We start from the raw sequence: 114,723 nt of genomic DNA on the forward strand, positions 1-114,723 counted from the left end.
GGTATCGTCATCAGCCGCAAGGAGCTGGCCGGATTCATGGTCTGCCGCTGAAGCAGCCCGACCCCATCAAGTCCTGGCGGCGCTTTATCGGGAAGCGCTGAGTGTCTTTTGCGGCGCCTGATATTCCTCTCGTTTTTTATTCGTCTTGCTGGCATCCTTCCGCCGTTCATGCCAAGAGACGGCATCAAAAGCAGGACAAGGACGGCAGATGAGGGAGCGGCGCCCACCGCACAAGACGCGCGAGCGGACAAAGCTTGCCGATGACGCTGCCGGCAAGCGGGTCACCCTCCCCCGCGCCCTTTCCAAGCTCGGTTATTGCTCCCGCACGCAGGCCGAACGCCTGATTGCCGAAAACCGCGTCGCTGTCGACGGCCGGGCCGTCACGGATATTTCCGCATGGGTCGATCTTGCAACGGCGAGGATCAGCGTCGACGGCCTGGTTATCGCTGCCGAGGCGAAAATCTACCTGATGCTCAACAAGCCGCGCGGACTGGTCACCACCCGCCATGATCCCGAAGGCAGGCCGACGGTCTATGATTGCCTCAGGGATTTCGACATCCCGCATCTCTCCCCCGTCGGCCGGCTCGACAAGGCGAGCGAGGGCCTGCTGCTTTTCACCAACGACACCGAATTTGCCCAGATCCTGCTCGATCCGATCACGCATGTGACGAAGACCTATCATGTTCAGATCGACCGCATCATGGATGACGAGGCGATGGCCGCAATGACATCGGGCATTCGCCACGACGGCGAGTTGCTGACGGCAACCGCCGCGCGGCGCCTGCGCCAGGGCGACAGGAACTCATGGATCGAGGTCGAACTCGACGAGGGCCGCAACCGCCAGATCCGCCGCATGCTGGAAACGCTCGGGACGGAATGCCTGCGCCTTGTGCGCGTCGCAATCGGCGAGCTCGAACTCGGCGAACTACCGAAGGGCGCCGTGCGCGCGCTGACTGCGGCGGAATTGCAGTCGCTGCGGCGGAAAACCGGCATCGAAAAGGCAAGACGCAATTGACTGATGTGACTGGCATGGCGCCGCACGATTTCTGGCAGGAGTTTGATCCGCCGGACACCTTTGCCGGCGATGGCGAGTTTGCCGCCTTCTATGTCGCCGCACTGGAAGATGGCCGCCAGCTTCGCCTGCCGATCCGCGTGTTGGCGGACGGCAATCACGCCCTCGCCTCGCTGATCGTCAACCAGGCAAGCTTCGCCGTGCTCGATACGCTCGCCGAAAGCCTCGCCGAAAAGATCAGGCCTAGGGGCATCGATGTCGTCGCCGGCCTGCCGACGCTCGGCCTGACGCTTGCCGCCGCCGTGGCGCAGAAGCTCGGTCATAACAGGTACGTTCCGCTCGGCACCTCACGTAAATTTTGGTACCGCGACGAGCTCTCCGTTGCCCTGTCTTCGATCACCACGCCGACGCAACAAAAGCGCCTCTATATCGATCCGCGCATGCTGCCGCTGCTGAGCGGACGGCGCGTCGCCTTGATCGACGATGTCATTTCCAGCGGCGCCTCGATCGTCGCGGCTCTTGATCTGCTGACGGCCTGCGGTATCGAACCGGTCGTCATCGGCGCCGCCATGCTGCAATCCGAGCGCTGGCGCGAAAGCCTGACGGCCGCCGGCCCGCAATGGACCGCGCGCACCGTCGGCGTCTTCGCAACGCCCCTTCTGGAGCGGAACGCCGCAGGCCGGTGGCAGGCCCCAGCGGCCTGAGACGAGATATTGCAGGCCTGCCTGCCGGCACCTCTGTACAGCCCACGAGGAACGATTACAGTCCGGCCCGATCGATGAAACACGGGGACCTGCCCATGTCGTTCGAGCAAGCATCCCTGCTGATCCTTCTGCTGGCGATGCTGGTTCTCTTCTCACTCGATCGCTTCCGCATCGAGGTGGTCTCGATCGCCGGTCTGCTTGCCGGCTATGCGCTTGGCCTTTATCCCGCCGATCGGATCTTCACGGGCTTCGCCAGCCCCGTCGTCGTCAACGTCGTCGGGATCCTGCTGATCGTCCAGGTTCTGGCGCGCAGGCTCTTCGACAGTCTCCCTGCCCGTTTCGCGGCCACAGAACCCTCGGGTTTCCAGGTCATATCAGGCATGCATCGCTCGCCGGCTTCACCTCCATCTTCATGAATATCGGTGCCTTTGCGATCACCCTGCCGGTGGCGCTGCGACTCGGCACGGCTCTGGCGATCCCTCGCCGCCAGTTCGTCATGCCGGTCTCGTTCGCAGCCCTGCTCGGCGGTCTCGTTTCGCTGATCGGCACGCCGGCCAATCTGCTCGTCAGCGAGGCGCTCGGCGAGGCGAGCGGAGCCGGCTTTCACTTCTTCGATTTTGCTATGTCGGCCTGCCGGTCGCAACCGTCGCCATAGTCCTGACCCCGATCGCACTGGAATTTGCAAGAACCGGCCAGCATGCGCCGCACGCCTATCTGATCGCGGTCGCCGCCGGTGCCTCGCTCGATTTCCTGACGCCCTTCGGCCATCACAACAACACGCTCGCCATGGGCATCGGCGGCTACCGCTTCAGCGACTTCCTGCGCGCCGGCTGGCTGCTTGCCGTTACAAGTAACGGCCTCGCCTTGTTTCTCCTGGCTCTGTTCTGCCTGTGATGCGATACTTGCGGCCACCTTGACTTCCCGGCAATGAAACGACAGGAAGCCTTCACCCAATCACAAGGACAGTCGAGCGCCGTGCGAATCCTCTCCGAAGCCCATTTCCCGGAACTGCCGAACTATTATCGCGGCAAGGTGCGCGAGAATTACGACCTTCCGGACGGACGCCGGATCATCATCAGCACCGACCGGCTGAGCGCCTTCGACCGCATCCTCACCTGCATCCCCTATAAGGGCCAGGTGCTGACGCAGACGGCGCGCTACTGGTTCGAGGCGACTCGGGATATCTGCCCCAATCACGTTCTCGACTATCCCGATCCGAATGTCGTCATCGGCAAACGGCTCGACATCCTGCCGGTCGAGATCGTCGTGCGCGGTTATCTCGCCGGCACCACCGGGACCTCGATCCTGACGCTCTACAAGAAGGGCGAGCGCGAGATGTATGGCATGCGGCTGGCCGACGGCATGCGCGACAACCAGATCCTGCCCGAACCCGTCATCACCCCGACCAGCAAGGAATTCGACGGCGGCCATGATGAGCCGCTGACGCCTGAGGAAATCGTCACGCGTGGCCTTCTGACTGCAGAGCAATGGCAGATATTGTCGACCTACGCGCTCACCCTCTTTGCCCGCGGCCAGGAGATGGCGGCCAAACGCGGCCTGATCCTTGTCGACACAAAATATGAATTCGGCACCGATGGCGATGGCAATATCATCCTCGCCGACGAGATCCACACGCCCGACAGCAGCCGCTACTGGCTTGCCGAAAGCTATCCGGCAAGCTTCGCTGCCGGAAAACGGCCTGATAGTTTCGACAAGGATTTCGTCCGTGCCTGGGTGGCCGAGCGCTGCGACCCCTATAAGGACGAGATTCCAGAAATCCCCGTCGAACTGATCGAGCAAACCTCGGCCGTCTATATCAAGGCTTACGAGGCGATTACCGGCGAGCGTTTTGTCCCCGACGATAGCGACGAGACGGCGCTTGCCCGTGTTCGAAACAACCTAGCCCCCTATTTCCCTTGAAAAGACGAGGGGCAAAGCCGACCGGCCAAGCATCGGCTTGCGGTTTGTCTCCCAATAGCGCTAGCATTAAAGAGGGTACCGGGCCCGGCCCGGCGGGGGACGGATGATAAAAAGGCCGAGACGCAAGGCCGAGGAAACGCGGGAGGACATTCTCTCCATGGCGGAGATGCTGTTTCGCGAGCGTGGCTATCTCGCGGTGTCGATCGCCGATATCGCAGGGGCACTGCACATGTCGCCCGCCAATGTCTTCAAACATTTTCATTCCAAGGTTGCACTGATCGACGCGATCGCCGGACGCCATCTCGACAATGCCACCGAGCGTTTCGCCGCCTTCGAGCAGGACCTGCCGCCCAAGGAGCAACTGCTCCGCTTCGTCCTGCGCCTGCTGGAAGGCCATCTGCAGGACATCCAGAAGAACCCTTACATCTTCGAAATGGTGCTTTCGACGATCGAGGCCAAACTCGACGCCGGCAACCGCTATCGCGCCCGTATAGAACAGAAGCTCGGTGAGATCATCCGCGAGGGCATAGTGGAGGGACGCTATCAATGCCGCGATCCCGAGAGCGCCGCACGCACCGTCGCAGACGTGCTGGCCTGCGTATTGCACCCGATCCTGATCGCGCGCGACGACAAGGAAACTCTCGTCCACCGTGCCGAGGACATCGTCGGCTTCGTCGATGCCGCATTGCAAAATAACGCTTGCTAAGTGACGATTGCTGACTTACGTCACTTCGTAAAGCCTTTCTTAAATTCGGATAATGGCATTTGAAGCCAAACCAATCCTGACGCTTATAGGAGCCTGCGCTCGGTCAAGCTGAGCCGCGGCCGAGCCCGTGGATTGAATGGCCATTGCCACCGCACAGGGAATTCAGAATGATACGGCGCGCCCTCCTCATCTCCTCGGCCCTGGCGCTCGGCACCTTGCTCGCCGGCTGCAGCGACAATGCCGGCAAGCCCGCCGGCAATACGGGCGCAGGTGCCGCACAGCAGGCCGCCGCCGTCGGCGCGGTCACGATGACGAAGGCCACGTTCCCGATCACGACGATCCTTCCCGGCCGCGCCGAGACATTCCAGACGGCCGATATCCGCCCGCAGGTGAGCGGCCTCATCCGCGAGATCGCCTTTAAGGAAGGCGGAGAGATCAAGAAGGGCGACCTTCTCTACCAGATCGAGGATGCCCCCTATATCGCCGCCGTAGAGCAGGCCAAGGCGGCAATCTCCAAGGCGCAAGCCAGCGTGCCGAGCGCCGAAAGCAATCTCGACCGCTATCAGCGCCTCGTCGGCAGCGGCGCGACCCAGATCGAATTCGAAACAGCCAAGACGACGCTGCTCCAGGCCAAAGCCGAAGTCGAGTCGGCAAAGGCAGCACTTTCCGCCGCGCAGATCGATCTCGACCACACCAGGATCGTCGCACCCTTCGACGGCGTCATCGACCAGACGGCCTATAATGTCGGCAACGTCGTCTCGGCCAATCAGACGACGGCGCTGACGACGATCCGCCAGCTCGATCCGATCTATATCTCGCTGACGGAATCGAGCACCAACCTTTTGAAGCTGCGCGATGCGATGGCCGCCGGCAACATCAAGGGCGCAGACAACGTCGCTTTCCACCTGATCCTCGAAGACGGCAAGGAATATAACCAGCTGGGCAAGCTCGACATGTCGAAGCAGGTGGTCAGCGAGACCACAGGCACTTTCATCATCCGCGTGCTCTTTCCCAATCCCGATCGCGTCGTCCTGCCCGGCATGTATGTGCGGGCAACCGTCGAGCTCGGCGCCGAGGCCGGTTATGCGCTGCCGCAGCTGGCGACGAGCCGTGATGCCAATGGCCGGCTGACGGCACAGTTCATTTCCGCCGACGGCAAGGTCGAAACCCGCGCCTTCGAGAACAGCTCACCCTCCAACAATTCCTGGCTCGTGACCGAAGGCATCAAGGACGGCGATCAATTGATCGTCAGCGGCCTGCAGTCGATCACCGCGGGCATGCCGGTGAAGCCCGTTCCGATGAAGATCAACGACAACGGCGTGGTCGTGCCTGCCGAGCAGCCCGCGGCCGGTGATACGCAGAAGCCCGCAGCGAAATAATCGCAGCAGGCCCGCATCGTCACCGTCTCAGCCGCACAGGAACAACCGATGGCCAAGTTTTTCATCCGACGTCCGATTTTCGCCTGGGTCATTGCGATCACCATCATGCTCGCCGGCCTGCTGGCGATCTTCACGCTGTCGATCTCGCAATACCCCGACATCGCCCCGACGACGGTCCGCATCAATGCCACCTACCGGGGCGCCAGCGCCGAGACTGTCGAGAAATCGGTGACGACGATCATCGAGGATGGCATGACCGGCCTCGACGACCTGACCTACATGACCTCGACCTCGTCGACCGGTTCGGCCAGCATCCAGCTCACCTTCGGGACCAGCGCCGACCCGGATATCGCCCAGGTGCAGGTGCAGAACAAGCTGCAGCTGGTTCAGTCGCAGCTCCCAGGCGACGTCATCGACGCCGGCATCAGCGTCACCCGCTCGACGTCGAGCATTCTTCTCGTCGGCTCGCTCGTTTCGACCGACGGCAAGCGCAACTCGGTCGACCTCGGCAACATCATGTCGACCTCGATCGAGGATCAGATCCAGCGGCTGGAAGGTGTGGGCAGTATCAACGTCTTCGGTTCGGGTTACGCCATGCGCGTCTGGCTCGATCCGTTCAAGCTCTTGAAATACCAATTGACTCCGAGCGACGTCACGTCAGCCATCCAGGCGCAGAACACCCAGGTCTCCGTCGGGTCGCTCGGCGCCCAGCCGGCCCTTCCCGGCCAGCAGATCAACGTCACCATCACCGCCCAAAGCCAGCTGACCACCGTCGCCGATTTCGAGCACATCATTCTGAAGGTCGAAAAGGACGGCGCAACGGTGCGCTTGAGCGACGTCTCGCGCATCGAGATCGGCCAGGAAAGCTACGGTGGCGGTTCGCGGTACAACGGCCAGCCGTCGACCGGTTTTGCCGTCAATCTCGCGATCGGCGCCAACGCCATCGATACCGCGGCCCGCGTCCGCTCCGCCCTCGAGGTCATCGGCCGCACCCTGCCGGCGGGCGTGGAGATCACCTATCCCTACGATACGACGCCTTTCGTGGAACTGTCGATCGAGAAGGTCGTGCATACGCTGATCGAAGCGATCGTGCTCGTCTTTGTCGTGCTGCTCGTCTTCCTGCAGAACCTGCGAGCAACGCTGATCCCGACGATTGCCGTTCCCGTGGTGCTGCTCGGCACCTTCGGGGTGCTTGCTGTCACCGGCTACTCGATCAATACCTTGACGATGTTTGCCATGGTGCTGGCAATCGGCCTCCTGGTCGACGACGCCATCGTCGTCGTCGAAAACGTCGAACGCATCATGTCCGAAGAGAAGCTTTCGCCGCTGGAGGCGACGGAAAAATCGATGGGCGAGATCACCGGCGCCATTGTCGGTATCGCGCTCGTTCTCACCGCCGTCTTTATTCCGATGGCCTTCTTCGGTGGTTCGACCGGGATCATCTATCGTCAGTTCTCGATCACCATCGTCTCCGCCATGCTGCTGTCTGCGCTCGTCGCCCTGGTGCTGACGCCGGCACTTTGCGCCACGATGCTGAAGCCGGTCGGCGAACACAGGAAGCACCGCGTCGGCGACTGGTTCAACCGCAATTTCACCCGCTCGACCAACGGTTATATCAGCGCCATCGGTTATCTCTTGAAGCGGCCGATCCGCGTCATGCTGGTTTTCCTGCTGGTCGGCGCCGGCTGCGCCTATCTCTTCACCCGCCTGCCGAGCTCCTTCCTTCCGCAGGAAGACCAGGGCGTGCTGCTGACCATCGTCACCACGCCGCCGGGCTCGACCACGCAGCAGACCCAGGCGGTCGTCGAGAAAGTCGAAAAATACTATCGCGAGAATGAGAAGGATGCCGTCGAATCGGTGTTCGGCGCGCTGGGCTTCGGCTTCAACGGCTCCGGCCAAAACAGCGCCATCGTCTTCACCAAACTCAAGGATTTCTCGAAACGCACCGATCCGCAGCTGAGCGCCCAGTCGGTTGTCAACCGCGCGCTGCGCAGCTTCTTTGCCATCCGCGAGGCGCAGGTCTTCGCACTCCTGCCCCCGGCAATCCAGGGTCTCGGCGTATCGAGCGGCTTCTCCATGTATCTCGTCGATACCGGCGGCCACGGCAACGACGCCCTGACGGCCGCCTCCAAGCGGCTGATCCAGATGGGCAATACGTCGGGCAAGATCGTGGCGCTGCGCAGCAGCAATAAGGAAGTCGAGCCGCAGATGCGCATCGTGCTTGATCAGGAGAAGATCGGCGCCATGGGCGTCGATATCGCCTCGGTCAATTCGATGCTGTCGATCATCTTCACCGGCCGCGACGTCAACGACTTCACGCTGAACGGCGAGATCAAGCCGGTCTATGTTCAGGGCGATGCGCCCTTCCGCATGCAGCCGGATGATCTCGACCATTGGTACGCCCGCAACACTGCCGGTGAAATGGTGCCCTTCTCCGCCTTTACCAGGACGGAGTGGGTGAAAGGCGCGCCATCGCTTGCCCGCTTCGACGCCGTCAGCGCCATTCCGCTCGACGGCGCTTCCGCACCCGGCGTCTCCTCCGGCGATGCGATGAACGAAATAGAAGCGCTGACCGAACAGCTCGGCGGCGGTTATACGGTCGCCTGGCAGGGCATCTCCTACCAGGAGCGCCTTTCCGGTTCGCAGGCGCCGATGCTCTATGCGATCTCGGTTCTCGTCGTCTTCCTCTGCCTGGCGGCACTTTACGAAAGCTGGTCGATCCCCTTCTCGGTGATCATGGCGGTGCCTGTCGGCATTCTCGGCGCGCTGATGGCGGCCACGCTCTTCAGCCAGGCGAACGACGTCTATTTCAAGGTCGGCCTGCTGACGACCATCGGGCTGGCGGCGAAGAACGCGATCCTGATCGTCGAATTCGCCAAGGACCGCATGGAAAGCGGCATGGGGCTCTACGAAGCGACGCTGGAGGCGGCGAGATTGCGACTGCGGCCGATCATCATGACGTCGCTCGCCTTTATCCTCGGCGTCGTGCCGCTGGCGATCGCCACGGGCGCCGGCTCGGCGGCCCAGAATGCCATCGGCATCGGCGTCCTCGGCGGCATGCTGGCGGCGACGATGCTCGGAATTTTCTTCGTACCGTCGTTCTTCGTCGTCATTCGACGCATCTTTGCCACACGGAGCAAAAATGCGGCAGGAGTGTGATAAAAATGCACTGTGATAATGCTGTTCTCGTTGCTACATTGCGCCCGACTGCTTCGGAATGGTGTTTTTGGTACGACGAGGCGCGGCGGCCGATAGTGAAGCATGAAGCTTCGGACAAGAATTGACTTGCTCGAGTACAGGATGAAATGAATGGTATCTCTTCGTTTTGCCACACCGGCACTATTGTTATTACTGTCGGGCTGTGTGGTTGGCCCGGATCATGTTCCTCCTGAGATGCCGCTGCCCGCCAAATTCGGAGAAGGCGGAACGAAGAGCGATGGTGATGTTGCGACCGCCGCATGGTGGACCGCCTTCAACGATTCGAGGCTGAACGGCTACGTCAACGCCGGCCTCGAGCAGAACCTGTCAGTCCAGCAGGCGATCGAACGCATCAATGCGGCCTCCGCCAACGTCACCACCGCCGGCGCCGGCGGCCTGCCGAACCTGACCGTCGGCGGCTCGCACACCGTCAGCGGCCAGAGGGGCGAATTGCGCACGCAGTTCGACACGCGCAACACCAGCGCCGGCGACGTCCAACTGAGCTGGCTGCTCGATCTCTTCGGCCTCTACAAGCGCAGCACGGAGAGCGCGCTCGCCTCGCTCGATTCCGCTTACGCATCCGCTGATGTCGCCAAGCTGACCCTCGTGCAGGATCTCGTGTCGAGCTATATCGACGTTCGCTATTATCAGCAGCGCCTAGCGCTTTCGAATGCCAACCTGAAGTCTCGCCGGGAAACCTACGAACTGACCAAGTTCCAGCTCGAAGCCGGCGCCGCCTCGCGTCTCGACGTCGTTCAGGCCGAAGGCCTGGTGCAGTCGACGCTCGCCGAAATTCCGGGCCTCGAAACCAACATCCGCATATCGGCCCATCACATCGCGACGCTGCTCGGCCTGCCGGCCTCAGCCCTGGTCGATGAATTGCTGAGGGGCTCTGGTCAGCCGGTATTCCGCGGCGGCATCACCTCCGGCATCCCGGCGGACCTGATCCGCAACCGTCCCGATATTCGTGTGGCGGAACGTGATCTCGCTGCTGCAACCGCCAATATCGGTGTAGCCCAGGCGCAGCTCTATCCGAGCATCTCGCTCAGCGGCTCGATCTCACCGTCCTACATCAACCAGCGTGGTGTCCATGGCGGCCTGACGCCTTGGTCCTTTGGCCCGACCCTCAACCTGCCGATCTTCGACGGCGGTCGCCTGCGCGCCAACGTCAAGTCCGCGCAGTCCGATGCCGCCACGGCCTATCTCAACTGGAAGTCGACGGTGCTGACCGCGGTCGAACAGGTCGAGAACGCGCTTTCGGCCGTCCGGCGCGACGCCCGCACGGTCGCCGCACTTCAGGCCCAGGTAAAGACCACCCAGGAAACACTCGAACTTTCCACCGCATCCTACAAGGACGGCGCCTCTTCGCTGCTCGACGTTCTCGACGCGCAGCGCCAGGTCTCACTGGCCCAGGCAAGCCTTGCCCAGTCCGTCCAGCAGATGGCCAAGGACTACGTCTCGCTGAACATCGCCGTCGGCGGCGGCTATGCGCCTGGCGGCAAAACCACCGCACCGGTGAAGCCCGTGCCGACAGCGAAGCCAGCCAAGAGCTGATCGGCAGCCGGTCTTTTGGAAAATTGGAAAATCGAAACCCCGCGATCGTCTCGCGGGGTTTTTTGATGCCTGCCGAATTCGCTTCGCGGATAATTGCGCATAAGATGAATTTGGATTCGACAAGCAAAAAAAGCTGAGGTAAAGCTCTGATTAAACGATTAATCAGAGCGCCGTCGATCATGGCTCAATCGCGCCCGGGACCAAACCTCAGCAGGATAGCGACGTCGCTCGGCGTCTCTGTCGCCACCGTCTCCAATGCGCTTTCCGGCAAGGGCCGGGTCTCCGGCCAGTTGATCGAGAGAATCCGCGAGCACGCAGCCGAACTCGGCTATGTCCCGAGCCAGGCCGGCCGGGCGCTCAGGACCGGACGCAGCGGCGTCCTCGGCCTGGTGCTGCCCGATATCGCCAATCCGCTGTTCCCGAAGATCGCTCAGGCGATCGAATTCGCAGCCTCCGCCGCCGGTTACGGCGTGCTGATCGCCGATTCCCGCGGCGATGCCGCCACCCAGACCGAGGCGATCAACCGGCTCGTCGAGCGCAGCGTCGACGGCATGGTCATTATTCCCCGCCGCGCCACTCGTATTTCTGCCGCCGCCTGTCCGGTCGCCGTCATCGACACCGCCTCGACGCCAGGCAACACCGTGGCCGCCGACCATTGGCAAGGCGGCCGCGAAATCGCCGACCATCTCGCCGGCCTTGGCCATCGCCACATCCTCATCATCGGCAACAACCAGGAATCCAACGTCCAGAACGACCGTGCCGGCGGCATCCGCTCCGGCATGCGCCCGGGCATGCATGCGGAAACACTGTGGATCGACAGGCTGGAGCAGGATGGCGGCATTGGCTGCCCGCTCGGCCTCGCTGAAAAGGTAGAACAGGGTTTCACCGCCTTCGCAGCCCTCTCCGACCTCCAGGCCCTGCGCGCGCTGACGGAACTGCAGCAGGCCGGCATCAGCATTCCCGCCGATGTCAGCGTCACCGGCTTCGACGATCTCATCTGGTCACCCGTCGTTACGCCGTCGCTGACGACGGTCCGGATGGACATGGATAGAATCGCCGAGATTGCCGTGTCGGCGCTGACGGATGCCATAAGAACCAGCGCCACCGGGGAGGGCATGCTCGTTACCGCGGAAATCGACCGTGTCGCCATGCAGTTGATCGTCCGCCAATCGTCCGGGCCCTGCGAGCCCGGCACCAAAAACCTCAGAGATGGAGAACATGTAGGATGAAAAAAGCTGTCATTGCCGCGGTGGCGCTGTCCGCACTGTCACCGCTTGCCGCATCGGCGGCAGAACGGACGCTGACCATTTCCGTCTATGCCTTTGCCCAGGATGATTTCAAGACGCTGGTCTACGATCCGTTCGAAGCCAAATGCGGCTGCAAGCTCGTGGTCGAGACCGGCAACAGCGTCGAACGCCTGGCCAAGATGGAGGCCAACAAGGCCAACCCCGTCGTCGATCTTGCCGCCGTTTCGATGGCCGATGCGCTGGCCGCCTCCCGCGCCGGGCTGACCGACAAGGTGGATACCGCGAAACTTTCCAATTTCGCCAAGCTGTACGACATCGCCAAGGATCCGAACGGTGACGGCATGAGCGTCGGCTATACCTTCTACGCCACCTCCATCGCCTATCGCTCCGACAAGATGAAGATCGACTCCTGGGCCGATCTCTTGAAGCCGGACTATGTCGGCCACGTCGCCTTTCCGAACGTGACCACCAATCAGGGGCCGCCGGCGCTCTACATGCTGGGCCAGGCGCTCGGCAAGGACACGCCCGATCTGAAGGGACCGATCGAGGCGCTGGGCGAGAAGAAGGACGAGATCGTCACCTTCTACGAAAAATCCTCGCAGCTCGTGCAGCTGATGCAACAGGAGGAGATCTGGGCAGCGCCGATCGGCCGTTTCTCCTGGGCAGGTTTCACCAAGCTCAACCTCCCCATTGCGTGGGCTACGCCAAAGGAGGGCCAGACCGGCGGCATGAACGTCCTGGTGCTGACCAAGGGTTCGAAAAACGCGGATCTCGCCTTGCAGTTCATGGATTTCTGGCTTTCGACCGACACCCAGACCAAGCTCGCCGAGAAGCTGATCGACAGCCCCGCAAACAGCGAGGTCAAGCTTTCCGAGGCAGCGGCCAACAACCTCACCTATGGCGAGGAAACGGCGAAGAGCCTCAAACTGATCCCTTCCGCCGTCGCCCTCGACAATCGCGCCGGCTGGCTGAAGACATGGAACGAGAAGGTCGGCCAGTAACGTGAAAACTGGTCCCGGCGCCGCCGGGACCGCTCTCCTGTCCTGGAAAGGCGCCTCATGTTCCAGAACCGCGCGGAAGCCCTGGCGCTTGCCCTGCCGGCAGCCATCTTTGCGACCATGGTCTTTCTGCTGCCCGTCACGATCCTGCTGTCGGAGGGCTTCCAAGCCGGCAGCGCCTGGAGCCTGTCGGCCTATGCCGATTTCTTTTCCGAAACGCTGAACCGCACCGTCTTCCTGCGCACCTTCCGGCTCGGGCTCGAAGTCACCGCCGTCTCCGCGGTCATCGGTTATGCCGCAGCCTTTGCCATCGTCAATCTGCCGGCGAATGGCAAGGGCCGGATGATCGGCCTCGTCACCCTGCCGCTGATGATCTCGCCGGTCGCCCGCACCTATGCCTGGATCGTCATTCTCGGCCGCACCGGCATCGTCAACCAGGCGATCACGGGCCTCGGCCTCAGCGCCGAGCCGCTGCGGCTGCTGTTCACCGAGACCGCCGTCTTCATCGGGCTCCTGCAGCTCTTCCTGCCGCTGATGATCCTCTCCTTGATCAGCGCGCTGGAAAACATGCCGAAGGATGCCATTCCGGCCGCTCGCGTGCTTGGCGCCAACTGGTTCCAGGTCTTCTGGAAAGTCATCCTGCCGCTGACCAGGGAGGGCCTCGTCATCGGCGGCACGCTTGTCTTCACCGGCTCGCTCACCGCCTATATCACCCCCGCCGTGCTCGGGGGCTCCAAGGTGCTGATGCTCGAAACGCTGATGTACCAGCAGGTTTCCGTCGCCAATGATTTCATCTCGGCCAGCGTCATCGCTCTCATTCTGATCATCATGAGCTTTGCCGCCAACATCCTGCTGAAACGTCTTGCGACGGCGAGGAACCGCAAATGACCCTCCGCCAGTTTTCGCCTATCGTGCTTTTCCTGCTGCTGGTCTTCCTGATCGGCCCGTTCCTGATCATCATCGCCGCGTCGCTCTCGGCCGGAGAGACGCTGGCTTTTCCGCCACAGGGCCTGTCGCTGCGCTGGATGATGAAGGTGTTCACCATCGAGAGTTTCCGCGACAGCTTCGCCATGTCGATGTTTCTCGCCGTCTTCGGAACGCTCGCAGCCCTCGTCCTCGGCATCCCGGCCGCCTACGCCCTGTCGCGCTACCGGCTGCCCGCGGCCGAAACCGTCCGCACCATCGTCTCGCTGCCGATCATCGTGCCCGGCATCATCGTCGGCCTGGCGCTGCTGCGTTATCTCGTCGTGCCCTTCGGCTTCAACATCACGCTCGCGCTTTTCTTCGCGCATACCGCCCTTGTGCTGCCCTATGCCGTGCGCGTCGTCTCCGCAAGTCTCGACAATCTGCGCTCTGATATCGAGGAGGCCGCCGTCCTGCTCGGCTCCTCCAGGCTCGGCGCCTTCTTCCGCGTGGTGATGCCGAATATCCGCGGCGGCATCCTTGCCGCCTTCATCCTCGGTTTCGTCACCAGCTTCAACCAGGTGCCCGTCTCGCTCTTCCTTTCCGGTCCCGGCGTCCGCACACTGCCGATCGACATGCTGGGTTACATGGAAACCACCTACGACCCATCCATCGCGGCGCTCTCCGCCCTTCTCGCCTTTCTCTCGATCGGCATCGTCTTGCTCGCCGAACGCTTCCTGGGATTTTCGCGCTATGTCTGATGCCTATCTTCAACTCGACAAGCTGACGCTTGCCTATGGCGATACGGTCGCGGTCGGCAATCTCGACCTTACGATCGGCAAAGGTGAACTCGTGGCGCTTCTCGGTCCCTCCGGCTGCGGCAAGACGACGACGATGCGCGCCATCGCCGGCCTGCTGACGCCCACCTCCGGCCGCATCAGCCTCGACGGCGCCGATATCACCCGCATCTCTGCCAACAAACGCGCCGTCGGCCTCGTCTTCCAGTCCTACGCCCTCTTCCCGCATCTGACGGTCTATGAGAACGTCGCCTTCGGCCTGCGCCTCAAGGGCATTTCGGGTGCGGATCTCAACGCCCGCGTCGGTTCCGGCCTCAGATCCGTCGGCCTCTCGGCCTTCGCCGGTCGCAAGCCCGCCGAACTCTCCGGCGGTCAGCAACAGCGCGTGGCGCTCGCCCGCTCGATGGTGATGGAGCCGAAGGCACTGCTGCTCGACGAGCCGCTCTCCAATCTCGATGCCCGGCTTCGCCTCGAAATGCGCGCCGAATTGCAGCGCGTGCAAAAGGAGACCGGCGTCACCATGATTTTCGTTACCCACGACCAGACCGAAGCCCTGGCGCTCGCCGACCGCATCGTCGTGATGCTGAACGGCGGCATTGAACAGATCGGCACGCCGGAAGAGATCTACAACAATCCCGCCTCTGCCTTCGTCGCCGATTTCGTCGGCTTCGAGAACGTCTTCGCGCTGAAGGACGGGAAGCTCGCGACGCCGAACGGGCCGGTCGCTCTTTCCGGCGCAGTGCCGGAAGCCTCAGCGGGCTTGGCCTGGCGGCCGCGCGCGGTTAACCTCGGTTCCGGCCCCTTCCAGGGCGCCGTGCGCGGCACCTCTTTCGCCGGCAGCACCCGCGAATATCTCCTCGATACGCCGCTTGGGCCCATCAAGGCCGAGATCGACGCAAGCCAGCCGCTGCATGAGATCGGCAGCGCGCTCGCCTTCGACCTGCCGGTTGCCGGCGCGGCAAACCTCAAACGGTTCGGGTGAAATCATGGGCGTCTGGATCGATACCGACATGGGCTTCGACGACATATCAGCCATTCTGGTGGTGGCACAGTCGGAATATGAGATCGACGGCCTATCACTGGTCTTCGGCAATGCGCCGCTGCCGCAGGTGAGAAGGAACGCTGCCGGCGCTGCCATCGCCTTCGGCTGGAAATTCCCCATCCACACCGGCCGCGCCATGCCGGTCCTCGGCAAGCTCGAAACCGCTCAGGCGATCCTCGGCGCAACCGGCATTCCGACCATCGGCAAGACCCTGCCGGAGGGACCCACCCTCGCCGAAAGCGATGCCTTCACGGCGCTCTGCCGCTGGCTGGAACGTGACGGCCAGCACCGCATCCTGGCGCTCGGGCCCCTTACCAATATTGCCGCCGTGGCGCTTGCCCGGCCCGATCTCGCCGCCCGTATCAGCGAACTCGTCTGGTTGGGCGGCGGCGTCACATCGGGCAACCACACGGCCTCTGCCGAGTTCAACGCGCTGGCCGATCCCGAGGCGCTGGCGATCGTCATCGCCCATGGCCTGCCGCTGCGCATGGTCGATCTCGACCTCTGCCGCAAGGTGCTGGCGCGACCCGAGGATGCCGAGCCGGTGCGCACCGCCGGCGGCACCAATGCGGAGCTGATCGCCGATATGCTCTCGGGCTATGTAAGCATCGCCACCAGCCGCGGCCGCCCCGCCATGGCGATCTACGACCCCTGCGCCGCAGTCGCCTTTGTCGCTCCCGATATCGTCAGCTTCCGTCCCGCGCGCATCGACGTCGAGTTGCAGGGCGCCCTCACCCGTGGTCGCACCGTCGTAGAGACCCGCGCCGCGCATGCGAATTTCAATGCGCAATTCGCCGCCGACATCGATGCCGATAGGGCGCGTGTGATCATTCTCGCCGCCCTGGTCAACGAGGCCCGCAAATGAACGCCACCCCTCGCCAGGAACCCGCCGATCTCAACGATCCCGCCTTGCGCGCCCGCGCCGTTGCTGCCGCGCGCGGCGATGCCCCCTTTGACGTGCTGATTACCGGCGGCCGGCTGCTCGACGCGGTGACGGGCCTGATCCGCGACGCCGATATCGGCCTCGCCGGCGCGCTGATCGCGAGTGTCCATGCCCCGGCAAGCCGCACGGATGCAGTCGAGATCATCGATGCGGCGGGCAGCGTCCTGACGCCCGGCCTGATCGACACCCACATGCATGTCGAAAGTTCGATGGTGACACCGGCCGAATATGCAAGCGCGGTACTGCCGCGCGGCGTCACATCAATCGTCTGGGATCCGCATGAATTCGGCAACGTCCATGGCCTCGACGGCGTGCGCTGGGCGATCGAGGCGGCGCGTTCACTGCCGCTGCGCATGATCCTGCTCGCCCCATCCTGCGTACCATCGGCGCCCGGCCTGGAACTTGCAGGCGCCGATTTCGATGCTGCCGTCGTCGCCGAGATGCTACGTTCCTCTCCCGTCGGCGGCGTTGCCGAAGTCATGAACATGCGCGGCGTCATCGACGGCGATCCGCGCATGACTGATATCGTCAATGCCGGACTTGCCTCCGGCAAGCTCGTCTGCGGCCATGCCCGCGGCCTCGAAGGCGCCGATCTCAACGCCTTTATGGCATCGGGTATCACCTCCGACCACGAACTCACCTCCGGCGCCGACCTCGCCGCCAAGCTTGCCGCTGGCTTGACGATCGAGCTGCGCGGATCCCACGACCATCTGCTGCAGGAATTCGTCGAGGTGCTGAACGGTCTCGGCCACCTGCCCCCAACCGTGACACTCTGCACCGACGACGTCTTTCCCGATGAACTCTACAAAAGCGGCGGCCTCGACGACGTTATCCGCCGTCTGGTGCGCTACGGCATGAAACCGGAATGGGCGCTGCGGGCCGCGACCTTCAACGCCGCAGCGCGGCTGAAACGCTCCGATCTCGGCCTCGTCGCAGCCGGCCGCCGCGCCGACATCGTGCTCTTCGAGGATCTCCAGGAATTCCGGGCGCGGCTGGTCATATCGGGCGGCCGCATCGTCGCCCGCAACGGCGGCATGCAGGTCGACATCAGGCAACTCGATACCGCACCGCTTGAGAATTCGGTAAAGCTCCCGCAATTCGGCGAAAATGATTTCCGCATTCCGTCGAAAGGCACACGCGTCCGCGTCGCCACCATCGACTGCCCGCGCTTCACGCAATGGGGCAAGGCCGAGACAGAGGTCAGGGACGGCTTCGTCGTGCCGCCGGCCGGCAGTGCCATGATCGCAGTCGTCCATCGCCACGGCAGGGCCGAAGGCACCCCGCGCATCGGCTTCCTCACCGGCTGGGGCGAATGGCGCGGCGCCTTCTGCACCACCGTCTCGCATGACAGCCACAACCTCACTGTCTTCGGCGGCAATGCACGCGACATGGCGCTCGCCGCCAATGCCGTCATATCAGCGGGCGGCGGCATGGCGGTCGCAAGAGACGGCGCGATCGAGGCGCTCCTGCCGCTGCCGCTCTCCGGCCTGGTGACCGATACATCACTTGAGAACACCGCTCTGGCCTTCGCCAACATCCGTAAGACCATGGAAAAGATCGCCGACTGGAAACCGCCTTACCGGGTCTTCAAGGCCTGCTTCGGCGCCACACTCGCCTGCAACGTCGGCCCGCACCAGACCGATCGAGGGATTGCGGATGTGGTGACGGGGGGAGTGATGGAAAGTCCCGTGCTGGAGATTTGGTAAGCCGGGACGCACGGACCTCGCGACGGACGTGCCGTGCGACCCCCATCCGCCTGCCGGCAGGCGGCAAGGGTGCTACAAACGCCAAGCTTACCCTTTCAACTCCCGCTCCACCAACGCTACCCAATAGGCAGCCCCATAACCAAGCGCCCCATCGTTGAAATCATAAGCCGTATTGTGATGCAGCGCCCCATCCACCGCCTGGCCGTTGCCGAGCCAGACATAACAACCCGGCGCATTCTGCGCGAAGAAGGCGAAATCGTCTCCCGCCGTCGACGGCGGAAAGCGTGTTCGCACTTTCTCGCCGAAGACAGCGCCGGCCGCAGCGAGCGACCTCGCCGTGGCATCCGCGTCATTGATGACAGGTGGAATCCGTCGCTCGAATGCATAGTCCACGGCGATGCCGTACATAGCAGCAGTACCATGCGCCAACCGCCCGATCTCGATCTCCAGCTGATCCCGCACCGCGGGTGAATAGGCCCGTGCCGTCCCACCGATCTCCACGACATCCGGGATGACGTTCAAGGCCTTGGAATCACCCGCCTGCAGAAAACAGGTACTGACGACGGCCGGCTGCAGCGGGTCGATCACGCGCCCGACGATCGTCTGCAGCGTTGACAGGAAGGTGCCGGCGGCCGTGATCGGATCGCGGCCGAGATGCGGCTTGGCGCCGTGCGTGCCGGTTCCCCGGAAGGTCATGCGCCAGCTATCGGAGGAGGCAAGCTGCGGCCCCTCGACGACAGCGATCTCGTCGACCGCAAGCCCGGGCATATTGTGCAGCCCGTAGACGGCGTCGCAGGGGAAAAGCTGGAACAGCCCCTCCTCGACCATGCGCTTCGCCCCGCCGCGCCCCTCTTCGGCCGGCTGGAAGATGAAATGCACCGTGCCGGAAAAACCCCGCGTCGTCGCAAGATGCCGGGCGGCGCCGAGAAGCATTGCCGTATGGCCGTCATGGCCGCAGGCATGCATCTTGCCGGGCACGGTCGATTTATAGGGCCGTTCCGCCATTTCAGGCATGGCGAGCGCATCCATATCGGCCCTGAGCCCGATCCTCCGCGCGCCATTGCCGACCTGCAGCGTACCGACCACACCGGTGCCGCCGAGGCCGCGATGCACGATGATACCGGCCTCTTCGAGAAGCCCGGCGACGATGCCGGCGGTGCGCTCCTCCTCAAAACCGAGTTCGGGATGGGCATGCAGATCACGACGCAGGGCGGTGAGGAAGGGCAGATCATCCTTGATCCCGGCGGGAATGCTCATCGGGCAATGCTCCTGAGGCCTGGATATCCCTTCACGAGAAACGGGCGCCCGACCGGCGCCCGCGTCAGTTCATTCCTTGTTCATCAAACGGATCGCAAATTCAACCCCTCTACGCTTCCTCGACAAACACCTCCTCGCGCTTCTTCTTGACGCTCGGCAGGAAGACGACGATGAGGACGGCGACAGCAATGGCCAGAAGCGTGGCGCTGATCGGCCGCGTGACAAAGGTTGTGGGATCGCCGCGCGACAGGATCATGGCGCGCCGGAGGTTTTCCTCGAGCAGCGGCCCAAGCACGAAGCCGAGCAAGAGCGGCGCCGGTTCGCAACGAAGCTTGGCCAGCACATAGCCGATGAGCCCGAAGAAGGCGACGGCGTAGAGATCATAGACGTTGGCGTTGACGCTGTAGACCCCGATCGAGCAGAAAGCCATGATGACAGGGAAGAGCACGTAGTAGGGCACGGTCAAGAGCTTCACCCAGAGCCCGATCAGCGGCAGGTTGAGGATGACCAGCATCAGGTTGCCGATCCACATCGAGGCGATGATGCCCCAGAACAGCGCCGGCTGCTCGGTGGCGACATTCGGCCCCGGCACGATGCCCTGGATAATCATCGCGCCGATCATCAGTGCCATGACGGGATTGGCCGGAATGCCGAGCGTCAGGAGCGGAATGAACGAGGTCTGCGCACCGGCATTGTTTGCCGATTCCGGCCCTGCGACGCCGGCAACCGCACCCTTGCCGAATTCCTCCGGCGTCTTCGACATGCGCTTTTCCACCGTATAGGAGGCGAAGGAGGCAAGGATGGCGCCACCGCCCGGCAGGATGCCGAGCGCCGAGCCGATGGCCGTGCCGCGAATGACCGGCGCAATCATTTCCTTGAATTCCTGGCGCGACGGCAACAGACCGGACACCTTGGCCATCAGCACGGTGCGCGTCGACTCGCCCTCGAGATTACGCAGGATTTCTGCCACCCCGAAAACGCCCACCGCAAGCGCCACGAAATTCAGCCCATCGGCATATTCGCGGATGCCGAGCGTAAAGCGTGGCGTGCCGGTGTAGATGTCGGTGCCGACGAGGCCGAGCAGCAGCCCGAGCGCCACCATCGCCAGTGCCTTGACGACCGAGCCATGCGCAAGCGCGATCGAGGAGACGAGGCCGACGATCATAAGTGAGAAATATTCAGCCGAGCCGAATTGCAGCGCGATCGCCGTGAGCGGTGGTGCGAAGATCGCGACAAGGAAAGTCGAGACCGTGCCGGCAAAGAACGAACCCAGCGCCGCGATTGCAAGCGCTGCCCCCGCCCTGCCCTTGCGGGCCATCTGGTAACCGTCGATCGCGGTGACGGCCGACGAGGATTCGCCCGGCATGTTGATGAGGATGGCGGTGGTAGAACCGCCGTACTGCGCGCCGTAATAGATGCCGGCGAGCATGATCAGCGAGGAGACGGGCTCCAGTTGGAAGGTGATCGGCAAGAGCATGGCGATCGTCGCCGTGGCGCCGATACCGGGCAGCACGCCGATCAACGTACCGAGCAGCACGCCGATCAGGCAGAAGAACAGGTTTTCCGGAGTGCCGGCTGTCGCAAAGCCGAGCGCGAGATTGCTGAAAAGATCCATCATCGTCTCCTAGAACCGGACCCAGGGGCCGAAGCGCTCGAACGGCAGGCCGAGCCCATAGCTGAAGACCGCCACGGAAAAGATCGTCAGCAACAGCGAAAGAATGATCGCGAAGAATACGTTCATCTTTTGCGATGCGAAGCAGGCGATGAAGGCGGTGAAGAACAGCGCCGGCGCAAATCCGAGCCCGCGTACCGTCAGCCCGAAGAAGACCGGCGCCGGCAGGATGAAGAGCATGCCGCGCCAGGCCAAGGCGCCGATCGGCTCACCCTCGACGCGCAGCGCCTGAATGAAGATGATCGCGCCGAGGAGCACCAGCACACAGGCAAGCACCAGCGGAAAATAACCAGGCCCCATGCGCACGGCCGTGCCGAGGTCGAGCCCCAGCGACTGGATGGCGAAGAAGGCGCCAGTCGCAACGAAAAGCGCGCCGCAGATGGCATTGGTGGTGTCGAAACTGATGGATTTCATGGTGTCTCCTGAAGTTGGAGATGGTTCGTGACGCGCTGCTGCGATGGCTGCCCCTCATCCGCCTGTCGGCACCTTCTCCCCGCATGCGGGGGTCCGCAGGACGGGTCGAGACAAGTGGCTCGACCCCGGTAGGTCAGGGTGAGGGGCTCTTTCGGCATGCCCGGACGAGGATACCATCCTCAGTCGGCATATTCTCCGGCAGCCTCGATCACGGTTTTCCAGCGAGCGATCTCGCTTTCGAGCTTGGCTTTCAGCGCAGCCGGCGTCGCATCAGCGTCGGAGGATGGTGCCGTGCCGAGCTCGGCGAAGCGGGCGCTGACATTCGGATCCTTGAGCGCCACCTGCAGCGACTTCGACAGACGTTCGTTGATCGCAGCCGGCGTGCCCTTCGGCGTATAGATGCCGTGCCAGATGCCGACTTCGAAGCCCGGCAGGCCGGCTTCGACCGCCGTCGGAATGTCCTTCATCACGTCGAGGCGCTTGGGCGAGGTCACGGCATAGGCCTTGATCGTGCCGCCCTGGATCTGCTTCGTCGTGTTGGTCGTCTGGTCGCACATGACGTCGACCTGGCCGCCGAGCAGGTCGGTCATGGCAGGGCCGGTGCCCTTGTAGGGAACGGTCGTGAGCGGCGTCTGGATGGCGCTCATGAACATCATGCCGCAGAGATGCGAGGCGGCACCGATGCCGGCATTGGCGACCGTCACCTTGTCCTTGTTGGCCTTGATATAATCGATCAGCCCCTTGAGGTCAGCCGGCTCCATGTCCTTGCGTGCGACGATCGTCATCGGCACCTCGGTGACGAGGCCGACATAATCGAAAGCGCCGAGCGTATCATAGGCGAGCTTGCGGTAGAGCGTAGCGCTGGTCGCCATGCCGATATGGTGCAGCAGGATAGTGTAACCGTCGGGATCGGCATTTGCCACGCGGCCGGCGCCGAGCGTGCCACCGGCGCCGCCGACATTTTCGACGACGATCTGCTGGCCGAGATCCTTCGACATGGATTCGGCGACGAGGCGCGCGACGGTATCGGTCGGGCCGCCGGCCGCAAAGGGCACGACCATAGTGATGGTGCGTTCGGGATAGGTCTGCGCCGTAGCGGCGCCGGCGAGAAGAGAGACCGCTGCAACAGCGGTCAGGCCGAGCATGGCCTTCAGGATTTTCATCGTTTCCTCCCTGATGAAATAAGCGAGCCCGCCGACACTTCCTCCGCGCCGGTTGGGATGGCCTATTTGCCGCCGCGAAAAATGGGTCCGCAATGATCGCCGCCGCTTTCGAAGGAGGATTCTGCGAAAGTGCGATGCAGCATGGGTCGATTTGGAAACAAACGACCAATGCGATGGGTGGATTTCCACCCATCGCAGCAGGTTCAGCCGCCGCAATCTAACCGTCGGTGGTCAGCATCCGCTTGTCGAGGCCGTATTTCTGCATCTTTTCGTAGAGGGTCTTGCGGGAAATGCCGAGTGACTCGTAGACCGGCCTGAGGCTGCCGCCATGGGCCACCAGCGCGCTGGCAATGACCCCTCGTTCGAATTCGGCAACGCGCTCGGCAAGCCCGGTTGCCTCCTCGGCCTGCCGCCCGCCATTGTCGAGGCCGAGAACCAGCCGGTCGGCGGCGTTCCTGAGTTCACGCACATTGCCCGGCCAGTCGCGCTGGGCAATGTCGGAGATCATCTCCGGCGGCACGGCCCCCTCGTCGCGGCCGTAGCGGGCGGCCGCCTCCCGCACCAGTTGCAGAAAGAGCAGCGGAATATCGGCCCGCCGCTGCGACAGCGAGGGCACATGCAGCGTTGCGACATCAAGCCGGTAGAAGAGGTCGGCGCGGAAGCGCCCTGCCGCCACTTCCGCTTCCAGGTCGACCTTGCTCGTCGCGATGAAGCGCACGTCGAGCGCCACGACCTCGTTCGATCCGAGTCTTGATATCACCCGTTCCTGCAGCACCCGCAGGAACTTCGCCTGCAGGTCGAAGGGCATGGAGCCGATCTCGTCGAGCAGGATGGTGCCGCCGCGCCCATGTTCGAACTTTCCGTAGCGCGGCCTCACCGCCCCCGGAAAGGCCCCGATCTCATGGCCGAAGAGCTCGCTCTCGATCAGGTTTGCCGGCAGCGCGGCGCAATTGATCGCGATGAACGGCCGGCTCGCCCGGGCGCTGATATCGTGAAGCGCCCGCGCCACCACTTCCTTGCCGGCGCCGGTCTCGCCGACGATGAGCGTATCGGCATCGCTCGCGCCGATCGCGCGGATGCGGTAGCGCAGATCCACCATCACCTGCGTGCGCCCCGGCAGCCGCGCCTCGATATCGTCGCGCTTGCCGGCGACCGCCTTCAGCAGCCGGTTTTCGAGCACGAGGCCGCGCCGCTCCATCGCCCGGCGGATGACGCCGGCAAGCATTTCAGGCGTAAACGGCTTCTCGATGAAATCGTAAGCGCCTTCGCGCATCGCCTTCACCGCAAGCTGAACGTCGCCATGGCCGGTGACGAGAATGACCGGCACCTCCTGATCGATCTCGCGGATCTTCTGCATCAGCGTCATGCCGTCCATGCCGGGCATGCGGATATCGCTGACGACGACGCCGGGAAAACTGTAGCCGATCAGTTCCAGCACATGGTCGCCGTTCGAAAAGGTCTCGACGCTGAAGCCGGAGAGCTCCAGCGCCTGCGCCGTCGAGCGGCGCAGTTCCTCCTCGTCGTCAACCAGCAGGATCTTCGCATCGTTCATTCCGCCGCCTCCGGCATCAGCCCCGCCGCCGATTGCAGCTCGATGCGGAAGACCGCCCCCCCTTCAGGATGATTGGCAGCAGTCAGGCTGCCGCCGAAATCCTTGATAATGTTGTAGGAGATCGAAAGCCCGAGACCGAGTCCCTTGCCGACGCCCTTCGTCGTGAAGAAGGGATCGAAGATGCGCTCGGCGATCGCCGCCGGCACGCCCGGCCCGTGATCGCGTATCGTCAGCATCACCTTGCCGGCCTCCTCGAAGGCGCAAACTTCGATGCGCCTGTCATCCAGCCCTTCCACCGCATCGGCCGCATTCGAGATCACATTCACCAGCACCTGCTGCAGACGCACCGAACCGGCGCGCACAACCGGCGGACACGGCCCGAGATCGAGCCGGAGTTCGGCATCCGCCGCTTTCAGCCGCCAAGCGATGATCTCGAGCGTGTCATGCATCGCCTCGTCGAGAGAAACCGACCCGAGCTTCTCGTTCGGTTTGCGGGCGAAGTTGCGCAGGTGCCGGCTGATCGCGGCCATGCGGTCGATGAGCCCGCCGATACGCTTAATATTGTCCCGCGCCTCCTCCGTCCGGCCGCGATCGATGAGAACGGAGGCGCTGTCGGTATAGGTCTTGGCGGCGGCGAGCGGCTGGTTGAACTCGTGCGAAAGCGCAGCCGACATCTGCCCGAGGCCGGCGAGCTTCCCGGCCTGGATCAGATCGGCCTGTGTCTGGCGGAGCTGCTGCTCGGTCAGTCGCCGCTCGGCGATCTCTTCTTCGATGCGGCTGTTGACGCGGGCAAGATCGGCCGTGCGTTCCTCGACGCGCCGCTCCAGCTCGTTGCGGGCGTCGGCCTGCATCTGCATGCGCTCGGCAAGCCGCGCCCGCCGCTGGCGAATGACCGCGACCGCGAGCCCGGCAATGCAGAGGACGAGAAAGACCGCCGCAAGCGCGGTGCGCGCCTGGGCACGGATGGAACTCGTCTCCATCAGCACGTTCACCGTCCAGTCCTCGGCCGGCATGTAATGCGAGAGCACCAGATATTCGCTCGAGCCGCGCTCGCCGGCCAGCGTCATCAGCTCATGCGGCTCGAGGCGCTGGCGCGTCACCGGTAGCGCCGTCAGCCTGGCATTGGCATAGCGTCGCGACGCTTCCGTGCGCGCGATGCGATCGGCCGTCAGCGGCAGGATGGCGCCATAGAGCCATTCCGGGCTGCCGGACATGAAGATGATGCCCTCCGGATCGGAGACGAAGATCTTGTATTCGCCGCCGCCCCAGGACGATTCGATCATGTCGATATCGACCTTGAAGACGATGACGCCGCGAATAGCCGCATCGATCCGGATCGGCGCGGCAAAATAATAGCCGCGCTTCAGCGAGGTGGTGCCGAGCGCGTAGAACCGCGCCTGCCGGCCTTCGATCGCGTCCTGGAAATAGGGCCGGTAGCTGAAATTCTGTCCGACGAAGCTTGCCGGTCCATCGTAATTGCTCGCCGCGATCGTCTCTCCATCAGGCTTGACCACATAGATGTCGGAGGATTTCAGCAGCCCGTTGATCTCCTTGAGATAGAGATTGGCGGCATCGCGCAGCGCCGTATCCTCGGGCGCGCTCACCAATTCCTTGATGTCCTCGTGATCGGCGATCAGCGCCGGCAGCGCTTCGTAGCGGTTGAGATGCCCGCTGAGCGCCGAGACCGCAAGGCGCAGCGCCGTTCCCGCCTGCGCCGAGGCTTCCGCCATATAGGCGCGCGTCGCGATCGCGCTTCCATAGGTGAAGAAGGCGAAGGTGATCAGCGGCACCACGAGCAACGCCGCTATCGCGCGATATCGCAAAGACAGATCCCGCTCCTCCCCTTTCTGCCTCCACTCCCCAGCGAGGCCCGACAGTGCCGAGTTTAATGAGACGGACGGGGATTTCCAAGGGCCTGCCGAAACTTGACACTTAACGAACGCGGATATCCTATTGCTGCACCGCAAGGAGGCCCCGCCCATGAGCGACGATCAGACACCCGCCGACAGCAAGCTCACCACATCCAAGCGTCGCTGGGCCGCCGAAGGCAAGTTCCTGACCGGCCGCATCAGCCGACCCGAAACCGAGCGCCTGCCGCCCGGCCAACACCTCGTCAAGAACTGGCCGGTGCTCGATCTCGGCCAGCAGCCTGTTGTCTCTACGGATACTTGGCGGCTCGAGGTGCGCGGCCTCGTCGAAACGCCGCTCACCCTCACCTGGGCCGCCTTCCACGCGATCGAGCAGAGCACTAAGGTCAGCGATATCCACTGCGTCACCACATGGTCGCGCTACGACAACAAATGGAAGGGCGTCTCGACGCGCGATCTGCTCGATCTCGCCATGCCCAAGCCGGAAGCCGGTTACGTCATGCTGACCAGTTATGACGGCTATACCACCAACCTGCCGCTCGCCGATTTCGCCGCCGAGGACGCGATCCTTGCCACCGCCTGGGAAGGCTTGCCGCTGACGGCGGATCACGGCGGCCCGATGCGCCTGGTCGTGCCGCATCTCTATTTCTGGAAAAGCGCCAAATGGCTGCGCCGCATCGAGCTTATGCCGGACGACGAGGCCGGTTTCTGGGAAAAGAACGGCTACCACATCTACGGCGATCCGTGGCGCGAGCAGCGCTATTCCGACGATTGAGCCTCCGGCCGCAGCAAGCGGCGAAGCGCATAAAAACCAACGCCGAACAATGCGGCAAGCCCCGTCAACGATGCCATACTGGCTGGATGAAGCGGTACCTTGCTCCAGTGCGGCTTGACGACATCGGCGGTGTTGAAGGCCTCGCCGCTGAACCGGCAGGTGACGAGCGCAAGGCCGCGCCGCACCATGTCGGCGTCGACCGCGGAAATGATTTCACCCGCCGCAGCGCTCTCCCGCGGCATCTCACGCATCGAAAACAAGACGGCCTTGGTCGCTGCGAGATAGGCATGGGCGCATTCGTTGAACGGGCTTTCCTCGTCCGTCACGCTGCCCGGCATCCGGCCCCATAGACAATAGGAATACTGGATTTCGGCATAGTTCAGCACGCGGCGGAACCGCTCGTTGGTATCGACCGCTTGCGACGCAAGGTCAATGATCCCACTGCGATAGTCTGAAATCACCGCCATCTCGCCATGGGAAATCTCGGGGATATCCAGCCCGGCATGGCTGCCGCCGCCGCTGCGGCTATGGGCAAAGGCGTTTCCGGCAACCACGCAAGAAAAGGCGACGCCGACAAACGCCGTCGACAGGAGCGGTATGGTTCGGCTGCTTTTCATGTTTGCCCGAAAAGTTCAGGGCGCCGGTATGCGGCGCCCCTCGATGCATTCAGTGAAACGCCGTTGCCGGCCGACCTCGTTGCGGCCCGCCTTTCACGGCAAGCTGCTTTTCCGCCAGCACTCCGAAGGCGAGGCCCAAGGTTGCCCAGAGGATCACGTGCATGCCGAGCGAGGTCGTGCGGAACCGCCAGAGGACCATCGCCGAGAAATTCTCCGGCACCTCGTTGATCGGCGGCAGCAGATAGAGCACGAGGCCGATGAAGACGAGATAGGCGATGCCGGCGATGATCGCGCCGTTCCAGAGACCGAAACGTTCGGCAAGACGGCGCGACAGCGCCACTGTGGCAACCAGCGCGGCAAGCGAAACGACGATCATCAGGAAGAACATTTCGGTCCTGACGCCGATCGTGTCGGGATTGCCGACCGCCGGCGGATTGGCCGGATACTTGATCCCGGGAACAAGAACGATCGCCACGAAGGCGGCAAGGGCGATGACCGCCGAAGTGCCGCGCGCCGAAAGGCTGCTGAAGCGCCCGTGCACGAAAGCGAAGGCAAGCGCAAAAAGCCCGCCGACGGCGACGCTGTAGGCCATGACGCCGGTAAAAAGGCCGAGACCGGCCTGCGTGGCGCGGCTGACGATTTCAGGTTCGGCAGCTTCGCCGGCCGCCTGCGCAGTCGCCGCCTCGAAGGCGATGGCCGCATCGACCAGCGGCTCGCCGAAGGTATGGGCGAAGGCAAAGACGAGAATACCGGCAATCAGGCCCGCGAGCATGCCGCGAAGCAGAAGGTTTCCAACCATGTCAGGAACTCCCCTAAAGCATGTCGCGCAAAACTGTGTGAGCGGTTTCGCGAGAACGACATGCGCAAAACAAGACCTAAGGCGCGAGAAGCGAATCTGAAAGATCGCGACGCGCTTTAGTGGCAGGGAAAGCCGAGGAGATGACGACCGTCATGCACGAATTCGTGCACATACATGCCATTGAACAGCGCCATTGCGCCTTCCTCGGTGCCGACGAAATAGAGGACGATGAGCATCAGCAGGCCGCCGAAGATCGCCCAGGGCAGGATCTCTCCTAAGGGGATCGGCGCCGGTACTGCTGCGGGCGCGAAAGTGGTGTCAGACATGTATTCCTCCGGGAATGACGCGTTCAGTCGAAAGAGTGCTTACGCAGGTGGGTCTGACTTCCAACGCGAAGAGCTTTCGACACGCTGGTCACAGTGGCGCGACCGTGCCGGATTTCCACCGGCTTCCAAACCCGCAACAGCACGGTTATATCTGCACGCCGAAGAGACTGTCAACGAAACTTCACAAGCCGGCAAAGACGCTGGAGCCGCATTCCGGGAGATCAGAACGATGGTGAATACGCGCCTCACCTGGATCTGCCACGGCGCGACGATGGCAAGCCGCAAAGCCCTGTTCCCGCTCGACGAACCGCTGGAAGACAAGGCGGAGGAAGAAGCGGCCAGCATGGCTGCCCCTCCCCGCGCCGACCGTATCGCCACGAGCCCCGCCTTACGCGCGCGCCAGACCGCGGAAGCGCTTCGCCTTGACGCTCGGATAGATCAGGCGCTTCGCGACTGCGACCATGGCCGCTGGGCCGGCAGGTCGATCACCACGGTCGAGGCAGACGAGCCGGCGAACCTCCTGGCCTGGATGAGCGATCCGGAAGCTGCCCCGCATGGCGGCGAGAGCCTTGTTGATCTGCGCAGGCGGGTCGCCAGCTGGATGGACAATGAATCCAGCCTCGGCGGCCATGTGATCGCCGTCAGCCACGCGGCCGTCATTCGGGCAGCGGTGGCGCATGTGCTTCAGGCGCCACTCCCTTCCTTCTGGCTGAGCGACGTCGAGCCACTCGCCGTCATTCACATGACCACTGATGGACGGCGCTGGTCTCTACGCTTTCCGCATTAGAGCCCGAGGCCGCTGTAACACCTTGAATCGCTGCATAAACTTATCCAGCCTTACACAAGCAAATCGCGTCATCTCTATTGAACCCGGTTTGGCGGGGACTACTTCCTTATCCCAAGGAGATGGAAGAATGACATATGATTGGAGTGGGGAGCGCACGCGACGCTTGCGTTTGATGCGTTTTGCCACAGTCACAGTTCTGGTCGGTCTCATCGTCAGCGTCCCGCTGCTGATCGTCACCGCCTGAAGCACGAAAGGGCGAGCGGTGCCATGGCACGCTCGCCTTCGTTCTTTTCACACGCCAGTCTGCAATCACGACGAAGACCGCGCTCAGCGTTTCTCGGTCTCGCAAAAGCACCCCTCTGGTCCCTCGACGGTACAGCAACAGGCTGCCGCCTCCGATAATTCGCCTTCTGGTTTCAACGAACATTTCAGACTTTTGTGCTACTTCCGCGAAGGTTGGAGATGGAGAAGGCGTGGTGCCGGTATTTTTCCAGAGCAGGGCCGGAAGGCAATGTGTGTCGATCGTCGGGTTCGGGATCACTCTCTGGCTCCTCGGCACGCTGCTGCAGCTTGACGACAGCCTTGCCTTCTTCATGACCGGTTTCGGCGAATACGGCGCCGACAAGCTCGTTCTGGCGCTGGGCATCGCCGGTGCCATGAGCTTCATCTATTCGGTGCTGCGCATCGCCGACCTGCGCAAGGAAACGGAACAGCGCGCCGCCGCTCAGGCAAAGGCCGATTGGACCGCAACCCACGACCACCTGACCAAACTGCCGAACCGCTACGCCTTCGAGCGCAAGATTCTTTCCCGGCCGATCAAGACCGACGAGGCCGAGATCGAGGAGTGGGGCCGCAACGTCACCCTCTTCTCCGTCGACCTCGACGGCTTCAAGAAAGTTAACGATCTCGTCGGCCACAAGGGCGGCGACGTCCTGTTGATCGAGGTTGCCAGACGCATCTGCGCGCTCGGCAATGCCGACTGCGTCTATCGCTTCGGCGGTGACGAATTCGTCATCGTCGCGTTCGCCCTTACGGCGCAACGCGAGGAGCGTTTTGCCAAGCTTTTGATCCAGGCCATTACCCGGCCGATCCATATCGATGGCTTTGCCGTCGAAGTCGGCGCCAGCGTCGGCTACGACCGCTGGGTCGAGGGAGCCGAACCCCTTGAAGATGCCGCCCATCGTGCCGACCTTGCCATGTACGAGGCGAAATCACGCGGACCCAACCATTATTTCGTCTTCGAACCGTCGATGCAGGACAAGGTAACGGAACGCGCCGCGCTGGAAACCAGGCTGCGTGCTGCAATTTCCAGCAAGGCGATCAAACCCTTCTATCAGCCGCTGATCGACCTGAAGTCCGGCCAGCTCTGTGGCTTCGAGGCCTTGGCGCGCTGGATCGGCGATGATGGTGTCAACATCCCGCCGCCTGTCTTCATTGATATCGCCGAGGAGACGGGCATGATCACCGCATTGTTCGAGGATCTTCTCGCCCAGGCCTGCAGCGACGCACTCACCTGGCCGGAGCATGTGACCTTGTCCTTCAACGTCTCGCCGGTGCAGATGGAAGACAGGCTCCTGACTTCCCGCATCCTCAAGGTTCTCTCGGCAAGCCGGCTGCCGCCGCAGCGCCTGGAAGTGGAGATCACCGAAAATGCGCTGATCCAGGATCCCGCCATCGCCGTCGTCGTTCTCGACGAACTGCACGCGGCCGGCATCCAGATCGCCCTCGACGATTTCGGCACCGGCTATTCGAGCCTCGCCCAACTCGCCCGCTATCGTTTCGACAAGATCAAGATCGACAAGAGCTTCATCGCCACCTATCGCGACGACGAACGCCAGGAAAAGATCGTCCGCGCCATGCTCGGCCTCGGCAGGAGCCTCAACATCAAAACAACAGCGGAAGGCGTTGAGGAGCATAGCCAGCTCGCCTTCCTGCTGCAGCTTGGCTGCGATATCGGCCAGGGCTATCTCTTCGGCAAGGCGATGCCCGCCGCCGAGGCGGGCATCTTCATCAGCGATCGCAATACCAGTCTGGCCTCCACGGCCTGACGGAGCACTCTACGCTTTGTTTTGACGCGAATCCCGGCAAAACCGCTTAGCGCTTTGCCTGGGAAAACCGCTTTGCACTCTTCCTGGAATTTGCTCTAAAACACCTGCCGCAGGATCACGAACAGCACGAAGGCGATCGCGATCGAGGCCGGCAGCGTCAGCACCCAGGCCATCAGCATGTTGCGCACGGTCGACCATTGCAGGCCGGAACCGTTCGCCGCCATGGTGCCGGCGACGCCGGACGACAGAACATGCGTGGTCGAGACCGGCAGGCCGAGATGATCGGCCGAGGCAATGGTGACCATCGCCACCACTTCGGCTGCCGCGCCCTGGCCGTAGGTCAGATGCGTCTTGCCGATCTTTTCGCCGACCGTGACGACGATCCGCTTCCAGCCCACCATCGTACCGAGGCCGAGCGCGATCGCGACCGCCACCTTCACCCAGAGCGGGATGAACTTCGTCGCATTGTCGACCGCCTTGTGGTAGTTCGTCACTGCACTGAGGTCGCCAGCGTCCATCGGCAGCAGCTTCTGCTTGTCGATCAGCTTCAGCGCCTCACCGATCAGGTAGATGTCGTTACGGACGTTGCCGACGAGATTGGTCGGCACCGCTTCCAGCGTCGGGAAGGCGGCGACTTCGGCGCTCGTCTGGTGGATATATTGCTGCAGAGCCGGCGTCGTTGCATCCGTCCAGGTCTTGTTCTTGACGGCGTTGCTGATCTCGGCCTTGTAGTCGGTGACGGTCACGCTGGGCTTCACATATTTGCCGAGCGCGGTTTCCACCTGGACCGATGCCGACTTGTAAGCCTCGAGATAGTTGACATCGGGCGTGCGGTTCAGCGCGAAAGCGGTTGGCACGAGGCCGATCAGGATGAGCATGATGAGGCCCATGCCCTTCTGGCCGTCGTTGGAACCGTGGGCGAAGCTGACGCCGGTGCAGGTGAAGATCAGGATCGCGCGGATCCAGAGCGGCGGCGGCTGGTTGCCCTTCGGTTCGTCGTAGAGTGCCTTGTTGCGCACCAGGACTTTCATAACCAGCAGAAGCACGGCGGAAAGACCGAAGCCGATCAGCGGCGAGATCAAAAGCGACAGGCCGATGTTGGTCGCCTGCGACCAGTCGACGCCGCTCGTCGCCGTGCCTGCCGGCGCCAAGAACTGGTTGGCGAGGCCGACGCCGATGATCGATCCCACCAGCGTATGCGAGCTCGACGACGGCAGGCCGAGATACCAGGTGCCGAGGTTCCAGACGATCGCGGCAATTAGCAGCGCGAAGACCATGGCAAGGCCGGAACCGGAGCCGACCTGCAGGATCAGTTCCACCGGCAGCAGCGCCAGAATGCCGAAAGCGACGGCGCCGCTCGAGGTCAACACGCCGAGGAAGTTGAAGAAACCCGACCAGATGACGGCGAATTCCGCCGGCAGGGAACGGGTGTAGATGACGGTGGCTACGGCATTGGCCGTATCGTGGAAACCGTTGACGAATTCGAAGCCGAGCGCAATCAGCAGAGCAAGACCTAAGAGAATCCAGGGAACGGCAACTGCGGTTGTCAGGTCGCGGGTGAGTGCATAGGCGACATATCCGAGGCCGCAGACCAGAACGAGTGCGAATACCGGCAAGAACCATTTGCCGGATGAATTCGAACTGTGGAGCGGGTGGGAAGTGTCGCTATGAACCTGGCTGGGGGCAATATCGGCCATGGCATAGTTCCTTATTCCGTTTTGCAAATGTGCCTTTTGTTAATAATTCCGCAGCGTGAAGCTCTCATGACGCCCCGCCTGCCTCTCCCCGTAAGGCACTGACATCAGGCAATATTAGCCGTCACATGCTGTCCGCCCTACGGATGAAAATACCCCGTCGCACGCCCCACCGACCGGAATGACGGGCCGGGAGCGACAAAAACACGCGACCGGCGAATAAATGCCTTTCCGTCCGAAGCCCCGGCCCTAAGTTCGGCATCTTGACGCGGAGTCTTCGAAACATGCCATCGACCGACCTCCTCCTGACCTTCAACGCCGGCTCTTCGACCGTCAAGATCGGCATCTTCGCGATGGATGGCGCTGCGGCCCGGCCCATCGGCAAGGGTGTGATCGATTTTCGCGCCGAGCCGCTCTCGCTCGACCTGACGAAGGGATCGCAGACATTCGAGATGCCATTGAAGGCCGACGTGACGGACGACCTGCACGGCGTCGTCGACGAGGTTTTCGCGCTTCTCGCCGATCATGTCGACATCACCGCCACACGCGCCGCTGGCCATCGCGTCGTTCATGGCGGCGACCGTTTCACGAAGGCGATCGCCCTCGACGCCGCCGCAATCGATGCCGTCGATGCGCTGACCCCGCTTGCACCCCTGCACCAGCCGCAGGCGCTGCGTTTCATCCGCGCGCTCCGGCATCTGAAACCGCATCTTGCCCAGACAGCCTCCTTCGACACTGCCTTTCATGCCACGCAGGACGATCTCGTTCGCCGCTTCGCCATTCCCCGTGCCCTGCATGACGAGGGCGTCAAGCGTTACGGCTTCCACGGCCTTTCCTACAAATTCATCGCCGCTGTGCTTGCCAGCAAGGCGCCGCGTGCAGCTAAGGCGGTGGTCGCCCATCTCGGCAGCGGCGCCAGCCTCTGCGCGCTGGATGACGGCGTCAGCCGCGATTGCAGCATGGGCTTTTCGACGCTCGACGGCATTCCGATGGCGACGCGCCCCGGTTGGCTCGATGCCGGCGTCATCCTGCATCTGGCCGGTGAGAAGAAGCAATCCTTCAGGGAGATCGAAGACCTGCTCTATCACCGCTCCGGCTTGCTCGGCGTTTCCGGCATCAGCGCCGATACGCGCGAGCTGTTGAAGGACGGGCAGCCGGAGGCGCGCCAGGCGATCGACCTTTTCACCCTGCGCATCGCCGGCGAGATCGGCCGCATGGCGGCAACGCTGAACGGCCTCGACACCATCGTCTTCACCGCCGGCATCGGCGAGCATCAGCCGGAGATCCGCAACGGCGTGGCGAAACGACTGTCCTGGCTCGGCCTTGCGATCGACGAAAAGGCCAATGCCGCCGGTGATTTCACGATCAGCACTGGGGAAAGCCGCATCGCCGCCCATGTCATCGCCACCGATGAGGAACAGGTCATCGCCGACGAGGCGCTGTCTATTCTTCGCAGTGACTGATCCAGATCAACGGCAATTCGGCGCCGACCGGTAGACTTGACGTTGAACAGGTTTTCGAACGGGAGAAGCCGATGGAAACGCATGTCTCGACCGCCGCTCTGACCGATGCCGAACTCACCCTCATCGACCGCTATTGGCGGGCCGCCAACTATCTCTCGGTCGGCCAGATCTACCTGCTGGCCAATCCTCTGCTGCGTGAGCCGCTGAAGGCAGAGCACATCAAACCCCGCCTGCTCGGCCATTGGGGCACGACGCCCGGCCTGAATTTCATTTATGCGCATCTGAACCGCCTCATCCGCGCCCGCGATCTCGACATCATCTACATGTGCGGCCCCGGCCATGGCGGGCCGGGCATGGTGGCCAACACCTATCTCGAAGGCACCTATAGCGAGATCTATTCCGATATTTCCGAGGATACGGAGGGCATGCGCAAGCTCTTCCGGCAATTCTCTTTCCCTGGCGGCATCCCGAGCCATGCAGCCCCCGAAACGCCGGGATCGATCCACGAGGGCGGCGAACTCGGTTATGCCCTCGTCCATGCCTATGGCGCCGCCTTCGACAATCCCGAGTTGATCGTCGCCTGCGTCGTCGGCGACGGCGAGGCCGAGACCGGGCCGCTGGCTGCGAGCTGGCATTCCAACAAATTCCTCAACCCCGCCCGCGACGGCGCCGTACTGCCGATCCTGCACCTGAACGGCTACAAGATCGCCAACCCGACCATTCTCGGCCGCACTGGTCATGGCGACCTCAAGTGTCTCTTCGAAGGTTATGGCTACGAACCGTTCTTCGTCGAGGGGCATGAGCCGCGCGACATGCATCAGCAGATGGCCGCAACCCTGGACAGCGTCTTCGACCGCATCCGGGAGATCCAGAGGCAAGCCCGTGACGGCAAGGCCGCTGAAGGCTGCCCGCGCTGGCCGATGATCGTGCTGCGCAGCCCGAAGGGCTGGACAGGCCCCAAGGAGGTCGACGGCAAGAAGGTGGAAGGCTTCTGGCGCGCCCACCAGGTGCCGGTCTCCAACTGCCGCGGGGATGACGGCCATCGCAAGATCCTCGAGGACTGGATGCGCGGCTATGACCCCGAAGACCTGTTCGGCGCCGACGGCCGGCTGAAACCCGAACTGCGCGCGCTGGCACCCGCCGGCGAACGCCGCATGGGCGCCAATCCGCATGCCAATGGCGGCTTGCTGCGCCGGGAGCTCGACGTTCCCGATATCAGCGACTATGCGGTCGATATCGGCAAGCGCGGCAGCGCCATGGTGCAGTCGACGGAGATTCTCGGCCATTACCTGCGCGACACGATGAAGCGCAACGCGGAGGCCGCCAACTTCCGTATCTTCGGCCCCGACGAGACGGAATCGAACCGCCTCGGCAGCGTCTTCGACGTCACCGACCGTGTCTGGATGGAGGGTATCGAGCCTTATGATGTCCACCTCTCCCGCGACGGTCGCGTTATGGAAGTGCTCTCCGAACATCTCTGCCAGGGCTGGCTGGAAGGCTACCTCTTGACCGGCCGGCACGGCCTCTTTTCCTGCTACGAGGCCTTCATCCACATCATCGATTCCATGTTCAACCAGCACGCCAAATGGCTGAAGGTGACGCGCGAACTCGAATGGCGAAAGCCGATCTCATCGCTGAATTACCTGCTGACCTCGCATGTCTGGCGTCAGGACCACAACGGCTTCAGCCATCAGGATCCCGGTTTCGTCGATCTCGTCGCCAACAAGAAGGCCGATATCGTCCGCATTTATCTGCCGCCGGATGCCAACACCCTGCTCTGGGTCGGCGACCATTGCCTGCGCACCTACGACCGCGTCAACGTCATCGTTGCCGGCAAGCAGCCGGAGCCACAATGGCTGTCGATGGATGAAGCGGCGAAACATTGCGAGGCCGGCATCGGCATCTGGCACTGGGCGGGCAACGAGGAAGACGCGACCTCCCCCGATCTCGTCATGGCCTGCGCCGGCGATGTGCCCACAATGGAGACGCTCGCCGCCGTCGACCTGCTGCGCAAGGCCATCCCGGAGCTGAAGATTCGTACCGTCAATGTCGTCGATCTGCTGGCGCTGCAATCCCGGGATCAGCATCCGCACGGCCTGACCGACGAGGCCTTCGACGCAATTTTCACATCGGACAAGCCTGTCATTTTCGCCTATCACGGCTATCCCTATCTCATTCACCGCCTGACCTACAAACGCACCAACCACCGCAACATCCACGTCCGCGGCTTCATCGAGGAGGGCACGACGACAACCCCCTTCGACATGACCGTCCTCAACCAACTCGACCGCTACCACCTCGCCATCGAAGCCATCGAGCGCGTGCCGGGCCTGAAGGAAAAGGCGAAGGAAGCACTGGCCGCCTTCGGCGGCAAGCTCGCGGAGCATCACGACTATGTCAGGGAATATGGCGAGGACATGCCCGAGGTGCGGAACTGGACGTGGCCTGCGGCGTAACATATCCAAGGCTCGCGAATGCGCCTGAGGCGAATGCCCGAAACCTACGCGCTCTCGAGCCGAACCTTCTCCTTTACCCGCCAGACCCGCGGCGTTTCTCCGGTATATTTGAGGAAGAAGCGCGAGAAATAGGCGGGGTCGGCAAAGCCGAGCCGAAACCCGATCTCCTGGACGCTGCCAAGCGTAAAAACGAGCTGGCGTTTCGCCTCTTCGATGAGTTTTCCGGCGAGCAATTCATGGGGGGTATTGCCGGTCATCGACCGGACGATACGGGTAAGATGCGTCGGCGAAACGCCAAGCTCCCTGGCGTAGAAGGAAGCGGGCTTGTGCGATCGGAAATGGCGCTGAATGAGTTCGTTCAGCATTTCCAGCCGCCGCTCATTCTCGTCGGGCGGAAGCTCGCGCGTGTTACCCTGATCGGAAATCCTCGCTGTCAGCCTGAGCGCCAAGGCGACATAGGCAGCCAATACCTCGTTGCGGCCGCTGCGCCGGTTTTCGAATTCGTCGCCCAGCCGCCGCAATGTCTGCATGACATAGGCTGCCTCGGCATTCTCAGGATCGAGCGGCGTCAGATGCGGTGCCGCCAGCCATTCGCCGAGCTGGCTTTTATCGCCGAGCGGATGGCCGAGATGCGATCTCAACAGGGTGATCACCAGGCCGTCGACATCGCGTGAAAAGCGAAAACCGTGATTGAGCCCAGGCGGCACGGTGATGACTGCCGGCGGCCGGAGGGCATGGCTCCCTTGGCCGAAAATCGCATCGCCCGAACCGCCCTCGATGTACAATATCTGAAAGAAACTTTCGTGGCGGTGCAGACGAATTTCCCATTGATGCAAGCTGCTGCGGGAGCGAATTGTTTCGCAATGCAACCAAAAATCCGGCCCTCGCCCGGTATTTTCGCCGTAGAGTTCATAGGTAGGAACATGTCTGCTCATGGGGCTCCTCCCGCACCAATGTTCGATTAGTGCAATTTTTAGGCTGGGATGTCCATTGCTGCGACAAGGGCGGCACGGCAGAATCTGACAAAACGCAAAAATGCAAGGAGGAAGCATTTGCGAACTCAGGTCGCCATTATCGGTTCAGGTCCATCCGGCCTGCTGCTCGGCCAGCTTCTGACCGAAGCCGGCATCGACAATGTCATTGTCGATCGCGTCAACAAGGATTACATCCTCGGCAGGGTTCGCGCCGGCGTTCTCGAGGAAGGCACCGTCGGGCTGCTGGATCAAGCCAAGTCAGGCGCGAGGCTGCATGCCGAAGGCCTGCCGCATGACGGTTTCTCACTGGCCTTCGACGGCCGCGACCATCGCATCGACCTGCACGAATTGACTGGCGGCAGGCGCGTCACCGTCTACGGACAGACGGAAGTGACGCGCGATCTCATGGAACGGCGCGAAACGAGCGGCTCCCCATCGATCTACGATGCCGCCAACGTCACGCCGCATGATTTCGACGGCCACTCTCCCTTCGTCACTTATACTAAGGACGGAGCTACGCAACGCATCGATTGCGACTTCATCGCCGGCTGCGACGGCTTTCACGGCGCGAGCCGCAAGGCCGTGCCCGAAAAGGCGATCCGGAGTTTCGAAAAGGTCTATCCCTTCGGCTGGCTGGGCGTCCTTGCCGACGTGGCGCCGGTCAGCCATGAACTGATCTACGCCAACCATCCCAGAGGCTTTGCGCTCTGTTCGATGCGCTCGGCCACCCGCAGCCGCTACTACATCCAATGCACGCTCGACGAGAAGATCGAGGACTGGAGCGACGATCGCTTCTGGGACGAGCTGCGAAGGCGTCTGCCGGCGCATCACGCCGAGGCATTGACGACCGCGCCGTCCTTCGAGAAATCCATCGCTCCGCTGCGCTCCTTCGTCGCCGAACCGATGCGTTTCGGCCGGCTCTTCCTTGTCGGCGACGCCGCCCATATCGTCCCGCCGACTGGCGCCAAGGGGTTGAACCTTGCAGCCAGCGACGTCCACTACCTTTACTCCGGGCTGGTCGAACATTACCGCGAACGCTCGAATAGCGGCATCGACGCCTATTCGCAGAAGGCGCTCGCCCGGGTGTGGAAGGCCGTACGGTTTTCCTGGTGGATGACGACGATGATGCACCGATTTCCCGATACCGGTGATTTCGAACAGAAGATCCAAGAGGCCGAACTCGACTATCTCACCCATTCCCGCGCCGCCTCGACGGTGCTCGCGGAAAACTATGTGGGTTTGCCATTCTGACGGGGAGATTGGCGACGGATGCAAGCCACGTTAAGCATGGAGCTGGCCGTCCATTGTTTCCGCTCCAGTTCATAACAGCGTGAACATGAATTCCGGGATACGTCGTGGCTGAGGTCGACGATCTCTTGGGAAAACTCGGACTGGCTTCACTGACGCATCGCAAGGTCAATGAGATTGCCTATGGCCAGCAGCGGCTTCTCGAGATCGCCGTGGCGCTGGCGCTGAGACCGAAGGTGCTGCTGCTCGACGAGCCGGCAGCCGGCGTGCCGCAGTTCGCCGATCTGCCTGCCGATCTCGCCGTGCTGATGATCGAACACGACATGGATCTTGTCTTCCGTTTTGCGAAACGCGTCATCGTGCTTACGTCAGGCGCAATCATCTTCGATGGCCGGCCTGAAGACGTCACCAGGGATGTGCGCGTGCGCGAGGCCTATCTCGGGAGCTATGCCAATGCCAGCCATATAGCTTGAGGTCGAAAATCTGTCGGCCGGATATGGGCCGACACGCGTGCTCGAAGGTATTTCCCTCTCCGTGCCGGCAGGAGCCCGGCTCGCCGTATTCGGCCGCAACGGCATGGGCAAGACCACGCTGCTCGCAACGCTCGCCGGCCAGACCAGGCGATACGAGGGCAGTATCCTGGGATATGTGCCGCAGGCGCGCTGCGTCTTCCCGACGCTGACGGTCGAAGAGAACCTTTTCGTCGGCTTGAAGACGCGGCCGGAGACGCGTTGGAGGAAGCCTATGCCATGTTCCCGCGACTGAAGGAGCGCCGCCGCAACCTCGGCAGCCAGCTCTCCGGCGGCGAGCAGCAGATGCTCTCCACCGCCCGCACCATTCTCGGCCGCCCCTCCGTCCTGCCGCTCGACGAGCCGCTGGAAGGCCTCGCCCCCGTTGTCCGCGAGGAATTGATGGCTGCCTTTGCCGAACTCGCCAAGACAGGAGACATGACCATCCTCCTGGTCGAACAGCGTATCCAGAGCGCGCTCGATTTCGCCGATCAGGTCGTCATTCTCGAACGAGGCAGACTGGCCTGGACGGGAACGCCGGAGAGCCTCACCAGGGATCACGAGGTCGTCGAGAGCCTGCTCGGGGTCGGCGGACTGCATTGACGCAGAGATCGGCAGAACTGCGGACCTGCCGATCAACTCCCTTTCACCCAGTATATCGTCATGATGACGTCATCACCTGCCTGTCATTATTGGACTGTCTGAAAGGTTTCTGCAGGCCAAATCGATGCATCGCCAGAAGAGGCGGGGAACATCCTGATCAACGAAACGGCATCCGCGCAGGACAGCGCATACAATCGTCATTGATAGTCACGATCGACGTCGATGCCGATCCCTTTACTTGGATGCCTGGGCTGCAGCCAACCGATTCTGTTGGATTTGACGTTCGGAATCGACCCTACACTCTATGAATTCCGTTGCCAGACACCCGATAGGGTTGCATAGTTGAACACAACATTACACGGGGGATAGAAATGGCAAACCACAAGCCGGTCGCAGGCGATGTATACCAGCCTATTTTCAACATCGACAACCCGATCGACGGCAACATCCTGGACAGCACCAGTTCCACGGATGCCGACGGCGATCGGGTGCGCCTCAACTTCGTGAACGGACAGCGAATTCCGCAGCCGGCCGATCCGGATGGGCCTGCCACAACGACGGCGATCGAGGGAAAATACGGCACGCTGACCGTCTATTCCAACGGCAACTACACCTACGAACTCGATCACATCAACCCGGTGGTGGCGGCGCTCGGCCCGGGAGATCAACTCGTCGATCAGTTCAATTTCAAGATCTCGGACGGCAAAGGCGCCACCGACTTCGGCCTGCTCAATATCGCGGTCGACCTGCCGGAGCGCGGCGACGTCTTCGTCAATTTCGAGGATGTCGGCACACACGACTTCCCCACGGGCTACAAAGGCTTCGATTGGGGCGCCTGGCACGATGGTGACGACGCAACGATACACAAGGAAGCCGACGGCAACCATTATCTGTCGGGTGGCGTGTTCTGGACACCCATCCAGGCCGCCGATGGCGGCGCCTTCCAGCTTGAGCAATTCAGTGTCGCCAACGGCACGTCGGACTATGACAACGTTCTGACGATCGAAGGTAGGCTGAACGGCGATACCGTATTCTTGGTCACGGTCAACGTCACCGCCGACAGCATTCATGACCCGCAAGTGATCGATCTCAGCGCCTACGGCGCGATCGACTATCTCGTGCTCGACACCGAGCCGGTCATCACCGAAACCAGCGGCCCGGACTATTACGGCGCGCAATACGACAACTTCCATTTCATCGTTTGATGGATCGGGAAAGGGCGTCGTATCGCCGAAAACTTGCATCTTTTCCGAGCACGTCCTGCAGCGGCTATCCGGTACCAATTTCTTGCGATAGCTGATCGACCTCAGCCTTGCTAGCATTGGATCGTCCGAGGGGGGACGATTATGCTGGGATGGAGGAAATGATGCAGTCAGTCGGAATCATCAGGTTAGCGGCGCTCATGTTCTCGCTGGCCGTATGGGCTATTATTATCGCTACCTCATACCATCTTTGGACGACGAAGATGCCGATATTGCTTTTGGCGCTCTACAGATAGTGTCCTCGGCATTGGCGGAAATTCTGCAGATCAGAGCTGGCCGCGCGATCGCCGGAACCGGCTCGAAATCGAGCCGCAAGATCGCTCATTCTGCAATTGAGGAGATGGTAGCGGAGGAGGGATTTGAACCCCCGACACAAGGATTATGATTCCTCTGCTCTGACCTACTGAGCTACTCCGCCACTGGTCAACGATACCTGCTCGCGAAGCGATGCCGGTTCGTGGGATGAGCGGCTTATAAGGTGCGCTTCGGCTTTGTGTCAAGCGCATGATCGAGAAAAACGGTGGGCTTTGTGGGGCGCCGTTTCCTATAGCTTTCAGGCGGCGACGGGGCTGGCCAAAAGCGCCTTCAGCGAGGCTTCCGCCGAAGGCTCGCGCTCGGAGCGCTCGATGAAGCCGCCGCCGAAGACGCGGGCGTTATCACCGGGGGCGGAATAAAGCGCGCAGGCCTGGCCGGGCGCGATGCCCGCCTCGCCGACCGTCAGGTCGACATAGGTGCCGGTCGCATCGACATGCAGCACGGCGGGTGCCGGCGCCCTCGTCGAGCGGACCTTGGCGTAGCAGGCAAAGCCTTTGCCGGAAGCCGCTCCCGCAAGCGTTTCATCGCCCAGCCAGTTGACGTCTCGGAGATAGACGCGGTGCGTCTCCAGTGCCTCTTTCGGCCCGACGATCACGCGGCGCGAGCGGGCGTCGAGAAAGACGACGTAGAGCGGCTCGCCGGTGGCGATGCCGATGCCGCGGCGCTGGCCGATCGTGAAATGCAGGATGCCCTCATGGGTACCGAGCACGCGACCGTCGAGATGGACGATCTCGCCAGCAAGCGCCGCATTCGGCTTCAGCTTGGTGATGATGTCGGAATATTTGCCCTGCGGCACGAAGCAGATGTCCTGGCTGTCGGCCTTCTTGGCGACGACGAGGCCCATTTCCTCGGCAAGCCTGCGGGTCTCGGCCTTCGGCAGGCCGCCCAAGGGAAAGCGCAGATAATCGATCTGTTCCTGCGTCGTGGCGAAGAGGAAATAGCTTTGGTCGCGGTCGGCATCGGCCGGGCGGAACAGCGCGCGGCGGCCGGGGCTTTCCGGCGAAGGGTTCGGGCCCGAACGGATATAGTGGCCGGTCGCCAGCGCATCGGCGCCGAGCTCCTTGGCCGTCGCCAGCAGGTCGGCAAATTTGACGGTCTGGTTGCAGGACACGCAGGGGATCGGCGTTTCGCCGGCCACATAGCTTTCGGCGAAGGGATTGATCACCGTCTCGCGAAAGCGCTTCTCGTAATCGAGCACGTAATGCGGGATGCCGAGCGTTTCGCAGACGCGGCGCGCATCGTCGATATCCTGGCCGGCGCAGCAGGAGCCGGCACGGTGAACGGCGGCGCCATGATCGTAAAGCTGCAGCGTAATGCCGAGCACATCGTAACCCTGCTGTTTGAGAAGGCCGGCGACGACGGATGAATCGACGCCGCCCGACATGGCGACGACGACGCGGGTCTCTTCCGGCTTCTTGTCAAAATCCAGTGTGTTCAACGATGATGCCAATTCTGCTCGGGTCACGATCCGCCCTTGCGCTGCAATTGCGGCGGATTTGCTGATCTCCGGCGGGATCGGCCGCCGTCTCTCGATGAGGGACCGATATAGAAAGGATTGCCTCTGGACGCAAGGGGCGGGCCTTCGGACGGCCGATAGTTTCGCATTCCCAGTTGAAAAGAGGGCGCAGCCGCAGCCGCGCCTTGGTAAAGCGGGGGGTGCGGCTCAGGTGCCGATCAGCTTGTTACAGGCGAATGCGATGCCCGGATTGGCGATGATGGCAGTCACGAGCGCCAGTCCGATCACCGAGAATGAATAGCGTTTCATATGCATCCTCCTTCCAGCCCGCGACAATTATGAGGGTTCAGCCGTCGTTCTCAAAATAACGAATGCTTGATGGCGCCCGGCAACCGCCGCCGAAGGCAGCGATCCTCTATGCCTGTCCATGCTGGGGGCCTCCATCTGCTCGCCTTCAGCAAAGGGGAAGTTCGGGGGCGGCTCATGCCGACCCCAGACAGAATATCGGAAAAATTAAATAAAATCAGCCTCATAATCGAGGCTCTAGAGCGTTTCACGTTTTGACGGAAGCATAGCCAGCGTTTGTGAAGTAGTTTGCGCATTCGTCAGGCTTGATGGTGCCGACGAGGTCTCCGAGATGACGCCAGGTGTCGTCGACGGTTCGCTTTTGGGCCTGGCGCATCCAATGTTTGATCTTGGCGAATGCCTGTTCGATCGGATTAAGGTCAGGGGAATATTTCGGCAGGAACCATAGTCTGGCGCCGGCCGCCTTGATGGCATCGCGGACGGCCTTAGCTTTGTGAGAGCCGAGGTTGTCGAGGATGACGATGTCGCCGGGCTTAAGTGTCGGGATCAGCTGTTGGCGGACATAAGCCTCGAAGCACTCGCCATTGATTGGGCCATCGAAGACGCAGGGCGCAGTGAGCCGATCACAGCGCAGAGCGCCGAGGAAAGTGAGTGTGCGCCAGCGTCCATGTGGGGCAAAGCCGCGCAGCCTCTTGCCCCTCGGTCCCCAGCCGCGTAACGGCGCCATGTTGGTGCGGATCCAAGTTTCGTCGATAAAGACGAGCCGCTTCGGATCGAAGCGGGCTTGCCAAGTCTTCCAGCGCTGCCTGTGCCGGGCAATGTCGGCACGGCCCTGCTCAAGGGCGAATAGCGTTTTTTTTGAAGCTCAGACCTTCACGGCGCATGAACTGCCAAATGGCATTATGGGAGACGGCGATACCGCGGGCGGCCAGTTCGTCCTTCAGCCGATGCAGCGTCAGGTGCGAGATCTGCTCGATCCGCTCGACAATGAAGGCGCGATGCGGCTCCAGCACCCGCCGGCGATGGCCACCCATCTTACCGGGCGAGACGCTGCCGGTTACCCGATGGCGCTGCGACCACTTCACCACAGAGGAGACGGCAATGTCGAACCGTTCAGCCACCACCCGGCAGCTCTGACCGCCTGCAACTGCAGCCACTACGCGTTCACGAAGATCATTCGAATAAGGTCGCGTCATCGATGCTGGCCTCCATTCCAGCACCCAGGATGAATCACAATTCTGCTGATTTGGGAATCCCACCTCGATTCCGATAAGCAATGAACCGCTCTAAATCTTAAGCTTCCATCGGCGAAATGAGCAAAGCGGCAAGCTGCGATCATGATTCTGGCTTCCAAAAAAATAATGGGGCGCCATGGAACAATTCCACCGATCGTGCGTTGCCGGGCTACATCGATGTCGCAATGGGATGCTGAGGAGGGTTTCATGGCCAGGGTCGGCACGACAACGGATTACAGCAGGATCAGGCGTTGGATCGAAGAGCGCGGCGGCCATCCCGCCCGTATCCAGAACGCGCCGGACAGCGAAACCGTCCGCGTCGATTTCACCTCGGAACCGCTGGAGGAGATTTCCTGGGACGAATTCTTCGAGGGTTTTGACGGTAGCAGGCTCGCTTTCCTTCACCGCACAAAGGCACAGGACGATGCCGCCCGTCTTGGCAGGATTGTCCGCCGACGCCGGCATCACTGACGCTCACCGGTTCGTCAATGGCAGAAACCCGGCGCCGTTTCCCGCGCCGGGTTTTCCATGTTTTCCTTGGGAGGAAACCTAGTCGATGTTGAAGGTGAGCAGCTTTGCCTGGCGGATCGCCTGGTGGGCCGTCAGCTGCGCAAGCACGCTGTCATCAACCTCGCCGTCGACATAGAGCAGCGCGATGGCGTCGCCGCCTTGCTTGTCGCGGCCGAGCTGGAAGTTGGCGATGTTGACGCCAGCGGCACCGAGCGTCGTGCCGATGAAGCCGATCATGCCGGGAACGTCGGTGTTGGTGATGTAGATCATGTGCGAGCCGACATCCGCATCGAGGTTGATGCCCTTGATCTGGATGAAACGCGGCTTGCCGTCCGAAAACACCGTGCCGGCGACCGAGCGCGTCATGCTTTCCGTCGTCACCGTCAGCTTGATATAGCCGTCGAAGACGCCAGTTTTGTCGCGCTTGACCTCGGACAGCACGACGCCCTTTTCCTTGACCATGATCGGCGCCGAAACCATGTTGACATCGGCGACCTGCGGGCGGATGAGGCCGGCGAGCACGGCGCTCGTCAGCGCCCGCGTGTTCATGCCGGCCGTGACGCCGTCATAGAGGATCTCAATTTCCTTAATCGGCTCCTCGGTGACCTGCCCGACGAAGGCGCCGAGAACATCGGCGAGACGGATGAAGGGCTTCAGGATCGGCGCTTCCTCGGCGGTGATCGACGGCATATTGATGGCGTTGGAGACCGCGCCGTTGACGAGGTAATCCGCCATCTGTTCGGCCACCTGCAGAGCGACGTTTTCCTGCGCCTCGGTGGTCGAGGCGCCGAGATGCGGCGTGCAGACGACGTTCGGCAGGCCGAAGAGCGGGCTTTCCTTGGCAGGCTCGACCTCGAACACGTCGAAAGCGGCGCCGGCGACATGGCCGGATTTGATGGCTTCGGCAAGCGCTGCCTCGTCGACCAGGCCGCCGCGGGCGCAATTGATGATGCGCACCCCGGGCTTGGTCTTTGCCAGGGCATCCTTGTTGAGGATGCCGCGCGTCTTGTCGGTCATCGGCACATGCAGCGTGATGAAATCGGCGCGAGCGAAAAGCTCGTCGAGCTCGACCTTGGTGACGCCCATCTCCTCGGCGCGCTCCTTCGAAAGGAACGGATCGTAGGCGACGACATGCATCTTCAGGCCGATGGCGCGGGCGCAGACGATCGAGCCGATATTGCCGGCGCCGATGACGCCGAGCGTCTTGCCGGTAATCTCGACGCCCATGAATTTCGACTTCTCCCACTTGCCGGCCTGGGTCGAGGTATCGGCTGCCGGAAGCTGGCGGGCGACGGCGAACATCAGCGCGATCGCGTGTTCGGCCGTGGTGATCGAATTGCCGAAGGGCGTGTTCATGACGATGATGCCGCGGCGCGAGGCAGCCGGAATATCGACATTATCGACGCCGATGCCGGCGCGGCCGACGACCTTGAGGTTCTTCGCCGCCGCGATAATCTTTTCCGTCACCTTGGTGGCCGAGCGGATGGCCAGGCCATCATAGTTGCCGATGACTTCGAGCAGACGGTCTTTGTCCTTGCCGAGCTGCGGTTCGAAATCGACTTCGACACCGCGGTCGCGGAAAATCTGGACGGCGGTTTCCGACAATTCGTCGGATACGAGAACGCGAGGTGCCATTATGGCCTCCTTCAAAAGTGTTCAGCGATGGATGAAATAGGAATGCTGGGCTCCGCCCGATGGCGGAGCCGGATGCGATCAGGTCAGGCGGCAGCCTGAGCAAGCTGCGCCTTCTGGGTTTCGAAAGCCCAGGAAAGCCACGGCATCAGCTTCTGCATGTCGGATGCCTCGATCGTGGCGCCGGCCCAGATACGCAAGCCGGACGGCGCGTCGCGGTAGTGGCCGACGTCATAGGCGACGCCTTCCTTTTCCAGGAGGCCGACGAGACCCTTAGCGAAATTCGCCTGGCCGTCGTCGTCGAGGGCGCTCACGTCCTTATCGACGATCTTCAGGCAGACGGAGGTGTTCGAGGCCGTTTCCGCCTTGACGGCGAGATTGGCAATCCAGTCGTTTGCGGCAACGAAATCGTGGATGACCTTGGCATTGGCATCGGCGCGACCGATCAGAGCCTTGAGACCGCCGAGCTGCTTAGCCCAGAGAAGCGCATCGATATAGTCCTCGACGCAGAGCATCGACGGCGTGTTGATCGTCTCGCCCTGGAAGATGCCTTCGATCAGCTTGCCGCCGGAGGTCAGGCGGAAGATCTTCGGTAGCGGCCATGCCGGCTGATAGGAGATGAGCCGTTCGACGGCACGCGGCGACAGGATGAGGATGCCGTGCGCGCCCTCGCCACCCAGAACCTTCTGCCAGGAGAAGGTGACGACATCGAGCTTGGCGAAATCGAGTTCCTGCGCAAAAGCGGCCGAGGTGGCGTCACAGATCGTCAGGCCCTTGCGGTCGGCGGGAATGAAATCGGCGTTCGGCACGCGCACGCCGGATGTGGTGCCGTTCCAGGTGAAGACGACGTCGCGGTCGAAATCGACGGTCGCGAGATCGGGAAGCTCGCCGTAACCGGCTTCGAGCTTGCGCACATCCTTGAGCTTCAACTGCTTGACGACGTCGGTGACCCAGCCGGCGCCGAAGCTTTCCCAGGCGAGCATGTCGACGCCGCGTTCGCCGAGCAGCGACCAGAGCGCCATTTCAACGGCGCCGGTATCGGAAGCCGGAACGATGCCGATGCGATAATCCGCCGGCACGTCGAGAATTTCACGGGTAAGGTCGATGGCCTGCTTGAGCTTGGCCTTGCCGACCTTCGCGCGGTGCGAACGGCCGAGAGCCGCGTCGGAAAGGGCTTCGAGCGACCAACCGGGGCGCTTCGAGCACGGGCCAGAAGAAAAATGGGTATTGTGCGGACGGATGTCCGGCTTTGCGGTCTTCGCCATGGTGCTATCCTCTCAGATAGAAAGCCCTTCGTTGGGGAAGGGTGTCCCGCCGCCGTGTGTATGGATCGGACGCTTCATAGTCAAGATCGAAGTGTCGCAAGCAGAAGATATTTTGACGCAGGCAAGGCGGCCGAAACGAAAAAAGCCGCCCGGACTCGGGCGGCTTTCTGATGCAAGAGAGTGAATTACTTGTAGACCGGCTGCTGCAGCGGGATTGCCGGCGGCTCGTAGGCGACCGGCTGGGCGCAGCCACCGAAGAGATAGCGGGCGCCGACGCGAGCTTCGTGGACGCTGAGACCCTTGTCGCGGCCCGGGCCGCCATTTTCTGCGAAGCCGAACATGTTGCCGCCGTCGATATGCAGGTAGCGGTAGCCGACATCGGCCTTGATGTTGCAGGTCACGTCGATCGAGGCGCCGGCCATGAGCGCGTAGGTGAAGCGCCAGTTGCCCTTGCCGCCATGGGTGACCTCATCGTCGCAGAAGCTGCCGTCATCGGCGCAGGCGACGTTGCGCAGGTTCTTCCACTTCACGTAGGAACCGCCGATACCGGCGCCGACATACGGCGTAACGTAGCCATAGGTGCCGAGATCGACGTAAGCGTTGGCGAGTAGCGTATAGGCGGTCAGCGAAGAGCGGTCGCTCGACGTGCAATCCACCAGCGGGAAGCCGCACTGCCCGGATGTCGAGCCCTTGAAATCAACCTGCGTGAGATAGTCAAAAGTCAGATCGGTGCGCAGATAGCTGTTGATCTGATAACCGACACCGCCGCCGACCGTCCATGCGTCGTCAAGGTCGGCACGGTCGAAATCGACTTCCGTGGCATTGCTGCCCTGGAAATAGCGGGCACCACGCAGATCGGTGAAGGCATAACCGACATCGCCGCGCAGATACCAGCCGGTCGCTTCGCTGACCGTCACCTCGGGCGGCTGCTCCGGGATAGGCTCGGCAGGAGCGAGGTCCGCGGAATAGGCGTTTGTCGCGATCAACAATGCGGCAAAGATGCCGGACAAGCTTCTTTTCATGGATCCCACTCCAAAATCCCGTTGCGTCGGCAGGCTCAAGTCGCTGCCAATCTGGTACGCGTCGCATGGATAATGAATGGGAAACGTTAAAAGCTGCTTAACCACGCTTGTTTACCTTGATGCAGGCACCGCCACGTCCTCGACATGGGTCGGGTTGCATCGTCGGAATGGTTCAGCCTCGGCAAAAGCAGCAGACGACATAAGCGCGCATGAAAAAAGCCGGCGCTTTCGCACCGGCTTTCCATAGTCTGGCCTGATGGGATCAGGCTGCGGTCCGGACGTTCGAGATCGTGCCGATCAGCTCATTGACGATGCGCTCGATCTGGGCGCGGTCGTCGCCTTCGGCCATGACGCGGATCAACGGCTCGGTGCCCGAGGGGCGAATGACGAGGCGACCGCTCCTGGCCAGCTCGGCTTCGGCATCGGCGATCGCCTTCTGCACCTGGATATCCTCCAGCGGCTTGCCGCCGCTGATGCGGACATTGCGCAGGAGCTGCGGCACCGGCTCGAAACGGCGGCAGACCTCGCTGACGGTCCGGCCGGTGCGCTTCACTGCGGCAAGGATCTGCAGCGCCGCGACGAGGCCGTCGCCGGTCGTGCCATAATCCGAGAGCACGATATGGCCGGACTGTTCGCCGCCGACATTGTAATTGTGCTGGCGCATATGCTCGACGACGTAGCGGTCGCCGACCTTCGTGCGGGCAAGCGCCATGCCGCGCTCGTCGAGGAAACGCTCGAGGCCGAGGTTGGACATCACAGTGGCAACAATGCCGTTGCCCCGCAGCTGCTGGCTCTCGGCCCAGCTTTCGGCAATGACGGCCATCAGTTGGTCGCCGTCGACGATCGAACCATTCTCGTCGATAATGATGACGCGGTCCGCGTCGCCGTCGAGCGCAATGCCGATATCGGCGCGCACCTCGTCGACCTTTTTCTGCAGGGCGACGGGGCTGGTGGAACCGCAATTGAGATTGATGTTGGTGCCGTTCGGCTCGTTGCCGATCGTCACGACATCCGCACCAAGCTCCCACAGCACGGCGGGCGCCACTTTATAGGCAGCACCATTGGCGCAGTCGATCGCGATCCGCAGGCCCTGCAGCGTCACGTCGCGCGGCAAAGTCCGCTTGGCATGTTCGATATAGCGGTCATGCACACCGTCGACGCGCTTGGCACGGCCGATGTCATCGGATTTGGCGAGCTGCGCGTTCAGGTCCTTTTCGAGCAGGTCCTCGATCTCGGCTTCGAGCTCGTCTGAAAGCTTGTAGCCGTCGGGGCCGAAGAGCTTGATGCCGTTATCCTCGTAGGGATTGTGCGAAGCCGAGATCATCACACCGATATCGCAGCGCAGCGAGCGCGTCAGCATGGCGACGGCAGGTGTCGGGATCGGGCCGAGAATGAAGGCGTCGAGGCCGGCGGCCGTGAAGCCCGCGACCATGGCATTCTCAAGCATATAACCGGAAAGGCGCGTATCCTTGCCGATGACGACACGGTGGCGGTGGTTGCCACGGCGGAAGATCGTGCCGGCGGCAATGCCGACCCGCATCGCGAGATCCGGCGTCATCGGGAAGACGTTGGATTGGCCGCGAATGCCGTCGGTCCCGAAATAGCGTCTTTTCATCTGCACTCCTGCGTTTTCGCGCGCCATTCAAGGCAGCGCATCCTTTCAAGCAAATCCGGCTTCAATGGGATGTCGTCAATCCAGAAGCGTGATTTATGCTTGCCTCAATTCAGCGGAATGCCACAAAATGCGGCGATCGGCACGTAAATTAGCAAGAAAAATGATTATATCCCGTTACCAATAGAAAAAGCCGGATCTCCCGCCTGGGAAATCCGGCCTTGTTCAAAATGGTGCCGCTGTTCAATGCGGTTGCGGTTCGAGGCCGCCTTCGGGCTCGTCGCCCTTGGTGGCAGGCCGTGCGCCGGCCTTCGGAACCGCCGAGCCGCGGCTTGGCGGCGAATCATCGCCGAGGTCGCGAGACGGCTTCTCGCCGCGGATCAGCGCCTTGATCTCCTCGCCGGTCAGCGTCTCGTATTCGAGGAGACCTTCGGCAAGGGCGACGAATTCGTCGTGCTTTTCCGTCAGGATCGTGCGGGCCTGGGTATAGGCTTCGTCGATCAGGCGGCGCACTTCATTGTCGATCTTCTGCGCGGTGGCTTCCGAAACATTCTTCGACTGCGAAACCGAGTGGCCGAGGAAGACTTCCTGCTGGTTCTCGCCATAGGCGACCTGACCGAGCTGATCGGAGAAGCCCCATTGCGTGACCATGGCACGGGCAAGCTTGGTCGCCTGCTCGATGTCGGAGGAGGCACCCGAAGTGATGTTCTCCTTGCCGAAGGTGAGCTCTTCGGCGACGCGGCCGCCCATCATGATGCAGAGGCGCGAAACCATCCACTTGTAACTCATCGAGTAGCGGTCGCCCTCGGGAAGCTGCATGACCATGCCGAGTGCACGACCGCGCGGAATGATCGTCGCCTTGTGCAACGGATCGGCGACGGCGACGTTGAGCGCGGTGATGGCGTGACCGGCCTCATGGTAAGCGGTGAGCTTCTTCTCCGCCTCGGTCATCGCCGAGGAACGGCGCTCGGCGCCCATCATAATCTTGTCCTTGGCGTCTTCGAATTCCTGCATGGTGACGACGCGCTTGTTGCGGCGGGCGGCCATGAGGGCGGCTTCGTTGACGAGGTTCATCAGGTCGGCGCCGGAAAAACCGGGTGTGCCGCGGGCGAGAACCTTGAGATCGACATTCGGCGCCAGCGGAACATTGCGGGCGTGCACCTTGAGGATGCGCTCGCGGCCGACGATATCGGGGTTCGGCACGACGACCTGACGGTCGAAACGGCCGGGACGCAGCAGCGCCGGGTCGAGCACGTCGGGACGGTTGGTGGCGGCGATCAGGATCACGCCTTCATTCGCCTCAAAGCCGTCCATTTCGACCAGCAACTGGTTCAGCGTCTGCTCGCGTTCGTCATTGCCGCCGCCGAGACCGGCGCCGCGATGACGGCCGACCGCATCGATTTCGTCGATGAAGATGATGCAGGGCGCATTCTTTTTCGCCTGCTCGAACATGTCGCGCACGCGGCTGGCGCCGACGCCGACGAACATTTCGACGAAGTCGGAACCTGAAATGGTGAAGAAGGGCACGTTAGCTTCGCCGGCAACCGAGCGGGCAAGCAGTGTCTTGCCGGTGCCCGGAGGACCGACGAGCAGCACGCCGCGCGGGATCTTGCCGCCGAGACGCTGGAATTTCTGCGGATCACGCAGGAATTCGACGATTTCCTCGAGATCCTGCTTTGCCTCGTCGACGCCGGCGACGTCTTCGAAGGTCACACGGCCATGCGCTTCGGTGAGCAGCTTGGCCTTGGACTTGCCGAAGCCCATCGCGCCGCGTGAGCCGCCCTGCATCTGCCGCATGAAGAACAGCCAGACGCCGAGAATCAGAAGCATCGGCAAAAGCGTGCCGAGATAGCTGAGGAAACCCGAAGAGCCGTCCGTTTCAGGGCGGGCGGAAACCAGGACGTTCTTCGACTGCAGGCGATCGAGCAGGCTGTCGTCGATCACAGGCGAATAAGTCTGGAAGGTGGTGCCATTTTCAACATAGCTCCCTGAGACACGGTTGCCCGTGACCACGACTTCCTTCACGCGGCCCGCATCGACCTCACGCAGAAACTGCGAATAAGGGATTTCGCGGGAGCCCGTCTGCGCCGGCGCCGTCTGGAACATACTGAAAAGGGCGATCAGCAGAAGCGCTATGATCGCCCACAAGGCGAAATTACGTAAGTTAGGGTTCATTGAACTCCCCAGCACTGGAACAGCCGCCTCATGGCGACCGTCTTATTCTTCTCTAACATAGGGTTGCGCCGTGCGATTGCCAAGGCGATCCCCCAGGTCAGATGGTTTTTCCGTCAATACTTCTTAAAGGCGGCCTCGCATAGGGCGCCGTCGCGAAAACCGCCGAAAGCCTGTTGGCAAAGATGAAATCAAATCGTGTCAAAAAGCGGTCGAAGGGTGCGAAATAGGGCGTGAGGTCGACCCTGCGGACGAATTCCTCGGATAAAGGGGCTCCTTCGGCGGTTAAAGCCGGCGCGGAGGCGATGGCGCGCTTCCATGCCGCCTTGGGGAGGTGATGCATACGCTCCCTCATTCCTGTGCTTGGACTTGATCCGAGGGATGTCACAGGAATCCAGCCACCGCGCGTCCGCGCGGTGATTGACTCAACAATGCGTGAAGCGTCTCCCGCGCCCAAGGACTTGGGCGCGCTGGATTCCTGTGACAACCCTCGGGCAAAGCCCTGAGGCCACAGGAATGAGGGAGCGTGTGGATCGGCGGCCTCGACCACCATCGATGTGGACAAACCATTCCACGCATAAAACCTTCCATCCCACACCCCAGCCTCTCCCGGCGGCAATAACAACGGCATTATCCCCCGGCTCTCGCGCGTGAGATAAAGCCCGTCACGCCTGAGATCGAAAACCACCCTGCCGGCGGTCATCCGTCCCGGTTCACTGCCGGTGGCAAATGCAAGGATACGCTCCATATGCGCCCTCCCCGGCGCAAACGGCTGTCCGCCGAAAACAGCCGTCAGGCGCCCAAGCGCATAATCGAGGACGGCCCGATCCTGCCGCAGCCCATCCGGCAGCACCTGCCCGAGCAGACCGCGGTGAAGCGTGAAGTGACGATCCAGCCATTCGGCGCCCTTGGTTGAAAGAGCCGTTCGCTCTTCCCAGGCTGCGCGGATATTCCTCTCAGCACCGGCATCGGCCGAAAGCTGCCGGCGCGTTCGCACGCGCTCGTACTTCATATCCTCGTTGCTGGGATCGTCGATCCACCCCGCGCCTCGCTCTCTCAGGAAAGTGCGGACATCTGCCCGGGCGGAAAAAAGAAGCGGTCGTAAAATCCAGAAACGCCGATCGAAGAGCACCGCATCGGCAATACCCGTCGAAATCTGCTCTGTCCGCATGCCGCGCATGGCAAGTGTTTCGCGCTGGTCATCGAATGTGTGGCCGGTGACGATGAGATCGGCGTCGAATGCTTTCGCTGCCTCGGCCAGAAGGCCATAGCGCGCCTCACGGGCCGCAGCCATGATGCCGGTTTTCGGCTTGTCGCCCTGCCAGACCGGGGTGGTGTGGGGAATGCCGCGCGATGCGCAGAGGGCTGCGACGTCTCGCGCCTCGTCTGCGGAACCTGCACGCAGCGCATGGTCGACGGTTGCAGCGCATAGGGAAATCTTGAGATGGGGCGCGGCCTTCACGGCTTCATCGAGAAGGAGAAGCAGGCCAGTCGAATCGCTGCCGCCCGAAATCGCGACGAGAATGCGCGCGGGGCTTTGAAGCGAGCTAAGAAACTGGAGGATCGCCTGTTGCGGCGACGGGGCTTCCGGAGGCATGCCGGAAGACCTTAGCAGGCGAGGCGCTTCTGTTCGCTCGCAACCTTGCTGATGACGGCACGTGAAGCCTTCGGATAACGCTTCGAGACTTCGCGCAACGTCGCACAGGCCGTCTCCTTATTGTCGAGGGCGGCAAGCGACATGCCGAGCTTCAGCAGCATTTCCGGCGCCTTTTCCGATGTGCCGTATTTCTGGTGCGCATTGAGGAAGGTCTTGGCCGCCTCGTTGTACTTACCCTGCGAATAGAGTGCTTCGCCGAGCCAGAAATTGGCGTCCGCCGCCCGCGCGCTGCTCGGGTAGCGGGTGATGTACTGCGTGAATTCCTGTTCGGCCGTGCTGTAATCACCGGACAAGACGTGACCATAGGCGGCCTTGTACTGGTCCGCCTCACCGCCGAGCGAGGCGGTCTGCTGCGGCGCTTTGGGGTTGGCATCGGGAATCGGGCCGGAACCGATTGTGGCATTATCGTCGACGGTTCCGCCGATCGGATTGCCGTTCTTATCGAAATCGATCGAGCCGAGTTCCTTCGGCGGCTGGCCGAGACCGCTATTCTCAGGCACGCCCGTGGAGGGAGCCGTTTCGGCTCCCTGCGGCGCTTGGATCACTTTGGCGATGTCGTCGCCGCCCGAGGCTGCCGGAGCGGCATCGGTCTCGCTCCTCTTGACGGGAGCCTTGGCACCGCCGCCGCCGGAACCCGTCTTTTCCAGCTGCTGGAAGCGGAATTCATTGTCTTCCTGCTGCTTGCGGATCGTCTCCTGCATCTGCAGCAGCTGAAAGCTCATCTCCTCGATCCGCCCATTCAACTGCCGCAATTGCTCTTCGAGCTGCTGCACGCGGACCTCCGCATCGCCGCTCTGCACCTTGACGACGGGCGGCGCCGCCTGGTTTTCCGCGGATCGGCCGCCGAGATGCAGCCCAAAGAACGAGGCGGAATAGGCCGCCCTTTCGCTCCCGGTCACAGCCGCGAGGCACAGCATGCCTGCCACGACAAGTTTCTTCATATGTATCGTCCTGTCCCAGTGATTCTTCGCACCTCGATGGCACGAACAGGAGATTTTTCCAATTGCTTTCAAAAAGCAACGGAGTCTGGCCAAAGTGTGGTCAAAAAGAAAAGGCGGCCCCTTCAGGGACCGCCTTCCGAAAGCCAGCTGTACCGGCAAATTACATGCCGGCGCCGCCGAGAACCGTGACCGCACGGCGGTTCTGCGACCAGCAGGAAATATCGTCGCAGACGGCGACCGGACGTTCCTTACCGTAGGAAATCGTCTTCAGGCGCTGCGCCGGGACGCCGCGCGAAGCGAGATAATCCTTGGCCGCAGCCGCACGGCGGGCGCCGAGCGCGAGGTTGTACTCGCGCGTGCCGCGTTCGTCGGCATGGCCTTCGACGGTGATCTGGTAGTTCGGGTAGCGGGCGAGCCACTGCGCCTGACGGTCGAGCGTCTGCGAAGCATCGGCACGGATCGACGAGGAGTCGGTGTCGAAGAAGATGCGGTCGCCGACATTGACCGTGAAGTCCTGGGCCGAGCCCGGCGTTGCCGCACCACCCGCGCCACCGGCGCCGAGGCCGAGATCGCCGGCGCTGTTCGGCGGCTTCTTAGCGCAGCTCGCGAGGGCGAGACCGGCGACAAGCGCGATCATGACGGGGTTGCGGGCGAAATTCTGCATGCGGCTCATTGCCGGGGTGTGAATTCGGCTCATGGCCGGGTCTCCTTGCGATTTCAGGGTTTCCGGACAGTAACCGCACTCGGTTAACCGCCCCTCAATGACTATGGTTAACGATTTACTGATTTGTCCCGTAGTCGCCCGGTTTTCATGACTTTGGGGCGACATGAAGGCATTGTGGCACCCGCTACTCCAGAAGCGGCGACCAGGCCGGGTCGGAACCGTAGGTCGGCGTCTTCACAAGCTGCTCGTTGTAACCGGTCAGATCTATCGAATAGAGCTGCGGACCGCCCGCCCCTGCCGCCTGGCGGAAGAACATCAGGACGCGGCCGTTCGGCGCCCAGGTCGGGCCCTCATTGTGGAAGCCGGTCGTCAGGATGCGCTCGCCTGAACCATCCGGTTTCATCACGCCGATCGAGAATTTGCCGCCGGCCTGCTTGGTGAAGGCGATGAGATCGCCGCGCGGCGACCAGACCGGCGTCGAATAGGAGCCGTCACCGAAGGAAATACGGGTCTGGCCCGAGCCGTCGGCATTCATCACGTAGATCTGCGGCTTGCCGCCGCGGTCGCTTTCGAAGCTGACACGCGCGCCGTCAGGCGAATAGGAGGGCGAGGTGTCGATCGCAGCCGTCGAGGTCAGCCGCGTCGTCGTGCGCGAGCGCAGGTCCATCGTGTAGATGTTGGAATTGCCTTCTTGCTGCAGGCTCATGATCACCTTCTGCCCATCCGGCGAAAAGCGCGGCGAGAAAGTCATGCCGGGGAAATTGCCGACGACCTCGCGCTGCCCGGTTTCCAGTTGCAGCAGGTAGACCCGCGGCTGCTGGTTGGCAAAGGACATGTAAGTGACTTCCTGCCGGCTCGGCGAGAAGCGCGGCGTCAGCACGAGATCGCTGCCGTCAGTCAGCATGCGGACATTAAAGCCGTCCTGATCCATGATCGCCAGCTGGCGCTTGCGCTGCTGCTTAGTGCCCGATTCGGAAACGAAGACGACGCGGGTATCGAAATAGCCCTCTTCACCGGTAATCTGCTTGTAGATAGCATCGGCGATGATATGCGCGACACGCCGCCAGTTCTCCGGCTGCGTATAGAATTGCTGACCAGACATCTGCTGGCCGGCAAAGGTGTCCCAGAGGCGGAATTCGGCGCGAAGGCGGCCATCAGCCTCCTGGGTAACGCGGCCAGTCACCAAAGCCTGAGCATTGATGACCTTCCAGTCTTCGAAGCGCGGTGCAGCGTCCGGATTGGAGATCTTCTCGATGAAGGCCGTCTTATTAATCGGGGCAAATAGGCCGGAACGCTGTAGGTCGGCGGCGATGACCTGCGAAACCTGCGCGCCTATGTCGCCCTGGAAGTCAGTCACCGCAATCGGCATCGGCTGGACATTGCCTTTTCGAAGATCGAGGGTGACCAACGCGTTCGCCGGCGTCGTAAAGGCTGCAGCCCCAATCAGGCCTGCAATGACCATCAGAGCGCGGATGAGGGAACACTTGACCATATCAAACAAGCCTTTCAGCATCTTATTGGGTAAGAGCGCTGGTGTCGAAATTAAAAACAATTTCCTTCCAGACATCGTATTTATCTTTCGGAAGCATCGTAAAAGGAGCTGCGCGACGAACTGCGCGGAGGCCGTCATCGGCAAGACTTTTCTGCGCACGCTCACTGCCACCGGTGACCTGCACATCAGGGTTGCCTACAATCTGGCCGTCTCTGGTTAGCTTTATGTGGATCGTCAAACGCGCGCTGCCGATGTCTTTCAGGCGGCCGTGAATGAAGAGTTGACGTTCGATCGAGTGCACAACCGCCGTGATTTCAGCCTGGTTGAGGATCGGGGCGCTTGCGCCGTTTCGGCGATCAGCCGTCTCCGCATTTGCATCGAAGGGAAATGCGAGGCCAAGGATCGCGCCTGTCAGCACCGCGTATACCCCAAAAGATTTCGCGAAATGGATCGAATTCCTCGGCATTTAAATTCCCATATCGCTGGGATGAAAGTTAAGGACGACCTCGTTCCACACGTCATACTTGTCCATCGGAAGCGTCGTGCGGAACGATGGAGCAGATTTCATCACGGCACGGTAAGCGCCACTTTCCAGCGCACGACGCGTTGAATCGGTGCTGCTTCCGCCGGAAGACTCGATCTCGGGCTGGCCGATAATGTTTCCATCTTTATCGAGCTTGAAATGCACCGTAATGACCATGCCGGAAAGGCCTTCCATTCCCGGAGTGATAAGCCAGTTACCCTGGATCAAACCCTGTAGCGCATCTTGTTCGCTTTGGCTGAGCTTGGAACCGCCATTGCTCTTCTTCGCCCCCAGTGATGCCTCCTGTGTCGAACGCTTGGCACCACCAGCAGAAGGATCAGTCTTGTTTAGCAGGGCCGAAATCTCGTCAGCATTGAAATCACTCTTCATCGAGGAGGCCGCTTTCGCCACCTCCTGCTTCTTGTCGGCCTTCTTTTTGTCCGTCGGCGCTTCCGCAGCCTTCGGCTCGTCCTGAGTCTTTTCCGGCGGCTTTTCGGCCGGCTTCTGTGGCTCCGGCGGCTTCACCTGCGGCTTGGCGACAGGTGTCGGCACCTTGTCCGGCAGCGCCTCGGCATCCGGCTTCGGCGGCTCTTCAGGCTTGGCCTGCTCTTCCGGCGGCTTTTCCTCCGGCTTCGGCGGCGTCACTTCGACGGGCTTCGGCGGCGGAATGGAAGCCACTTCCTTCGGCTGCTCGACCTCGGTCTCTTCCTTGTTGACTTCCTTGACGTCGTTCGGCTTGGGATCGATCGTCGGCAGCGGCTTATCGCTCGAATTCGCCGCCGCTGCTTCACTATTGCTCGGCTTGGCGTTCGGGACCGGCGGCGTCTTCAGGTCGGCATTGTTGTCGCCGGCATTCTCGGCCGGCTGCGGGATCGGCGGCCGCGTCGTCGGCACGGGCGCGGAAGTCTCCTTCTTCGGAGCCTTCTTGTCGCCCTGCTGCATCTGGGTGATGGATTCCACCGGCACCAGATCAACCGGCATCGCCTCGAAATCCTCCACCTTGAAGGATTCCGGCGCGCTGAGCGACACCATCGCCCAGGTAAGCACCAGGCAATGCAGAACAGCAGATGTGACGACGCTGGTCTTCATCTTGAACGCTATTGGTCCTTCTTCTGCTGCGTCACGAGGCCGATATTCTTGAAGCCTGCACCCTGAATACGGGCCATGACGTCGGCGATGACACCGTAGGGCGCCGTTGCGTCGCCGCGCACGAAGATACGTTCGTTATAACCGGTGGTGGCGATCGCCTCGAGCTTGGCGGCGATCTCCGCGGCCGGGATCGGCGTTTCCTGCAGGAACACTTCGCCGTCGTTCTTGACGGAGATGGTGATCGGCTGCGTCTCGGAATTCAGCGCCTTGGCCTGCGTTTCCGGCAGGTCGATCGGCACCCCGACGGTCATCATCGGTGCTGCGACCATGAAGATGATCAAAAGCACGAGCATGACGTCGACAAGCGGCGTCACGTTGATTTCGGAAATCACGGCCCTGTTCCGACCGCCGCGACGGCGGCGTCCGCCGCCCCCGCCGCCATTGCCTCCAACAGCCATACCCATGTCAGAATACTCCGTTGGTTACTGAGCGGCAGCGCGCGGCTGCAGTTTCTCGTCGATCTGGCGCGAAAGTATGGCGGAGAATTCATCCGCGAAGCCTTCCATGCGGCCCGAGAGCTTGCCGGCATCGGCAGAGAACTTGTTGTAGGCGATAACCGCCGGGATAGCGGCAACGAGGCCGATCGCGGTCGCAAGCAGCGCTTCGGCGATACCGGGCGCGACAACCGCAAGGTTGGTCGACTTCGAACCAGCGATCGCCTGGAACGAGGTCATGATGCCGACGACCGTGCCGAAGAGACCGATGAACGGACCGGCCGAACCGATCGTTGCCAGTGACCCGAGACGGGCGCCGAGAAATTCCGATTCGCGTGACAGCGTCACGTCCATCGCCCTATCGATGCGCATCTGCAGGCCGATCGGCGAGCGGGCGCCGCGTTCGAAGGATTTCTTCCACTCGCGCATGGCGGCCACGAAGATCGCCGCCAGCCCGGTATTGTTGCGTTCCGACAGCGAGCGGTAAAGCTCCTCCAGCGACTGGCCCGACCAGAAGACCTGCTCGAACTTGTCGAACTGGCGCCGTGCGCGGCCATAGGCCAGGTATTTGTCGATGACGATCGCCCATGTCCACACCGAGGCTGCGATGAGCCCGAGCATGACGAGCTTGACGACGATGCCGGCCTGCATGAAAAGCGACCAGAGGCTGACGTCCGTCGTTGCTGCTGCCAATCCTACTTGTTCCATTGATCCAAAATCCCCGAATCCAAACGCCCGGTGCTGGACCGGGCGGCACAAAATGATCTCGCAAGAAGTGTCCGGCGACCGCCCAAAGCCCTGGTCAAGCTTCCAAGCTCATCTTCCGCCTTCTTGCCGTCAAATTTGGTCAAAGGAAGGCGTGCACCGCACAAACTCCGACTTTCCCAGTAAGACACTATTATGGTTAATAGATCGTTAGTGCTGGATTGTGACAGTAAGCCTGTATTTGGAAGGTTTCGTTCCATGGATTACTTGACCGGAGCAAGATCCGGCTGCCCGAGCGCGCATCCTGCGGCGCGGGAATTCCTTCACATATAACTCAAGTTTTGACAAGCCTGGTTTCCGGGCGATTCGTCGCTATAGCGGCGTGCTGCCTTCGAGGAATTTCGCCGCCAGTGTCTCCGGCAGCCGCCGCGGCCGCCCCCGGGCGTTGATGACGGCGATGATCACCTTGGCGGCAATCAGCAGCGTCTCGCCCGAACGGATCTGTTGATTGAGCACCATCTTGGCGCCGCCGGCCTTCTCCGTATGCGTCAGGATCGTCAGCACATCATCCATGCGCGCCGGGCTCTTGAAGTCGATCTCCATGCGGTGGACGACGAAGACTAGGCCTTCTTCATCGGCGCTAATGAGCTCGCGCTGTTCGACGCCGAGGCAGCGCAGATAGTCGGTGCGGCCGCGCTCGAGGAAATGCAGGTAACGGGCGTGATAGACCAGGCCAGAGAAATCCGTGTCTTCATAATAGACCCGCTGGACGAGGCGGTGTCCAGCTTCCGTCAGCTCTCCCGAAATGGAAAAAGGGCGTTCCGTCATAATTATCTCCAAACTTCGGTGCCCTCTTTGGCGCAACGCTTCCCGGCAGGCAAGCATTGAATGCCCGGCAGGCAGGCATTGAATGATTGTCATAATTCCTAACTATTCCCGATAACGAACCAACCGATCAGGAGACGATGCGATGAAGATTGCGGTTATGGGCGGAGACGGTTTCATTGGCTGGCCGACGTCGCTGCATCTCTCCGATGCCGGTCACGAAGTCCATATCCTCGACAATCTCTCGCGCCGCTGGATCGACACCGAACTCGGCGTTCAGTCGCTGACGCCGATGGATTCGATCCAGGAGCGCACCCGCATCTGGCATGCCGAAACCGGACGCCGCATCCAGTTCAACCTGATCGATCTCGCCAGGGATTATGAACTGATGAAGAACTGGCTTTCCGAGCACCGCCCGGATGCCGTCATCCACTTCGCCGAGCAGCGGGCCGCGCCCTATTCGATGAAAAGCGACCGCCACAAGAACTACACCGTCAACAACAATGTCAGCGCCACGCACAACCTGCTGAACGCGTTGACCGAACTCAATCTCGACGCCCATCTCATCCATCTCGGCACCATGGGCGTCTACGGCTATTCGACGGTCGGCGCGGCCATCCCCGAAGGCTACCTGCCGGTCGGCATCGAAACGCCAGCCGGCGAGACGGTCAACCAGGAGATCCTCTATCCCTCCAATCCCGGCTCGATCTACCACATGACCAAGTGCCTGGATCAACTTCTCTTCCAGTTCTACGCCAAGAACGACGTGCTCAGGATCACCGATCTGCACCAGGGCATCGTCTGGGGCACGCATACCGAGCAGACGCGCCGCCATGCGCAGTTGATCAACCGTTTCGACTACGACGGCGACTACGGCACGGTGCTGAACCGCTTCCTCATCCAGGCGGCGATCGGCTATCCCTTGACGGTGCACGGCACCGGCGGCCAGACCCGTGCCTTCATCCATATCCAGGATTCGGTGCGCTGCATCGAACTGGCGCTGAAAAACCCGCCGGCCCGCGGCGCCCGCGTCGAGATCTTCAACCAGATGACGGAAACCCACCGGGTGCGCGACCTCGCCCAGATGATCGCCAGGATGAGCGGCGCCGACATCGCCTGGCTGCCCAACCCGCGCAAGGAAGCCGCCGAGAACGAGTTGATCGTCCAGAACGAAAAGTTCCGCAATCTCGGCCTCGAACCGATCACGCTGGAAGCAGGCCTGCTCGGCGAGATCGTCGACGTCGCAAAGAAATTCGCCTATCGCGTCGACCGCTCGCGCGTGCCGGCCGTCTCCGCCTGGACCAAGGACATCGCCGCGACGATCAATCACGATCCGGAAGGCAAGCGGCTGAAGTCTGTCTCGTGAGCGGTGTCTTATTGTTGAAACCCCGCCAGTCCAACGATGTCCCCCTCATTCCTGTGTTTGTCACAGGAATCCAGCACGCCCAAGTCTTTGGGCGCAGGAGAGTCATTCACGGCGCCGACGCGCCGTGGCTGGATTCCCGTGACAAGCACAGGAATGAGGGATGGCGAGGAGGTGGTCGACAACGATGATTTCTACCTCAACCCTCGCCTATGTCACCCTCGTCAGCAATGCAGACTACGCCAAGGGCGCCACCGCCCTAGCAAATTCGCTTCGCCGAACCGGCACCAGCGCCGACATCGTCATCCTCCACACCGGCGGCGTCGATGCGGCCGCCCTCGCCCCGCTCAAAACCCCCGGTTGCCGCCTGATCGAGGTCGAGCACCTGCCGCTGTCTGCCGCCTTCAACGAGCGCCATGCCCGCGGCCAGCTTCACTCGGCCGCCCCCTTCACCAAGGGCCGCAAGCCGGATTTCCATTCGCCGCTCGACAATTTCTGCAAGCTCAGGCTGTGGCAACTCGTCGAATACCAGCGCTGCGTCTTCATCGACGCCGATGCCCTCGTGCTGAAGAATGTCGACAGGCTCTTCCTCTATCCGGAATTTTCCGCCGCCCCCAATGTCTATGAAAGCCTCGCCGACTTCCGCCGCATGAATTCCGGCGTCTTCGTCGCCACGCCCTCGCATGACACATTCCGGCACATGCTCGAAAGGCTCGACAGGCCGGACGCCTTCTGGCGGCGCACCGATCAGACCTTTCTCGAGACGTTCTTCCCGGATTGGCACGGCCTGCCGGTTTATTTCAACATGCTGCAATATGTATGGTTCACCATGCCGGAGCTTTGGGACTGGAAGAGCATTTCGATCCTGCATTACCAGTATGAAAAACCGTGGGAAAAGGATCATCCCAAGGCAGCGCGACTACAACCTTTGATCGATCTGTGGCACCGTTTCCATGATGGCAGCGATGTGCCGGAGATCACGGCGCTGGACAATCCGAAAGGGACAGCATGAAGGTACTGGTATCGGGTGGAACGGGTCTCGTCGGCCGGTATGTCGTCGAAGAACTGCTGACCGCCGGCTATCAGGTGATCGTCGGCGGACGCCGTGCGCCGCATCCGCGCCTCTTCTCCCGCCCGGTCGAGTTCGCAGCCCTTTCCCTTGATCCCGACAAGGATCAGATCGACGTTTTCGACGACGCCTATTTTTTCGTCCACGCCGCCTTCAGCCATGTCCCGGGCAAATATCGTGGCGGCGAGGGTGACGATCCCAAAACCTTCCACAGGCTGAACCTCGACGGCACCGTCCGGCTTTTCGAAGCTGCCAAACGCGCCGGCACGCGCCGCTGCGTCTTCCTGTCCAGCCGCGCCGCCTACGGCGAACATCCCAGGGGAAGCGAGATGACAGAGACGATGCTGGCCAAGCCCGAAACACTCTACGGCCAGGTCAAGCTCGATGCCGAGCGAGCGCTTGCCCACCTCTCCACGCCGGGTTTTGCCGGCGTGAGCCTGCGGGCGACCGGCATCTATGGAGATCTCTCGCCCAACAAATGGGACGCTCTCATTGCCGATTACCTCGCCGGCCGGCCGGTTGCGTCACGTGTGGGAACGGAAGTTCACGGCCGCGACCTCGGACGGGCGGTACGGCTGATGCTGGAGACGGAAAGCAACCGCATCTCCGGCGAGATTTTCAACGTCTCAGACATCGCGGTCGACACGAGTGACATCCTTTCAGCCATCCGCCGCGAAACGGGCTGTCGACACGCGCTGCCGCCGCCCGGCGATAGGATCGCGCTCAATCCCATGGGCACAGCGAAAATCCGCGCGCTCGGCTGGGAGCCGGGCGGAACCCCGCTATTCCAAGAGACGATGCGGCGGCTGGCCGCGGCACTGCCGGCATCCCCGAGACACAGGTCCACGCAAGTCTGATTTTGCAGGATGCACCCGAATTGCAATCGGGGCCCGAGCTGTCGGGAAATTGTCCATGCAGATCGCAACCACCTCTGCCTCCATTATCTTGCGCGGCGCGTCTTCGGCAACGGCCATATCCGGCGCGGGAAACGAGACCGATCAGGGTGTGCTGAAACTGCAGCGCACCACCCAGGCGCTGCAACAGATGCGGCAGACGCTGGCGACCTCGGAGGACGAGGACAAGACGAAGGCGCAACGCAAGCTCGAAGAGGCACAGCAGCAGTTGGAGATGCTGCGCAGCTCCAACATGCCGCCTGAGGTGGTTGCCCGTCTGGCCGCCGAACTGGCGCGCAAGATCGGCGCCGCCGCCTCCGAGTTCGCATCATCGGTGGCGACCGGGAGCTCAGCAGTCGTCGTCCCGGCAGATGCAACCTCGGATGCAACGGCGACCGCAACGAGCGGGGCCGCTGCCGCGCTGACGGATACCTCAGGAAAAAGCGGAACCACTGCAACCGGCGCGCAGGAACCGGACGCCGCTACCAGCGCCCGCAACGCCTATCAGAGCGTCGCCGAGGATGCCCCGAAATTCTCGAGCATCTCGACTGATGATCGAGAAACGATGGAAGAGTTCAAGGCGGTCGTGAGTGAACTCAAGCAGTTGCTCGAAAAGGCGATGCACGATCTGCGGCAGCAGAACCGGCAGCCGGGAGCCAACGCCGTTCCCGATATGGCGGACTTATCCAGCGCCACCGCGACAATCCCGACAAGTATCGTCGTCTGACCTTCAGCCACATCCCAAGAAAAGGGCGTGAAACACGCGCGGCACTGTCGCATCCGGCATTTGCATCGGGCATCCGGCCGTCTATGCTCGGTCGAACTTTCCTATATCCGGCAGATCGAATGACCGCTAAAGAATTGAAAGCGCAGCTGCGCAACGAACGCCTGTCCGCACGCGACGCCATCCCCGCCGAGGAACGCGCCTCCAAAAGTCTCGCAATGGCTGATCATGCCGGCGAGGCCGTCGGTTTTGCGCTGGGCACGATCATCTCCGGCTTCCTGCCGATCCGTTCGGAAGCTGACCTCAGGCCGCTGATGGCCCGCTTTGCCGTGCGCGGCGCGCGGCTTTGCGTGCCGGCGATCCTCGATCGGCAGACCATCGTCTTTCGCGAGCTGGCGGAGGGTGCGCCGCTTGTCGACACCGGTTTCGGCACGGTCGGCCCCAGCGCGGATACCGCTACTCTCGATCCCGAGATCATGCTGGTGCCGCTTTCGGCCTTCGATATCAGCGGCCACCGCATCGGCTACGGCGCCGGCCACTACGACCGCGCCATCAGCCGGCTAAGGCAAAAAGGCCTGCATCCGAAGCTGATCGGCATTGCATTCGACTGCCAGGAAGTGGCACATGTGCCCGCTGAGCCGCACGACATAAGCCTGGATGCCATCCTGACAGAAAGCGGCCTTCGCTTTTTTGCCTCTTGGATTGGATAGGGAATGCGGCTGCTTTTTCTGGGTGACATGGTCGGCAAGACGGGACGCACGGCAGTCTGGGACCGCCTTCCCGGCCTGATCTCCGACCTCAAGCTCGATTTCGTCGTCGTCAACGGCGAGAATGCCGCCGGCGGCTTCGGGATCACCGAGGACATTTTTCTAGAGACGATCAATGCCGGCGCCGATGTGGTGACGACGGGCAATCACGTCTGGGACCAGAAGGAAGCGGTCGCCTTCGCCGGGCGGCACGATCAATTCCTGCGGCCGGCCAACTATCCGCAAGGCACGCCCGGCCGCGGCTCCGGCCTGTTCTATGCCCGGAACGGCGCGCGTGTGCTCGTCGCCAATGTCATGGGCCGGGTCTTCATGCACCCCGAACTCGACGACCCCTTCAAATCGGCGGAAGTAATCCTCGCCGCCTGCCCGCTCAAGGAGCAGGCCGATGCGATCATCTTCGATTTCCATGCAGAGGCGACCAGCGAGAAGCAGTGCTTCGGCCATTTCGTCGACGGCCGTGCCAGTTTCGTCGTCGGCACCCACACGCATGTGCCGACGGCCGACGCACAGATCCTGAACGGCGGCACCGCCTATATGTCGGATGCCGGCATGTGCGGCGATTACGACTCTTCGCTCGGCATGGATAAGGAAGAGCCGCTGAACCGCTTCATCTCCAAGATGCCGAAGGGCCGCATGGAAGCGGCAAACGGCCCCGCGACGATCTGCGGCGTCGGCGTGGAGATTTCCGACAGCACGGGACTGGCCGAGAAGATCGCGCCGCTGAGGCTTGGACCACGATTGGCCGAGACGGTGCCGGAGTTCTGGCGGTAATTCGCCCCGCGCCCAACACGCGATTGTGAGCATCCCCAGCCTGGACCCCTGCGACCTCTTGCCGCATTCTCCGGCCGCCAATTCAAAGTGATCGAGCGTCCTTAGCGCGCCCTTCAGACGCGCGGCGCTCTCCGTGAAAGCGCCGGAGGGGTGGCATGAAGCCGCAATATCTTGTCCTCGCAATCGCATACCTTGCGGCCTTCACCGCGCCAACTCCCGCCGCAGCGGAGGAACAGCGAACGCCCGTCAGCCAGTGCCAGGCGATCGCGCAGAATATCCCCAAGGCAACCTTCGCAAGCTTTTCCGGCACGGCACCGTTGACGCCCGCCGTCTCCGAGGATGAAGACGTCAAATTCACCTTCCTCGGCCACTCCACCTTTGAAATCGAGACGCCCGGCGGCATCATCATCGCCACAGACTATAACGGCTGGTACCGGCCGGGGACGACGCCCGATGTCGTGACCATGAACAAGGCGCACACGACCCACTTCACCTTGACGCCCGACCCCGGCATCAAACATGTGCTGCATGGGTGGAGCGACGTTCCCGGCGGAAAGGCCGACATCGATCTCGTCGTCGGCGATGCCTATATCCGCAATGTTCCGACGGATATCCGCTTCAGCTACGGGCTCGGTGGCTCGCAGGAGAACGGCAATTCCATCTTCATCTTCGAGATCGCCGGTCTCTGCATCGGCCATCTCGGCCACTTGCACTACGAACTGACGGACACCCATTATATCGAGATCGGCCGACTCGATATCGTGATGGTGCCGGTCGACGGCGGCCTGACCATGGGCGCCGACAGCATGAGCCGCGTCATCAAGCGGCTGCGCTCGTCGTTGATTCTGCCGATGCACCGCCGTGGCCCACCGGTCGACGCCTTCGTTTCGATGTTCGGTAAGGATTTCGACATCGCCTATGCGACCGATGACAGCATCACTGTCTCGATGCGTACGCTGCCGAAGAAACCGCTGATCTATGTGCTGCAGGGCGTCCGGTAAAAGGCTCTTCCCTCCAGGTCATTCGCATCAAGCGAACTGCAGATGGCGCTTGATGCCGACATCCGGCATCTTGTCGTCATCGAGATTGGCCTTGGCGATCTCCCAGCCGAATTTCAGCTTGTTGCCTGTGGAGACCCAGATCTCGGCATCGTCGACATGGAGGGAAAGCATGGTGAGCTTGGGGTCCTTCTTGCCGTTGTCATACCAGGCCGCAATGATCGAACTCCAATACTCCTCGATCTTGGAAGGGTCGGGGCGCACTTCGATCACACCGGCAAGGCAGGCGTGATAGTCGTGATCCTTGCCGATGACGCAGAAATGCGCGCGGCTGCCGGGCTTGATGGCGCGCACGATGTCGGCATCCGTCTTGGTATAGAACCAGATGGTGTTGGTGGTGGGATCGGCATGTGGCGCCATCGGCTGCATGTGCATGTCCAGCCCGGAAATCCCGAGCATGCCGGCATGAACATCGTTGACCTGATCCCAGAGCTGACGTGCTGGATGCTCCTGGGCCTCGCTGAGACTTGCCATGACCGTTCCTTTCCGTTGGATGGAGTTCCGTTGAAACGTCATCCCATCGCCTTTGTTCCCCGCAGAAGCAGCGGGCGACGTCGTCTTTTCAGGGTGCGGGAATATGCGATAGTGCGCCTGACCGAGAAAGGATCGTCATGCGAACAAAACATTCGATTCTGACTTTGATTTTTTGCGCAGCCTTTGCGCCAACAGTCCTTGCAGCAGAAAAGACCTTCAAGCCCGACCAGAATGGCCAGGTCGTCTTCGTCACGCCCACAAGGAATATCGGCTGTGTCTATACGCCAAAGGGCGGCGTCGAAATGTATGTTCCCGAAGACGGCGGGCCGGAGCTCGCCTGCGAGCGAAAAGAGCCGCTCTACGTCCGCCTCATCATGTCGGCGAGCGGCAAGACCACTATCTTCAAGATGGTCGGCGATACCGCCTGCTGCAGCGAGGAACATATTCTCGACTATGGCGATACCTGGAAGGGTGGCCCCTATTCCTGCACCTCCGGCACGGAGGGGCTGCGTTGCCGACGCCGGGACGGACATGGTTTCTTCGCCAGCCGTAGGCGGCTGACGGTTGACTGAGGCGAGCGGCGGGTCCGCGCATCGTGCGGCAAATCCACCGCTTTTTCCTTGAACGGGTGCCGTTTCGCTCTTATAAGGCGGCCCATTCCGAACAATGAGACGTGAACAGGGGTGCCATGGCTGGCCATTCACAGTTTAAAAACATCATGCATCGCAAAGGCCGTCAGGATGCCGTGCGGTCGAAAATGTTCTCGAAGCTTGCGCGCGAAATCACCGTTGCCGCCAAGGCCGGCCTGCCCGACCCGACAATGAACGCCCGTCTTCGCCTGGCGATCCAGAACGCCAAGGCCCAGTCCATGCCGAAGGACAATATCGACCGCGCCATCAAGAAGGCAGCCGGCGCCGACGGCGAAAACTACGATGAAGTACGCTATGAGGGTTATGGTCCCGGCGGCACCGCGATCATCGTCGAGGCGCTCACCGACAACCGCAACCGCACCGCCTCCAACGTCCGCTCGATCTTCACCAAGGCCGGCGGCGCGCTTGGCGAAACCGGTTCCGTTTCCTTCTCCTTCGACCATGTCGGTGAGATCACCTACAAGCTTTCCGTCGGCGATGCCGACAAGGTGATGGAAGCCGCGATCGAAGCCGGCGCCGACGATGTCGAGACCGACGAGGACGGCCACTACATCACCTGTGGCTTCGAAGCCCTCGGCGAAGTGTCGAAAGCGCTGGAAGCAAGCCTCGGCGAAGCCGAAACCGTCAAGGCCGTCTGGCGCGCCCAGAACAACGTGCCGGTGGACGAGGAAAAGGCCCAGTCGCTGATGAAGCTCATCGACAGCCTCGAAGATGATGACGACGTCCAGAACGTCTATTCCAACTTCGAAGTCTCGGAAGAGGTTCTGGCGAAGCTCTCCGCCTGATTTCTTCAGATCGTCGCCAATCGAAAACCCGGCCGCGACGCCGGGTTTTTTGTTTGTGCAAGATGAATCTTCTGCAGGGCGCCAGTTGGCAAACCCTACGCAGCTGCCCGCATGAAATTTCCCAGCCCAGCGAACAGTTCCACCGACCTCAGCCGTGCCTCGATGTCGTGGATCGGCATCGAGACGATCACCTCGTCGGCCTGCGTTTCCCGCAGAAACGCCGCCAATTTCGCCTCCGCCGTCTGCGGAGACCCCACCACGGCGTAACGCAGCGTGTGTTCGACGTTCATCTTCTCCATCGGCGACCAGAAATTTTCCATATCGGCCACCGGGCGGGGGAAAGGACCGCGGACATTGCGGCGCAGGTTGACGAACTGCTGCTCAGCGGAGGAAAAATGGTAGCGCGCTTCCTCGTCCGTTGCCGCCGCCGCACCCATGACGCCGACCATGACATAGGGCTTGTCGAGCGTCGCCGAGGGCTGGAAGCGGTCTCGGTAGATCGCGATCGCATCGAGCAGCATGTCGGGCGCGAAATGTGAGGCGAAGGCATAGGGAAGCCCGAGCATGGCGGCGAGCTGGGCGCTGTACAGGCTGGAACCAAGCAGCCAGATCGGGATATGCGAGCCATTGCCGGGCACCGCGAGGATCGCCTGGTTCTCGACCGGCGTACCGAGGAGTTGCTGCAGTTCCACCACGTCGTTCGGGAAGCTGTTGCCGCCGGCCTCGAGATTGCGCCGCAGCGCCTGTGCCGTGCGCATATCCGTTCCCGGCGCGCGCCCGAGGCCGAGATCGATACGGCCGGGGAAGAGTGCCTCCAGCGTGCCGAACTGTTCGGCGATGACGAGCGGCGAATGATTGGGCAGCATAATGCCGCCGGAGCCGATGCGGATACGTGTTGTCGCAGCCCCGATATGGCCGATAACGACTGATGTGGCGGCGCTGGCGATCCCCGGCATGCCGTGATGCTCGGCAAGCCAGAAGCGCTTGTAGCCGAAGTCCTCGGCCTTCCGTGCCATCCGTGCCGAGCTCTCGAGAGACTGGCGGATACTGCTGCCTTCGGCAACGGGGGAGAGGTCGAGTATGGAGAAGGGAACCATGGGAAACCTGCCGGCAGTTTGAAGGATGCCGTCTATGTAGGTTGCCGCCCCCGCCATTCCAAACCATGCACGCAACAAAAAGGGCCGCACAAGCGCGACCCTTGCCAACGGTCAAAAGCCACGGCTTAGCGATGACGGCGCAGCATATGCACCTCGGCGCTCGGCTGGTGGAGGCCATGCGGCAGCGTGAAATTGCCGAGCTGGCGGTCCATTTCCAGGGCTTCCGTCGCCAGCCGATGGATCGCTTCCGTCGTCTCCTCGACCATCGAGGCGTTCTGCTGCGTCATCGCATCGAGTTCGGCGACGGCGCTGTTGATCTCACGTAGCGTATTCGCCTCCTCGCGGGTCGCACCCATGATCTCGGTGATCTGTCCGTTGATCGCCTCGACATGCGCGCCGATGCCGGTCAGCGCAACGCCGGCCTTTTCCACAAGCGCCACACCGCTTTCGACCTCATGCGTCGATTTCTGCAGCAGGCCGGAAATCTCCTTTGCCGCACTCGACGAGCGCTGGGCAAGTTCGCGCACTTCCATGGCGACGACGGCAAAGCCCTTGCCCGATTCACCGGCGCGTGCTGCCTCGACGCCGGCATTGAGCGCCAGCAGGTTGGTCTGGAAAGCGATGTCGTCGATAACCGAGATGATCGTGTTGATCTGGCGCGAAGAGGTCTGGATCGCCTCCATCGCGGCGATCGTTTCGCGCATGATCTGGCCGGAGCCGGTCGTCTCCTTCTTGGCGTCGCGGGCAATGCGCTCGGCCTGTTCGGCCCGCTCGATCTGCCGGCGGACGGACTGGGTGATGGCGCTGATCGCATTCGCCGTCTCAGTGATCGAGCTGGCCTGGCGCTCGGTGCGACCGGCAAGTTCGTCGGCGCCGGTGCGCATCTCCTCGGAGCCGGCGCGCACCGCCATCGAGTTGCCGCCGATTGCCGTCATGGTTTCGCTCAGCGTCGCGAGCGCCTCGTTGAAATTGATGCGCAGACTTTCGAGCTCGTTGGGGAAGCGGGTATCGATCTGATAGGCGAGATCACCGCTCGCCAGATGATGCAGGCCCTCATCGATCGCCTCGACCACCTGCTGCAACGTCTTCGCCTCGGCCTCGCGCTCGGCCAGATTCTGCTGGCGGTCGTGCTCGGCCTGCAAGCGCGTCTCTTCGCTGGCGGCTTCGAATTCGCGGCTTTCGATCAGCGACTGGCGGAAGCGCGCGAGCGCATTCGCCATCGTGCCGATCTCGTCCTTGCGGCTCAGGCTGCCGATCTCGCTGTCGAGTTTGCCGTCGGCGACATCGCGGGTGACACCGGCAAGCCGTGCAAGCGGCGAAAACAGGAAATTGGTGACGAGGCCGGTCGCGACCGCCATGACGACGAGCACGCCGATGCCGATCATCGTCAGCAGCGTGGCAATCTCGACCGAGCCGGCATTGAGTTCCCTCAAAAGCACGCTCTCGACCACGAGGAAGCGGTCGCCGCGATAGTCGATGCCGCGAACATAGGCGCGGGCAGGCCCGTCCACCCGGTTGAAATCGGCCACGGTCATCGCCGAACTGGCCAGCGCGCTCTTGATGAAGGTGAAGGAGGTCGTATCGAGCGTCGCAAGCTTGCCGCTCTGGTCAAGACCGACGGCCGAGCCATCGCCGGAGATGATCGCCGCCCGCGCCGTGCTGCTCTGGACGATGCCTTTGCCAAGGATACCGGTGACGATGTCGTCGCGCACCTTGAAGAGGATGATACCCTTGGCCGCGCCGAGCTTGATGATCGGCACGGCGTAGAAGATCGCCGGCTTGCCGCTGCCAGCATCGACGCGAAGACCGGAAAAACCTGTCGGGGCGGCATCATCGGTCGCCTTGGCGGTATTCTCGATCGCCTTGGCAAAAGCGATGCCGGCGCCGGTCGCCTTCCAGGCGTCCGACTTCAGGTTTTCGGCGAAGTCGTCCTCCTTCTTATAGGAATAGAGGACCGTGCCGTCGAGATCGGCGATCAGCAGGTCGCTGAAGGCGGTATCCTCGAGGTCGCGGGCGACTTCGCCCTGTGTCTTCTCGTGGTTCGAATAATAGAAGCCGCTCGGCCCTTCCGGCTTCATCAGCTTCTCGCGCTGGTCGGCCGGGTTGGGATTGCCCGATATGAAAACCTTCTTCAGTTCGGCGCGGGCATCACCCGAGGTCTTCTCGATGGTCTTCCAGCCGCTTTTCAGGCTGGTGATCGACATTTGCAGCGCTTCGATGCGCGCGATGGAATTCGCCTGGTTTTCGAGCTGCGTTAGCTGGTCCTGCAGCATGTCGCCGCGAAAGATCAGCACGCTTTCCTTGGCCTTCAGCGCCTGTTCGTCGGAGATCCGGCTGCTGGCGAAATAGGCAAGCACGTCGATCACCGCGATCGACAGCACGGTCAGCAGAATGAATGTGGCAATGACCTTGAAGGACAGGGATTGAAATCTCTGTGCCATGTACGACGAACCCCTCTGAACGCGTCTGCCAGCCTCGGCACACAACGCATGCCTGACACTGACCTGTAAACAGAACATCGGGGGCTTCATCTTTGCGAAAAGTAGCCCCTCTCGTATTGACGACTAGAATTCAGGCATCTGTTTTAATTAGCGGTAAATGGCGCGGCCTAAATCCATGAGTGTTTTTGTTTTGTTCACATATCGGTGGCAGTTATTTCGCAATCGCTATAGGTTGAACCATGCAAAACACGATTCGCATCGTCGGCATCGATCCCGGACTTCGCCGCACCGGCTGGGGAATCATCGAGACGTCAGGCAACTCCCTCCGATTTGTGGCCTCCGGAACCGTGACCTCTGATGGAGACATGGATCTTGCCTCCCGCCTCTGCCAGCTGCATGACGGCCTGGCGGAGGTCGTCCACAGCTATAAGCCGGATGAAGCCGCCGTCGAACAGACTTTCGTCAACAAGGATGCGGTGGCGACGCTGAAGCTCGGCCAGGCCCGCGGCATCGCCATGCTGGTGCCGGCGCGCGCCGGCTTGCCGGTCTCCGAATATGCCCCGAACGCGGTGAAGAAGGCGGTTATCGGCGTCGGCCACGGCGAAAAACACCAGATCCACATGATGTTGAAGATCCTGATGCCGAAAGTCGAATTCAAGGGTGACGACGCCGCCGACGCCCTGGCGATCGCCATCTGCCATGCGCATAATCGCGGCAGCAACCGGATGCGCCAAGCGCTGGCCGGTTAATCTGTTCTTGACTTGTTCTCATTCCATGATAAGTAATACCTCGGAGGTATTACCATGCGCGTAACGGAAAAAGGCCAGGTGACGATTCCCAAGGACATCCGGGACCGCTTGAAGATCGGGCCGGGATCCGAGGTGGATTTCGTTGCCGATGAAAAGGGTGCCCGCCTGGTTGTTCTATCCAGCAGGATAGAGCCGTCGCAGGACGATTTTGAATCCTGGCTCGGCAGTATGAGCGGGACCCTCGACACCAGCGGCATGACGACTGATGAATTCATAGAATGGTTGAGGGGACCACGTGATGACCTCGGTCCTCGTTGATACGAACATTTTCATCGATGTCTTCGGACCGGATAATCCTTTCAGGGAATGGTCCGCGCGGGCGTTGAGCGCATTGCGTCCGGATTCGCAATTCATCATGACACCCGTCGTTTGGGCGGAGCTGGCATGCATGACCCCGCGCGAGGAAACCCTTGCATTTGTGCTGTCGCGGTTAAACCTGATCCGCGAGGCCCTGCCGTTTTCCGCCGCTTACCGGGCCGGCATGGCACATGCGCAGTACCGGAGGAGCGGCGGCCTGCGCGAGCGCACCCTGCCGGATTTTTTCATCGGTGCGCACGCCCTCGTTCGATCGCACCGCCTTCTGACGCGCGATGGCGCGCGCTACCGCTCTTATTTCCCGGAATTGGACATCATTTCTCCCGAAACGCACTCTTGAAAGACCGCGCCTCATGATCGGCAAGCTGAAAGGCACCATAGACGAGATCGGCGAAGACTATGTGCTCGTCGATGTGCACGGCGTCTGCTACGTCGCCCATTGCTCGACCCGCACCCTGTCCAAGCTCGGCTCGGCCGGCGAGGCCTGCGTGCTGTTCATCGAGACCTATGTGCGTGAGGATCAATTGAAGCTCTTCGGCTTCATGACCGCCTTGGAGCGAGAATGGTTCAACCTGCTCCAGAGCGTCCAGGGCGTCGGCGCCAAAGTGGCGCTCGCCGTGCTCTCGACGCTGACACCGGGCGAACTCGCCAATGCAATCGCCCTGCAGGACCGCGCCGCCGTCTCCCGCGCGCCGGGCGTCGGCCCGAAAGTGGCAATGCGCCTCGTCACGGAACTGAAGAACCGGGCGCCGGCCTTTGCCGGGGAAGCGCTCAATATCGCCCTGAAGCAGGAACTCGGCGAAGGTGTCGCGGCAGCACCTGTTGCCGATGCGGTTTCCGCGCTCACCAACCTCGGCTATTCCCGCGATCAGGCGGCGAATGCGGTTGCCGCGGCGATGAAGGCCGCTGGCGACGACGCCGACAGTGCTAAGCTGATCAGGCTGGGATTGAAGGAACTAGCGCGATAGGGTAGGATAAATTGTAAATTTTCCACCAAATGGCAAATCTTCCGACTAACACGCCAGCATAGGATTACTGATCGATGTGGGGAGAATTTACGCTTTCGCCCAAGGGCCAGATAACGCTCCCAAAAGAGCTACGGGAGGCTCTCGGCCTTCAGGCTGGCGATCAGCTTGTTTTTTCCATCATCGATGGAGAGGTCGTGATCACACCAAAATCGATCAACTTCAACGATCTCGCGGGCCTTCTTGGATCGCCTCCAAATGGTCGCGCTTCCCTGGAAGAGATCGACGCAACGGTCACCGATGCTGCGGGCAGCGATGTGGTCGACGAGGCCGCGCGGTCGAAATCGGATGTGGCGGCATGATTGCCTATGGCGTGGACACGAACGTCCTGCTGAGGCTTATCGTCGACGACGATCCGGAGCAAAGGGCTGCCGCGCTGAAGTTCGGTGAAGGTATCGGCAGGGACTATCGTGGATTTCTCTCGCTTCTGAACCTCTTGGAGCTGGATTGGGCGTTGCGCGCACGGTTCGGCTTCAAGAAAAAGGATGTTGTCGCGGCAATCGGCAAATTGACACGCGTCAGAGGTTTGGACATCGAGAACCAGACGCTGGTGATCAAGGCCTTGAGGGCCGTGGAAACGCGAAACGCCGATTTCGCCGATGCCCTGATAGGCTACCGCGCCGCGGATGAGGGATGCCAGGCGACCAAGACATTTGACCGGCACGCATTCAAGACCGTGCCAGGTATGGAGCTTCTGACATGAGCGAACCCGCCCGCCTGATATCGCCGGAAAAGCGGGGCGAAGATCTCGATCTCACCTTGCGCCCGCAATCGCTGGACGAGTTCACCGGCCAGGCGGAGGCGCGCGCCAATCTCAAGGTCTTCATCGAGGCGGCGAAAAACCGCGGCGAGGCGCTGGATCATGTGCTGTTCGTCGGCCCGCCCGGCCTCGGCAAGACGACGCTGGCGCAGATCATGGCGAAAGAGCTCGGTGTCAACTTCCGCTCGACGTCAGGCCCTGTCATTGCCAAGGCCGGCGATCTTGCCGCCCTGCTCACCAATCTCGAGGAGCGCGACGTGCTCTTCATCGACGAGATCCATCGCCTCAATCCCGCCGTCGAGGAAATCCTCTATCCGGCTATGGAAGATTTCCAGCTCGACCTGATCATCGGCGAAGGCCCCGCGGCGCGCTCGGTGAAGATCGACCTGTCGAAGTTCACGCTGGTGGCGGCAACCACCCGTCTCGGCCTGTTGACGACGCCGCTGCGCGACCGCTTCGGCATCCCGGTACGCCTGAGCTTCTATACCGTCGAGGAGCTGGAGCTGATCGTGCGCCGCGGCGCACGACTGATGAACCTGCCGATGACCGAAGAGGGTGCCCGCGAGATCGCAAGACGCGCCCGCGGCACCCCGCGCATCGCCGGCCGGCTGCTGCGGCGCGTGCGCGACTTCGCCGAGGTGGCAAGGGCGGAAGCCGTCACCCGCGAGATCGCCGACGAGGCGCTGACCCGCCTGCTCGTCGACAATGTCGGCTTCGACCAGCTCGACAAACGTTACCTCAACATGATCGCCGTCAATTTCGGCGGCGGCCCGGTCGGCATCGAAACCATTGCCGCCGGCCTTTCCGAGCCGCGCGACGCGATCGAAGACATCATCGAGCCCTACATGATCCAGCAGGGTTTCATTCAGCGCACGCCACGCGGCCGTGTTCTGACCGCAATCGCGTGGAAACATCTGGGAATGCAACCGCCCAAGGAGATGGAGGCTGCGCAGTTCCGGCTGTTCCAGGAGGACAACTGAGTGATCACCCGCCGCGGATTTTTCAAGGTTCTTGGCGGCGGTATCACCGGTGTTATGGCGCTCGGCGGTTACGCCTTCGCCTATGAGCCGCTGGCGCGTCTCGCCATCACTCGCTACCGGCTGACGCCGCCGGGATGGACACCGGGGCTGAAGCTGCGCGTTGTCGCGCTTGCTGATATCCATGCCTGCGAACCGTGGATGTCGGCAAACCGCATTGCCGCGATCTGCCACCGGGCCAATGAACTCGAAGGCGATATCACCGTCCTGCTCGGCGATTATGCCGCCGGCATGAACATGGTGACGCAATATGTACATTCGAGCCAATGGTCGAAAGCGCTCGCCACCCTGCAAGCCCCGCTCGGCGTCCATGCGATCATGGGTAACCATGACTGGTGGGAGGACAGGACTGCGCAGAAGAACGGCGGGATGGAAACATTCGGACACCGGGCTCTCGCCGACGTCGGAATCCCGGTCTACGGCAACCGCGCCGTTCGGCTTGAAAAGGACGGCCACGGCTTCTGGCTCGCAGGTCTCGAAGATCAGCTGGCGCTGCTGCCAGGCAGGAAGTGGGGCCGCACGCAGATGCTTGGCCTCGACGATCTCGATGGAACCATGGCTGAGGTGACCGACGATGCGCCTGTCATTCTGCTCGCCCATGAGCCCGATATCTTTCCGCGCGTGCCCGAGCGCGTGTCGCTGACGCTGTCGGGCCACACGCATGGCGGACAGATCCGTTTCCTCGGCCGTTCGCCGATCGTCCCCTCGCGGTACGGCAACCGCTACGCCTATGGCCATATTGTCGAGGAGGGGCGTAATATCATCGTGTCCGGCGGGCTCGGTTGCTCCATTGCACCGGTGCGCTTCGGCGTACCGCCGGAAATCGTCGTGATCGATCTTGGATAGGAATGACATGGCCAAGCGCACTCTCATCCGCCTGACTGCCGGCGCTGAGCGTTTCAACTATCGCATTGCCGGCCTCGGTTTTCGGAATGGCTACGTGCTCGTTCATCGTGCCGTGCACGAGCCCTTCTGGACCTTTCCGGGTGGCAGGGCCGAGATCGGCGAGACGTCGGAGGAGACGCTGAAACGAGAGATGGTGGAGGAACTGGGGGTCGAGGTCACCGTCTCCCGCCTGCTCTGGGTCGTCGAGAATTTTTTCCACTACGAACAGCGCGACTGGCATGAACTCGGCCTCTATTATCTGATGGACATCCCCCCGGAATTCCCCTTCGAGCCACACGAAATCATCCATCGCGTCGAAGACGGCGACAACCATCTCGAATTCAAATGGGTGCCGGCAACGCGCCAGGCCCTGACCACACTCGACATCCCGCCCCATTTCATCGCCGATGAAATCGAGGCCCTTCCCGTTGCGCCACGTCATCTCGTCTGGCGGGACGGCAACCTCGATGGCAAGAACTGACCCACCAGAAACGCTGGAAGAGGAGATGCGCCGTTGCCGACCTTCGACCCCGTCAGGCCATTCCGCAAGCTTGCCTATAACAACGCCCTTGCCAACCACCGTCTGCTTCAAGCCTGCACGGCATTGAAACCCGGCGAATTCGAAGCGTCGCGCGTGAGCTTCTTCCCCTCGATCAAGGAAACCTTGAACCACATCGTCACCGTCGACTGGTTCTATGTCGATGGCCTGGAAGGCGGCACGCTCGGCTTCCAGGCTTTCGAGGTCGACGAGCCGTTCGACGACGTTTTATCCCTTGCGCAAGCGCAGGCGAAGGTCGATCAGCGCCTGGTGGCGCTTTGCGAGGCCCTGACGCCGGAGAGGCTCGCCTCGACCGTTAGCCTCCATCGCGGCGCCCGCATCCAGGAGGAGCGGATGGAAGACGTGCTCGCGCATCTCTTCCAGCATCAGACCCATCATCGCGGCCAGGTGCATGCGATGCTCTCCGGCACCAGCGTCACCCCGCCACAACTCGATGAATTCATCGTCGCCGACGATGCGCGGTTTCGCGGCGGGGAACTCGCCGACCTCGGCTGGAGCGAAGAGAGGCTGATGCGCTGATTTCATGATAGAGCGTCCTTATCGCGTCGCATCGGACGCGCGGCGCTTAGTCCTGCAGCCGCCTCTTCAGCCCGTCGATGATGGTCTTGGTAAGAAGGTCGTAATTCTCGTCGAAATGGTGGTCGCCGGGCAGTTCGATGACCTCGGCGCCGCTCTCCTTTACCGCCGGACAGGCAACGTCGTCATCGTCGTCCTTGCCGTAGATGCATTGCACGAGCTTCGCATCGATGTTCTTCAGATCGCTGACGGGATCGCCTCCGGCCCCATCCGTTTTCTGGCCGAGCCAACCGAGAACGGAGATGACGTAGTCGACTTCGTGCGAGAGCGACAGCAGCGACATTTGCGCCACCGCCGACTTTTCGGCTGGTTTGAGGAGCTGATAGGTGGCCGGCACGACATCCGCGCCGAAGGAATATCCGACGAGCAGTACATGCTTCACCTTCCACTGCTTTCGGTAGAAATCGATGATCTTCGAAAGATCGGCGGCGGTCTCCTCCGGCTTGCGCTCCGACCAGAAATAGTGAAGCGAATCGACGCCGACGACCGGAATGCCTTCCTTCTGCAGCGTGGCACCGACCTCCTTGTCGATGTCGCGCCAGCCGCCGTCGCCGGAATAGATCACCGCCATCGTATCGAGGGCGGGAGTCGCCTCGAGGATCGCCAGCGGCAGGCCGAGCGGATTGCCGAAGGCGCCCGAGGCGGTGACGAGATCGTCGAGCGTATCGCCAAACACCGTCTGAGCATCGTCGGTGGAATCGCGGATCTCCATCGCAGCATGGGTCTTCTTCAGCGCTTCCGCGTGCGCCCGGCCATCCTTGTCGGCATTGGGCGTGAAGACGGTGACGATCGGATCCGGCAGAGCGCCGTCGCTGAGGCCATAAATCGTGCGTTGGCCAACGACCTGCTTGGAAGCCGGCGTGCAAAGCGCCTGGGCGAGCGGAATGCCGGCCTTCGGATCGACGGCAAGCGTCTGGCCGATCGTCGCATCCGGCGTCTGCGCGGCGATCGCCAGCGCTAAGGCCCCGCCCTCGCCGATGCCGGCGACGATCGGCAGATGATAGGCACTGTTGCCGGTCGCGCGCTGCACCTGCTGGCTCAGCGATTCGATGTCCGAGACCATGTAGACGCAGCCGTCGTTGAGGCTGACATCGTACCGGTTGAGCGCCTGGATGTAGGAAGGAAAGTCGACGCCGATGACGACGGCGCCTTCGGCAACCAGCCTGTCGGCTTCGGCCTTCTCATAGTCGCCCCAGCCGGCAGCATCCGAGATCAGCATCACCGTGCCTTTCACCTCCCCTTCCGGCAGGAAGATGTGCGGCGACGGGATGAGCCCGGCTTCGAAGCTCTGTGTGGTCTCTTCGGCGGCATCAGCCGGTGCGGCCGCGAGCATGCAGGCGCATGCCGTGGCAAGAAGGATTGTCCTGATCATTTTCTCACTACCCCTTTCAATCCGCCCCCGATCAGCAATGTCGCGTCCATCAACGCGATCATCGGATTGCCCCCTCCGGATACCGCAAGATAGCGCGGTTGCCAGTGCGGATGAAACTTGGATTTGAATGCCCGAAGGCCTTTGAAGTTGTAGAAGCGCTCGCCGTGTTCGAAGACGGTGCTGCCGATGCGGTCCCAGACGGGCGCCGCCTCACGTTTCGACATGCCGGAGAGGGGCGCCATGCCGAGATTGAAGTGAGTGAAACCCTGACCGCGCAGATATTCCATGATCTGCACGAAGAGAAAGTCCATCGAGCCCTTCGGCGCGTCCGGCGAGAAGCGCATGAGATCGATCGTGCCCTCCTCCCTGGATTCGGTGACGAGGATATTGGCGAAGGCGACGATCCTGCCGTCCTTTTTCAGGATGCCGACCGGCTGCGAGGAGACGTAATCGGCATCGAAGGCGCCGAGAGAAAAGCCTTTTTCCTTGGCGTTGTGATGCTCGAGCCAGGCCGTGGAAACGGCGGAGAGATCATCGATGACCGAGCGCACGTTCTCAGGTTCGACGACGGCGAATTCCAGCCCGTCGCGCTGGGCGCGGCTAGCCGTCTGGCGAAGGTTCGCCCATTTGCCGCCCTTCATTTCGAATGTCCTGAGATCGGCCACCGCCAGTTCGCCGAGTTTGAAGGCGCGAAGGCCGGCATCGGCGCAATGGGAAAGCAGCGCCGGCGAGATCTGATAGAAGACGGCCCGGCAGCCGGCGGCGCGCGCCGCTTCGACGAAACGCCAGACGAGTTCCTGCACGGCGCGATGCTCGCCGACCGGGTCGAACAGCGCAATCCAGGAGCGGCCCTGCCGGCCGTACATGATGAAGGCGTCACCTTTTTCCGAGAACATGATGCTCTTGTCGCCCATGCGCACCAGATTGGCGTCGGCGTTGCCCTGCTTCATGACGATATCGACGGCACGCGACAGCGCCTCGTTCGTCGCCGGTTCCGGCCGGAAGGTCGCCGGCCGAAGCAGGCTGAAGATGGCGATCGCCGACGAGATGATGGTGATGCCGAGCACGGCGCGTAAGCCCCGCGGCGCCTCGGCGGTGAATTCGAACTGCCACCAGAGCTGGTTGCTGTATTCGACATCGCGATAGACGAAGAGCAGGATGACGACGGCGCCGACGACGATGACGGCGATCGCCATCAGCCAGGACGCCGTCAGCGCCTGGTTAAGCAGCGAGGCATGGCGGGTAAAGAGCCTACGGCTGACGAAGAGCCCGAAAATGAGGAAGGCGAGAAAAGCGGCTTCGACGAGCGCAATCGCCTTCAGGAGTGACAAGGTCAGTGCGGCAACAGCCGAGAACACGGCCACCCACCAGGCACCGTCGAGTCGCTGGCCAAGGCCGCGCGCGGCGACGACGAGCGCGAGTCCCAGCAGGCTGGAGAGGAAATGCGCCCCTTCGACCAGCGGCAGCGGCAGATAGTTGGAGAGGAATTCGAGGTTCTGGTCCGGCGTCGGCGTGACGCTCGAAAATACCAGCATGACGCCGAGCAGCAGCGCGAGGGCCGACAGCAGCTGCGGCATCAGCCGTCCGCCGATGCGCCGCACGCTGGAGGCGGCCGGATGGTCGACGAAACGACGCAGCTCGGCGGCCGAGACCGCGAGCACGGCGATCAGCAGCGGCAGCACATGGTAGACCAACCGGTAGAGCACCAGCGATCCGAGCACGGCATCGATGTTCACCGCGCTGCCGAGCGACGCGATGATCACGGTCTCGAACACGCCGAGCCCGGCCGGAACGTGGCTGAGCACGCCGAGACCGACGGCGATCGCATAGACGGCGAGGAAGACCGGCCAGCCGATTGCCGTCTGCGGCAGCAGCACGTAGAGCACGGACGCCGAAGCGGCGATATCGAAGGCGGTGACGAGGAACTGCCGCGACCAGGTACGCGAATCCGGCAGACGAACTGCCACAGGGCCGAGATTAAGCACGTGCCCGTCACGGCCGATGATCATCACAGCACCGAGAATGGCGACGATCGACCCGGCGATCAACCGCAGAAGGAAGGCGCTGACACCGATGAGCGGGCCGATCTCGTCGGCGATGATGATGAGGGCGATCGCCGCAACGCCTGCCAGCCCGAGGCCGAAGGAAAGCGTCACGAAGGCGATGATGCGACCGATATCCTCCGGCGAAAGCCCGAGGCGGGTATAGGCGCGGTAGCGGATCGCGCCCCCGGAGAGCGCCCCGAAGCCGGCGGTATTGCCGACCGCATAGGCGCTGAACGCCGTCAGCGCCACATGCGGAAAGGGCAGCCTCTTGCCGATATATTCGATAGCGTTGAGATCGTAGAAGATCAGCGAAAGGAAACTCAGTGCCGTGAAGAAGAGCGCAAGCAGGATCGCGCTCGGCTTGGTCGCCGCCAGCGCATCGACGACGTCGTCATAGCGCACCTCGTTGGTGAGCTGCATGATCGCATAACCGACGAGACAGAAGACCACGAGTGTCGCGGCTGCCATCAACGGCGTCCTGTAACGCCTGAAAAGCCCGCGAAAAGAAAAATCGTCCGTTTCTTCCATCTCTTCCAACTTGCCGTAACCCGACATCTCGTACCTGCCGCAATTGGCAGCATGGCGGGAATCATTTTCGAAAGACGTAACATGAGAGGCGCATAAGCTCTATGAAACCATGCCGCCGCTACTCCAAGCCCCGCCGCCTGCGCCTCAATCATCCCCAATTGGGGCGAATTTGCGCAGGTCGACATAACGCTCCATTGCATTTTCGTAAGCTTGGGCCGAGCTTTGCCCGGCAACGGGATTCGAGGCAAGGGAGAACGGTTTGATATGCAGGACGGTCCAGCCTTCATGATGCTTGTCCTCGGCCGTCTGTTGCTGGGCGGCCTCTATGTCGCTGGCGGCATTCATCATTTTTTCGTTATCGTGCCGCTGACCGACGCGATCGAAGCCCGCGGCATCCCTTTTGCGAAATGGGTGCTGCTCTTCGGCAGCATTTTCCAGATTGTCGCCGGCACTCTGTTGATACTGGGTCTCTTCGTCACGGCAGCGGCATTCGGTCTCATCGTCTTCACCCTTGCCGCCATGATCATGCTGCTGAATTTCTGGGATATGCAGGGAACGGCCCGCGAAAGCGCGATCAATAGCTGGAAAACCAATATGGCGATCATCGGCGGCCTGCTGATTGCAGCCGCCGGGGTGATTTGAGGGTTTAGGCCGCCGGCTCGCTGCCGGCCCGTGCATGCGCGGCATAGCGCGCGACGGCAGCATCGACCTCTGCATCGCGATCGCCCGCCACCTGCACCGTCGGCACGGCGAATTCGATGCCGTTTTCATTGAAGGCATTGCGGATCATCGCCAGCGCATTGCGGCGAATGACGAATTGCTCACCGGGCTTCGTCATCATCGACAGCCGGATTTCGATCGCGAATTCGCCGAACTGCTCGACACCCTTCATCTTCAGTGTCTCGATGATATGCGGGCCGAATTCCGGATTCTCGAGCAGCGTCTGGCCGATCTGCTTGATCACCTTCTTCGCCTTGACCAGATCGGTGTCGTATTTGACGTTGAGGCTGATCTTGTCGATCGTCCAGTCGCGATTGAGGTTCTTCACCGCACCGAGTTCGCCGAACGGCACCGTCGTCAGCGGTCCGCGATGATGCCGGAGCTTCACCGAGCGCAGGCTGAAGGCCTCGACCACACCCTTGTGGCTGCCGCTTTCGATATATTCGCCGATGCGGAAGGCATCGTCCCAGAGATAGAACATGCCGCTGATCACGTCCTTGACGATCGTTTGTGCGCCGAAACCGACCGCGACGCCGACGACGCCGGCGCCGGCGATCAGCGGCCCGATCTCGATGCCGAGACCCGAGAGCACCATCAGCACGGCGATGACGGCGATCACGACGGCAAGGATATTGCGGAAGATCGGCAGCAGCGTATGTATCCGCGCGCGTTTGGCCTTCTCCTCGTCGGTTGCTCCGCCGTCCATGGACGAATCAAGCAGCTTGCCGTTGATATAGGCCTTGATGACGTGCCAAAGCAGGTCGGCGGCAAGCAGGATGACGATGCCGCCGATAAGACCGCGCGCGATCTTGTCGGCCATCGTATCGCCGGCGGCCATCGTATCGGCACCGACGCCGAGCATATGCCCGAGCCAGATGGCTGCAAGGGCAATGATCAGCGCCCGCACGCCGCGGTCGAGCAACACTGCCGCGATACGGCGCGTGGCAAGGAAGCTTGCTTCGGTCTGCTGCAGCGATTTCACCGCAAGCGTCGAGACGGCAAGCACGCGCGGCAGCAAAAGCAGGTAGATGCCGAGCCAAAGCAGCCAGTTGAAGCCCGCCACCCAGATGCTCCACAGCAGCAGGAAATAGACGGTGAACGACCAGGAGACCCCGTGACCGCGCTTCTCGTCCTTGTGAGGTCGCGACCAGACCGCCTCGATCGCAATCAACAGCAGGCCGATACCGAGGAAATAGCCGATCAAGAGCCGGACGCTCGGAGAGTAGCCGAGCGGCTCCATCGATTGGATCAGCGCCCAGCCGAAAATGAAATAGATGACGAACATCGCGCAGCGGCGATACCAGAAGAGCGCGACGGCGCCCCCCGGCATGATCGGAGCGGCAACGCCTTGCCGCTCTTCCTCGGCCCGCGCCAGCCCGATGAGATCGATCAGCACGCCGCCAAGGCAGATCGTAAAACGCTGGACGATGAGCGCAACGACGCAGACGATCGCGATGCTCTGGCTGAGCGGCGGCCAGCTGAGGCTGAGAAGCGTGAGCACCGTTGCCGCAGCGAAGATCAGTGCCGGAATGACACGCGGCGCCAGATGCATACCCGCCATCTCAACCAACCGGCGACGGCGGCGGCGGAAGGCATAACGGGCAATGCTTTCGACGATCCCGCCGAGCAGGAAGATCGCCAGGAACTGCGCCACCATGCGCGGCCAGCCGCTGGCGGTGATTTCACCGAGGAACAGCGAGGACGCATTGCCGATCTGCGAGGGCAATGCCATCGCCGCATCGGAGACCATCGAAACATGTCGGCGGGCATGCTGCAGCAGACCCGACAGGATCGACATCTGGTTTTCAGACGCTGCATTGGCCGCAGGCGCCGCAGCCATCTGCGTCGACATCCATTGTTTGACCTCAGGCGTCTGCATGAGCTGCATCATCTCACGCACCTGGGCCGGCGGGGCCGCAGCGGCCGGCACTTGCGCCGGCGGCGTTTGGGAAAAGCCAGGCGAAACCGCCGAGCAAAGCGCAAGCAATGCCAGCATGCCTGATATGGCGGCCTTCAAGCCCCCTGCCATGCCACGCTCCATGACCGCCTCCAATGAAATGTCGGCCGCTTGGATGAAACAGCCCCGACATTGTGCAATGGATACTCGCGACCGTTGCCGCCAGCAAGCAGTAGGAAAACCATACCGATGGCTAGGAACGGCGACGTCGCCGCCCTCGAAACGAAGCGCTGCGCTCGCCATTTCGGCAGGACGGCTTTGTCGGAATGGTGCGGAAAGTCGTCTTCCTTCAGGACTTCGGAGCAGGCTTTTCCACATGGCCGCCGAAGCCTGCGCGCATCGCCGACAGCACCTTATTGGCGAATTCGTCATTGTCGCGCGAGGAGAAGCGGCCGTAGAGCGCGGCACTCAGCACCGGCGTCGGCACGCTTTCGTCGATTGCCGCCATGATCGTCCAGCGGCCTTCGCCGCTATCGGAGACGCGGCCGGCATATTTCGACAGCGCCGGATCGGCATGCAGCGCATCGGCTGTAAGATCGAGCAGCCAGGAGGTGATGACGCTGCCGCGGCGCCAGACTTCGGCGACATCCTGCAGGTTGAAATCATACTGGAAATGTTCCGGATGGGCGAGCGGCGCGGTTTCCGCATCGGCCTCATGCGAGGCGGCGCCGATATTGGCGTGTTTCAGAATATTGATACCTTCGGCATAGGCGGCCATCAGACCGTATTCGATGCCGTTATGCACCATCTTGACGAAATGACCGGCGCCGTGCGGGCCGCAATGCAGGTAACCCTGCTCCGCGGTGCTGGCTGCAGCCGCTTCGGCGCTCCGGTTCGGCGAGGCTTCCGTCTTGCCGACGCCGGGCGCCAGCGTCGCGAAGATCGGGGAAAGGTGTTCGACGATGCCCTTCTCGCCGCCGATCATCAGGCAATAACCGCGCTCGAGGCCGAAGACGCCGCCGCTTGTGCCGACATCGACATAGTGGATGCCCTTGGTGATGAGGTCGGCGCCGCGACGAATGTCGTCATGGTAATAAGAGTTGCCGCCGTCAATGACGATATCGCCATTCTCAAGCAGCGGCACCAGGCTCGCCAGCACCTTGTCGACGATCGCCGCCGGCAGCATCAGCCAGATCGCGCGCGGATGGGTGAGCTTCGAGACGAATTCCTGGAGCGAAGCACTGCCGATCGCACCGAGGCCTGCGAGCTCGGCAACGCTTTCCGGCCTGGCGTCGTAGACGACGCATTCGTGACCGCCTCGCATCAAGCGCTGGACCATGTAATTGCCCATGCGGCCCAAACCAACCATGCCAAGCTGCATAATGAATCTCCTGGAAACCGAAATGAAGTCTCGAATCCGGAAATTAGCACCCGCAGTGTGACAGGCAAGCGAAGTCTCGACCTGATTGGCGAATGCGACGATTGCGCCGCCGATCTCCTGCAGACCGATGCGCTCGTCAAGCGTCAGGTGCGCTGGCCGGCTCTCCCTTCATTTCGCTGAGGAACATGCCCTCCCGCAGATTGATGCCGTATTCGACGAAGGCCTTCATGCAGCAGAGCATCTGCGTCCAGCCCTCGCAGTTGAGATAGGTGCCGCGCCGACCGGCATCGTCTTCGCGCCAGCCGGTTTCGGCGATGGTCACCAGCGTGCCGCCATCCTCCAGCGGTTTGAAGTTCATCTCCACCATCGTCTTATAGGTCGTCTTATCTTCGGCGGTGCCGCCGTCCCAACTGAGCACGATGCGGCTTTCGGGCACGAGTTCGACCACCTCAACCGCCGCACCCTTCCACCAGGTTACCGTCGTGCCCTGGACGAGCGGCGCGCTCGCCCCGCCGATCGTGGTGAAATAGCTGCTGAGCTTCTTCGGGTTGACGACGGCGTCGAATACCTCTGCGACGGGACGTCCGATGCGGCCGGAAACACGGATTCCGAGAGACATGGCACTTCTCCTCTTCTCCATTGCTGTTTGTCATGGCGTCCAGCGTCATTGTGTTATAAAAACATAACATGTCAAGCGAATCAAAAGACGATCCGGTTTTCAAGGCGCTGGCCCACCAGCGCCGCCGCGAAATTCTCGACCGGCTCAAGGATGGCCCCCGGACCACAGGGACGCTTTGCGAGATGTTTCCGCAGATGGACCGCTGTACGGTAATGCAGCATCTGAAAGTGCTGGAGGAAGCCGATCTGGTCATCGCCAGGAAGGAGGGCCGCGAGCGCTGGAACCACTTAAACAGCCTGCCGATCAAGCAGATTTACGACCGTTGGATCAGCGCCTATGCCGGCCATGCGCTCTCTATACTCGACCGGCTGAAGGGCGAGCTGGAAGGTCAGCCCGAACAATGACCCGGCGTCAAACCGCCTTGCCGCCCGGTCCGCCGAGGCCTTATGCTGGCAAAAACGGCACGGGATCAGACGGATGACGATATCGGGAGCCGGCATACGCCGCATGCGGCTGCTGCGCGGCATGAAGCAGCAGCATCTCGCCGAACTCCTCGGCGTCAACCAGACGACGGTGTCACGCTGGGAGTGCGGACAACTCGCGCTGTCGCCCGAACAGGCCGTCCAGCTGGAACGGATTTTCGCCTCACCGCGACATGCCGCGGCTGATGCGGCGCTGAAGCGACTGGTCGAGGATTCCGTCCGACCGGTGCATCTGATCTGCGACAGCACCCACCGGCTGCTCTCCGCCTCCCGCCCGCGGCAGGCGGAATGGCGGGCGCCGCTCGCTGCCTTTCTCGGCCGCTCGCTTTTCTCCTACGCATCTGCTGAAATCACCGCGGCCGAGCAGTCGCTGGAAGAGCGCGGCTGGCATGAGGGCAGGCTTTCGTCACTGACCCTCGATACCGGCGCCAACGGCAATGCGCTGCTGCCGATCGCCGCCGGCCGCGTGATCTGGGAAAGGATCATGCTTTCCGATGGCAGCGCCGGCCGCCTTGTCACGACCATCGGCGAGCCTGCAGCTTTCCTGCATTCCCGTGCATAATTTATGCGTTGTCCCGGAATGCCGGTCTTTATAGCGTCCGCCTCCTGAACGGTCGGGAGGCGATGTGATGACGATACTGGTGACGGGAAGTGCCGGCCATCTTGGCGAGGCGCTGATGCGCACTTTGAAGGCCGAAAGCCGATGGGTGCGCGGCATCGATATCAAGCCCTCGGCTTTTACCGATATGGTCGGCTCGATCGGTGATCGCGCCTTCATCCGGCAAGCGATGTCAGGCATCAGCCGCGTCATCCATGCCGCGACGCTGCACAAGCCGCATGTGGCGACCCATGACAATCGCGATTTCCTCGACACCAATATCGCCGGCACGCTGAACCTGCTCGAAGCAGCCGTCGCCGCAGACGTCGCAAGCTTCGTCTTCACCAGCACCACCAGCACCTTCGGTGCGGCTTTGACGCCGGCCGCCGGCGCACCGGCAGCATGGGTGACCGAGGACGTGCTGCCGGTCGCAAAAAACATCTACGGTGTCACGAAGCTCGCCGCCGAAGGTCTGTGCGAACTCTTCGCCCGCGAGTCCGGCCTGCCGGTGATCATTCTCAGGACATCGCGTTTCTTTCCCGAAAACGACGACGATCCTGACATTCGCAGCGGCTATCCGGCGGAAAATGCCCAGGCCAACGAGCTTCTTCACCGCCGCGTCGATATCGCCGATGTGGCCGGCGCTCATCTGCTGGCGCTCGAAAAGGCGCCGGCAATCGGCTTCGGCCGCTACATCGTCTCCGCCACGACGCCGTTTCCGGCAAGCGATCTTGCCGCAATCAGGCACGACGCGCCTGCTGTCGTCGAACGGCTGTTCCCAGGTGCAGGCGCCCTCTATGCATCACGCGGCTGGAAGATGTTTCCAACGCTCGACCGTGTCTATGTCAACGCGCGGGCAAGGCGGGAACTCGGGTGGCAGCCGCGATATGATTTCCGTTTCGTGCTCGATTGCCTGCGCGACAACAGGGAATGGCGCAGCCCTTTGGCGCTTGATGTCGGCTCGAAAGGTTACCACGACGTGGTCTTTGCTGAAGGGCCTTATCCCGTGAGATAGGGCAGCAAGCTGGACTGCGGATAGGCGAAAGCCCGACATTCTCCCGGCATGGCCTTTTCGCTGCAAAGCGTCATCCAGATATCATGATGCTGTCATAGACCGTCCGAGGGGATATGGGGCGGCGAAATCCAGGGCGTGTTCTGCCATCGGAAAATCGAATCCAGGGCCGGGGTGTCATTTGAAGCGGTGTCCAGCCTGGGCGGGCCGCTGCAGGAACGCTTTGACCGAGAGGGTATTTCATGAAGAACATCAGATCATACGCGCGGCTGTTTGCCGCCATTCTTGCGGCATCCGCCGCCATTCCGGCCGTCGCAAGTGCCGAGAATTCCGCCACTGTCGACGGCCTCACCTTCGTCAACAAGGGCCTGATCGGCATCGGCCGCATCCCGGCCAACCAGCGTGACAAATTCGGTGAGACCTTCGGTTCCGGCTCCGGCATGGCGATCGATTCCGCCGCCTGGAGCCGCGACGGCGCCAGCTACAAGGGCACGCTCTACCTGCTGCCAGACCGGGGCTATAACGCCGTCGGCACCGTCGACTATCGTCCGCGCCTGAACACCATCTCGATCGGCCTGACGCCGACCGCTCCGGGTGCGGCACCCGAGGCCGGCAAGGAACAGTTCGGCGTTGACGCAAAGCTCGTCGATTCCACGCCCTTCGTCGACGACAAAGGCGGCGACATGACCGGTCTCGACCCGGAATCCGGCGTCCGCCCCGCTGCCGGCAATTTTCCGCCACTGCCGCAGGCGGTAAACGGCAAGATCGCCCTCGACAATGAAGCCATCATCCGCCTGGCCGACGGCACCATGTTCGTCAGCGACGAATACGGGCCTTATATTTACCACTTCTCGGCCGACGGCCGTCTGCTGTCTGCCACCCAGCCGCCGAAGGCGCTTTTGCCGATGCGCAAGGGCGCGTTGAGCTTTGCCTCCAACAATCCCGGCCCCGGCGCCTCCGCTCCGGACCCGAAGGATCCGGAGACCGGCCGCCAGAACAATCAGGGTCTCGAAGGCATGGCGATGACGCCTGATGGTAAGTTCATCATAGCAGTGCTGCAGTCGGCCGCCCGTCAGGACGGTGGCGATTCCAGTTCGACCCGCCAGAATACCCGCGCCATGGTCTATGACGCCGCCGATCTAAATCACCTGAAACTGGTGCACGAATATGTCGTGCCGCTGCCGGTGTTCAAGGACGCCAAGGACAAGACGACGATCGCCGCAGAGAGCGAAATCGTCGCCCTTTCCGACAAGACCTTCCTGATGCTCGCCCGCGACAGCGGCAACGGCCAGGGTCTGAAGGGCGATACCTCGCTCTACCGCAAGATCGACATCGCAGACCTTTCCAAGGCGACCGATATCGCCGGCAGCGATTTCGATGCAGGCAAGCCGATCGCGCCGAAGGGCGTCCTCGATCCGTCACTGACGCCGGCGACGCTGACACCACTCATCGACCTCAACGACAAGGCCGATCTCGCCCGCTTCGGCCTGCACAACGGCGCGCCGAACGACAAGAACAATCTGTCGGAAAAATGGGAAGCCATGGGTCTGGCAAGCGTTCTCGACCCGAACCTGCCGGACGATTATTTCCTGTTCGTCGCTAATGACAACGACTTCCTCACACAGGATGGTTTCCAGGTGGGCGCCGCCTACAAGGCGGACGGTGGTGCCGATGTCGACACCATGTTCCAGGTCTTCCAGGTCACCCTTCCGGGCTTGAAGAAATAGCGGATGCGTTGAAAATGGCGGACGCTGCAGCCGCGTTCGCCGTCTTCGTCGATGATGAAGAGGAAAGGTGCGATCCACGACCACCGATGGATGTTTACGATCCTGGGTGCCTACAAACGTAGGTGGGCGCCGTGTGTCCAGGCCCACGGGCCTGGCCAGGGACAGCTCCCTTTGGATCGAGTATGGCCCCAGGGATTGTGGTTCCTGTCGAGAGGCGCAGACCGCACCGCGATATATAAGGACGTTTGCGCGGGCGCGCCAGTGGCGGCAGCAAGTCGTCCTTATTTAATTGAGTCAATTGAGTTCGGGGGCGGGCCGGCCGTTCAGTTTATCGGTAATGCCGCGAATGCGGGTTGAAACCTCGCTGAGCGCTGCCGCAAGATTTTCTTCGGTGCGCGCGGTGGCCGCAAGCACCGTGTCGCGGTTGCCGCGCAGCGACTCGAGTTCGGATTCCAGCCCGGCGACGCGGCGCGTCAGCTCGGCAATCTCGTCCATGACCATGATGCCGGCCATGACGGTGATCCTGAGATCGCCGATTTCACCGAACTGGGCCTTGAGATGGCCGACATAGCCGTCGAAGCGGTTGGCGAGATCGGTCAGGTGATCCTCCTGCCCCTCCTCGCAAGCCATGCGATAGGCCTTGCCGTCGATCGTTACCGTCACCTGCGCCATGCCAAACTCTTTCTATCAGCGATCCAGAACCGCGCGGATCGTTTCCATAGCCGTCACCAGCCGCCGCGATACCTCGCGGTTGACCTCCTCCAGCCGGTTGGCGCGGAATTCCGCCTGGTCGAGTTCCTGCGCCAGCCGGGAGCGGTCGGCGTGCACGCGCCGCACCTCGCCTTCGATCTCGCCCTGCTCGCGCTGCCGCTCGACGCGCATGTCGACGGCGTTTTCGAGGCTCGAAATCGCCTGTCTCAATTCGTTGAGCGCTGCTTCCATGGTTTTGCCTGTGGGCATCATGTCTTTCCGATTCCCGCACAGAATCCGCGAATCGGCACGCCGCGCCGATCCTGTGATTTCAAAAGGATATGCCGCTCGTAAACGGCGCGTCAATAAATCCTGTCACTTGCCCACCGACCTATCCTGTGGATGAGCACTTTACACGTGATCGCCATACGAGATTCGTCATTTGTACAATCGTCCGATCAAATGTCAAAAATCGCCGCTGCCTGCCCGGATTTGGCGTCCCATTTATTGACTTGCCAGCCCCAACTGCTATGTGTCTGCCGCTTTCACTCGATGGTCTTGGAGGCTCGAGGCCATCCCCCCGACACCCGGAACTTGCGGAAAAGCCATGACCTCTCCCGAACAACATGACCGGATGGCGAATGCGATCCGTTTTCTCGCCATGGATGCCGTCGAAAAGGCGAACTCCGGTCACCCGGGCATGCCGATGGGCATGGCCGATGTGGCGACGGTCCTGTTCACCAAATATCTGAAGTTTGATCCGAAGAAGCCGCACTGGCCGAACCGCGATCGCTTCGTGCTCTCGGCCGGCCATGGCTCGATGCTGCTCTATTCGCTGCTGTATCTGACCGGTTATCCCGACATGACGGTCGAAGATCTGAAGCAGTTCCGTCAAGTCGGCTCGAAGACCGCCGGCCATCCGGAATATGGTCATGCCACCGGCATCGAAACGACGACAGGCCCGCTCGGCCAGGGCATCGCCAATGCCGTCGGCATGGCGATCGCCGAGCGCAAGCTGCGCGAGGAGTTCGGCTCCGATCTGCAGGACCACTATACCTACGTCATCAATGGCGACGGCTGCCTGATGGAAGGCATCAGCCATGAGGCGATCGCGCTTGCCGGCCACCTGAAGCTGAACAAGCTGATCCTCTTCTGGGACAATAATTCGATCACCATCGACGGCGCCGTATCGCTGTCGGACTCGACTGACCAGATCGCCCGCTTCAAGGCCGTTCACTGGAACACCATCGAGATCGACGGTCACGATCAGGCCGCCATCGCCGAGGCGATCGAAGCCGCCCACAAGTCCGACCGTCCGACCTTCATCGCCTGCAAGACCGTCATCGGCTTCGGCGCTCCGAACAAGGCCGGCAGCCACAAGGTGCACGGCAGCCCGCTCGGCGCCGAAGAAATCGCCGCCACCCGCAAGGCGCTGAACTGGGATTACGAGCCCTTCGTCATCCCTTCCGACGTCCTCGACGCATGGCGCGCAGCCGGCACCCGCTCTGACAATATCGTCAAGGCATGGGAAGAAACCCTCGCCAAAGCCGCCGCCAAGGCCGAATTCACCCGCCGCATGGCAGGCGAGCTGCCGGAAGGCTTCGACGCCGCGATCAGCGCATATAAGAAGAAGCTCGCCGAGACCAAGCCGACGGTAGCGACCCGCAAGGCTTCGGAAGATGCACTCGAGGTCATCAACGGCTTCCTGCCGGAAACGCTCGGCGGCTCCGCCGACCTGACGCCGTCGAACAACACCAAAACCAGCCAGATGCACTCGATCACGCCGACGGATTTCGCCGGCCGTTACGTGCATTGGGGCATTCGCGAGCACGGCATGGCCTCTGCCATGAACGGCATTGCGCTGCATGGCGGCCTCATTCCCTATAGCGGCGGCTTCCTGATCTTCTCGGATTATTGCCGCCCGCCGATCCGCCTGGCGGCGCTGATGGGCATCCGCGTCATCCATGTCCTGACGCATGACTCGATCGGCGTCGGAGAAGACGGCCCGACGCACCAGCCGGTTGAACAGCTCGCTGGTTTGCGCGCCATCCCGAATCTGATGGTCTTCCGGCCTGCCGACGCCACGGAAACGGCGGAATGCTGGCAGATCGCCATCAAGACGCACAACCGTCCTTCGGGCCTTGCACTGACCCGCCAGAACCTGCTCGCCGCCCGTACCGAGTATAGTGAAAAGAACCTCTGCGAACAGGGCGCCTACACGCTGGCCGGCAATGCCGACGCCAAGGTGACGATCTTCGCCTCTGGCTCGGAAGTCGAAATCGCCGTTGCCGCTCGCACGGCGCTCGAAGCCAAGGGCGTCACCGTCCGCGTCGTATCGGTTCCCTGCACGGAACTGTTCTTCGAGCAGCCAGACGCCTATCGTAAGGAAGTCCTCGGCAATTCGCCGGTCAAGATCGCTGTCGAAGCCGCCGTCCGCGAAGGCTGGGATGCGTTCATCGGACCGGAAGGCACGTTCGTCGGAATGAAGAGCTTCGGCGCGTCCGGCCCGGTCAAGGACGTCTACAAGCATTTCGGCATCACCGCCGACGCCGTCGTTGCGGCCGCCGAAGCAAAGCTTTAATGAGGGCGCCTTGAGGCGCTCTCCATCTCCTCAATTCCAGGCCCTCTCTATCGGGCCCACCTCTATCGGGAGTGAATGAACATGACAGTCAAGGTTGCCATCAACGGTTTCGGCCGCATCGGCCGTAACGTCCTTCGCGCCATCGTCGAATCCGGCCGCACCGACATCGAAATCGTCGCCATCAACGACCTCGGCCCGGTCGAAACCAACGCTCACCTGCTGCGCTACGACTCGATCCACGGCCGTTTCCCGGCAACCGTGAAGGTCGAAGGTGACACGATCATCGTCGGCAACGGCAAACCGATCAAGGTTACGGCGATCAAGGATCCGGCAACGCTGCCGCACCGCGAGCTCGGCGTCGACATCGCCATGGAATGCACCGGCATCTTCACCGCCCGCGACAAGGCCGCCGCTCATCTGACGGCCGGCGCCAAGCGCGTCATCGTCTCGGCTCCCGCCGATGGCGCCGACCTGACCGTCGTCTTCGGCGTCAACCATGACCAGCTCACCAAGGAGCACCTGGTCATCTCCAACGCCTCCTGCACCACCAACTGCCTGGTGCCGGTCGTGAAGGTTCTCGACGACGCCGTCGGCATCGACCACGGCTTCATGACCACCATCCACTCCTACACCGGCGACCAGCCGACGCTCGATACGATGCACAAGGACCTGTATCGCGCCCGCGCCGCTGCCCTTTCGATGATCCCGACCTCGACGGGTGCAGCCAAGGCCGTCGGCCTCGTTCTGCCGCATCTGAAGGGCAAGCTCGACGGCACCTCGATCCGCGTTCCGACCCCGAACGTCTCGGTCGTCGACTTCAAGTTCGTCGCCAAGAAGGCGACCAGCGTCGGCGAAATCAACGAAGCCATCAAGGCTGCGGCAGACGGCAAGCTGAAGGGCATCCTCGGCTACACCGACGAGCCGCTGGTCTCCCGTGACTTCAACCACGACAGCCACTCCTCGATCTTCGCAACCGACCAGACCAAGGTCATGGAAGGCAACTTCGTGCGCGTGTTGTCGTGGTACGACAACGAGTGGGGCTTCTCCAGCCGCATGTCCGACACCGCCGTCGCGTTTGCCAAGCTCATCTAAGAGCCTGACTATCGACGATCGCAAGCGGCCCGGGAAACCGGGCCGTTTTGTTATACGCGCTCATGTCGCATCATTTCCCATTTCCAGCACCGGATCTGGTAGGATAAGCGGCCTTGGGCATACGACATGCACAGACCGCCAGTAGCCTCGGCTCCGAAGCCGGCCACGGCGTCATCGATAACCCCTGCAGCCGCATCGCCGTCTGGGGGAGATAAAGAGAGATGGATGGATTACTTTACCGTTGAAATCGCCGGCCGTGCCGTTGCCAGCTTTCGCTCCGAAAATGACGAGGAAGCGACGCATTTCTTCGAGGCGGAGGATTTTCGAGACGATCTGACCATCCTGGAGTCCGAAGGCAAGCCCCTTTGGGACCGCAAGGCGAGCCTGAGTTTGCGCAAGGCGACCGCCGAGGAAGCAAGCGAAGTCGAGCACGCCTATGAATTCGACGATGATCCCGAACGGACGATCGAGGACGAATTCGTCGTTTTCCTGGTTCCGGTCGCGGATCTCACCGACGAGGGCGACGACACGGAAGACTGACCGGCGATCCGCATCTTTTTCCGGTTCCCGCCACATCGAAGCGACGGGTTCGATGTGGCGTTGCCGCTTGCAGAACAAGATGGCGGTGCAGTCGCGTCACGGATTGGCCATCCGCTGGCCAGGCGTGATAGATTGAGGACATCCACAGCGCGGCATAATGGCTGAAATGATCCAAGCGGAGGTGATAAATGGCAGAGGCACAGAAACGCTTGTCCCACACCACCCTCAAGCGGCGGCAGCGGTTTCACCCCAAGCGGGACGTCAGGCCTGCCGTTCTGGCAAAGGCCAATCATCTGGTCGTCTGGGTCGCCGCGTTCATCGGCCTCTCGTTTCTCGCCATCGTCATACTTCAGGCCGTGTTGGGATAGCAGAGCAACGACTGGCCCTTCTGGCACAAATCCACAGCCGGTTGCGCGCGCGCGACCGCCGGCATTTCCTACCCGCGAAAAATCTCCGCAGTCCACATCCGCGCCTGCAATCCACTCCTAGTCATTGGACTGGTCAAACGGGCCGCGTGAACGCAGGAGCCTGTCTTATCCTGTTGCCGTTGCAGATGCCGGCAGGAAATATTCGTGCCTTTCTCTTTTGCCCTGCTCTCGCCTGATTTTCCTATACATTCTTTATAGAGAATTTCTCCCGTAGCATTCCAAGTCGGTTGGCCGTCCGGCAGCCGTCCAGCAGCATGATGCAGCGTCGCGACGAGGTTAAGCCGCAAGGCCTACCCTTCTCTGGCGTTTTGCCGTTTACTGATGGACCGCCGCGCGTGAGGGAGAGTTTGGAATTCAGGCGGATCGGTCCGGGTGGCCGCCAAGCAGTCGTTGGAAAGGGGTGGGCATGGAAGCGTTCTACATCGTGGTGCTGGTCTCGACGGCGCTCGTGCTTCTTGCCGCTTTTTCAAGCCTGCTCGCCTTTCGCTTCGGCGCCCCCCTGCTGCTGCTTTTCCTGATGATCGGCCTTGCCGCCGGTGTCGACGGCCTCGGCATCGAGTTCAGCAACAATTACCTCGCCTATATTCTCGGCTCCATCGCGCTGGCCGTCATCCTGTTTGATTCCGGCTTCGGCACCCCGATGCAGGCCTTTCGGCTGGCGGCCGTGCCCTCGCTGGCGCTCGCCTCGGTCGGCGTGCTGATCACCGCCTCGCTCTTTGCCTTCGCCGCCATGTGGCTTTTGAATTTCACCTGGCTGGAAGGCCTGCTGCTCGGCTCGATCGTCGCATCGACGGATGCCGCCGCCGTCTTCTTCCTGCTGCGCATCGGCGGCATCAATATCCGCGACAAGGTGCGCTCGACGCTGGAGGTCGAATCCGGCACCAACGATCCGATGGCGATCTTCCTCACCATCGCCCTTGTCGAGGTGCTGGCGAGCGGCGAGCGGTATGCCGGCATCAATATCGGCATGCTCGCCATGTTCGTGCAGCAGATGGGCCTCGGCGTCATTCTCGGCCTGCTCGGCGGCATGATGATCGTGCTGATCGTCAGCAAGCTCGATACCGATCGCGGCCTGACGCCGATCTTCGTGCTGGCGCTCGCCCTTCTCGTCTTCTCCTTCACCGGTGCTGTCGGCGGCAGCGGTTTCCTCGCCGTCTATGTCGCCGGCATCTACGCCGGAAACCGCAAGATGCAGGCGATCGGCACCATCAAGCGCTTCCAGGACGGCATGACCTGGCTGGCGCAGATCATCATGTTCCTTGTGCTCGGCCTGCTCGCCACGCCGTCGCAATTCCCTGCGATCATTGTCCCGGCCATTCTGCTTGCGCTCTTCCTGATCTTCGTCGCCCGACCCTTAGCAGTCTGGCTGTCGCTGCTTCCCTTCGATTATACGCAGCAGGAGATCGGCTTCGTTGCCTGGGTCGGCCTGCGCGGCGCCGTCTCCATCCTGCTGGCCATCATGCCGATCCTCGGCGGGCTCCCGAATGGTCAGATCTATTTCAACACGGCCTTCATCATCGTGCTGGTCTCCCTCCTCCTCCAGGGCTGGACGATCAAGCCCGTCGCCAAGAAGCTCGGCCTGATCATTCCACCGCGCATCGGCGCGGTCGACAAGGTCGAGGTCGACCTGCCGGGCGCGGCCAACCACGAGCTGCTCTCCTACCGCGTCATCAAGGATAGCCCGGTGCTGCGCGGCGAGCGCATTCCGCGCTGGGCGACACCCTCGCTCGTCATCCGTGACGGCAAATCGATGCGCTACCAATATGCCGGGCGGCTGCGCGAGCACGATCTCGTCTATCTCTTCATCGTACCGAGTTATTCCCGCCTGCTCGACCGGCTGTTCGCCAGCCGTGCGCCGGTCGATGAGGACGATGCCGAATTCTTCGGGGCTTTCGCACTCTCCCCGGCCCGCCCCGCCGCGGATCTCGACGCCGCCTATGGTCCCGGCCTACTCAACGAATCCGAAAAGGGCCTGACGATCGCCGAGCTGATGCGGCAGCGCCTCGGCGGCAAGGCCGATTATGCCGACCGCGTCCGCCTCGGCTCGATCATTCTCATCGTTCGCGATCTCGACGAGCACGACCACATCACCTCCGTCGGCATGTCGCTCGAAGCCGTCGAACCGGCGATCACGCTGCCGATCTTCATCAATCTCAAGGAGATCATTCAGCGCATCCGCGACCGGCTGAACGGGCGCCGGAACCGTGAAATCAAGACCTCCGAAAGCGCATCGAAAGCCACGGCCGGACGCGACGAAGGCACACACGAAAACGGCCGTTGAACGCCTTGCGTCTCGAATGATCCTTGCTATGGTCGGCGCGACTTCCGCCAACCAAGACTGGATCTCCCCATGCCTTCTTTCAAGACCCTCGACGATCTCACAGACATCCGCGGCAAGCGCGTTCTCGTCCGCGTCGACCTCAATGTTCCGGTCAAGGACGGCAAGGTCACCGATACGACGCGCATCGAGCGTGTGGCGCCGACGATCCTCGAACTGTCCAACAAGGGCGCCAAGGTCATCCTGCTGGCCCATTTCGGCCGACCGAAGGACGGGCCCTCGCCCGACCTGTCGCTGTCGCTGATCGCCCCTTCCGTCGAGGAAGTGCTTGATCACGCAGTGCTGACGGCCGCCGATTGCATCGGCGAAGCCGCCGCTTCCGCCGTCGCGGCGATGAAGGACGGCGATATTCTGCTTCTGGAAAACACCCGTTTCCACAAGGGCGAGGAAAAGAACGATCCTGACTTCACCAAGGCGCTTGCCGCCAACGGCGATGTCTATGTCAACGACGCCTTCTCCGCCGCCCACCGCGCCCATGCCTCGACCGAGGGCCTTGCTCACCACCTGCCGGCCTATGCCGGCCGCACCATGCAGGCCGAGCTGGAGGCGCTGGAAAAGGGCCTCGGCGATCCGGCCCGCCCCGTCGTCGCAATCGTCGGCGGCGCCAAGGTGTCCACCAAGATCGACCTCCTGATGAACCTGGTGAAGAAGGTCGATGCGCTCGTCATCGGCGGCGGCATGGCCAATACCTTCATCGCCGCCCGCGGCACCAATGTCGGCAAGTCGCTCTGCGAGCATGATCTCGCCGAAACCGCCAAGCAGATCATGATCGAGGCCGCGACTGCCGGCTGCGCCATCATCCTGCCGGAAGACGGCGTCGTTGCCCGCGAGTTCAAGGCAGGTGCCGCCAACGAGACGGTCGATATCAACGCCATTCCGGCCGATGCCATGGTGCTCGACGTCGGTACCAAATCCGTCGAAGCCATCAACAGCTGGATCGAGCGCGCGGCGACCCTCGTCTGGAACGGCCCGCTTGGCGCCTTCGAGATCGAGCCCTTCGATGCCGCAACCGTCGCTGCCGCAAAATACGCCGCCGGACGCACCACGGCCGGCAAGCTCACCTCCGTTGCCGGCGGCGGTGACACCGTCGCTGCCCTGAACCATGCCGGCGTCGCCGACGATTTCACCTATGTCTCCACGGCCGGCGGCGCCTTCCTCGAATGGATGGAAGGCAAGGAGCTTCCCGGCGTCGCCGTTCTCAATGCGAGCAGATAATTGCAAAGCCTGATTTGACAGGTTTTACATGCGGATAGACCGCGGAGGCCAAGCGCTTTTCGCGGTCTTTTGCTCAGGCCGCGGAAAAAATCCCACATTTTCAAACGATTGAATTGATTTCAATCGTTTCAATGACTTAGGCTTCCATTTTCCTCTCTATAAACTTCTGTTATCGCCGTCCTATATTCTTAAATCGCCGATGTTTAATGCAGTGGAGAGAACGAGATGAGCGAACGACTGGAAGACATTGCAGTGCAGATGGTTACGGGCGGCCGGGGACTGCTTGCAGCCGATGAATCGACCTCCACCATCAAGAAGCGTTTCGACACGATCAATCTCGAATCGACCGAAACGAGCCGTCGCGATTACCGCGAGATGCTCTTCCGCTCCGATGAGGCGATGAAGAAATATATCTCCGGCGTCATCCTCTATGAAGAGACGCTCTTCCAAAAGGCCGCGGACGGCACGCCTTTCGTCGATATCATCCGCGCCGCCGGCTCCATTCCCGGCATCAAGGTCGATACCGGCGCCAAGCCGATGGCCAAATATCCCGGCGAAACCATCACCGAAGGCCTCGATGGTCTCGGCGAGCGCCTTGCCCGCTATTATGAAGCCGGCGCCCGCTTCGCCAAGTGGCGCGGCGTCATCGCCATCTCCTCGTCGCTGCCGACCCGCGGTTCGGTCCGCGCCAACGCTCAGGCGCTCGCTCGTTATGCCGCACTCTGCCAGGAGGCCAAAATCGTTCCGATCGTCGAGCCGGAATGCCTGATGGACGGCAAGCCGGGCGACCACAATATCGACCGCTGCGCCGAAGTCACCGAATCCACGCTGCGCATCGTTTTTGAGGAACTCGCCGATGCCCGCGTCAGCCTCGAAGGCATGATCCTGAAGCCGAACATGGTCATCGACGGCAAGAACGCCCGCAAGGCCTCGGTCGCCGAAGTCGCCGAACGCACCGTGCAGGTGCTGAAGCGCACGGTTCCATCAGCGGTTCCCGGCATCGCCTTCCTTTCCGGCGGCCAGTCGACCGAAGAGGCGACAGCCCACCTTTCGACCATCAATGCCACAGCCGACCTGCCCTGGTTCGTTACCTTCTCCTACGGCCGCGCCCTGCAGGACAGCGCGCTCAAGGCCTGGAACGGCAAACCGGAAAACGTCGCCGCCGGCCAGCGCGAATTCACCCACCGCGCCGAGATGAACAGCCTCGCCGCCAAGGGCAGCTGGAAGAAGGACCTGGAAAAGGCCGCTTGAGTTTCTGCGCTGGGATTCCGGGCGGAGCGGCAACCATAACGTTGCCGCTCCTCCCAACCCCTTCACCAACGAGCCTCTGGGGAAATCAGCCCAGCGCACATCCCCCATCATTGTCACGGCGACAAGAAACCGCTTCGTCCCGTCAAAGTCCGTGATTATCCATAGCGGCCCGCCACAACAGGAGCCGCGATGAATACCTTTTCCTACGTCAGCGTCGATGTCTTCACCTCCACCCGCTTCGAGGGCAACCCGCTTGCCGTTATTTCCGATGCGCGGGGTCTCAGTGCTGCGGCGATGCAGAAGATCGCCACCGAATTCAACTATTCCGAAGTCACCTTCGTCCTGCCGCCTGATCGTCCGGAGAATTCCGCCCGCGTGCGCATCTTCACTCCGACGATGGAAATCCCCTTCGCCGGCCATCCGAATGTCGGCACCGCTTACGTGCTTGGCCAGCAGGCGGAAATCTTCGGTAAGCCGGTCGGCGATAGGCTGCGCTTCGAGGAAGAAGCCGGCATCGTCGAAGTCGAGCTGAGACGCAGCGGCGGAAAGATCGCAGCCACTGCCATCCGCGCGCCGCAGCCGCTGACGATCGGCGATACCATTGCCGCGGAAACCATCGCCCACTGCATCACGCTCGAACCCGGCGCCATCGTCGCGACCACCCATGCCCCGGTCTTCGCTTCCGTCGGCCTGAATTTCGCCATCGCAGAGCTAAACGGGCTGGAAGCGCTGGCCGCCGCCCGTGCGAACCTTGCCGGGTTCCAGGCAGCCGCCGGTCGCCAGACGACGAGCGGTCACGACTTCTCGCTCTTCGTTTACGCCAGAACAGCTGAAAATCCATGGACCATCCGCGCCCGCATGTTCGCGCCGCTCGACAATGTACCTGAGGATCCGGCAACCGGCAGCGCTTCCGCCGCTCTCGGCGCCTATCTCGTCTCGCTTGTACCGGACGCCGATATGAAGGTCCGCATCACCATTGAACAGGGCGTCGAAATGGGTCGCCGCAGCATTATCACCCTCGATGTCGTGAAATCGGGCGGCATCGTTACCGACGTCGTCATTTCGGGAAGCTGCATTTCCGTCATGCGCGGCGAAATCATCCTGCGGGACTGACGGCCACATCGAGGCTTGAATACGGGGCTTACATCAGGAAATCGCGCAACAGCAGGTCCAGTGCCCAGACACCGAAAGCGATCAGCGCGATCCTCCAGAAATCCATCCGCCGCCTGAGGCCGGGAAGCCCGAGCGGCTTGATCAGCTGTATCGCCATGGCAAGAATGAGCAGCAAGGCTATCAGCTTTGTCATGCTTTATTTTTTCCGTTTTTCGGAATGTCACAGGACGGACATTTTTCCGCGCGAACAAGAGGACCACGACACGCCGTAAAGACATTCCGGGGCACAATCAATCATCTTGAGGCTGGGCTGACGCCGGTCGTGCCTTATGTCCATTGCAAATCGCTGAAGACCGAGTCTGGGGAAATGAAGAGAAATCTGCTGTCCGTCGCCGCGCTGCTGTTTGGCACGCTCTTCCTTTTCATGGGCAATGGTCTGCAGGGCATCCTGCTTCCCGTGCGCGGCAATCTCGAAGGTTACGCCACGACGACGCTCGGCCTGCTCGGCACGTCATGGGCCGGGGGCTTCGTCATCGGCTGCCTGGTGGCGCCGAAACTGGTGCGCCGCGTCGGCCATGTCAGAGCTTTCTCCGGCTTCATCTCGATCATCGCCATCATCGCGCTGGTCAGTGGCATCATCATCGATCCGATCTGGTGGGTGGTCCTGCGCGCGGTGACCGGCTTCTCCACCGCCGGCACCTCGATGATCATCGAAAGCTGGCTGAATGAGCGCGCCAGCAACGAGAGCCGCGGCATGATCTTCTCACTCTATATCGGCATCACACTCATCGGCGTCGTCGGCGGCCAGATGATGATCCCGCTCGAGGACGTGCGCACGCCGGTGCTGTTCATGATTTGCGGCATCTTCTATTGCATCGCCATGCTGCCGACGACGCTGTCGACCGCCGCTTCGCCGCAGCCGCTGAAGGCGGTGCGCCTCGACCTGCCGGCGCTCTATCGCAACTCGCCGGTCTCCTGCCTCGGCATCCTGCTCGTCGGCATCGCCAACGGCGCCTATGGCACGCTCGGCGCCGTGTTCGGCGCCGGCGCCGGCCTCTCCGACACCAGCATCGCCGTCATGATGAGCGCCACCATTTTCGCCGGCGCCATGATGCAGCTGCCGGCCGGCCGGCTTTCCGATCGTATCGACCGGCGCTATGTGCTTGCCGCCATGTCCGGGGTCGCCGCCCTTGCCGGCCTGCTGATCTTTTTGCTGCACCCGACGTCGCCCGCCTTGCTGATCGGGCTCGTTGTCCTTTACGGTGCTGTGGCCAATACGCTCTATCCGATCGCCGTCGCCCACGCGAACGACTTCGCGGCATCGGAGGATTTCGTCAAGGTCTCCGGTGGCCTGCTGCTGCTCTACGGCATCGGCACGGTGATCGGCCCGACGATCGGCGGCCCCGTCATGTCGGTGATCACCCCGCACGCGCTTTTCCTGGTCACCGCCGTCGCCCATGTGCTGATCACCGTTTACGCCATCATCAGGAGCCGCATCCGCGCCGCCGTCCCGGCCAGCGACCGCGATGCCTACACGACGATCCCGACCGGCACCTCGCCGATGCTGACACCGCAAAGCATGTCGCTTGCCGATCGCGGCACCGGCAAAACTCCTGAAACCGGGAAGTCTCCCGAAAGCGGCGATCCTGCGGTAAAGTTCGGCTGAGCAATTTCGCGAAAAATGCGCAGCGGTTTGCGTCCGGAATTGCGTTAAAGCGATAGAACAGCAAACGGAGGACGAACCATGAGCTTCATCGACGACGACCGGCCGCAGAAAAAGGTCGCCCACGAGATCGGCGCCGATCTCTCCATGCTTTCGGTGGACGAGCTGAAGGCGCGGGTCGAATTGCTGAAGACGGAGATCGACCGTCTCGAAGCCGAGGCCGCTCGCAAGGCCTCCGGGCGGCAGGCGGCGGAAAACTTCTTCCGCTCGTAATCTGCTAAAAACTTCTGAAAACAAGGCTGTAGGCTTACAAAATGAGCCCGCCTCAAGTCTTAATCCGGCACAATGTTAATAGAATATTAAGCTTTATAAGATATTACTGTACTCATCCAGATTTTCTCTGGATTTCAGACAGTTTTCCAAGCGGTGAATTGGTCTGATTTTTCTCCCTGTTTTACCTTGAGAGCCGCTTTTGCGGCTCTTCTTTTTCCCATGGCCGGCGCATTTCCACGAAACTGTGGAGATTAACCCTTTCTTAAGAAACGGCTTGCGCATTTGGGCTAATGATACCATCTTAAAGTCATAGAGACCGGCACAGGAAACTTTTCCGTCTGTGCCGGCGTTACCTGAATATAAAGTAGCTGCGTGCAACAGGGACTATTGCGATGTCGGAAGTTGGATTGAACACGATCAGTTTTGCAGGCCGCGCCGCTGCATCCTCGCAGTTCAAGGCACTTTATGCGGAAGGCATGTCGCTGGTCGAAGAGACCGCCGCCTATCTCGATGGCCAGGGCCGCGCCGCCTCAAAGGTTCTGCCGCGGATGGCCTCGGTTCTCTACGCCGCAGAATCGATGCGCCTCACCACCCGCCTGATGCAGATGGCCTCCTGGCTGCTGTTGCAGCGCGCCGTCAACAATGGTGAAATGTCCCGCGACCAGGTACTGGCCGAGAAAAACAAGGTCCGCCTCGACGGCTTCAACGTCGATCGCGCCGCACCCGGCTGGGGCGACCTGCCGGAATCCTTCCGCGACCTCGTCGAGCGCTCGCTCCGTCTGCAGAACCGCATTGCTTTGCTCGACCGCGAGATCTACCGCCCGTCCGAAGCCGTGATCGTTCATGATAATCAGAACAGCGTCCAAGCCCAGCTTTCTCTGCTGCAGACCGCCTTCGGCAACAACTGACGCATCGCGAGAATTCGATACAGACCGGCTGCGCCCCGCGCGGCCGGTTTTTTGTTGTAGCCAAACACGCCTCAGCCAGCATAGACGCAAAAAAAGCCCGGCGAAACCGGGCTTCTTCAAATTCCGTCGAGCAGAAGCGATTAGAGGCCGAGGCCGCCGAAACGCTTGTTGAACTTGGAGACGCGGCCACCGCGGTCCATGAGCTGCTGGTTGCCGCCGGTCCAGGCCGGATGCGACTTGGAATCGATTTCGAGGTTCATGACGGCGCCTTCCGAACCCCAGGTCGAGCGGGTTTCGTACTCAGTGCCATCGGTCATGACCACCTTGATCATGTGATAGTCGGGATGGATGCCTGCCTTCATAACAATCTTCCTGCGATACCAGAGGTCAATTGACGCATGCAGTTGCGGCCAACGAACCGATTGAATAAATGAAGCCGCAGTCGTGGTGGCTACGGCTTCCCATTAGGATGCGGTGCCTATACATGAAGGACGCCGGGATAACAAGAGCCAACAGGCCGCATTGCGCGGGTCCTGCGGGCGATCGGAGACGATTTGGCAGAGCAGGCACAAGCTGAGGAAAACAAGAGGCGGTCGCTGCGGCCGCTCGGGAGGCTGACACCTTATGTCATGCGCTATCGCGGCATGGTGGCCGGGGCGCTGATATCGCTCGCGCTTGCCGCCGTCACCTCGCTGACACTGCCGCTTGCCGTGCGCCGGATGATCGATCACGGCTTCACCCAGTCCGACGGCCGCTTCATCAACAGCTACTTCGCCATGCTGATGGTCATGGCTGTCGTGCTCGCGGTCGCGAGCGCGCTACGCTATTATTTCGTCATCACCATCGGCGAGCGCATCGTCGCCGATCTTCGCCGCGATGTCTTTGCCCATGTGACGAGGCTGTCGCCCTCCTTCTTCGACGTCAACCAGTCCGGCGAGATCGTCTCGCGCCTGACTGCCGATACGACGCAGATCAAATCAGCCGTCGGCGCCACCGCCTCGGTGGCCCTCAGGAACCTCATCCTCTGTATCGGCGCGATGGGCATGATGATCGTCACCTCGCCGAAGCTTTCGAGCCTCGTCATCGGCGCCATCCCGCTGATCGTCTTCCCGCTCGTCGCCTTCGGCCGCTCGGTGCGCAAGCGCTCGCGCGCCGCCCAGGATACGCTCGCCGAGGCTTCCGCCTTCGCCAACGAGACGATCGCCGCGACCCGCACCGTCCAAGCCTTCAACGGCGAGGATGCCGCAGCGACACGTTACGGCGCCGCCGTCGAATCCGCCTATGAAGCGGCCCGCGCCGCCATCCGCTCCCGCGCCCTGCTGACGGGGATCGCCATCACGCTGATCTTCGGCAGCGTCGTCGCCGTGCTCTGGTTCGGCGCCCATAGCGTGCTTGCCGGCACGCTTTCAGCCGGCACGCTCGGCCAGTTCCTGCTCTATGCCGTCATATCAGCCGGTTCGCTGGGTGCGCTGTCGGAGGTCTGGGGCGAACTTTCGCAGGCTGCCGGTGCCGCCGACCGGCTGACCGAACTCCTCGACGAGGTCTCGCCGATCGCCGCCCCCGCCAGCCCGCAGGCTCTCCCTTCGCCCGGCCGTGGCCGCGTCGAATTTTCCGGCGTGCATTTCGCCTATCCCTCGCGCCCCGGCAGATCGGCGCTGCATGGCTTAAGCTTCGCCATCACGCCGGGCGAGACCGTTGCCATCGTCGGTCCTTCCGGTGCCGGCAAGAGCACCGTCTTCTCGCTGCTTTTGCGCTTCTACGATCCACAGCAGGGCAGCGTGAAGATCGACGATGTCGACGCGCAACTGACGACGCCCGACGAGTTGCGCCAGCGCATCGCCATCGTGCCGCAGGACGTCACCATCTTTGCCGCCTCGATCCACGACAATATCGCTTTTGGTCGTCCCGGCGCCTCGCGTGACGAGGTTCGCGCCGCAGCCCTTGCCGCCCAGGCCGACGAGTTCATCACGCGGCTGGATCAGGGGTACGAGACCGAGGTCGGCGAGCGTGGCGTTACACTCTCGGGCGGCCAACGCCAGCGCATCGCCATCGCTCGTGCCATCCTGAAAAACGCGCCCGTGCTGCTGCTCGACGAGGCAACCTCCGCCCTCGATGCCGAAAGCGAGACGCTGGTGCAGAAGGCGCTCGACGGCCTGGTCGACGGCCGCACGACGCTCGTCATCGCCCATCGCCTGGCAACCGTGTTGAAGGCCGACCGCATCCTCGTCATGGATCAGGGCCGTGTCGTCGAAGAGGGCACGCATCAGAGCCTGATCCGCCATGGCGGCATCTACGCACGGCTGGCGCGGCTGCAATTCGACGCCGCCAACGAGGATGCGCTCGCCACGGCGAAATAGCCGGCATGCGTATCTCTGCAAGCAGCGACTAAAGTCTGACCTCCGCCGCGCTTCCCTGCGGTTGTTTTTCGCGCCCTCCGCCCTAACCTTTTCATTCCCCGGGGTGGGGATATTGCCGTTGAAATTCTTGGGAGGAGATAGGAATGGCGCTTTCCGATATGACGCGACGCACGGGCATTGCGCTTGGCTTTGGTGTGCTTGCGGCCTTTGCTGCCGGCGCGTCTGCCACTGCTGCGGATTTTCCCGATCGCGCGATCACCATGGTCGTGCCCTTCGCGGCCGGCGGCTCGACCGACGTCGTTGCCCGCATCGTTGCGCAGAAAATGTCGGAGGATCTCGGCCAGCAGGTGATCGTCCAGAACGTCGCCGGCGCCGGCGGCAATCTCGGCGCCGGCAACGTCGCCCGGGCCGAACCTGACGGCTACACCATTCTGATGGGCACCGTCGCAACTCACGCCCTTAACCCGCTGATCCTCAAATCGACTCCCTATGACCCCGAGAAGGATTTCGCCCCGGTCTCGCTGCTTGTCGTCGTGCCGAACGTGCTGGTCGTCAATCCGGAATTGCCGGTAAAGACCGTGCAGGAACTGGTCGCGCTGCTGAAGGCCGAGCCCGACAAATACAGCTACGCCTCGTCCGGCAACGGCACGCCGCTGCATCTTTCCGGCGAACTCTTCAAGTCGATGGCCGGCGTCAGCATGCAGCACATCCCCTATAAGGGCGCCGGCCCGGCATTGAACGACGTCATCGGCAATCAGGTGCCGATCATGTTCGACAATCTGCCGTCCTCGTCCAGCCACATCAAAGCCGGCACCCTGCGGGCGCTGGCGGTGACGACGGCCGAACGCGCGCCTTCCTTTCCCGATGTGCCCACGATCGCCGAGTCAGGCATTCCAGGCTACGAAACCTATACCTGGAACGCGCTTTTCGCTCCGGCCAAGACGCCGAACGACGTGGTGATGCGCCTGAACGCCTCGGCCAAGAAAGCGCTCGCCGACCCTGCCGTCGCGGAACGGATGAAGGAATTCAGCGCCACCATCGTCGGCTCGACGCCGGAGCAACTCGCCGCCCATGTGAAGGCCGAGCTCGCCAAATGGGGACCGGTCGTCAAGGGCGCGAATATCCAGATGGAGTGAGACGAGCAGGCAATCGCTTGCCATCTCTTTGCTTGCGTCCAATCAGAGTGGTGACAATTGGACGCTAAGCAACCCAATTCTAATTAAGGCAGTGGAAAAGCTCGCCATTTTGAACTAGCCTCCCGATGCTGATGATTGCAATCCAGCGTTTCGGGAGACATCCATGTATAAATTCGAAGTTTATAAGGATAAGGCCGGCGAGTTCCGCTTCCGCTTCAAGGCATCGAACGGGGAAACCATGTTCCTTTCCGAAGGCTACAAGGCGAAGGCGTCCGCCATGAGCGCCATCGAATCGATCAAGAAAAACACGCCCAGTGCCGACGTCGTCGACCAGACGAAGGCCGAAGCCTGAGCAGAAGCAGTGGCGGCGTGAAACGCCGCCCTGCCCGCGCCTCCGAGCGCCACTGGCCCATGAGCCCGGCGCGTTTGCCTGTGACCTTGGCGCCATTTCTCCTTTTTCGCATATTTTTTTAAGGCCATGTCGAAATGATCGCTGGCCGCGCCTCATTGTCTCGGAACGGCCGAACCGCTCCACCGGGCGTCACTATAGGATATCGGTTCTCTCCATCGGGATGCCTGCATCAACGCCAACAACGAGATCAGGAGTTTTTTATGCAATATGCTCTCATCATTCGCGAAGCCCCTGAGGATTTCGCCCGCCGTGACGATCCCGCCTATCGCGACGGCTGGGTCGCCTACAGCAAGGCGCTTGCCCAGGCGGGGATCATGACCGGCGGCGCCGGGCTGACAGCGCCCGAGACCGGCACGGTCATACGCCGCAAAGGCGAGGATCACGATGTTCAAGACGGTCCCTATCCGGAAGGCAAAGAACAGCTCGGCGGCTTTTATCTGATCGACGTTCCCGACATCGACACCGCACTCGAATGGGCGACCCGCGTTCCGATCTCCGACAAGGGTTCGGTCGAGGTGCGCCCCCGCCTGCAGATGTGAGGTGACGATGCCGCCCGATGCCGGACGCGCCGCCGAACAGGTGGCGCGTCAGTCCTACGGCAAGCTGATCGCCTTTCTCGCCGCCCGCTCGCGTGACGTGCCGGCGGCGGAAGATGCCTTGTCGGAAGCACTGACTTCGGCGCTTCGCGTCTGGCCGGAACGCGGCGTTCCCGGCAATCCGGAAGCCTGGCTGCTGGTGGCCGCACGCCGCAATCTCATGCAGGCCGCCCGCCATCGCACCGTCGCGGCCAAGGCGCAAACGACGATATCGGTCGCCTTCGAAGAAGCGCAGGAACGCATGAACGAGGCCGGCAAAGCCGTCTTTCCCGATGAGCGGCTGAAGCTGCTGTTTGCCTGCACCCATCCGGCCATCGACAGCTCCGTGCATACGGCGCTGATGCTGCAGACAATTCTCGGCATCGAGGCGAGAACCATCGCACGGGCCTTCGTCGTCTCGCCGGAGGCGATGAGCCAGCGGCTGGTGCGGGCCAAGGTGAAGATCCGCGATGCCGGCATTCCCTTCGCCGTCCCGCCTCGCCCCGCCTTATCAGGGCGGCTCGCCGCCGTACTTTCGGCGATCTACGCCGCCTACGGCCTCGGATGGGACGGTCTCGACGGCGAGGAAGAGCGCCATTCGCTTGCCGGCGAGGCGATCTGGCTCGGCAGAGCGCTTCTGGCAGTACTGCCGGACGAACCGGAGGCAATCGGCCTCGTCTCGTTGATGCTTCACTGCGAAGCCCGCCGCAGCGCCCGGCGCGACAGCGACGGCCGATATGTGCCGCTGGACGAGCAGGATATGGCTGCGTGGAACGCGATCATGATCACCGAGGCGGATGCATTGCTGCGCAAGGCCGGAGGTTTCGAGCGTTTCGGCCCCTTCCAGTGCCAGGCGGCAATCCAATCCGTGCATGCCGCCCGCCGGCTGTCGGGAAAGACCGACTGGCAGGCGTTGACGACACTCTATGCGGCGCTGATGATGATGAAGCCGACGCTGGGTGCGCGTGTCAGCCAGGCTGCGGTGATCGGCAGGGCCTCAAGCGCCGCCGCCGGCCTGGAGCGGCTCGACCAGCTCGATCAGCGCACGGTCGCAAGCTACCAACCCTACTGGGCGGTGCGTGCCTTTCTCCTGTCTGAGGCGGGCGACGATACCGCGGCGACCGACGCCTACATCGCGGCAATCGGCCTCAGCGAGAGTCCCGCCGTGCGTGACTTCCTAACAGGCCGGCTGAAGAAGGCGCGGCAGGCAATGTCACGCTGATCATTTCTCGGTCAGCTTCAGCTCGATGCGGCGGTTGGTGGAGCGCGCATCCGGCGTATCGCCCGGCGCGATCGGCTGGAACTCGCCGAAGCCCGCGGCAACCAGCCGGTCGGCCGGCACGCCCTGCGCGATCAGGAACTTGACGACCGAAATCGCGCGCGCTGAGGACAGTTCCCAGTTGTCGCGAAAGCGGCCCGTTCCGGCAAGCGGCACATTGTCGGTATGGCCGTCGACACGCAGCACCCAGTTGATCTCCGGCGGAATTTCCTTGGCGAGATCGAGAAGGGCGGCGGCAAGCTTTGCCATCTCCGTCTGACCTTCCGGATTGAGATCGGCGCCGCCCGAGGGAAACAGCACTTCCGACTGAAAGACAAAACGGTCGCCGACGATGCGAATATTCTCGCGATCGGACAGGATCTCGCGCAGGCGGCCGAAGAAGTCGGAGCGATAACGGTTCAGCTCCTGCACGCGCGCGGCGAGCGCCACGTTGAGGCGGCTGCCGAGATCGGCGATCTTCGTCTGCGAGACCCGGTCTTTCTCCTCCGACGCCTGAAGGGCGGCTTCGACGGCGGCGATCTGGCTGCGAAGTGCGGCGATCTGCTGGTTCAAGAGTTCGACCTGGCTGAGCGCCCGCTCGCTCACCTGCTTCTGCTCGTCGAGCTCCTGCGTCATGGTGCCGATCTTCTTCTGCGCCGCATCCTGACCGCCGGAACCGGCGCTCAGCAGCGCCTGCAGCCGCGAGCGATCGCCTTCGGCACTGGCAAGCGAGGCCTGCAGGTTGGCGACCGAATCCTGGAGATCCTGGTTGCTGCCCTTTTCGAGTGCCAGAAGCTGCGTCAGTTCGTTGATCTGGCTGTTGAGGCGACTGAGCACCTCATCACGCCCAGTGATCTCGCGACTGAGGATGAACTGCCCGACGACAAAGACCGTCAGCAGGAACATGATCGAGATGAGCAGCGTCGACAGCGCATCGACGAAGCCCGGCCAGTAATCCACCGTGCGTTCGCGGCGCCGATTGCGGGCAAGAGCCATGGCTTACTTGCCCTCGCTCGTTTCTGTCTGGCTGGCGCGGTCGCGCAAACGCTCGCCACGGTCGCCGCGATCGCCTGCCCGCTCCTGCACGCCGATACGTTCGGCAAGCCGGTCGAGCGTCCGGCGCATTGCCTTCGCCTCGTCCTGCTGCACCTCGATCCAGTCGCGCAACATCTGCTGCTCGTTGCGCATGTTCTTGACGAGGCCTTGAATGCCTTCGGCAAGGCTCGCCATGGCGGCGACGGAGCGCTGGTTGCCGGTGCCGCCCTCTTCGGAGACCTTGCGCAGATAATCGGAAAGCGCGCGCATGTCGTCCGAGGAAGCCCCGGCGACGGCGTCGAGGGCCGGGGCAAGGTCGGAGCCGACATCTGTGACCGAGGAGAGCCAGTTTTCCAGCTCCATGTAGAAGCGGTTCTGCGCGCGGCCGGCCTGCAGGTCGAGGAAGCCGAGAATGAGCGAACCGGAAAGGCCGAGCAGCGAGGAGGAGAAGGCCTGGCCCATGCCCGAAAGCGGCATCGAGAGCCCTTCCTTCAGCGCCGAGAGCACGTCCCCCGTGCCGTTCGAACTGGCATCGAGCGACTGGATGACGATGCTGATCGAGCCGATCGTGCCGATGAGACCCCAGAAGGTGCCGAGCAGGCCGAGGAAGACAAGCAGGCCGATCAGGTAGCGCGAGACGTCGCGTGATTCGTCGAGGCGGGTAGCAATCGAATCGAGGATCGAGCGCAGCGCCGTCGTCGACAGCGCCACGGAGGTCTTGCGGCTGCCGATCAGCGCCCGCATCGGCGCAAGCAGCCGCGGATTGCGGTTGACCTTGTCGGCACTGCCGGCGGCGCGGAACGAGTTGAACCAGCGCACTTCGGGGCGAAGCGCCAGTACATGGTTGAAAACAAGAATGATTCCGACTGCGAGAACGCCGACGATCAGGCCGTTGAGGCCCGGATTGTGCATGAAGGCGGTCTGCGTCTGCCGGAAGAGGATGGCGGCGATAAAGCCGACGATGACGAGGAAAAGCAGCATCGTCCAGAGGAAGGGCATGGGGCTGGAAAGCCTGTAGGCATAACCGCTGGCCGTCTTTTCGGTGGAGCCGATCTCCGCCACATTCACATTTTCCATAGGGTCCGCTGCCTCCGGAGTCATTGCTGGCGGAGACTAGAGCAACATTGTGCCGAATTGAAGTATGCCGGGGCGAAAAGCGTGACTTTACAACAGCCGGATTTTCGTTGGCTTACTTGGCGGGAATCGGCCGCTTGACGACTTCTATCAGCGCCTTGTGGATGATCTCGTTGCCGGCGACGATCGCGCCGCTGTCCAGAATGGCCGTGCCGCCGTCCCAATCGGTGGCGAAACCGCCGGCTTCGCGGATGAGCAGGATGCCGGCTGCCATGTCCCAGGGCGCAAGTTCCGCTTCCCAGAAACCGTCGAAGCGCCCGGCCGCGACATAGGCGAGATCGAGCGTCGGCGAACCCAGGCGGCGGATGCCCGCCACTTCGCCCATCACGTGGCGAAGCTCGACCAGGAACTTGCCGTGATTTCGCTTGCCGAGCGCCGGCACGCCACAGCCGATGACGCAATCCGACAGCGTCCGGCGCGCGGCGACCCGCAGGCGCCGGTCGTTGAGGAAGGCGCCGCCGCCGCGCTCGGCGGTATAGAGTTCGTCGGTTGCCGGATTGAAGACGACGGCGGCCACGATTTCGCCGTTGCGTTCGAGCGCGATCGAGACGGCGAAGGCCGGGATGCCGTGCAGGAAGTTCGTCGTGCCGTCGAGCGGGTCGACGATCCAGCGATGCGCGCCGTCCGTGCCCTTGATCTCTTCGCTTTCCTCGCCGAGGAAGCCATAGGTCGGCCGCGCCTTCAGGAGCTCTTCCCTGACGATCTTCTCGGCCTTACGATCGGCGGTGGAAACGAAGTCGCCCGGCCCCTTCACGGAAACCTGCAGATTCTGCA

104 protein-coding genes, 1 tRNA gene, 1 other RNA gene, 4 pseudogenes and 1 riboswitch (2 of these 111 only partly in view) are annotated in these 114,723 nt (G+C 62.1%); of the genes and pseudogenes, 66 read left to right on the top strand and 44 right to left on the bottom strand.

The window, feature by feature from the left end; all coding sequences use genetic code 11:
- From PO860_RS16350 to PO860_RS16425, 16 genes and pseudogenes are all read left to right on the top strand, one after another.
- Positions 1-51, top strand: partial view of a hypothetical protein gene (locus PO860_RS16350; protein ID WP_097621140.1) — the final stretch only. The gene continues 156 nt to the left of window position 1, outside the view; 51 of the gene's 207 nt are visible here — the last part of the coding sequence; its start codon lies beyond the left edge, outside the window; the stop codon is at positions 49-51.
- Between the two features lie 157 nt (positions 52-208).
- Positions 209-1,015: a pseudouridine synthase gene (locus tag PO860_RS16355; RefSeq protein WP_183609652.1), complete on the top strand. Its 807-nt coding sequence runs from the start codon at positions 209-211 to the stop codon at positions 1,013-1,015.
- A gap of 14 nt (positions 1,016-1,029) precedes the next feature.
- On the top strand, positions 1,030-1,716 hold the full coding sequence (locus PO860_RS16360) for a phosphoribosyltransferase (RefSeq protein ID WP_183609665.1): 687 nt from the start codon (positions 1,030-1,032) through the stop codon (positions 1,714-1,716).
- 95 nt (positions 1,717-1,811) lie between these two features.
- Positions 1,812-2,610: pseudogene (locus PO860_RS16365) on the top strand (SLC13 family permease).
- An 81-nt stretch (positions 2,611-2,691) separates the two neighbouring features.
- Positions 2,692-3,636, top strand: coding sequence for a phosphoribosylaminoimidazolesuccinocarboxamide synthase (locus PO860_RS16370; RefSeq protein WP_273884981.1), 945 nt, complete (start codon positions 2,692-2,694; stop codon positions 3,634-3,636).
- Between the two features lie 103 nt (positions 3,637-3,739).
- Entirely contained in the window at positions 3,740-4,342 is a 603-nt protein-coding gene (locus PO860_RS16375; RefSeq protein ID WP_183609651.1) for a TetR/AcrR family transcriptional regulator, read from the top strand.
- 167 nt (positions 4,343-4,509) lie between these two features.
- Positions 4,510-5,721 carry an efflux RND transporter periplasmic adaptor subunit gene (locus tag PO860_RS16380; RefSeq protein WP_183609650.1) on the top strand — a complete coding sequence of 404 codons (1,212 nt, stop codon included), beginning with the start codon at positions 4,510-4,512 and terminating at the stop codon, positions 5,719-5,721.
- A gap of 48 nt (positions 5,722-5,769) precedes the next feature.
- A complete protein-coding gene (locus PO860_RS16385) occupies positions 5,770-8,880 on the top strand; it encodes an efflux RND transporter permease subunit (protein WP_273884978.1) in 3,111 nt (1,036 codons plus the stop codon).
- Positions 8,881-9,030: 150 nt separating this feature from the next.
- The gene (locus PO860_RS16390) at positions 9,031-10,473 is read left to right on the top strand and encodes an efflux transporter outer membrane subunit (protein ID WP_183609648.1); all 1,443 of its coding nucleotides are present in this window, start codon (positions 9,031-9,033) and stop codon (positions 10,471-10,473) included.
- 179 nt (positions 10,474-10,652) lie between these two features.
- Positions 10,653-11,697 (top strand): annotated as a pseudogene (locus PO860_RS16395) (LacI family DNA-binding transcriptional regulator).
- 1 nt (position 11,698) lies between these two features.
- Positions 11,699-12,721 (top strand): ABC transporter substrate-binding protein, encoded by a 1,023-nt coding sequence (locus PO860_RS16400; RefSeq protein ID WP_183609646.1) that lies wholly within the window; start codon positions 11,699-11,701, stop codon positions 12,719-12,721.
- 57 nt (positions 12,722-12,778) lie between these two features.
- On the top strand, positions 12,779-13,606 hold the full coding sequence (locus PO860_RS16405; protein ID WP_273884977.1) for an ABC transporter permease: 828 nt from the start codon (positions 12,779-12,781) through the stop codon (positions 13,604-13,606).
- Positions 13,603-14,382: an ABC transporter permease gene (locus PO860_RS16410; RefSeq protein ID WP_273884976.1), complete on the top strand. Its 780-nt coding sequence runs from the start codon at positions 13,603-13,605 to the stop codon at positions 14,380-14,382. The genes PO860_RS16405 and PO860_RS16410 overlap by 4 nt, the downstream gene beginning before the upstream one ends.
- On the top strand, positions 14,375-15,400 hold the full coding sequence (locus PO860_RS16415) for an ABC transporter ATP-binding protein (RefSeq protein WP_273884975.1): 1,026 nt from the start codon (positions 14,375-14,377) through the stop codon (positions 15,398-15,400). The genes PO860_RS16410 and PO860_RS16415 overlap by 8 nt, the downstream gene beginning before the upstream one ends.
- A gap of 4 nt (positions 15,401-15,404) precedes the next feature.
- Entirely contained in the window at positions 15,405-16,325 is a 921-nt protein-coding gene (locus PO860_RS16420; protein ID WP_273884974.1) for a nucleoside hydrolase, read from the top strand.
- Positions 16,322-18,109 carry an adenine deaminase gene (locus PO860_RS16425; RefSeq protein ID WP_273884973.1) on the top strand — a complete coding sequence of 596 codons (1,788 nt, stop codon included), beginning with the start codon at positions 16,322-16,324 and terminating at the stop codon, positions 18,107-18,109. The genes PO860_RS16420 and PO860_RS16425 overlap by 4 nt, the downstream gene beginning before the upstream one ends.
- Positions 18,110-18,196: 87 nt before the next feature.
- On the opposite strand, the gene PO860_RS16430 is transcribed toward PO860_RS16425, so the two are convergent.
- The 6 genes from PO860_RS16430 to PO860_RS16455 all read right to left on the bottom strand — a co-directional run bounded on the left by PO860_RS16430 (position 18,197) and on the right by PO860_RS16455 (position 25,990).
- Complete coding sequence (locus PO860_RS16430) at positions 18,197-19,366, bottom strand: M20 aminoacylase family protein (protein ID WP_273881793.1); 1,170 nt, start codon at positions 19,364-19,366, stop codon at positions 18,197-18,199.
- Positions 19,367-19,475: 109 nt separating this feature from the next.
- Entirely contained in the window at positions 19,476-20,981 is a 1,506-nt protein-coding gene (locus PO860_RS16435) for a tripartite tricarboxylate transporter permease (RefSeq protein WP_128402966.1), read from the bottom strand.
- 9 nt (positions 20,982-20,990) lie between these two features.
- Positions 20,991-21,452, bottom strand: a complete 462-nt coding sequence (locus tag PO860_RS16440; protein ID WP_183609639.1) for a tripartite tricarboxylate transporter TctB family protein — start codon at positions 21,450-21,452, stop codon at positions 20,991-20,993.
- Between the two features lie 179 nt (positions 21,453-21,631).
- A complete protein-coding gene (locus tag PO860_RS16445) occupies positions 21,632-22,615 on the bottom strand; it encodes a tripartite tricarboxylate transporter substrate-binding protein (protein WP_273884972.1) in 984 nt (327 codons plus the stop codon).
- A 217-nt stretch (positions 22,616-22,832) separates the two neighbouring features.
- Positions 22,833-24,167, bottom strand: a complete 1,335-nt coding sequence (locus tag PO860_RS16450; RefSeq protein WP_183609637.1) for a sigma-54-dependent transcriptional regulator — start codon at positions 24,165-24,167, stop codon at positions 22,833-22,835.
- Positions 24,164-25,990 (bottom strand): ATP-binding protein, encoded by a 1,827-nt coding sequence (locus PO860_RS16455; protein ID WP_281413818.1) that lies wholly within the window; start codon positions 25,988-25,990, stop codon positions 24,164-24,166. The genes PO860_RS16450 and PO860_RS16455 overlap by 4 nt, the downstream gene beginning before the upstream one ends.
- A 157-nt stretch (positions 25,991-26,147) precedes the next feature.
- On the opposite strand from PO860_RS16455, the gene PO860_RS16460 reads away from it, so the two are divergent.
- Positions 26,148-26,810 carry a sulfite oxidase-like oxidoreductase gene (locus PO860_RS16460; RefSeq protein ID WP_183609636.1) on the top strand — a complete coding sequence of 221 codons (663 nt, stop codon included), beginning with the start codon at positions 26,148-26,150 and terminating at the stop codon, positions 26,808-26,810.
- Here the strand turns inward: PO860_RS16460 and PO860_RS16465 are convergent.
- The 3 genes from PO860_RS16465 to PO860_RS16475 all read right to left on the bottom strand — a co-directional run bounded on the left by PO860_RS16465 (position 26,795) and on the right by PO860_RS16475 (position 28,552).
- A complete protein-coding gene (locus PO860_RS16465; RefSeq protein ID WP_273881791.1) occupies positions 26,795-27,427 on the bottom strand; it encodes a hypothetical protein in 633 nt (210 codons plus the stop codon). The genes PO860_RS16460 and PO860_RS16465 overlap by 16 nt on opposite strands.
- A 49-nt stretch (positions 27,428-27,476) precedes the next feature.
- Positions 27,477-28,226, bottom strand: coding sequence for a CbtA family protein (locus tag PO860_RS16470; RefSeq protein ID WP_183609634.1), 750 nt, complete (start codon positions 28,224-28,226; stop codon positions 27,477-27,479).
- Positions 28,227-28,342: 116 nt separating this feature from the next.
- Positions 28,343-28,552 (bottom strand): CbtB domain-containing protein, encoded by a 210-nt coding sequence (locus PO860_RS16475; RefSeq protein ID WP_183609633.1) that lies wholly within the window; start codon positions 28,550-28,552, stop codon positions 28,343-28,345.
- A 29-nt stretch (positions 28,553-28,581) separates the two neighbouring features.
- A riboswitch (cobalamin riboswitch) is annotated at positions 28,582-28,702 on the bottom strand.
- 82 nt (positions 28,703-28,784) lie between these two features.
- Here PO860_RS16475 and PO860_RS16480 point away from each other — a divergent pair.
- Positions 28,785-29,339, top strand: coding sequence for a histidine phosphatase family protein (locus PO860_RS16480; RefSeq protein ID WP_183609662.1), 555 nt, complete (start codon positions 28,785-28,787; stop codon positions 29,337-29,339).
- A 476-nt stretch (positions 29,340-29,815) separates the two neighbouring features.
- Positions 29,816-31,387, top strand: a complete 1,572-nt coding sequence (locus PO860_RS16485; RefSeq protein ID WP_273881790.1) for a putative bifunctional diguanylate cyclase/phosphodiesterase — start codon at positions 29,816-29,818, stop codon at positions 31,385-31,387.
- Positions 31,388-31,482: 95 nt separating this feature from the next.
- On the opposite strand, the gene PO860_RS16490 is transcribed toward PO860_RS16485, so the two are convergent.
- Positions 31,483-33,084 (bottom strand): inorganic phosphate transporter, encoded by a 1,602-nt coding sequence (locus tag PO860_RS16490; RefSeq protein WP_183609631.1) that lies wholly within the window; start codon positions 33,082-33,084, stop codon positions 31,483-31,485.
- 281 nt (positions 33,085-33,365) lie between these two features.
- On the opposite strand from PO860_RS16490, the gene PO860_RS16495 reads away from it, so the two are divergent.
- Together PO860_RS16495 and PO860_RS16500 are read left to right on the top strand one after the other, a co-directional pair.
- Positions 33,366-34,544, top strand: coding sequence for an acetate/propionate family kinase (locus tag PO860_RS16495; protein WP_273881789.1), 1,179 nt, complete (start codon positions 33,366-33,368; stop codon positions 34,542-34,544).
- Between the two features lie 71 nt (positions 34,545-34,615).
- The gene (locus tag PO860_RS16500) at positions 34,616-37,000 is read left to right on the top strand and encodes a phosphoketolase family protein (protein WP_273884970.1); all 2,385 of its coding nucleotides are present in this window, start codon (positions 34,616-34,618) and stop codon (positions 36,998-37,000) included.
- Between the two features lie 44 nt (positions 37,001-37,044).
- Here the strand turns inward: PO860_RS16500 and PO860_RS16505 are convergent, their stop codons facing one another.
- The gene (locus tag PO860_RS16505; RefSeq protein WP_273884969.1) at positions 37,045-37,935 is read right to left on the bottom strand and encodes a helix-turn-helix domain-containing protein; all 891 of its coding nucleotides are present in this window, start codon (positions 37,933-37,935) and stop codon (positions 37,045-37,047) included.
- Between the two features lie 117 nt (positions 37,936-38,052).
- Between PO860_RS16505 and pobA the strand changes: the two genes are divergently transcribed.
- From pobA to PO860_RS16525, 4 genes and pseudogenes are all read left to right on the top strand, one after another.
- A complete protein-coding gene (pobA, locus tag PO860_RS16510) occupies positions 38,053-39,225 on the top strand; it encodes a 4-hydroxybenzoate 3-monooxygenase (RefSeq protein WP_273884968.1) in 1,173 nt (390 codons plus the stop codon).
- Between the two features lie 101 nt (positions 39,226-39,326).
- Positions 39,327-39,695: pseudogene (locus PO860_RS16515) on the top strand (ATP-binding cassette domain-containing protein); the annotation flags it as partial.
- A gap of 10 nt (positions 39,696-39,705) precedes the next feature.
- Positions 39,706-40,334, top strand: a pseudogene (locus PO860_RS16520) (ABC transporter ATP-binding protein).
- A gap of 371 nt (positions 40,335-40,705) precedes the next feature.
- Entirely contained in the window at positions 40,706-41,539 is an 834-nt protein-coding gene (locus PO860_RS16525; protein ID WP_275032259.1) for a VCBS domain-containing protein, read from the top strand.
- 398 nt (positions 41,540-41,937) lie between these two features.
- On the opposite strand, the gene PO860_RS16530 is transcribed toward PO860_RS16525, so the two are convergent.
- From PO860_RS16530 to PO860_RS16540, 3 genes are all read right to left on the bottom strand, one after another.
- A tRNA-Met gene (locus tag PO860_RS16530) sits at positions 41,938-42,014 on the bottom strand.
- Positions 42,015-42,149: 135 nt separating this feature from the next.
- The gene (gene mnmA, locus PO860_RS16535) at positions 42,150-43,349 is read right to left on the bottom strand and encodes a tRNA 2-thiouridine(34) synthase MnmA (RefSeq protein ID WP_273881785.1); all 1,200 of its coding nucleotides are present in this window, start codon (positions 43,347-43,349) and stop codon (positions 42,150-42,152) included.
- Between the two features lie 571 nt (positions 43,350-43,920).
- Positions 43,921-44,869 (bottom strand): IS630 family transposase gene (locus tag PO860_RS16540; RefSeq protein ID WP_273885870.1). Its coding sequence is split into 2 segments (ribosomal slippage): positions 43,921-44,532 and positions 44,534-44,869, totalling 948 coding nucleotides; the frame shifts between segments, so codons are not numbered across the junction.
- A gap of 246 nt (positions 44,870-45,115) precedes the next feature.
- Here PO860_RS16540 and PO860_RS16545 point away from each other — a divergent pair.
- A complete protein-coding gene (locus PO860_RS16545) occupies positions 45,116-45,379 on the top strand; it encodes a hypothetical protein (protein ID WP_273884967.1) in 264 nt (87 codons plus the stop codon).
- A gap of 78 nt (positions 45,380-45,457) precedes the next feature.
- Here PO860_RS16545 and serA read toward each other — a convergent pair whose 3' ends face one another.
- From serA to ybgC, 14 genes are all read right to left on the bottom strand, one after another.
- On the bottom strand, positions 45,458-47,053 hold the full coding sequence (serA, locus tag PO860_RS16550; protein WP_273884966.1) for a phosphoglycerate dehydrogenase: 1,596 nt from the start codon (positions 47,051-47,053) through the stop codon (positions 45,458-45,460).
- Positions 47,054-47,136: 83 nt separating this feature from the next.
- Positions 47,137-48,315: a phosphoserine transaminase gene (locus PO860_RS16555; protein WP_183609622.1), complete on the bottom strand. Its 1,179-nt coding sequence runs from the start codon at positions 48,313-48,315 to the stop codon at positions 47,137-47,139.
- Between the two features lie 185 nt (positions 48,316-48,500).
- On the bottom strand, positions 48,501-49,337 hold the full coding sequence (locus tag PO860_RS16560; protein ID WP_273884965.1) for an outer membrane protein: 837 nt from the start codon (positions 49,335-49,337) through the stop codon (positions 48,501-48,503).
- Positions 49,338-49,599: 262 nt separating this feature from the next.
- The gene (glmM, locus tag PO860_RS16565; RefSeq protein WP_183609620.1) at positions 49,600-50,952 is read right to left on the bottom strand and encodes a phosphoglucosamine mutase; all 1,353 of its coding nucleotides are present in this window, start codon (positions 50,950-50,952) and stop codon (positions 49,600-49,602) included.
- A gap of 240 nt (positions 50,953-51,192) precedes the next feature.
- Positions 51,193-53,124 carry an ATP-dependent zinc metalloprotease FtsH gene (gene ftsH / locus PO860_RS16570; protein WP_047616537.1) on the bottom strand — a complete coding sequence of 644 codons (1,932 nt, stop codon included), beginning with the start codon at positions 53,122-53,124 and terminating at the stop codon, positions 51,193-51,195.
- 97 nt (positions 53,125-53,221) lie between these two features.
- Entirely contained in the window at positions 53,222-54,718 is a 1,497-nt protein-coding gene (gene tilS / locus PO860_RS16575) for a tRNA lysidine(34) synthetase TilS (RefSeq protein ID WP_273884964.1), read from the bottom strand.
- Positions 54,719-54,729: 11 nt separating this feature from the next.
- Complete coding sequence (gene ybgF, locus PO860_RS16580; protein WP_275037899.1) at positions 54,730-55,719, bottom strand: tol-pal system protein YbgF; 990 nt, start codon at positions 55,717-55,719, stop codon at positions 54,730-54,732.
- A 160-nt stretch (positions 55,720-55,879) separates the two neighbouring features.
- Positions 55,880-56,416 (bottom strand): peptidoglycan-associated lipoprotein Pal, encoded by a 537-nt coding sequence (pal, locus tag PO860_RS16585; protein ID WP_085738270.1) that lies wholly within the window; start codon positions 56,414-56,416, stop codon positions 55,880-55,882.
- A 151-nt stretch (positions 56,417-56,567) separates the two neighbouring features.
- Positions 56,568-57,875, bottom strand: a complete 1,308-nt coding sequence (tolB, locus tag PO860_RS16590) for a Tol-Pal system beta propeller repeat protein TolB (RefSeq protein WP_273884963.1) — start codon at positions 57,873-57,875, stop codon at positions 56,568-56,570.
- A 22-nt stretch (positions 57,876-57,897) separates the two neighbouring features.
- The gene (locus PO860_RS16595) at positions 57,898-58,341 is read right to left on the bottom strand and encodes a cell envelope integrity TolA family protein (RefSeq protein WP_273884962.1); all 444 of its coding nucleotides are present in this window, start codon (positions 58,339-58,341) and stop codon (positions 57,898-57,900) included.
- Positions 58,342-59,487 carry a hypothetical protein gene (locus tag PO860_RS16600; RefSeq protein WP_273884961.1) on the bottom strand — a complete coding sequence of 382 codons (1,146 nt, stop codon included), beginning with the start codon at positions 59,485-59,487 and terminating at the stop codon, positions 58,342-58,344.
- Between the two features lie 8 nt (positions 59,488-59,495).
- A complete protein-coding gene (tolR, locus tag PO860_RS16605; protein ID WP_003542730.1) occupies positions 59,496-59,951 on the bottom strand; it encodes a protein TolR in 456 nt (151 codons plus the stop codon).
- A gap of 18 nt (positions 59,952-59,969) precedes the next feature.
- A complete protein-coding gene (gene tolQ, locus PO860_RS16610; RefSeq protein ID WP_003582115.1) occupies positions 59,970-60,689 on the bottom strand; it encodes a protein TolQ in 720 nt (239 codons plus the stop codon).
- Positions 60,690-61,058: 369 nt separating this feature from the next.
- Positions 61,059-61,514 (bottom strand): tol-pal system-associated acyl-CoA thioesterase, encoded by a 456-nt coding sequence (gene ybgC / locus PO860_RS16615; protein WP_183609615.1) that lies wholly within the window; start codon positions 61,512-61,514, stop codon positions 61,059-61,061.
- 142 nt (positions 61,515-61,656) lie between these two features.
- On the opposite strand from ybgC, the gene PO860_RS16620 reads away from it, so the two are divergent.
- From PO860_RS16620 to PO860_RS16650, 7 genes are all read left to right on the top strand, one after another.
- On the top strand, positions 61,657-62,877 hold the full coding sequence (locus tag PO860_RS16620; protein WP_273884960.1) for an NAD-dependent epimerase/dehydratase family protein: 1,221 nt from the start codon (positions 61,657-61,659) through the stop codon (positions 62,875-62,877).
- 184 nt (positions 62,878-63,061) lie between these two features.
- Positions 63,062-63,886, top strand: coding sequence for a glycosyltransferase (locus PO860_RS16625; RefSeq protein WP_275032301.1), 825 nt, complete (start codon positions 63,062-63,064; stop codon positions 63,884-63,886).
- Positions 63,883-64,800 (top strand): NAD-dependent epimerase/dehydratase family protein, encoded by a 918-nt coding sequence (locus tag PO860_RS16630; RefSeq protein ID WP_275032303.1) that lies wholly within the window; start codon positions 63,883-63,885, stop codon positions 64,798-64,800. Before PO860_RS16625 ends, PO860_RS16630 begins: the two co-directional genes overlap by 4 nt.
- 55 nt (positions 64,801-64,855) lie before the next feature.
- Positions 64,856-65,563, top strand: coding sequence for a hypothetical protein (locus tag PO860_RS16635; RefSeq protein WP_275037900.1), 708 nt, complete (start codon positions 64,856-64,858; stop codon positions 65,561-65,563).
- 119 nt (positions 65,564-65,682) lie between these two features.
- Entirely contained in the window at positions 65,683-66,270 is a 588-nt protein-coding gene (locus PO860_RS16640) for a 5-formyltetrahydrofolate cyclo-ligase (RefSeq protein WP_183609610.1), read from the top strand.
- A gap of 3 nt (positions 66,271-66,273) precedes the next feature.
- The gene (locus tag PO860_RS16645; RefSeq protein WP_183609609.1) at positions 66,274-67,098 is read left to right on the top strand and encodes a TIGR00282 family metallophosphoesterase; all 825 of its coding nucleotides are present in this window, start codon (positions 66,274-66,276) and stop codon (positions 67,096-67,098) included.
- A gap of 155 nt (positions 67,099-67,253) precedes the next feature.
- Positions 67,254-68,099, top strand: coding sequence for an MBL fold metallo-hydrolase (locus PO860_RS16650; RefSeq protein ID WP_275032305.1), 846 nt, complete (start codon positions 67,254-67,256; stop codon positions 68,097-68,099).
- A 27-nt stretch (positions 68,100-68,126) separates the two neighbouring features.
- On the opposite strand, the gene PO860_RS16655 is transcribed toward PO860_RS16650, so the two are convergent.
- The gene (locus PO860_RS16655) at positions 68,127-68,630 is read right to left on the bottom strand and encodes a pyridoxamine 5'-phosphate oxidase family protein (RefSeq protein WP_275032306.1); all 504 of its coding nucleotides are present in this window, start codon (positions 68,628-68,630) and stop codon (positions 68,127-68,129) included.
- A 137-nt stretch (positions 68,631-68,767) separates the two neighbouring features.
- Between PO860_RS16655 and PO860_RS16660 the strand changes: the two genes are divergently transcribed.
- Entirely contained in the window at positions 68,768-69,202 is a 435-nt protein-coding gene (locus PO860_RS16660; RefSeq protein ID WP_275032307.1) for a DUF6636 domain-containing protein, read from the top strand.
- Positions 69,203-69,318: 116 nt separating this feature from the next.
- Positions 69,319-70,065: a YebC/PmpR family DNA-binding transcriptional regulator gene (locus PO860_RS16665; protein WP_097615004.1), complete on the top strand. Its 747-nt coding sequence runs from the start codon at positions 69,319-69,321 to the stop codon at positions 70,063-70,065.
- A gap of 95 nt (positions 70,066-70,160) precedes the next feature.
- Here the strand turns inward: PO860_RS16665 and PO860_RS16670 are convergent, their stop codons facing one another.
- On the bottom strand, positions 70,161-71,162 hold the full coding sequence (locus PO860_RS16670; protein ID WP_273881772.1) for an LLM class flavin-dependent oxidoreductase: 1,002 nt from the start codon (positions 71,160-71,162) through the stop codon (positions 70,161-70,163).
- Between the two features lie 125 nt (positions 71,163-71,287).
- Positions 71,288-73,603, bottom strand: a complete 2,316-nt coding sequence (locus PO860_RS16675) for a methyl-accepting chemotaxis protein (protein ID WP_275032308.1) — start codon at positions 73,601-73,603, stop codon at positions 71,288-71,290.
- A gap of 239 nt (positions 73,604-73,842) precedes the next feature.
- Here PO860_RS16675 and ruvC point away from each other — a divergent pair, with 239 nt between their 5' ends.
- The 10 genes from ruvC (at position 73,843) to PO860_RS16725 (ending at position 79,512) form a co-directional block, all read left to right on the top strand.
- A complete protein-coding gene (gene ruvC, locus PO860_RS16680; RefSeq protein ID WP_183609603.1) occupies positions 73,843-74,352 on the top strand; it encodes a crossover junction endodeoxyribonuclease RuvC in 510 nt (169 codons plus the stop codon).
- Positions 74,353-74,406: 54 nt separating this feature from the next.
- A complete protein-coding gene (locus PO860_RS16685) occupies positions 74,407-74,670 on the top strand; it encodes an AbrB/MazE/SpoVT family DNA-binding domain-containing protein (RefSeq protein ID WP_273884953.1) in 264 nt (87 codons plus the stop codon).
- A complete protein-coding gene (locus tag PO860_RS16690; protein ID WP_183609601.1) occupies positions 74,651-75,067 on the top strand; it encodes a type II toxin-antitoxin system VapC family toxin in 417 nt (138 codons plus the stop codon). The genes PO860_RS16685 and PO860_RS16690 overlap by 20 nt, the downstream gene beginning before the upstream one ends.
- 13 nt (positions 75,068-75,080) lie before the next feature.
- Positions 75,081-75,695, top strand: a complete 615-nt coding sequence (gene ruvA / locus PO860_RS16695) for a Holliday junction branch migration protein RuvA (RefSeq protein WP_183609600.1) — start codon at positions 75,081-75,083, stop codon at positions 75,693-75,695.
- Positions 75,696-75,769: 74 nt separating this feature from the next.
- Positions 75,770-76,054: an AbrB/MazE/SpoVT family DNA-binding domain-containing protein gene (locus tag PO860_RS16700; protein WP_273881770.1), complete on the top strand. Its 285-nt coding sequence runs from the start codon at positions 75,770-75,772 to the stop codon at positions 76,052-76,054.
- Positions 76,051-76,455 carry a type II toxin-antitoxin system VapC family toxin gene (locus PO860_RS16705; protein WP_183609598.1) on the top strand — a complete coding sequence of 135 codons (405 nt, stop codon included), beginning with the start codon at positions 76,051-76,053 and terminating at the stop codon, positions 76,453-76,455. Before PO860_RS16700 ends, PO860_RS16705 begins: the two co-directional genes overlap by 4 nt.
- On the top strand, positions 76,452-77,492 hold the full coding sequence (gene ruvB / locus PO860_RS16710) for a Holliday junction branch migration DNA helicase RuvB (RefSeq protein ID WP_003582138.1): 1,041 nt from the start codon (positions 76,452-76,454) through the stop codon (positions 77,490-77,492). Before PO860_RS16705 ends, ruvB begins: the two co-directional genes overlap by 4 nt.
- Positions 77,493-78,395, top strand: coding sequence for a metallophosphoesterase (locus PO860_RS16715; protein ID WP_183609597.1), 903 nt, complete (start codon positions 77,493-77,495; stop codon positions 78,393-78,395). It abuts the gene before it with no gap.
- Between the two features lie 7 nt (positions 78,396-78,402).
- Entirely contained in the window at positions 78,403-78,915 is a 513-nt protein-coding gene (locus PO860_RS16720) for an NUDIX hydrolase (protein ID WP_273884952.1), read from the top strand.
- A 33-nt stretch (positions 78,916-78,948) separates the two neighbouring features.
- Complete coding sequence (locus PO860_RS16725; protein WP_273884951.1) at positions 78,949-79,512, top strand: DinB family protein; 564 nt, start codon at positions 78,949-78,951, stop codon at positions 79,510-79,512.
- A gap of 46 nt (positions 79,513-79,558) precedes the next feature.
- On the opposite strand, the gene PO860_RS16730 is transcribed toward PO860_RS16725, so the two are convergent.
- Both PO860_RS16730 and mprF read right to left on the bottom strand, forming a co-directional pair.
- Positions 79,559-80,941, bottom strand: a complete 1,383-nt coding sequence (locus PO860_RS16730) for a virulence factor family protein (RefSeq protein ID WP_273884950.1) — start codon at positions 80,939-80,941, stop codon at positions 79,559-79,561.
- Complete coding sequence (gene mprF / locus PO860_RS16735; RefSeq protein WP_273881766.1) at positions 80,938-83,541, bottom strand: bifunctional lysylphosphatidylglycerol flippase/synthetase MprF; 2,604 nt, start codon at positions 83,539-83,541, stop codon at positions 80,938-80,940. Before mprF ends, PO860_RS16730 begins: the two co-directional genes overlap by 4 nt.
- A 237-nt stretch (positions 83,542-83,778) precedes the next feature.
- On the opposite strand from mprF, the gene PO860_RS16740 reads away from it, so the two are divergent.
- The gene (locus PO860_RS16740) at positions 83,779-84,156 is read left to right on the top strand and encodes a DoxX family protein (protein WP_273881765.1); all 378 of its coding nucleotides are present in this window, start codon (positions 83,779-83,781) and stop codon (positions 84,154-84,156) included.
- 4 nt (positions 84,157-84,160) lie between these two features.
- On the opposite strand, the gene PO860_RS16745 is transcribed toward PO860_RS16740, so the two are convergent.
- From PO860_RS16745 to PO860_RS16755, 3 genes are all read right to left on the bottom strand, one after another.
- Entirely contained in the window at positions 84,161-86,275 is a 2,115-nt protein-coding gene (locus PO860_RS16745) for a mechanosensitive ion channel family protein (RefSeq protein ID WP_275032309.1), read from the bottom strand.
- A gap of 205 nt (positions 86,276-86,480) precedes the next feature.
- Positions 86,481-87,512, bottom strand: a complete 1,032-nt coding sequence (gnd, locus tag PO860_RS16750; protein ID WP_183609590.1) for a phosphogluconate dehydrogenase (NAD(+)-dependent, decarboxylating) — start codon at positions 87,510-87,512, stop codon at positions 86,481-86,483.
- A gap of 136 nt (positions 87,513-87,648) precedes the next feature.
- Positions 87,649-88,131 (bottom strand): SRPBCC domain-containing protein, encoded by a 483-nt coding sequence (locus PO860_RS16755; RefSeq protein WP_273884949.1) that lies wholly within the window; start codon positions 88,129-88,131, stop codon positions 87,649-87,651.
- Between the two features lie 68 nt (positions 88,132-88,199).
- Here PO860_RS16755 and PO860_RS16760 point away from each other — a divergent pair, with 68 nt between their 5' ends.
- From PO860_RS16760 to PO860_RS16775, 4 genes are all read left to right on the top strand, one after another.
- Positions 88,200-88,535 carry an ArsR/SmtB family transcription factor gene (locus tag PO860_RS16760; RefSeq protein ID WP_273884948.1) on the top strand — a complete coding sequence of 112 codons (336 nt, stop codon included), beginning with the start codon at positions 88,200-88,202 and terminating at the stop codon, positions 88,533-88,535.
- A gap of 73 nt (positions 88,536-88,608) precedes the next feature.
- On the top strand, positions 88,609-89,175 hold the full coding sequence (locus PO860_RS16765; RefSeq protein WP_183609587.1) for a helix-turn-helix domain-containing protein: 567 nt from the start codon (positions 88,609-88,611) through the stop codon (positions 89,173-89,175).
- Positions 89,176-89,242: 67 nt separating this feature from the next.
- Complete coding sequence (locus PO860_RS16770) at positions 89,243-90,226, top strand: NAD-dependent epimerase/dehydratase family protein (RefSeq protein ID WP_273884947.1); 984 nt, start codon at positions 89,243-89,245, stop codon at positions 90,224-90,226.
- Between the two features lie 239 nt (positions 90,227-90,465).
- Complete coding sequence (locus tag PO860_RS16775; protein ID WP_275032310.1) at positions 90,466-91,950, top strand: esterase-like activity of phytase family protein; 1,485 nt, start codon at positions 90,466-90,468, stop codon at positions 91,948-91,950.
- A 67-nt stretch (positions 91,951-92,017) separates the two neighbouring features.
- Here the strand turns inward: PO860_RS16775 and ssrS are convergent.
- The 3 genes from ssrS to PO860_RS16790 form a co-directional block, all read right to left on the bottom strand.
- Positions 92,018-92,176, bottom strand: a non-coding RNA gene (gene ssrS / locus PO860_RS16780) — 6S RNA.
- A 68-nt stretch (positions 92,177-92,244) separates the two neighbouring features.
- Positions 92,245-92,622, bottom strand: a complete 378-nt coding sequence (locus PO860_RS16785; RefSeq protein WP_183609584.1) for a cell division protein ZapA — start codon at positions 92,620-92,622, stop codon at positions 92,245-92,247.
- 15 nt (positions 92,623-92,637) lie between these two features.
- Positions 92,638-92,913 carry a DUF4164 domain-containing protein gene (locus tag PO860_RS16790; protein WP_012758879.1) on the bottom strand — a complete coding sequence of 92 codons (276 nt, stop codon included), beginning with the start codon at positions 92,911-92,913 and terminating at the stop codon, positions 92,638-92,640.
- Between the two features lie 334 nt (positions 92,914-93,247).
- Between PO860_RS16790 and tkt the strand changes: the two genes are divergently transcribed.
- The 8 genes from tkt (at position 93,248) to PO860_RS16830 (ending at position 103,198) form a co-directional block, all read left to right on the top strand.
- Positions 93,248-95,221: a transketolase gene (gene tkt / locus PO860_RS16795; RefSeq protein WP_273881758.1), complete on the top strand. Its 1,974-nt coding sequence runs from the start codon at positions 93,248-93,250 to the stop codon at positions 95,219-95,221.
- 81 nt (positions 95,222-95,302) lie between these two features.
- Positions 95,303-96,313: a type I glyceraldehyde-3-phosphate dehydrogenase gene (gene gap / locus PO860_RS16800; RefSeq protein WP_273881757.1), complete on the top strand. Its 1,011-nt coding sequence runs from the start codon at positions 95,303-95,305 to the stop codon at positions 96,311-96,313.
- Positions 96,314-96,538: 225 nt separating this feature from the next.
- Entirely contained in the window at positions 96,539-96,853 is a 315-nt protein-coding gene (locus PO860_RS16805) for a hypothetical protein (protein WP_183609581.1), read from the top strand.
- A gap of 188 nt (positions 96,854-97,041) precedes the next feature.
- Positions 97,042-97,221: a hypothetical protein gene (locus PO860_RS16810; protein WP_273881756.1), complete on the top strand. Its 180-nt coding sequence runs from the start codon at positions 97,042-97,044 to the stop codon at positions 97,219-97,221.
- Between the two features lie 466 nt (positions 97,222-97,687).
- Positions 97,688-99,562 (top strand): potassium/proton antiporter, encoded by a 1,875-nt coding sequence (locus PO860_RS16815; protein WP_183609579.1) that lies wholly within the window; start codon positions 97,688-97,690, stop codon positions 99,560-99,562.
- A gap of 69 nt (positions 99,563-99,631) precedes the next feature.
- The gene (locus PO860_RS16820; protein WP_273884945.1) at positions 99,632-100,834 is read left to right on the top strand and encodes a phosphoglycerate kinase; all 1,203 of its coding nucleotides are present in this window, start codon (positions 99,632-99,634) and stop codon (positions 100,832-100,834) included.
- Between the two features lie 225 nt (positions 100,835-101,059).
- A complete protein-coding gene (locus tag PO860_RS16825) occupies positions 101,060-102,085 on the top strand; it encodes a class I fructose-bisphosphate aldolase (protein ID WP_273884944.1) in 1,026 nt (341 codons plus the stop codon).
- Between the two features lie 189 nt (positions 102,086-102,274).
- Complete coding sequence (locus PO860_RS16830) at positions 102,275-103,198, top strand: PhzF family phenazine biosynthesis protein (RefSeq protein WP_273881755.1); 924 nt, start codon at positions 102,275-102,277, stop codon at positions 103,196-103,198.
- A 28-nt stretch (positions 103,199-103,226) separates the two neighbouring features.
- On the opposite strand, the gene PO860_RS16835 is transcribed toward PO860_RS16830, so the two are convergent.
- The gene (locus tag PO860_RS16835; protein WP_097621222.1) at positions 103,227-103,391 is read right to left on the bottom strand and encodes a hypothetical protein; all 165 of its coding nucleotides are present in this window, start codon (positions 103,389-103,391) and stop codon (positions 103,227-103,229) included.
- Positions 103,392-103,565: 174 nt separating this feature from the next.
- Between PO860_RS16835 and PO860_RS16840 the strand changes: the two genes are divergently transcribed.
- The 3 genes from PO860_RS16840 (at position 103,566) to rcdA (ending at position 106,042) form a co-directional block, all read left to right on the top strand.
- Positions 103,566-104,864 (top strand): MFS transporter, encoded by a 1,299-nt coding sequence (locus PO860_RS16840; RefSeq protein ID WP_183609574.1) that lies wholly within the window; start codon positions 103,566-103,568, stop codon positions 104,862-104,864.
- A gap of 78 nt (positions 104,865-104,942) precedes the next feature.
- The gene (locus PO860_RS16845; protein WP_097621224.1) at positions 104,943-105,134 is read left to right on the top strand and encodes a DUF1192 domain-containing protein; all 192 of its coding nucleotides are present in this window, start codon (positions 104,943-104,945) and stop codon (positions 105,132-105,134) included.
- Between the two features lie 392 nt (positions 105,135-105,526).
- Positions 105,527-106,042, top strand: a complete 516-nt coding sequence (gene rcdA, locus PO860_RS16850; protein ID WP_003542804.1) for a protease adaptor protein RcdA — start codon at positions 105,527-105,529, stop codon at positions 106,040-106,042.
- A gap of 140 nt (positions 106,043-106,182) precedes the next feature.
- Here the strand turns inward: rcdA and rpmE are convergent, their stop codons facing one another.
- Positions 106,183-106,404 carry a 50S ribosomal protein L31 gene (rpmE, locus tag PO860_RS16855; RefSeq protein WP_003566413.1) on the bottom strand — a complete coding sequence of 74 codons (222 nt, stop codon included), beginning with the start codon at positions 106,402-106,404 and terminating at the stop codon, positions 106,183-106,185.
- A gap of 192 nt (positions 106,405-106,596) precedes the next feature.
- On the opposite strand from rpmE, the gene PO860_RS16860 reads away from it, so the two are divergent.
- From PO860_RS16860 to PO860_RS16880, 5 genes are all read left to right on the top strand, one after another.
- The gene (locus PO860_RS16860) at positions 106,597-108,399 is read left to right on the top strand and encodes an ABC transporter transmembrane domain-containing protein (RefSeq protein ID WP_273881754.1); all 1,803 of its coding nucleotides are present in this window, start codon (positions 106,597-106,599) and stop codon (positions 108,397-108,399) included.
- A gap of 143 nt (positions 108,400-108,542) precedes the next feature.
- Positions 108,543-109,535, top strand: coding sequence for a Bug family tripartite tricarboxylate transporter substrate binding protein (locus PO860_RS16865; RefSeq protein WP_273881753.1), 993 nt, complete (start codon positions 108,543-108,545; stop codon positions 109,533-109,535).
- Between the two features lie 163 nt (positions 109,536-109,698).
- Complete coding sequence (locus PO860_RS16870) at positions 109,699-109,887, top strand: YegP family protein (protein WP_003566419.1); 189 nt, start codon at positions 109,699-109,701, stop codon at positions 109,885-109,887.
- A 260-nt stretch (positions 109,888-110,147) separates the two neighbouring features.
- A complete protein-coding gene (locus PO860_RS16875) occupies positions 110,148-110,486 on the top strand; it encodes a YciI family protein (RefSeq protein WP_097618330.1) in 339 nt (112 codons plus the stop codon).
- A 7-nt stretch (positions 110,487-110,493) separates the two neighbouring features.
- Positions 110,494-111,744, top strand: coding sequence for an RNA polymerase sigma factor (locus tag PO860_RS16880; protein ID WP_273881796.1), 1,251 nt, complete (start codon positions 110,494-110,496; stop codon positions 111,742-111,744).
- Here the strand turns inward: PO860_RS16880 and PO860_RS16885 are convergent, their stop codons facing one another.
- The 3 genes from PO860_RS16885 to PO860_RS16895 all read right to left on the bottom strand — a co-directional run.
- The gene (locus PO860_RS16885) at positions 111,745-112,776 is read right to left on the bottom strand and encodes a peptidoglycan -binding protein (protein ID WP_272783911.1); all 1,032 of its coding nucleotides are present in this window, start codon (positions 112,774-112,776) and stop codon (positions 111,745-111,747) included. It abuts the gene before it with no gap.
- A gap of 3 nt (positions 112,777-112,779) precedes the next feature.
- On the bottom strand, positions 112,780-113,892 hold the full coding sequence (locus PO860_RS16890) for a flagellar motor protein MotA (protein ID WP_183609569.1): 1,113 nt from the start codon (positions 113,890-113,892) through the stop codon (positions 112,780-112,782).
- Positions 113,893-114,004: 112 nt separating this feature from the next.
- Positions 114,005-114,723 carry the 3' portion of an inositol monophosphatase family protein gene (locus tag PO860_RS16895; protein ID WP_183609568.1) on the bottom strand. 82 nt of this gene lie beyond the right edge of the window, so 719 of the gene's 801 nt are visible here — the last part of the coding sequence; its start codon lies beyond the right edge, outside the window; its stop codon occupies positions 114,005-114,007.

It is taken from the genome of Rhizobium binxianense (assembly GCF_028994275.1).
In the GTDB taxonomy this organism is placed as follows: Bacteria; Pseudomonadota; Alphaproteobacteria; order Rhizobiales; family Rhizobiaceae; genus Rhizobium; species Rhizobium binxianense.

Excerpts from the sequence above, each read along its gene's own strand:
- PO860_RS16355 (WP_183609652.1), top strand. The coding sequence starts at position 209 with ATGAGGGAGCGGCGCCCACCGCACAAGACGCGCGAGCGGACAAAGCTT.
- PO860_RS16360 (WP_183609665.1), top strand. The coding sequence starts at position 1,030 with ATGGCGCCGCACGATTTCTGGCAGGAGTTTGATCCGCCGGACACCTTT.
- PO860_RS16375 (WP_183609651.1), top strand. The coding sequence starts at position 3,740 with ATGATAAAAAGGCCGAGACGCAAGGCCGAGGAAACGCGGGAGGACATT.
- PO860_RS16380 (WP_183609650.1), top strand. The coding sequence starts at position 4,510 with ATGATACGGCGCGCCCTCCTCATCTCCTCGGCCCTGGCGCTCGGCACC.
- PO860_RS16385 (WP_273884978.1), top strand. The coding sequence starts at position 5,770 with ATGGCCAAGTTTTTCATCCGACGTCCGATTTTCGCCTGGGTCATTGCG.
- PO860_RS16390 (WP_183609648.1), top strand. The coding sequence starts at position 9,031 with ATGGTATCTCTTCGTTTTGCCACACCGGCACTATTGTTATTACTGTCG.
- PO860_RS16400 (WP_183609646.1), top strand. The coding sequence starts at position 11,699 with ATGAAAAAAGCTGTCATTGCCGCGGTGGCGCTGTCCGCACTGTCACCG.
- PO860_RS16405 (WP_273884977.1), top strand. The coding sequence starts at position 12,779 with ATGTTCCAGAACCGCGCGGAAGCCCTGGCGCTTGCCCTGCCGGCAGCC.
- PO860_RS16410 (WP_273884976.1), top strand. The coding sequence starts at position 13,603 with ATGACCCTCCGCCAGTTTTCGCCTATCGTGCTTTTCCTGCTGCTGGTC.
- PO860_RS16415 (WP_273884975.1), top strand. The coding sequence starts at position 14,375 with ATGTCTGATGCCTATCTTCAACTCGACAAGCTGACGCTTGCCTATGGC.
- PO860_RS16420 (WP_273884974.1), top strand. The coding sequence starts at position 15,405 with ATGGGCGTCTGGATCGATACCGACATGGGCTTCGACGACATATCAGCC.
- PO860_RS16425 (WP_273884973.1), top strand. The coding sequence starts at position 16,322 with ATGAACGCCACCCCTCGCCAGGAACCCGCCGATCTCAACGATCCCGCC.
- PO860_RS16430 (WP_273881793.1), bottom strand. The coding sequence starts at position 19,366 with ATGAGCATTCCCGCCGGGATCAAGGATGATCTGCCCTTCCTCACCGCC.
- PO860_RS16435 (WP_128402966.1), bottom strand. The coding sequence starts at position 20,981 with ATGGATCTTTTCAGCAATCTCGCGCTCGGCTTTGCGACAGCCGGCACT.
- PO860_RS16440 (WP_183609639.1), bottom strand. The coding sequence starts at position 21,452 with ATGAAATCCATCAGTTTCGACACCACCAATGCCATCTGCGGCGCGCTT.
- PO860_RS16445 (WP_273884972.1), bottom strand. The coding sequence starts at position 22,615 with ATGAAAATCCTGAAGGCCATGCTCGGCCTGACCGCTGTTGCAGCGGTC.
- PO860_RS16450 (WP_183609637.1), bottom strand. The coding sequence starts at position 24,167 with ATGAACGATGCGAAGATCCTGCTGGTTGACGACGAGGAGGAACTGCGC.
- PO860_RS16460 (WP_183609636.1), top strand. The coding sequence starts at position 26,148 with ATGAGCGACGATCAGACACCCGCCGACAGCAAGCTCACCACATCCAAG.
- PO860_RS16465 (WP_273881791.1), bottom strand. The coding sequence starts at position 27,427 with ATGAAAAGCAGCCGAACCATACCGCTCCTGTCGACGGCGTTTGTCGGC.
- PO860_RS16470 (WP_183609634.1), bottom strand. The coding sequence starts at position 28,226 with ATGGTTGGAAACCTTCTGCTTCGCGGCATGCTCGCGGGCCTGATTGCC.
- PO860_RS16475 (WP_183609633.1), bottom strand. The coding sequence starts at position 28,552 with ATGTCTGACACCACTTTCGCGCCCGCAGCAGTACCGGCGCCGATCCCC.
- PO860_RS16490 (WP_183609631.1), bottom strand. The coding sequence starts at position 33,084 with ATGGCCGATATTGCCCCCAGCCAGGTTCATAGCGACACTTCCCACCCG.
- PO860_RS16495 (WP_273881789.1), top strand. The coding sequence starts at position 33,366 with ATGCCATCGACCGACCTCCTCCTGACCTTCAACGCCGGCTCTTCGACC.
- PO860_RS16500 (WP_273884970.1), top strand. The coding sequence starts at position 34,616 with ATGGAAACGCATGTCTCGACCGCCGCTCTGACCGATGCCGAACTCACC.
- PO860_RS16505 (WP_273884969.1), bottom strand. The coding sequence starts at position 37,935 with ATGAGCAGACATGTTCCTACCTATGAACTCTACGGCGAAAATACCGGG.
- PO860_RS16525 (WP_275032259.1), top strand. The coding sequence starts at position 40,706 with ATGGCAAACCACAAGCCGGTCGCAGGCGATGTATACCAGCCTATTTTC.
- PO860_RS16545 (WP_273884967.1), top strand. The coding sequence starts at position 45,116 with ATGGCCAGGGTCGGCACGACAACGGATTACAGCAGGATCAGGCGTTGG.
- serA (WP_273884966.1), bottom strand. The coding sequence starts at position 47,053 with ATGGCACCTCGCGTTCTCGTATCCGACGAATTGTCGGAAACCGCCGTC.
- PO860_RS16555 (WP_183609622.1), bottom strand. The coding sequence starts at position 48,315 with ATGGCGAAGACCGCAAAGCCGGACATCCGTCCGCACAATACCCATTTT.
- PO860_RS16560 (WP_273884965.1), bottom strand. The coding sequence starts at position 49,337 with ATGAAAAGAAGCTTGTCCGGCATCTTTGCCGCATTGTTGATCGCGACA.
- glmM (WP_183609620.1), bottom strand. The coding sequence starts at position 50,952 with ATGAAAAGACGCTATTTCGGGACCGACGGCATTCGCGGCCAATCCAAC.
- ftsH (WP_047616537.1), bottom strand. The coding sequence starts at position 53,124 with ATGAACCCTAACTTACGTAATTTCGCCTTGTGGGCGATCATAGCGCTT.
- tilS (WP_273884964.1), bottom strand. The coding sequence starts at position 54,718 with ATGCCTCCGGAAGCCCCGTCGCCGCAACAGGCGATCCTCCAGTTTCTT.
- ybgF (WP_275037899.1), bottom strand. The coding sequence starts at position 55,719 with ATGAAGAAACTTGTCGTGGCAGGCATGCTGTGCCTCGCGGCTGTGACC.
- pal (WP_085738270.1), bottom strand. The coding sequence starts at position 56,416 with ATGAGCCGAATTCACACCCCGGCAATGAGCCGCATGCAGAATTTCGCC.
- tolB (WP_273884963.1), bottom strand. The coding sequence starts at position 57,875 with ATGGTCAAGTGTTCCCTCATCCGCGCTCTGATGGTCATTGCAGGCCTG.
- PO860_RS16595 (WP_273884962.1), bottom strand. The coding sequence starts at position 58,341 with ATGCCGAGGAATTCGATCCATTTCGCGAAATCTTTTGGGGTATACGCG.
- PO860_RS16600 (WP_273884961.1), bottom strand. The coding sequence starts at position 59,487 with ATGAAGACCAGCGTCGTCACATCTGCTGTTCTGCATTGCCTGGTGCTT.
- tolR (WP_003542730.1), bottom strand. The coding sequence starts at position 59,951 with ATGGGTATGGCTGTTGGAGGCAATGGCGGCGGGGGCGGCGGACGCCGC.
- tolQ (WP_003582115.1), bottom strand. The coding sequence starts at position 60,689 with ATGGAACAAGTAGGATTGGCAGCAGCAACGACGGACGTCAGCCTCTGG.
- ybgC (WP_183609615.1), bottom strand. The coding sequence starts at position 61,514 with ATGACGGAACGCCCTTTTTCCATTTCGGGAGAGCTGACGGAAGCTGGA.
- PO860_RS16620 (WP_273884960.1), top strand. The coding sequence starts at position 61,657 with ATGAAGATTGCGGTTATGGGCGGAGACGGTTTCATTGGCTGGCCGACG.
- PO860_RS16625 (WP_275032301.1), top strand. The coding sequence starts at position 63,062 with ATGATTTCTACCTCAACCCTCGCCTATGTCACCCTCGTCAGCAATGCA.
- PO860_RS16630 (WP_275032303.1), top strand. The coding sequence starts at position 63,883 with ATGAAGGTACTGGTATCGGGTGGAACGGGTCTCGTCGGCCGGTATGTC.
- PO860_RS16635 (WP_275037900.1), top strand. The coding sequence starts at position 64,856 with ATGCAGATCGCAACCACCTCTGCCTCCATTATCTTGCGCGGCGCGTCT.
- PO860_RS16640 (WP_183609610.1), top strand. The coding sequence starts at position 65,683 with ATGACCGCTAAAGAATTGAAAGCGCAGCTGCGCAACGAACGCCTGTCC.
- PO860_RS16645 (WP_183609609.1), top strand. The coding sequence starts at position 66,274 with ATGCGGCTGCTTTTTCTGGGTGACATGGTCGGCAAGACGGGACGCACG.
- PO860_RS16650 (WP_275032305.1), top strand. The coding sequence starts at position 67,254 with ATGAAGCCGCAATATCTTGTCCTCGCAATCGCATACCTTGCGGCCTTC.
- PO860_RS16655 (WP_275032306.1), bottom strand. The coding sequence starts at position 68,630 with ATGGCAAGTCTCAGCGAGGCCCAGGAGCATCCAGCACGTCAGCTCTGG.
- PO860_RS16660 (WP_275032307.1), top strand. The coding sequence starts at position 68,768 with ATGCGAACAAAACATTCGATTCTGACTTTGATTTTTTGCGCAGCCTTT.
- PO860_RS16665 (WP_097615004.1), top strand. The coding sequence starts at position 69,319 with ATGGCTGGCCATTCACAGTTTAAAAACATCATGCATCGCAAAGGCCGT.
- PO860_RS16670 (WP_273881772.1), bottom strand. The coding sequence starts at position 71,162 with ATGGTTCCCTTCTCCATACTCGACCTCTCCCCCGTTGCCGAAGGCAGC.
- PO860_RS16675 (WP_275032308.1), bottom strand. The coding sequence starts at position 73,603 with ATGGCACAGAGATTTCAATCCCTGTCCTTCAAGGTCATTGCCACATTC.
- ruvC (WP_183609603.1), top strand. The coding sequence starts at position 73,843 with ATGCAAAACACGATTCGCATCGTCGGCATCGATCCCGGACTTCGCCGC.
- PO860_RS16685 (WP_273884953.1), top strand. The coding sequence starts at position 74,407 with ATGCGCGTAACGGAAAAAGGCCAGGTGACGATTCCCAAGGACATCCGG.
- PO860_RS16690 (WP_183609601.1), top strand. The coding sequence starts at position 74,651 with ATGACCTCGGTCCTCGTTGATACGAACATTTTCATCGATGTCTTCGGA.
- ruvA (WP_183609600.1), top strand. The coding sequence starts at position 75,081 with ATGATCGGCAAGCTGAAAGGCACCATAGACGAGATCGGCGAAGACTAT.
- PO860_RS16700 (WP_273881770.1), top strand. The coding sequence starts at position 75,770 with ATGTGGGGAGAATTTACGCTTTCGCCCAAGGGCCAGATAACGCTCCCA.
- PO860_RS16705 (WP_183609598.1), top strand. The coding sequence starts at position 76,051 with ATGATTGCCTATGGCGTGGACACGAACGTCCTGCTGAGGCTTATCGTC.
- ruvB (WP_003582138.1), top strand. The coding sequence starts at position 76,452 with ATGAGCGAACCCGCCCGCCTGATATCGCCGGAAAAGCGGGGCGAAGAT.
- PO860_RS16720 (WP_273884952.1), top strand. The coding sequence starts at position 78,403 with ATGGCCAAGCGCACTCTCATCCGCCTGACTGCCGGCGCTGAGCGTTTC.
- PO860_RS16730 (WP_273884950.1), bottom strand. The coding sequence starts at position 80,941 with ATGATCAGGACAATCCTTCTTGCCACGGCATGCGCCTGCATGCTCGCG.
- mprF (WP_273881766.1), bottom strand. The coding sequence starts at position 83,541 with ATGTCGGGTTACGGCAAGTTGGAAGAGATGGAAGAAACGGACGATTTT.
- PO860_RS16740 (WP_273881765.1), top strand. The coding sequence starts at position 83,779 with ATGCAGGACGGTCCAGCCTTCATGATGCTTGTCCTCGGCCGTCTGTTG.
- PO860_RS16745 (WP_275032309.1), bottom strand. The coding sequence starts at position 86,275 with ATGGAGCGTGGCATGGCAGGGGGCTTGAAGGCCGCCATATCAGGCATG.
- gnd (WP_183609590.1), bottom strand. The coding sequence starts at position 87,512 with ATGCAGCTTGGCATGGTTGGTTTGGGCCGCATGGGCAATTACATGGTC.
- PO860_RS16755 (WP_273884949.1), bottom strand. The coding sequence starts at position 88,131 with ATGTCTCTCGGAATCCGTGTTTCCGGCCGCATCGGACGTCCCGTCGCA.
- PO860_RS16760 (WP_273884948.1), top strand. The coding sequence starts at position 88,200 with ATGTCAAGCGAATCAAAAGACGATCCGGTTTTCAAGGCGCTGGCCCAC.
- PO860_RS16765 (WP_183609587.1), top strand. The coding sequence starts at position 88,609 with ATGACGATATCGGGAGCCGGCATACGCCGCATGCGGCTGCTGCGCGGC.
- PO860_RS16770 (WP_273884947.1), top strand. The coding sequence starts at position 89,243 with ATGACGATACTGGTGACGGGAAGTGCCGGCCATCTTGGCGAGGCGCTG.
- PO860_RS16775 (WP_275032310.1), top strand. The coding sequence starts at position 90,466 with ATGAAGAACATCAGATCATACGCGCGGCTGTTTGCCGCCATTCTTGCG.
- PO860_RS16785 (WP_183609584.1), bottom strand. The coding sequence starts at position 92,622 with ATGGCGCAGGTGACGGTAACGATCGACGGCAAGGCCTATCGCATGGCT.
- PO860_RS16790 (WP_012758879.1), bottom strand. The coding sequence starts at position 92,913 with ATGATGCCCACAGGCAAAACCATGGAAGCAGCGCTCAACGAATTGAGA.
- tkt (WP_273881758.1), top strand. The coding sequence starts at position 93,248 with ATGACCTCTCCCGAACAACATGACCGGATGGCGAATGCGATCCGTTTT.
- gap (WP_273881757.1), top strand. The coding sequence starts at position 95,303 with ATGACAGTCAAGGTTGCCATCAACGGTTTCGGCCGCATCGGCCGTAAC.
- PO860_RS16805 (WP_183609581.1), top strand. The coding sequence starts at position 96,539 with ATGGATTACTTTACCGTTGAAATCGCCGGCCGTGCCGTTGCCAGCTTT.
- PO860_RS16810 (WP_273881756.1), top strand. The coding sequence starts at position 97,042 with ATGGCAGAGGCACAGAAACGCTTGTCCCACACCACCCTCAAGCGGCGG.
- PO860_RS16815 (WP_183609579.1), top strand. The coding sequence starts at position 97,688 with ATGGAAGCGTTCTACATCGTGGTGCTGGTCTCGACGGCGCTCGTGCTT.
- PO860_RS16820 (WP_273884945.1), top strand. The coding sequence starts at position 99,632 with ATGCCTTCTTTCAAGACCCTCGACGATCTCACAGACATCCGCGGCAAG.
- PO860_RS16825 (WP_273884944.1), top strand. The coding sequence starts at position 101,060 with ATGAGCGAACGACTGGAAGACATTGCAGTGCAGATGGTTACGGGCGGC.
- PO860_RS16830 (WP_273881755.1), top strand. The coding sequence starts at position 102,275 with ATGAATACCTTTTCCTACGTCAGCGTCGATGTCTTCACCTCCACCCGC.
- PO860_RS16835 (WP_097621222.1), bottom strand. The coding sequence starts at position 103,391 with ATGACAAAGCTGATAGCCTTGCTGCTCATTCTTGCCATGGCGATACAG.
- PO860_RS16840 (WP_183609574.1), top strand. The coding sequence starts at position 103,566 with ATGAAGAGAAATCTGCTGTCCGTCGCCGCGCTGCTGTTTGGCACGCTC.
- PO860_RS16845 (WP_097621224.1), top strand. The coding sequence starts at position 104,943 with ATGAGCTTCATCGACGACGACCGGCCGCAGAAAAAGGTCGCCCACGAG.
- rcdA (WP_003542804.1), top strand. The coding sequence starts at position 105,527 with ATGTCGGAAGTTGGATTGAACACGATCAGTTTTGCAGGCCGCGCCGCT.
- rpmE (WP_003566413.1), bottom strand. The coding sequence starts at position 106,404 with ATGAAGGCAGGCATCCATCCCGACTATCACATGATCAAGGTGGTCATG.
- PO860_RS16865 (WP_273881753.1), top strand. The coding sequence starts at position 108,543 with ATGGCGCTTTCCGATATGACGCGACGCACGGGCATTGCGCTTGGCTTT.
- PO860_RS16870 (WP_003566419.1), top strand. The coding sequence starts at position 109,699 with ATGTATAAATTCGAAGTTTATAAGGATAAGGCCGGCGAGTTCCGCTTC.
- PO860_RS16875 (WP_097618330.1), top strand. The coding sequence starts at position 110,148 with ATGCAATATGCTCTCATCATTCGCGAAGCCCCTGAGGATTTCGCCCGC.
- PO860_RS16880 (WP_273881796.1), top strand. The coding sequence starts at position 110,494 with ATGCCGCCCGATGCCGGACGCGCCGCCGAACAGGTGGCGCGTCAGTCC.
- PO860_RS16885 (WP_272783911.1), bottom strand. The coding sequence starts at position 112,776 with ATGGCTCTTGCCCGCAATCGGCGCCGCGAACGCACGGTGGATTACTGG.
- PO860_RS16890 (WP_183609569.1), bottom strand. The coding sequence starts at position 113,892 with ATGGAAAATGTGAATGTGGCGGAGATCGGCTCCACCGAAAAGACGGCC.